Origin of the sequence: Micromonospora kangleipakensis (genome assembly GCF_004217615.1) — a bacterium.
Classification (GTDB): Bacteria; Actinomycetota; Actinomycetes; order Mycobacteriales; family Micromonosporaceae; genus Micromonospora; species Micromonospora kangleipakensis.
In genome coordinates this window covers 1,913,154-2,023,923 of sequence record NZ_SHLD01000001.1, presented here as the reverse complement: position 1 = coordinate 2,023,923, position 110,770 = coordinate 1,913,154, and the positions used below count along the sequence as shown (strand labels likewise).

112 protein-coding genes (1 of these 112 running past the window's edge) are annotated in these 110,770 nt (G+C 71.2%); 44 read left to right on the top strand and 68 right to left on the bottom strand.

What is annotated here, in order from left to right; all coding sequences use genetic code 11:
* Window positions 1-80 precede the first annotated feature (80 nt).
* The gene (locus tag EV384_RS09895; protein ID WP_130332216.1) at window positions 81-725 is read right to left on the bottom strand and encodes a hypothetical protein; all 645 of its coding nucleotides are present in this window, start codon (window positions 723-725) and stop codon (window positions 81-83) included.
* 451 nt (window positions 726-1,176) lie between these two features.
* Between EV384_RS09895 and EV384_RS35870 the strand changes: the two genes are divergently transcribed.
* Window positions 1,177-1,764 (top strand): YdeI/OmpD-associated family protein, encoded by a 588-nt coding sequence (locus tag EV384_RS35870; RefSeq protein WP_242623999.1) that lies wholly within the window; start codon window positions 1,177-1,179, stop codon window positions 1,762-1,764.
* Here EV384_RS35870 and EV384_RS09885 read toward each other — a convergent pair.
* Genes EV384_RS09885 through EV384_RS09870 form a run of 4 tightly spaced genes read right to left on the bottom strand, consistent with a single transcriptional unit; the run spans window position 1,761 to window position 3,187 of the window.
* Window positions 1,761-2,096 carry a YnfA family protein gene (locus tag EV384_RS09885; RefSeq protein WP_130332214.1) on the bottom strand — a complete coding sequence of 112 codons (336 nt, stop codon included), beginning with the start codon at window positions 2,094-2,096 and terminating at the stop codon, window positions 1,761-1,763. The genes EV384_RS35870 and EV384_RS09885 overlap by 4 nt on opposite strands.
* Entirely contained in the window at window positions 2,093-2,401 is a 309-nt protein-coding gene (locus tag EV384_RS09880) for a hypothetical protein (RefSeq protein ID WP_130332212.1), read from the bottom strand. Before EV384_RS09880 ends, EV384_RS09885 begins: the two co-directional genes overlap by 4 nt.
* Complete coding sequence (locus EV384_RS09875) at window positions 2,385-2,834, bottom strand: MerR family transcriptional regulator (RefSeq protein WP_130332210.1); 450 nt, start codon at window positions 2,832-2,834, stop codon at window positions 2,385-2,387. The genes EV384_RS09880 and EV384_RS09875 overlap by 17 nt, the downstream gene beginning before the upstream one ends.
* Window positions 2,831-3,187 (bottom strand): hypothetical protein, encoded by a 357-nt coding sequence (locus tag EV384_RS09870; protein WP_130332208.1) that lies wholly within the window; start codon window positions 3,185-3,187, stop codon window positions 2,831-2,833. The genes EV384_RS09875 and EV384_RS09870 overlap by 4 nt, the downstream gene beginning before the upstream one ends.
* A 309-nt stretch (window positions 3,188-3,496) precedes the next feature.
* Between EV384_RS09870 and EV384_RS09865 the strand changes: the two genes are divergently transcribed.
* Window positions 3,497-4,060 carry an SLATT domain-containing protein gene (locus tag EV384_RS09865; protein ID WP_130332206.1) on the top strand — a complete coding sequence of 188 codons (564 nt, stop codon included), beginning with the start codon at window positions 3,497-3,499 and terminating at the stop codon, window positions 4,058-4,060.
* Between the two features lie 142 nt (window positions 4,061-4,202).
* Here the strand turns inward: EV384_RS09865 and EV384_RS09860 are convergent, their stop codons facing one another.
* On the bottom strand, window positions 4,203-4,688 hold the full coding sequence (locus EV384_RS09860; RefSeq protein WP_130332204.1) for a hypothetical protein: 486 nt from the start codon (window positions 4,686-4,688) through the stop codon (window positions 4,203-4,205).
* Window positions 4,689-5,065: 377 nt separating this feature from the next.
* Window positions 5,066-5,782, bottom strand: a complete 717-nt coding sequence (locus EV384_RS09855) for an SDR family NAD(P)-dependent oxidoreductase (protein WP_130332202.1) — start codon at window positions 5,780-5,782, stop codon at window positions 5,066-5,068.
* A 311-nt stretch (window positions 5,783-6,093) separates the two neighbouring features.
* Between EV384_RS09855 and EV384_RS09850 the strand changes: the two genes are divergently transcribed.
* Together EV384_RS09850 and EV384_RS09845 are read left to right on the top strand one after the other, a co-directional pair.
* Entirely contained in the window at window positions 6,094-6,969 is an 876-nt protein-coding gene (locus tag EV384_RS09850; RefSeq protein ID WP_207232571.1) for an IS5 family transposase, read from the top strand.
* Window positions 6,970-7,065: 96 nt separating this feature from the next.
* A complete protein-coding gene (locus tag EV384_RS09845) occupies window positions 7,066-7,731 on the top strand; it encodes a hypothetical protein (RefSeq protein ID WP_130332198.1) in 666 nt (221 codons plus the stop codon).
* Between the two features lie 83 nt (window positions 7,732-7,814).
* Here the strand turns inward: EV384_RS09845 and EV384_RS09840 are convergent, their stop codons facing one another.
* Window positions 7,815-8,546 carry a DUF4304 domain-containing protein gene (locus tag EV384_RS09840; protein ID WP_130332196.1) on the bottom strand — a complete coding sequence of 244 codons (732 nt, stop codon included), beginning with the start codon at window positions 8,544-8,546 and terminating at the stop codon, window positions 7,815-7,817.
* A 110-nt stretch (window positions 8,547-8,656) separates the two neighbouring features.
* Here EV384_RS09840 and EV384_RS09835 point away from each other — a divergent pair, with 110 nt between their 5' ends.
* The 3 genes from EV384_RS09835 (at window position 8,657) to EV384_RS09825 (ending at window position 10,609) form a co-directional block, all read left to right on the top strand.
* Entirely contained in the window at window positions 8,657-9,181 is a 525-nt protein-coding gene (locus EV384_RS09835; protein WP_130332194.1) for a hypothetical protein, read from the top strand.
* Between the two features lie 195 nt (window positions 9,182-9,376).
* Entirely contained in the window at window positions 9,377-10,027 is a 651-nt protein-coding gene (locus tag EV384_RS09830) for a LysE family translocator (RefSeq protein ID WP_130332192.1), read from the top strand.
* A 162-nt stretch (window positions 10,028-10,189) separates the two neighbouring features.
* Entirely contained in the window at window positions 10,190-10,609 is a 420-nt protein-coding gene (locus EV384_RS09825; protein WP_130332190.1) for a hypothetical protein, read from the top strand.
* Between the two features lie 70 nt (window positions 10,610-10,679).
* On the opposite strand, the gene EV384_RS09820 is transcribed toward EV384_RS09825, so the two are convergent.
* A complete protein-coding gene (locus tag EV384_RS09820) occupies window positions 10,680-11,531 on the bottom strand; it encodes a tyrosine-type recombinase/integrase (protein WP_207232284.1) in 852 nt (283 codons plus the stop codon).
* A gap of 411 nt (window positions 11,532-11,942) precedes the next feature.
* On the opposite strand from EV384_RS09820, the gene EV384_RS09815 reads away from it, so the two are divergent.
* Window positions 11,943-13,118: a low temperature requirement protein A gene (locus EV384_RS09815; RefSeq protein ID WP_130332186.1), complete on the top strand. Its 1,176-nt coding sequence runs from the start codon at window positions 11,943-11,945 to the stop codon at window positions 13,116-13,118.
* Window positions 13,119-13,556: 438 nt separating this feature from the next.
* On the opposite strand, the gene EV384_RS09810 is transcribed toward EV384_RS09815, so the two are convergent.
* Window positions 13,557-14,312 carry a GbsR/MarR family transcriptional regulator gene (locus EV384_RS09810; protein WP_130332184.1) on the bottom strand — a complete coding sequence of 252 codons (756 nt, stop codon included), beginning with the start codon at window positions 14,310-14,312 and terminating at the stop codon, window positions 13,557-13,559.
* 226 nt (window positions 14,313-14,538) lie between these two features.
* Here EV384_RS09810 and EV384_RS09805 point away from each other — a divergent pair, with 226 nt between their 5' ends.
* Both EV384_RS09805 and EV384_RS09800 read left to right on the top strand, forming a co-directional pair.
* Window positions 14,539-15,210, top strand: coding sequence for a DUF4097 family beta strand repeat-containing protein (locus EV384_RS09805; RefSeq protein WP_130332182.1), 672 nt, complete (start codon window positions 14,539-14,541; stop codon window positions 15,208-15,210).
* Window positions 15,211-15,227: 17 nt separating this feature from the next.
* On the top strand, window positions 15,228-16,049 hold the full coding sequence (locus tag EV384_RS09800) for an alpha/beta fold hydrolase (protein ID WP_130332180.1): 822 nt from the start codon (window positions 15,228-15,230) through the stop codon (window positions 16,047-16,049).
* 23 nt (window positions 16,050-16,072) lie between these two features.
* On the opposite strand, the gene EV384_RS35865 is transcribed toward EV384_RS09800, so the two are convergent.
* A complete protein-coding gene (locus EV384_RS35865) occupies window positions 16,073-16,843 on the bottom strand; it encodes a hypothetical protein (protein ID WP_242623997.1) in 771 nt (256 codons plus the stop codon).
* 41 nt (window positions 16,844-16,884) lie between these two features.
* Window positions 16,885-17,400, bottom strand: coding sequence for a GNAT family N-acetyltransferase (locus EV384_RS09790; protein ID WP_130332178.1), 516 nt, complete (start codon window positions 17,398-17,400; stop codon window positions 16,885-16,887).
* Between the two features lie 375 nt (window positions 17,401-17,775).
* Here EV384_RS09790 and EV384_RS09785 point away from each other — a divergent pair, with 375 nt between their 5' ends.
* Window positions 17,776-18,375, top strand: coding sequence for a SigE family RNA polymerase sigma factor (locus EV384_RS09785; RefSeq protein ID WP_341273652.1), 600 nt, complete (start codon window positions 17,776-17,778; stop codon window positions 18,373-18,375).
* A gap of 158 nt (window positions 18,376-18,533) precedes the next feature.
* The gene (locus EV384_RS09780; RefSeq protein WP_130332176.1) at window positions 18,534-19,127 is read left to right on the top strand and encodes a hypothetical protein; all 594 of its coding nucleotides are present in this window, start codon (window positions 18,534-18,536) and stop codon (window positions 19,125-19,127) included.
* 684 nt (window positions 19,128-19,811) lie between these two features.
* Here the strand turns inward: EV384_RS09780 and EV384_RS09775 are convergent.
* Window positions 19,812-20,033 carry a tyrosine-type recombinase/integrase gene (locus EV384_RS09775; RefSeq protein ID WP_207232282.1) on the bottom strand — a complete coding sequence of 74 codons (222 nt, stop codon included), beginning with the start codon at window positions 20,031-20,033 and terminating at the stop codon, window positions 19,812-19,814.
* A gap of 63 nt (window positions 20,034-20,096) precedes the next feature.
* Here EV384_RS09775 and EV384_RS09770 point away from each other — a divergent pair, with 63 nt between their 5' ends.
* Both EV384_RS09770 and EV384_RS09765 read left to right on the top strand, forming a co-directional pair.
* On the top strand, window positions 20,097-20,579 hold the full coding sequence (locus EV384_RS09770) for a GNAT family N-acetyltransferase (RefSeq protein WP_165439902.1): 483 nt from the start codon (window positions 20,097-20,099) through the stop codon (window positions 20,577-20,579).
* Between the two features lie 355 nt (window positions 20,580-20,934).
* Entirely contained in the window at window positions 20,935-21,339 is a 405-nt protein-coding gene (locus EV384_RS09765) for a hypothetical protein (protein ID WP_130332170.1), read from the top strand.
* Between the two features lie 95 nt (window positions 21,340-21,434).
* On the opposite strand, the gene EV384_RS09760 is transcribed toward EV384_RS09765, so the two are convergent.
* From EV384_RS09760 to EV384_RS09745, 5 genes are all read right to left on the bottom strand, one after another.
* Window positions 21,435-22,259 (bottom strand): inositol monophosphatase family protein, encoded by an 825-nt coding sequence (locus EV384_RS09760; protein ID WP_130332168.1) that lies wholly within the window; start codon window positions 22,257-22,259, stop codon window positions 21,435-21,437.
* 86 nt (window positions 22,260-22,345) lie between these two features.
* On the bottom strand, window positions 22,346-23,365 hold the full coding sequence (locus EV384_RS09755; RefSeq protein ID WP_130332166.1) for a zinc-binding dehydrogenase: 1,020 nt from the start codon (window positions 23,363-23,365) through the stop codon (window positions 22,346-22,348).
* Between the two features lie 155 nt (window positions 23,366-23,520).
* The gene (locus EV384_RS35305) at window positions 23,521-24,417 is read right to left on the bottom strand and encodes a hypothetical protein (RefSeq protein ID WP_207232281.1); all 897 of its coding nucleotides are present in this window, start codon (window positions 24,415-24,417) and stop codon (window positions 23,521-23,523) included.
* On the bottom strand, window positions 24,405-25,157 hold the full coding sequence (locus EV384_RS35300) for a hypothetical protein (protein ID WP_207232280.1): 753 nt from the start codon (window positions 25,155-25,157) through the stop codon (window positions 24,405-24,407). The genes EV384_RS35305 and EV384_RS35300 overlap by 13 nt, the downstream gene beginning before the upstream one ends.
* Complete coding sequence (locus EV384_RS09745) at window positions 25,150-25,725, bottom strand: IS607 family transposase (RefSeq protein WP_130332164.1); 576 nt, start codon at window positions 25,723-25,725, stop codon at window positions 25,150-25,152. The genes EV384_RS35300 and EV384_RS09745 overlap by 8 nt, the downstream gene beginning before the upstream one ends.
* Before the next feature lie 319 nt (window positions 25,726-26,044).
* On the opposite strand from EV384_RS09745, the gene EV384_RS35295 reads away from it, so the two are divergent.
* Window positions 26,045-26,191, top strand: a complete 147-nt coding sequence (locus EV384_RS35295; RefSeq protein WP_207232279.1) for a zinc-binding dehydrogenase — start codon at window positions 26,045-26,047, stop codon at window positions 26,189-26,191.
* Between the two features lie 223 nt (window positions 26,192-26,414).
* Here the strand turns inward: EV384_RS35295 and EV384_RS09735 are convergent, their stop codons facing one another.
* Window positions 26,415-27,296 (bottom strand): trypsin-like serine protease, encoded by an 882-nt coding sequence (locus EV384_RS09735; protein ID WP_207232278.1) that lies wholly within the window; start codon window positions 27,294-27,296, stop codon window positions 26,415-26,417.
* Between the two features lie 356 nt (window positions 27,297-27,652).
* On the opposite strand from EV384_RS09735, the gene EV384_RS09730 reads away from it, so the two are divergent.
* The 4 genes from EV384_RS09730 (at window position 27,653) to EV384_RS09715 (ending at window position 34,097) form a co-directional block, all read left to right on the top strand.
* Window positions 27,653-30,469 (top strand): AfsR/SARP family transcriptional regulator, encoded by a 2,817-nt coding sequence (locus tag EV384_RS09730; RefSeq protein WP_130332158.1) that lies wholly within the window; start codon window positions 27,653-27,655, stop codon window positions 30,467-30,469.
* 114 nt (window positions 30,470-30,583) lie between these two features.
* A complete protein-coding gene (locus EV384_RS09725; protein ID WP_207232277.1) occupies window positions 30,584-31,108 on the top strand; it encodes a sigma-70 family RNA polymerase sigma factor in 525 nt (174 codons plus the stop codon).
* Between the two features lie 124 nt (window positions 31,109-31,232).
* Window positions 31,233-33,353 (top strand): AfsR/SARP family transcriptional regulator, encoded by a 2,121-nt coding sequence (locus EV384_RS09720; protein ID WP_165439901.1) that lies wholly within the window; start codon window positions 31,233-31,235, stop codon window positions 33,351-33,353.
* Between the two features lie 15 nt (window positions 33,354-33,368).
* Complete coding sequence (locus EV384_RS09715) at window positions 33,369-34,097, top strand: tetratricopeptide repeat protein (protein ID WP_130332154.1); 729 nt, start codon at window positions 33,369-33,371, stop codon at window positions 34,095-34,097.
* Window positions 34,098-34,139: 42 nt separating this feature from the next.
* Here EV384_RS09715 and EV384_RS09710 read toward each other — a convergent pair whose 3' ends face one another.
* Window positions 34,140-37,472, bottom strand: a complete 3,333-nt coding sequence (locus EV384_RS09710) for a S8 family peptidase (protein ID WP_130332152.1) — start codon at window positions 37,470-37,472, stop codon at window positions 34,140-34,142.
* Window positions 37,473-37,806: 334 nt separating this feature from the next.
* Window positions 37,807-39,363: an MFS transporter gene (locus tag EV384_RS09705; protein ID WP_207232276.1), complete on the bottom strand. Its 1,557-nt coding sequence runs from the start codon at window positions 39,361-39,363 to the stop codon at window positions 37,807-37,809.
* Between the two features lie 363 nt (window positions 39,364-39,726).
* Between EV384_RS09705 and EV384_RS09700 the strand changes: the two genes are divergently transcribed.
* Window positions 39,727-40,206, top strand: coding sequence for a winged helix-turn-helix transcriptional regulator (locus tag EV384_RS09700; protein WP_130332150.1), 480 nt, complete (start codon window positions 39,727-39,729; stop codon window positions 40,204-40,206).
* Window positions 40,207-40,252: 46 nt separating this feature from the next.
* Complete coding sequence (locus EV384_RS09695; protein ID WP_130332148.1) at window positions 40,253-40,996, top strand: YqjF family protein; 744 nt, start codon at window positions 40,253-40,255, stop codon at window positions 40,994-40,996.
* Here the strand turns inward: EV384_RS09695 and EV384_RS09690 are convergent.
* The 7 genes from EV384_RS09690 to EV384_RS09660 form a co-directional block, all read right to left on the bottom strand.
* Entirely contained in the window at window positions 40,974-41,648 is a 675-nt protein-coding gene (locus EV384_RS09690; protein ID WP_207232275.1) for a Fic family protein, read from the bottom strand. The genes EV384_RS09695 and EV384_RS09690 overlap by 23 nt on opposite strands.
* Window positions 41,638-42,375, bottom strand: a complete 738-nt coding sequence (locus EV384_RS09685; protein WP_130332144.1) for a hypothetical protein — start codon at window positions 42,373-42,375, stop codon at window positions 41,638-41,640. The genes EV384_RS09690 and EV384_RS09685 overlap by 11 nt, the downstream gene beginning before the upstream one ends.
* Complete coding sequence (yidD, locus tag EV384_RS09680; protein ID WP_130332142.1) at window positions 42,300-42,518, bottom strand: membrane protein insertion efficiency factor YidD; 219 nt, start codon at window positions 42,516-42,518, stop codon at window positions 42,300-42,302. Before yidD ends, EV384_RS09685 begins: the two co-directional genes overlap by 76 nt.
* Complete coding sequence (locus EV384_RS09675; RefSeq protein WP_130332140.1) at window positions 42,515-43,336, bottom strand: hypothetical protein; 822 nt, start codon at window positions 43,334-43,336, stop codon at window positions 42,515-42,517. Before EV384_RS09675 ends, yidD begins: the two co-directional genes overlap by 4 nt.
* Complete coding sequence (locus tag EV384_RS09670; RefSeq protein WP_130332138.1) at window positions 43,333-44,349, bottom strand: MarR family transcriptional regulator; 1,017 nt, start codon at window positions 44,347-44,349, stop codon at window positions 43,333-43,335. Before EV384_RS09670 ends, EV384_RS09675 begins: the two co-directional genes overlap by 4 nt.
* A gap of 96 nt (window positions 44,350-44,445) precedes the next feature.
* Window positions 44,446-44,556 carry a membrane protein insertion efficiency factor YidD gene (locus EV384_RS09665; protein ID WP_242623996.1) on the bottom strand — a complete coding sequence of 37 codons (111 nt, stop codon included), beginning with the start codon at window positions 44,554-44,556 and terminating at the stop codon, window positions 44,446-44,448.
* A gap of 95 nt (window positions 44,557-44,651) precedes the next feature.
* Window positions 44,652-44,831, bottom strand: coding sequence for a hypothetical protein (locus EV384_RS09660; RefSeq protein ID WP_207232274.1), 180 nt, complete (start codon window positions 44,829-44,831; stop codon window positions 44,652-44,654).
* Between the two features lie 218 nt (window positions 44,832-45,049).
* On the opposite strand from EV384_RS09660, the gene EV384_RS09655 reads away from it, so the two are divergent.
* Window positions 45,050-45,910 (top strand): AraC family transcriptional regulator, encoded by an 861-nt coding sequence (locus tag EV384_RS09655; RefSeq protein WP_130332136.1) that lies wholly within the window; start codon window positions 45,050-45,052, stop codon window positions 45,908-45,910.
* A gap of 3 nt (window positions 45,911-45,913) precedes the next feature.
* On the opposite strand, the gene EV384_RS09650 is transcribed toward EV384_RS09655, so the two are convergent.
* Window positions 45,914-47,092 carry a phosphotransferase family protein gene (locus EV384_RS09650; protein WP_130332134.1) on the bottom strand — a complete coding sequence of 393 codons (1,179 nt, stop codon included), beginning with the start codon at window positions 47,090-47,092 and terminating at the stop codon, window positions 45,914-45,916.
* An 814-nt stretch (window positions 47,093-47,906) separates the two neighbouring features.
* On the opposite strand from EV384_RS09650, the gene EV384_RS09645 reads away from it, so the two are divergent.
* Entirely contained in the window at window positions 47,907-48,704 is a 798-nt protein-coding gene (locus EV384_RS09645; protein WP_130340390.1) for a DUF2637 domain-containing protein, read from the top strand.
* Window positions 48,705-48,805: 101 nt separating this feature from the next.
* Entirely contained in the window at window positions 48,806-49,381 is a 576-nt protein-coding gene (locus EV384_RS09640; protein ID WP_130332132.1) for a hypothetical protein, read from the top strand.
* Window positions 49,382-49,417: 36 nt separating this feature from the next.
* On the opposite strand, the gene EV384_RS09635 is transcribed toward EV384_RS09640, so the two are convergent.
* Window positions 49,418-50,743, bottom strand: coding sequence for a hypothetical protein (locus EV384_RS09635; RefSeq protein WP_130332130.1), 1,326 nt, complete (start codon window positions 50,741-50,743; stop codon window positions 49,418-49,420).
* A gap of 163 nt (window positions 50,744-50,906) precedes the next feature.
* Here EV384_RS09635 and EV384_RS09630 point away from each other — a divergent pair, with 163 nt between their 5' ends.
* The gene (locus EV384_RS09630; RefSeq protein ID WP_130332128.1) at window positions 50,907-51,350 is read left to right on the top strand and encodes a VOC family protein; all 444 of its coding nucleotides are present in this window, start codon (window positions 50,907-50,909) and stop codon (window positions 51,348-51,350) included.
* Between the two features lie 4 nt (window positions 51,351-51,354).
* Here the strand turns inward: EV384_RS09630 and EV384_RS09625 are convergent, their stop codons facing one another.
* Window positions 51,355-52,527 (bottom strand): hypothetical protein, encoded by a 1,173-nt coding sequence (locus EV384_RS09625; protein ID WP_130332126.1) that lies wholly within the window; start codon window positions 52,525-52,527, stop codon window positions 51,355-51,357.
* Between the two features lie 263 nt (window positions 52,528-52,790).
* Between EV384_RS09625 and EV384_RS09620 the strand changes: the two genes are divergently transcribed.
* Window positions 52,791-54,335, top strand: a complete 1,545-nt coding sequence (locus EV384_RS09620; RefSeq protein ID WP_130332124.1) for a gluconokinase — start codon at window positions 52,791-52,793, stop codon at window positions 54,333-54,335.
* A 48-nt stretch (window positions 54,336-54,383) separates the two neighbouring features.
* The gene (locus EV384_RS09615) at window positions 54,384-55,907 is read left to right on the top strand and encodes a GntP family permease (protein WP_130332122.1); all 1,524 of its coding nucleotides are present in this window, start codon (window positions 54,384-54,386) and stop codon (window positions 55,905-55,907) included.
* 54 nt (window positions 55,908-55,961) lie between these two features.
* Here the strand turns inward: EV384_RS09615 and EV384_RS09610 are convergent, their stop codons facing one another.
* The 10 genes from EV384_RS09610 to EV384_RS09570 form a co-directional block, all read right to left on the bottom strand.
* Complete coding sequence (locus tag EV384_RS09610) at window positions 55,962-56,285, bottom strand: putative quinol monooxygenase (protein WP_207232273.1); 324 nt, start codon at window positions 56,283-56,285, stop codon at window positions 55,962-55,964.
* 18 nt (window positions 56,286-56,303) lie between these two features.
* Window positions 56,304-57,062 carry a MerR family transcriptional regulator gene (locus tag EV384_RS09605; RefSeq protein WP_130332118.1) on the bottom strand — a complete coding sequence of 253 codons (759 nt, stop codon included), beginning with the start codon at window positions 57,060-57,062 and terminating at the stop codon, window positions 56,304-56,306.
* 156 nt (window positions 57,063-57,218) lie between these two features.
* Window positions 57,219-57,857, bottom strand: a complete 639-nt coding sequence (locus EV384_RS09600) for a hypothetical protein (protein ID WP_130332116.1) — start codon at window positions 57,855-57,857, stop codon at window positions 57,219-57,221.
* Between the two features lie 137 nt (window positions 57,858-57,994).
* Window positions 57,995-60,268 carry a putative bifunctional diguanylate cyclase/phosphodiesterase gene (locus EV384_RS09595; RefSeq protein WP_207232272.1) on the bottom strand — a complete coding sequence of 758 codons (2,274 nt, stop codon included), beginning with the start codon at window positions 60,266-60,268 and terminating at the stop codon, window positions 57,995-57,997.
* A gap of 262 nt (window positions 60,269-60,530) precedes the next feature.
* On the bottom strand, window positions 60,531-61,169 hold the full coding sequence (locus tag EV384_RS09590) for a class I SAM-dependent methyltransferase (protein ID WP_130332114.1): 639 nt from the start codon (window positions 61,167-61,169) through the stop codon (window positions 60,531-60,533).
* Window positions 61,170-61,201: 32 nt separating this feature from the next.
* Complete coding sequence (locus tag EV384_RS09585) at window positions 61,202-62,746, bottom strand: hypothetical protein (protein ID WP_242623994.1); 1,545 nt, start codon at window positions 62,744-62,746, stop codon at window positions 61,202-61,204.
* Window positions 62,743-63,831: a hypothetical protein gene (locus tag EV384_RS09580; protein WP_130332112.1), complete on the bottom strand. Its 1,089-nt coding sequence runs from the start codon at window positions 63,829-63,831 to the stop codon at window positions 62,743-62,745. The genes EV384_RS09585 and EV384_RS09580 overlap by 4 nt, the downstream gene beginning before the upstream one ends.
* The gene (locus EV384_RS09575; RefSeq protein ID WP_130332110.1) at window positions 63,828-65,231 is read right to left on the bottom strand and encodes an MFS transporter; all 1,404 of its coding nucleotides are present in this window, start codon (window positions 65,229-65,231) and stop codon (window positions 63,828-63,830) included. Before EV384_RS09575 ends, EV384_RS09580 begins: the two co-directional genes overlap by 4 nt.
* Window positions 65,232-65,314: 83 nt before the next feature.
* Window positions 65,315-65,491 carry a hypothetical protein gene (locus EV384_RS34745; RefSeq protein ID WP_165439899.1) on the bottom strand — a complete coding sequence of 59 codons (177 nt, stop codon included), beginning with the start codon at window positions 65,489-65,491 and terminating at the stop codon, window positions 65,315-65,317.
* A gap of 2 nt (window positions 65,492-65,493) precedes the next feature.
* Window positions 65,494-65,766, bottom strand: coding sequence for a zinc-ribbon domain-containing protein (locus EV384_RS09570; RefSeq protein WP_242623993.1), 273 nt, complete (start codon window positions 65,764-65,766; stop codon window positions 65,494-65,496).
* A gap of 83 nt (window positions 65,767-65,849) precedes the next feature.
* Between EV384_RS09570 and EV384_RS09565 the strand changes: the two genes are divergently transcribed.
* Window positions 65,850-66,182 (top strand): YciI family protein, encoded by a 333-nt coding sequence (locus EV384_RS09565; RefSeq protein WP_130332108.1) that lies wholly within the window; start codon window positions 65,850-65,852, stop codon window positions 66,180-66,182.
* A gap of 5 nt (window positions 66,183-66,187) precedes the next feature.
* A complete protein-coding gene (locus EV384_RS09560; protein WP_130332107.1) occupies window positions 66,188-67,396 on the top strand; it encodes an RNA polymerase sigma factor in 1,209 nt (402 codons plus the stop codon).
* A gap of 104 nt (window positions 67,397-67,500) precedes the next feature.
* Here EV384_RS09560 and EV384_RS09555 read toward each other — a convergent pair whose 3' ends face one another.
* Window positions 67,501-68,169, bottom strand: coding sequence for a CHRD domain-containing protein (locus tag EV384_RS09555; RefSeq protein ID WP_165439898.1), 669 nt, complete (start codon window positions 68,167-68,169; stop codon window positions 67,501-67,503).
* A gap of 467 nt (window positions 68,170-68,636) precedes the next feature.
* Between EV384_RS09555 and EV384_RS09550 the strand changes: the two genes are divergently transcribed.
* Window positions 68,637-69,800, top strand: coding sequence for a low temperature requirement protein A (locus EV384_RS09550; RefSeq protein ID WP_165439897.1), 1,164 nt, complete (start codon window positions 68,637-68,639; stop codon window positions 69,798-69,800).
* A 109-nt stretch (window positions 69,801-69,909) separates the two neighbouring features.
* On the opposite strand, the gene EV384_RS09545 is transcribed toward EV384_RS09550, so the two are convergent.
* From EV384_RS09545 to EV384_RS09530, 4 genes are all read right to left on the bottom strand, one after another.
* Window positions 69,910-70,770, bottom strand: coding sequence for an SRPBCC family protein (locus tag EV384_RS09545; protein ID WP_130332102.1), 861 nt, complete (start codon window positions 70,768-70,770; stop codon window positions 69,910-69,912).
* Entirely contained in the window at window positions 70,763-71,323 is a 561-nt protein-coding gene (locus EV384_RS09540; RefSeq protein ID WP_130332100.1) for a winged helix-turn-helix domain-containing protein, read from the bottom strand. Before EV384_RS09540 ends, EV384_RS09545 begins: the two co-directional genes overlap by 8 nt.
* Window positions 71,324-71,412: 89 nt before the next feature.
* Window positions 71,413-72,756 carry a class I SAM-dependent methyltransferase gene (locus EV384_RS09535; protein WP_130332098.1) on the bottom strand — a complete coding sequence of 448 codons (1,344 nt, stop codon included), beginning with the start codon at window positions 72,754-72,756 and terminating at the stop codon, window positions 71,413-71,415.
* Window positions 72,753-74,150: an FAD-binding oxidoreductase gene (locus EV384_RS09530; protein ID WP_130332096.1), complete on the bottom strand. Its 1,398-nt coding sequence runs from the start codon at window positions 74,148-74,150 to the stop codon at window positions 72,753-72,755. The genes EV384_RS09535 and EV384_RS09530 overlap by 4 nt, the downstream gene beginning before the upstream one ends.
* Before the next feature lie 94 nt (window positions 74,151-74,244).
* Between EV384_RS09530 and EV384_RS09525 the strand changes: the two genes are divergently transcribed.
* Genes EV384_RS09525 through EV384_RS09515 form a run of 3 tightly spaced genes read left to right on the top strand, consistent with a single transcriptional unit; the run spans window position 74,245 to window position 75,842 of the window.
* A complete protein-coding gene (locus EV384_RS09525; protein WP_242623992.1) occupies window positions 74,245-74,715 on the top strand; it encodes an aminoacyl-tRNA deacylase in 471 nt (156 codons plus the stop codon).
* A gap of 46 nt (window positions 74,716-74,761) precedes the next feature.
* Window positions 74,762-75,046, top strand: a complete 285-nt coding sequence (locus EV384_RS09520; protein WP_130332092.1) for a DUF427 domain-containing protein — start codon at window positions 74,762-74,764, stop codon at window positions 75,044-75,046.
* A 58-nt stretch (window positions 75,047-75,104) separates the two neighbouring features.
* Entirely contained in the window at window positions 75,105-75,842 is a 738-nt protein-coding gene (locus tag EV384_RS09515; RefSeq protein ID WP_130332090.1) for an RICIN domain-containing protein, read from the top strand.
* A 52-nt stretch (window positions 75,843-75,894) separates the two neighbouring features.
* Here the strand turns inward: EV384_RS09515 and EV384_RS09510 are convergent, their stop codons facing one another.
* Entirely contained in the window at window positions 75,895-77,196 is a 1,302-nt protein-coding gene (locus EV384_RS09510) for an MFS transporter (protein WP_130332088.1), read from the bottom strand.
* Between the two features lie 52 nt (window positions 77,197-77,248).
* On the opposite strand from EV384_RS09510, the gene EV384_RS09505 reads away from it, so the two are divergent.
* Window positions 77,249-78,238: a GlxA family transcriptional regulator gene (locus EV384_RS09505; RefSeq protein WP_130332086.1), complete on the top strand. Its 990-nt coding sequence runs from the start codon at window positions 77,249-77,251 to the stop codon at window positions 78,236-78,238.
* A gap of 110 nt (window positions 78,239-78,348) precedes the next feature.
* Here the strand turns inward: EV384_RS09505 and EV384_RS09500 are convergent, their stop codons facing one another.
* The 8 genes from EV384_RS09500 to EV384_RS09465 form a co-directional block, all read right to left on the bottom strand.
* On the bottom strand, window positions 78,349-78,825 hold the full coding sequence (locus tag EV384_RS09500) for a hypothetical protein (RefSeq protein ID WP_130332084.1): 477 nt from the start codon (window positions 78,823-78,825) through the stop codon (window positions 78,349-78,351).
* 122 nt (window positions 78,826-78,947) lie between these two features.
* Window positions 78,948-80,900, bottom strand: a complete 1,953-nt coding sequence (locus tag EV384_RS09495) for a vWA domain-containing protein (protein ID WP_130332082.1) — start codon at window positions 80,898-80,900, stop codon at window positions 78,948-78,950.
* 2 nt (window positions 80,901-80,902) lie between these two features.
* Window positions 80,903-82,357, bottom strand: a complete 1,455-nt coding sequence (locus EV384_RS09490; RefSeq protein WP_130332080.1) for a sigma 54-interacting transcriptional regulator — start codon at window positions 82,355-82,357, stop codon at window positions 80,903-80,905.
* 47 nt (window positions 82,358-82,404) lie between these two features.
* Window positions 82,405-83,463, bottom strand: coding sequence for a hypothetical protein (locus EV384_RS09485; RefSeq protein ID WP_130332078.1), 1,059 nt, complete (start codon window positions 83,461-83,463; stop codon window positions 82,405-82,407).
* A 94-nt stretch (window positions 83,464-83,557) separates the two neighbouring features.
* On the bottom strand, window positions 83,558-84,208 hold the full coding sequence (locus EV384_RS09480) for a response regulator transcription factor (protein WP_130332076.1): 651 nt from the start codon (window positions 84,206-84,208) through the stop codon (window positions 83,558-83,560).
* Complete coding sequence (locus EV384_RS09475; RefSeq protein ID WP_130332074.1) at window positions 84,205-85,488, bottom strand: sensor histidine kinase; 1,284 nt, start codon at window positions 85,486-85,488, stop codon at window positions 84,205-84,207. The genes EV384_RS09480 and EV384_RS09475 overlap by 4 nt, the downstream gene beginning before the upstream one ends.
* A gap of 73 nt (window positions 85,489-85,561) precedes the next feature.
* Entirely contained in the window at window positions 85,562-86,059 is a 498-nt protein-coding gene (locus tag EV384_RS09470) for a hemerythrin domain-containing protein (protein WP_130332072.1), read from the bottom strand.
* A 5-nt stretch (window positions 86,060-86,064) separates the two neighbouring features.
* On the bottom strand, window positions 86,065-87,033 hold the full coding sequence (locus EV384_RS09465) for an aldo/keto reductase (RefSeq protein WP_130332070.1): 969 nt from the start codon (window positions 87,031-87,033) through the stop codon (window positions 86,065-86,067).
* A 110-nt stretch (window positions 87,034-87,143) separates the two neighbouring features.
* Between EV384_RS09465 and mgrA the strand changes: the two genes are divergently transcribed.
* The gene (gene mgrA, locus EV384_RS09460) at window positions 87,144-88,139 is read left to right on the top strand and encodes an L-glyceraldehyde 3-phosphate reductase (RefSeq protein ID WP_278045592.1); all 996 of its coding nucleotides are present in this window, start codon (window positions 87,144-87,146) and stop codon (window positions 88,137-88,139) included.
* Window positions 88,140-88,236: 97 nt separating this feature from the next.
* Here the strand turns inward: mgrA and EV384_RS09455 are convergent, their stop codons facing one another.
* Window positions 88,237-89,181, bottom strand: coding sequence for a lytic polysaccharide monooxygenase auxiliary activity family 9 protein (locus EV384_RS09455; protein WP_130332066.1), 945 nt, complete (start codon window positions 89,179-89,181; stop codon window positions 88,237-88,239).
* Between the two features lie 94 nt (window positions 89,182-89,275).
* Between EV384_RS09455 and EV384_RS09450 the strand changes: the two genes are divergently transcribed.
* Both EV384_RS09450 and EV384_RS09445 read left to right on the top strand, forming a co-directional pair.
* Window positions 89,276-90,529, top strand: a complete 1,254-nt coding sequence (locus EV384_RS09450; RefSeq protein WP_130332064.1) for a DUF11 domain-containing protein — start codon at window positions 89,276-89,278, stop codon at window positions 90,527-90,529.
* A 226-nt stretch (window positions 90,530-90,755) separates the two neighbouring features.
* Window positions 90,756-93,053 carry a DUF4153 domain-containing protein gene (locus EV384_RS09445; RefSeq protein WP_130332062.1) on the top strand — a complete coding sequence of 766 codons (2,298 nt, stop codon included), beginning with the start codon at window positions 90,756-90,758 and terminating at the stop codon, window positions 93,051-93,053.
* Between the two features lie 66 nt (window positions 93,054-93,119).
* Here EV384_RS09445 and EV384_RS09440 read toward each other — a convergent pair whose 3' ends face one another.
* Together EV384_RS09440 and EV384_RS09435 are read right to left on the bottom strand one after the other, a co-directional pair.
* On the bottom strand, window positions 93,120-94,946 hold the full coding sequence (locus EV384_RS09440; RefSeq protein ID WP_130332060.1) for a glycoside hydrolase family 15 protein: 1,827 nt from the start codon (window positions 94,944-94,946) through the stop codon (window positions 93,120-93,122).
* A 367-nt stretch (window positions 94,947-95,313) separates the two neighbouring features.
* Window positions 95,314-96,030, bottom strand: a complete 717-nt coding sequence (locus tag EV384_RS09435) for a YcnI family copper-binding membrane protein (RefSeq protein WP_130332058.1) — start codon at window positions 96,028-96,030, stop codon at window positions 95,314-95,316.
* A gap of 275 nt (window positions 96,031-96,305) precedes the next feature.
* On the opposite strand from EV384_RS09435, the gene EV384_RS09430 reads away from it, so the two are divergent.
* The 3 genes from EV384_RS09430 (at window position 96,306) to EV384_RS09420 (ending at window position 98,572) form a co-directional block, all read left to right on the top strand.
* Window positions 96,306-96,860 (top strand): sigma-70 family RNA polymerase sigma factor, encoded by a 555-nt coding sequence (locus EV384_RS09430; RefSeq protein ID WP_130332056.1) that lies wholly within the window; start codon window positions 96,306-96,308, stop codon window positions 96,858-96,860.
* A gap of 75 nt (window positions 96,861-96,935) precedes the next feature.
* Window positions 96,936-97,700, top strand: coding sequence for a zf-HC2 domain-containing protein (locus EV384_RS09425; RefSeq protein ID WP_130340384.1), 765 nt, complete (start codon window positions 96,936-96,938; stop codon window positions 97,698-97,700).
* A 74-nt stretch (window positions 97,701-97,774) separates the two neighbouring features.
* Entirely contained in the window at window positions 97,775-98,572 is a 798-nt protein-coding gene (locus EV384_RS09420; protein ID WP_130332054.1) for a HupE/UreJ family protein, read from the top strand.
* Window positions 98,573-99,002: 430 nt separating this feature from the next.
* Here EV384_RS09420 and EV384_RS09415 read toward each other — a convergent pair whose 3' ends face one another.
* From EV384_RS09415 to EV384_RS09405, 3 genes are all read right to left on the bottom strand, one after another.
* Window positions 99,003-99,395, bottom strand: coding sequence for an SCO5389 family protein (locus EV384_RS09415; protein WP_130332052.1), 393 nt, complete (start codon window positions 99,393-99,395; stop codon window positions 99,003-99,005).
* Window positions 99,396-99,623: 228 nt separating this feature from the next.
* Window positions 99,624-100,346 carry a TIGR03943 family putative permease subunit gene (locus tag EV384_RS09410; protein ID WP_130332050.1) on the bottom strand — a complete coding sequence of 241 codons (723 nt, stop codon included), beginning with the start codon at window positions 100,344-100,346 and terminating at the stop codon, window positions 99,624-99,626.
* Window positions 100,343-101,335 carry a permease gene (locus EV384_RS09405; RefSeq protein WP_242624451.1) on the bottom strand — a complete coding sequence of 331 codons (993 nt, stop codon included), beginning with the start codon at window positions 101,333-101,335 and terminating at the stop codon, window positions 100,343-100,345. The genes EV384_RS09410 and EV384_RS09405 overlap by 4 nt, the downstream gene beginning before the upstream one ends.
* 133 nt (window positions 101,336-101,468) lie before the next feature.
* Here EV384_RS09405 and EV384_RS09400 point away from each other — a divergent pair, with 133 nt between their 5' ends.
* A complete protein-coding gene (locus tag EV384_RS09400) occupies window positions 101,469-101,672 on the top strand; it encodes a tyrosine-type recombinase/integrase (protein WP_130332046.1) in 204 nt (67 codons plus the stop codon).
* Window positions 101,673-102,410: 738 nt separating this feature from the next.
* On the opposite strand, the gene EV384_RS09395 is transcribed toward EV384_RS09400, so the two are convergent.
* A complete protein-coding gene (locus tag EV384_RS09395; RefSeq protein WP_130332044.1) occupies window positions 102,411-102,974 on the bottom strand; it encodes a hypothetical protein in 564 nt (187 codons plus the stop codon).
* Window positions 102,975-103,436: 462 nt separating this feature from the next.
* Here EV384_RS09395 and EV384_RS09390 point away from each other — a divergent pair, with 462 nt between their 5' ends.
* Together EV384_RS09390 and EV384_RS09380 are read left to right on the top strand one after the other, a co-directional pair.
* Entirely contained in the window at window positions 103,437-103,982 is a 546-nt protein-coding gene (locus EV384_RS09390) for a hypothetical protein (protein WP_165439895.1), read from the top strand.
* Between the two features lie 1,044 nt (window positions 103,983-105,026).
* A complete protein-coding gene (locus EV384_RS09380; protein WP_130332040.1) occupies window positions 105,027-105,743 on the top strand; it encodes an HNH endonuclease in 717 nt (238 codons plus the stop codon).
* A 311-nt stretch (window positions 105,744-106,054) separates the two neighbouring features.
* On the opposite strand, the gene EV384_RS09375 is transcribed toward EV384_RS09380, so the two are convergent.
* The 4 genes from EV384_RS09375 to EV384_RS09360 all read right to left on the bottom strand — a co-directional run bounded on the left by EV384_RS09375 (window position 106,055) and on the right by EV384_RS09360 (window position 109,021).
* A complete protein-coding gene (locus EV384_RS09375) occupies window positions 106,055-106,435 on the bottom strand; it encodes a hypothetical protein (RefSeq protein WP_130332038.1) in 381 nt (126 codons plus the stop codon).
* Between the two features lie 351 nt (window positions 106,436-106,786).
* The gene (locus tag EV384_RS09370) at window positions 106,787-107,254 is read right to left on the bottom strand and encodes a DUF3592 domain-containing protein (protein WP_130332036.1); all 468 of its coding nucleotides are present in this window, start codon (window positions 107,252-107,254) and stop codon (window positions 106,787-106,789) included.
* A 57-nt stretch (window positions 107,255-107,311) separates the two neighbouring features.
* Window positions 107,312-107,866, bottom strand: a complete 555-nt coding sequence (locus EV384_RS09365; RefSeq protein WP_130332034.1) for a hypothetical protein — start codon at window positions 107,864-107,866, stop codon at window positions 107,312-107,314.
* A 354-nt stretch (window positions 107,867-108,220) separates the two neighbouring features.
* Window positions 108,221-109,021 carry an alpha/beta fold hydrolase gene (locus EV384_RS09360; protein ID WP_165439894.1) on the bottom strand — a complete coding sequence of 267 codons (801 nt, stop codon included), beginning with the start codon at window positions 109,019-109,021 and terminating at the stop codon, window positions 108,221-108,223.
* Window positions 109,022-109,681: 660 nt separating this feature from the next.
* Here EV384_RS09360 and EV384_RS09355 point away from each other — a divergent pair.
* A complete protein-coding gene (locus EV384_RS09355) occupies window positions 109,682-109,942 on the top strand; it encodes a hypothetical protein (RefSeq protein ID WP_130332030.1) in 261 nt (86 codons plus the stop codon).
* 15 nt (window positions 109,943-109,957) lie between these two features.
* Here EV384_RS09355 and EV384_RS09350 read toward each other — a convergent pair whose 3' ends face one another.
* Together EV384_RS09350 and EV384_RS34740 are read right to left on the bottom strand one after the other, a co-directional pair.
* The gene (locus EV384_RS09350) at window positions 109,958-110,338 is read right to left on the bottom strand and encodes a hypothetical protein (RefSeq protein WP_130332028.1); all 381 of its coding nucleotides are present in this window, start codon (window positions 110,336-110,338) and stop codon (window positions 109,958-109,960) included.
* A 148-nt stretch (window positions 110,339-110,486) separates the two neighbouring features.
* A protein-coding gene (locus tag EV384_RS34740; RefSeq protein WP_165439893.1) for a hypothetical protein crosses the window boundary here: on the bottom strand, window positions 110,487-110,770 show its 3' portion. The gene runs 220 nt beyond the window's last position; only the last 284 of its 504 coding nucleotides appear in the window; its start codon lies off the right edge, out of view; it ends in the stop codon at window positions 110,487-110,489.

The following is a 110,770-nucleotide window of genomic DNA, read 5'->3' as shown; positions in this document are numbered from 1 at the left end:
TTTGCCGAGATGAGCGCGGCATTGCCCATGGTGCGTGCGCATAAGGAATGGCACGTTTCCCGCGACAGCATGCAATCACGTCAATGGGCGGGAACCAGCAGCGTCAGCGCGCTGGCGATCAACGGGCCGCCAATGATCAGCGCATTTTGGATCGAGCTGGGGCTCGATTCATCGATCCGGAGTAAGGCGGCCAGGTCGCGACGTCGCTGCAGGTGCTGCTGCCAGTCGCCATCGAGCTGCCGGGGGAGCGGGAACGTCTCATCGACCATCGCCTGTGCGCGCCGACGCAGCTGCTCCGAGGGCGGGACATACATCAGCGCGACGATCACCGTCAGGCTAGCGCCGATCAGCAGTACGCCTTCGGCCGGAAGGTCGTCCGGGCGAATCGTGTAGGCGTCGAGGATCGCGTTGCGCAGCGCGCCAGTGGCCAGTGTGCCAAGAACGATAAATGCGCCGAGGGCGGCCAGTTGAGCCTGCAGGATCGCACGCCAGGCGACCAAGTCCGCTGCCTGCCCTTCGCCGCGTTGGCACGCCCCCCGGATCCGGTACATCGCGATGACGCCGGGCGCAGCAGCGATGAGAGCCGCCAAGTCCACCGCCGCAAAGCGCGCCCCGAGGTAGGGCAGCAACACTCCAGTGAGGCCCGTGGGGCTGGGCGTCAGCCAAGTGGGAGCAAACACCGCCACCCCGAGCATCGCAATTGCGAAGACGCCGTACGCGAACACGTCTAGCACGGGACGCCGGTGAGCGGGGATCTGGGCCAGGGCGCGCGTGCCCTGACTCCACACGCCCGGGCACGACGCGCACATCATCGCAATGAGAAAGACCCACACCGGATACCGGGACGTCTCGCGAAAAGGCAGTGGTTCCGAGCTAAGCGGCACCCCAGCCAGTGCCACCCCAACAGCGAACGCCGCGACAACCGCGACGACGCGACGGGTCTCAGGCGATAACATCGTGGCTCCTCGCAGTCAGCAACCCGGCTCCCGTACCACACTACGGTTATCGACGTCACGTGTCCGGTGGGGATCATGGCGCTGACGAGGCTTCGGACCGAGCCGGACGCGTCCGTCGCCGTCGGTCGCATCGTCGCACTCTCATGCCGCGAAGCGCGCGCTACGAGCCGGGGATACAGCGGTCAGTCAGTGGCGACCCAAACTAACGCAGCGTTACGGCGTGTGGCTGTGCTCAGTACGGTCGTGGGGCCAGATCAAGCCGTCCTGGTGGGGCCAACGCGAGCCGTCAGGGCCACCAGGGCCTGTTTCAGCTCCGCTGAAGGGTCAACAGTTCGCCGCCACCGTCGACGCCGCCACTCGCGGCCGGGTCCTGATCCCGGTTCCCTTCAACCCGGACACCGGCTGGGGGACCAAGCCCCGTCATCACATTCGCGGCACCGTCAACGGCATGGGCGTGCGCGGGGTCGTCGAGCCCGCTGGCGACGGCTTCGGGTTCACGCTCGGCCCGGCTTGGCTAGGTGGCTGCGGCGTTGCCGTCGGCGACACCGTCACCGTCACCATCGAGCCGGAGGGCCCCCAACGTGACGACCTCGCCGATGACGTGGCCGCCGCGCTAGAAGCGCATCCGCAGGCGGGGGCGTTCTTCGACTCCTTGGCCCATGTCTACCGGCGGGCTTACCTGCGCTGGATCGACGCCACCAAACGCCGACCCGATCAACGACTCCAACGCATCGCCGAGATGATCCAACTCCTCGAAGCCGGGGCACAAGGAACGCCCGCACCCCTAACGATTACGGCTATGCGCTAGCTGCTGCGCGGGGCGTACATGATGACGGCGACCCCTACGAGACAGATGGTTGCGCCGATGAGGTCGTAGCGGTCGGGGCGGAACTTGTCGACGACCATGCCCCAGGCGAGGGAGCCGGCGACGAAGACGCCGCCGTAGGCGGCCAGGATGCGGCCGAAGTTCGGGTCGGGTTGGAAGGTGGCGACGAAGCCGTAGAACCCGAGGGCGATGACTCCGGCCGCGATCCACCACAGCCCTCGGTTTTCCCGCCAGCCCTGCCACACCAGCCAGGCGCCGCCGATTTCGGCGAGCACGGCAAGCAGGAACAGCAGGATCGAGCGGGCGACCGTCATACGTCGGACCGTAGCGGGGCCACCTCGCGGTCGCGCTGGTCGGCCTGGCCACAGGAGCAGTTGCCACCGGAGCAGCCGGCAGTGTGGCGGCGCTTGCTGGCCCACCACCAGGACAGGCCGGCGAGCACGGCCAGGGCGACGGCGACGCCGGGCAGGAAACGGTTGGCGGCGGCCCAGCCGGCACCGCTCAGAATCCCGGCGGCCAGCAGCAACGGCAGCACGCAGCAGGCGGCGCAGGCGGTTGCCGCGAGTCCGGTCATGCTGGAGGGGAGCAGGCGGCGCAGTCGGTTAGCAGGTGTCGACACGGTCGTTCCTTCCGGCGATTTCAGCGAATGGCAGGGGGCAGCAGGAGTTGCCGGCGCAGGCGACTAGGTCGTCACAGCCGGCCGAGATGGCGGCGCGCAGGGTGTCGCGGATGACGGTGAGGTCTGCCAACTTCTCTTCGACCTCGACGAGCTTCTGGGAGGCCCGTGCCTGTAGGCCTGTGTCCGGGCGGCTGCCGTGGTGGTGCCGGCCGGCGTCGAGCAGGTCGGCGACCTCGTTGAGGGTGAAGCCGAGGCGTTGCGCGGTCTTGATGACCCGCAGCAGGGTGACCGTCTCGGACGGGTAGAGCCGATGCCCGCCGGGTGACCGCTGCGGGGAGGTGAGCAGGCCGCGGCGCTCGTAGTAGCGCAGCGTCTGCAAGTTGACCCCGGCCGCGTCTGCCAGCTGGCCGCTGCGCAATCCCGACCCGGTCATCCCTGATCCCGAAAAGCCACAGCCCGCTCGGCGAGAGCATCGAGCACGTCGACGTGTGCCACCGGTACCCGAACGTCCAACGTCAGCGAGTTCGGATCGGGCCGGGAGAGGTCAAAAGCGAAGAACGAGCAGCAAGACGACTCACGGGCTGTTAGATCCCGCGCTGTCTCCTCTACCCGCGCCGCGGCGTCGAGCTGCAACCGCAGATGCTGTGCCGACAGTCGGTCGACACCTCGGACAGCGTCGGAGAAGAACTGATCGAACTCGGTGAGCCGCAGCGGGCGCTCGGCCGTGGGCAGGGTGCAGGCATCCGGAACCCACGCGTCGCCTGGCGTCGTGTGTTGGTTGCTCATACTCCAACGGTAGACCTGTACCTAGGTACAAGATGCAAGCCCGAGTTGGAGCTCCTCATGGCTCTGACGGCCTGAGTTGGCCCCACCAGGACGGCTTGATCTGGCCCCACGACCGTACTGAGCACCGCCACACGCCGTAACGCTGCGTTAGTGTGTGGGTCGCCACTGACTGACCGCTGTATCCGCGGGCTCGTAGCGCGCTTCGCGGCGGATGCTCGATCTTGTGGCTTCAACAAGAACTTCGTCCCTGGACTGTCGGGTTTCCGGCAGAAGCGTTCTGAACGCCTGTCGCCTTGCCTGAATTAGACGATGAACCGGCAACGCGTTCGCGACAATGAACAGACGGTGGCTTCCGAGCAAGGGCTCCTGGTCCTGGCCGGCCGCCGGGCGGGCTTGCCCTTGACGGAGGCTCTTACCACCTTCCGAGAGCTTGTTTCGGCCGATATGGAATGGGCGGATTCGCGAAAGGTACACTTCCGTCGTCGCTCCACGTGGTCCAAAGGGCTGTCGCTGGGGCTAACCGCCTTATCGACTGTGGTCCTAGGAATCCCGCAGATCCCGTTCAACGCAACGATCGCGTTGCCGATGGTCGCAGTGGTAACGCTGCTGGGATCGCTCGAATTGTTCCATAACTGGCGATCGCGGTGGATTCTAATGGAAGAGACGCGCTACCGCCTCAACCGCTTGCGCGACGAGATCGACTATCTCCTTGTAACTAATCCGTCGGACCAGGTCACCCGTGAGCGCCTAGATCGGTTCTTTGTCGATCAGCAACAGATCTGGGCGGACGTTAGTCGGCAGTGGGTGGAGTTTAGACGGCAGGGCGACGTCCAACAGCCCGGCAGCGCTATTTCCCGAGCATGTGCCGGATAGCCTTGCGGCGTCGCGGATGGACGCGGCCGGTTGTGACCGGACTCGTACGACGGTTGTGCCAACTCGCAGCGGCCAGCCCCCGCCCCGTTGGACACCCGCAGGGCAATCCGCTCAGTCGATCGATCGGTGCCCGTACGAGTCACTACAGCGAAGGTACGCCGAACAGCACCAGGTAGCCGAGGGCACCCAGAACCGTCCCCAGACAGTAAGAGACGTAATGAGTCCGCGAGGTCCGCATGAAGGTAATGATAGAGAAAGCGGCCGACACAACAAGTTCCACGATCGGTATCGTCGTTGATACGGAAAGGAGCTGCATCGTAACGCCCGCAATTATCAGCATTGCCAGAAAGGACGCCCAGGACGGAATAGCCATGATGCCTGACTTTGGATCGCGCTCCGACCCCTGCTTGGTCTTCACAAGGAATGTAAGTGCCATTAGCGGAAGCAAGACGCCCGCGAAGCTCCGAACGCCATCCCCCACGCCCTCTGCGAAACCTCGCGCTACGAACCAGATCATGAGGATGAGCAGGAGACCAGGAGCTGCAACCTGCGCGAAAGGATAGAGGGCTCCCTCGATAAAGCGGCTCCCCCAGTTACTCTCTTCATGCTGAACGCTGCGTGTGCTCATCGCTCCTCCACTGGCGTCGCCTTAAAAATGCGCTGCACTTTGGGATCACTCGCATGGTCTCATGCGAATCGCGGCGGCCGGGATCACTTGTTCCGGCTCAATGCTACGTCAGTTTGGTGAGGCGCCTGAATGATCGTACGGCACATGTCAGATGATCGGCCTACTCCGATAGGTGGGCTAAGAACAGTGAGTGATCTGAACGCACTGTCATCGGCATGACCGCGCGTCGAGCACCACCGTACGTCCGTCACACGCTGCGACGCCCGGTCGGCGGCAGATGCGCGCACCTGACCTTGTTCAGGCGCTGGCGGTCTCAAGCGCGCGGGTCTCTGCAGAGGGCCCTCGACTGGGCTCGGGCTGACTGGCACGGTGAGCGCTCAGGGGTGTGGCCGCTGTACCTGCTCGAAGTGGAACTCGCGAATGAAGCAGTCTCGTGGTTGGCCAACCGCGAAGAGCACGCAGTCGATGACCGACCGCGCAGTGAGGTCGCTGTTCGCCTGTCGGGGCCCGTCCTGAACGAAGTCCGGCGGAAACAGTGAAATCACCCGGATCCCTTCTGGCCGGAGCCGGTGCGACAGGATCTCAGCAAGCCCGGCGTGGGCATGCTTGGCGGCGTAGAACGCGGGATGCGCGCCCGAACGGCGGTGCCCCACCTCGCCGCAAGCAGAGATCATGTTGACGATGTCGGGCCGCGACGATGCCCGCAGCAGCGGCAGCAGATGTTTGGTCAACAGCACGGTGCCGGTCCCGCCCGCAGCCATCACGCTTTCGATCTTGTCGTCCGAGACGTCTCCCAGGTCGTCACCTTCGATGTATGCGGCACCATTGTTGATCAGCACATCGAGGTGCTTCGTCCGACCGGCCAAGGCCGCGGCGAACGCGCGCACCGAATCCGGTACGGCGAGGTCGCAGCGAAACGCATCAGCCCGACCTGGCCCCCGCTGGTTGATCGCATCCGCAACATGCTCGGCCGCCACAAGGTCGCGGGCCGAGAGGAAGATCTGTGCACCGCGCTCGGCGAAGGCCTCGGCCAGTAGTCGTCCCGTGTCACGTGCGGCGCCGGTGATAGCGACGCGCAGACCGTCAAGATCCATGGCCGACAGTGAAGCATCTGAACTCTGGTTGAGGTCAACAGGAACTCGCCGAGATCGGACATCCGCTCTTCGGCAGATCCGCATCCCGGCCGCCCCAGCTCGCCGTGACTGTGGGTAGCGCGCGGATGCGGCAATTGAGGATGCTGTTCAGCAGGGGCCGCTCTTAGAGCCTGGTAAATAAGGGGTTCGGGCGGTCGCCGGTCCTGGCGAAGATCGACAATCGTGACGGCCCCGGCGTGGCGGCGTGACATGGGGAAGGGCCTTCGGATACGAGCAAAGGCGACTAAACCAGCACGACCGAAGGCCCAACCCTGTCTGTATACCTTGTCGCCGGCGTCGCCGCATCCGCCACCCCGGCCACCGTTGACGATCACCTGCCCACCGCCCGGCCACGGCACTATCCGTCCGACACCTCGGATGCCGAATGGCAGGTCCTGGCTCCGCACGTGCCGGCCGGGAGCGGACGCGGCCGGCCGATCACCTACCCCCGCCGGGACATCGTGGACGCGATCCGTTACCTCGACCGGACCGGCTGCCAGTGGGACGCGCTGCCTGCCGACTTCCCGCACCACAAGCTCGTCTACCACTACTTCACGACCTGGACCCGCGACGGAACGCTCAACCGCATGCACAACAGCCTGCGGGAACAGGTCCGCGAACAGGTCGAGGGTCGCAACCGGCAGCCGACGGCTGCGCTGGTCGACTCCCAGTCGGTACGGGGCGCGGAGACCGTCGGCCGGGGCGGGCGTGGCTATGACGCGGGGAAGAAGGTCAACGGCCGCAAACGCCACATCGCCGTGGACACCTGCGGACTGCTGCTGGCGGTCCTGGTCACCGGCGCGCAGGTGCAGGACCGCGACGCCGCCCGACCCCTGCTGCGGGCGCTACGCGCCTGCTTCCCCACCATCAGCCTGACCTGGGCCGACAGCGGCTACGCGGGCCGGCTCGTCGACTGGGCCACCGCCCACCTCACCCTGACCGTGCAGATCGTCGCGAAGCTCGCCGGGCAGACCACCTTCGTCGTCCTGCACCGCAGATGGGCGGTCGAGCGCACGTTCTCCTGGATCAACCGGTGCCGACGCACCGTCCGCGACTACGAACGGCTACCCGACCACCACGCCGCGATGGTCCAATGGGCCATGATCATCGTCATGACCCGCCGCCTCGCCCGCCACCAAGGCACCTAAAACCCTTATTTACCAGGCTCTTAGAGCGGGACGCCGGCATGAGCGGATCTTGTATTCGGCTTGCCCTGGATAGAGACGGATCGGCACTATGCGGTCGTGGGGTCGGACTGGATCTGGGAACTGCGGGTACCCGTGGCGGCCGGGCCGGCTCTTCGCGGGTTGTATGCACTGGCAGCTGAGCGGGACCTGCGCCCGCAGCGTCCCGATGGGTTGATCAACCTCTTCACCAATCCCGACGCCGACCTACGCACGGTCGAGGATCCCGACACGGCGGTCGCCGCAATGGCGACGGGCGCGGAGCACGGTAAGTTCTGGACGAACGGCGACATCGACATCTTCGTAAACTGGGAAGACGGGCGCCTCGTCTGGGCGCTGGACGCATGCTTCTGCTATCGCCGCCCGGTGTCCGAGGCGGACACCTTCCGCGAGCTGCACGGTCGCCTGACCGGCTTGTGGCTTGATGTCGCGCAGCGTCTGAACGCCGACGTCGGTCGAGTCCTCGACGAATGGTCGAGTGATCAGATATGGGAATGGGGCATCCACGACGCACTGCACCCGGCCGGTGGTTGGCCGGCTGAGCTCGGCTGGTGGACCTACCTCGGCCCCGACGGCCGTCTGCCACCGCCCCGGCTGCCCGAGGTCGCCGCTCGCACGCGCCGACTCCCGAACGGCGCCCTGCTGGTTACCCTCCTGGACGACCCGGCCGCCGTCGACCCGCTCCGTTACGAGGACCTCCACGGCCGCTGGCTCAGGGCGGCCTGAGCTCCCCGGGGCAGCACCCTGTGTATGCCTTCGACGGCCCAGTGCGCGCGCATGGCGGCCATGTGCGGACGTCGCCAGGACGATCATTCAGAGCGTGCAGCGCGGTTCCGCACCCATTCGGCGAATCTCACAGCGTTGTCATGCTGGGCAGGCATGACGTTAGCGGTGGCATCAGCCAGGAGTTCTTCGATCCGTGGGTTGGAGCCGTTCTCGGCGAGCATGAGGGCCTCGGCCCGAGCAAAGAAGACTGGGAAGTTCTTGGCTTTCATGTATCCGAGGTCCCCGGAGCGGATCTGGTCGAGTAGTGCGTCACGGTCCATCAGCCGCTTCAGGGTTGGCCAGCCGTGAATCGCCAGTTGCCTGGTCATATCGGTTGCCGCCGCCGATGCGTCTCGCTCGCCGCTGATCTCCCACCAGCCGTCCCTGCCCGGAGGCGTCCCGGTGGGGTGCAGTCGCAGGCGGTACAACCCCAGCGACTCGCTAATTGCTTTGGGGAGTGACCCAAGAGATTGCTGCTGCCAAGCAAGCCATGGCGCGGGCGCAACAGCCAGATTGATGACGCACCGCAGTGACTCCGAGGTGCTGTACGCGGACGACTGCACGTCGACCACCGCCCAGTCACCTTGAGCATTGGTTATCCGCCAGGTGGGCGCGGAGCCCTTGAAGCCGTCGGCCCTTGCTGCCGGTGCGACCACGTCACGTAGCGCGGCCCTGAGCGCTGCCTGTGCCGTCATAGACCACACTTTCTCAGACGGCGTCAGGACCACCACTGATGGCACGACCGGATCGCGGCATAGAAAGCGCTTCCCGCCCATCTCTCAATGCTGCCGGACCAACCGTCGTTGATGGGACCGTGCGCCGAGCGGGAGGGGCCGCCGACCACACCGGCTCTGCGTAGTGTCAGTGCCATGCTCCGGATCTCCCCGTGCGCTGGCACAGCCTGGCTTACGACGCCAGCACGTGGCCGTCGAGGATCCTCGTGATGGCCGTCCCGTCTCCGTCATCATCCGATCCGCAGTGGACAGGATCGTTGCCCAAGGCGCCACCGTTCCCGCCAGAACCGCCGGCACGCCCAGCGCCAATCCGGCGTGGGCGGTTCGCCGCCGGTATCGGTATCGCGGTTGTCGGCCACGTACCCGCAAGTGGCCTGTGGCTCCTTTCCTTTTACACGTTCATCTACTACGCGACGCCCGACTCATTATTCATGGTGGATTGTCTCGTAATCCTCCTTCAACTGGCGCTGTTCGCCGGCTGTGTCCTGACGGGTGGTTGGCTGGTCTTCCGTGGTGACCGCAGCCTCGGCCTGGGCCTGCTCATCGGTTGGGCCGCAGGCATCATCGCGCTCGTGGTGGGCACGATCCTGATCTCCTACTCGGTGCCGACCGATACGGCTGCGGCAGGCACCAATACGGTCTACTCCCACAGCCTCGTCGTTGCCTCCACGCCATAGGCGACGCACTCATCTCGGCATGACCGTGCACCATTGTCCCGCACGACCAGCGCCCGATTAGCGGCTACTTGATGCGCCGGCTCGCCGGGCGCGCCTCGAACCTGGTCTTCTTCTCCCGCGCCATGATCCTCAGCGGCAGTCGGCTGGCTTGGGAAAGGGATTGAGCGGGGCGGCGCCAGCCGGGATGATCCACTAATGGATCTCGTCGCCTCGCTACCTGCCTTCGTTGTTGCCGTTGTGCTGATCTCGGCATCTCCAGGTCCTGCGATGGCGCTGATCATGCGTCGGGCCGCGCTGCGCGGATTCGTCGGAGCGGTGCCGACCGTGCTGGGACTGGAGGCCGGTCTCTACCTCTGGGCGTTGTTCGCCGCCGCTGGTCTGGCAGCCATGGTTGCCGCTTCGGAAGCAGCCTTCATTGTCCTGCGGGTGATCGGCGCGGGATTCCTGATCTATCTAGGAGTCAAGGCGTGGCGGACCGCCTGGCAGAGCCGGAAGCTGGGGTCGGTCCAGGAGCCGACCGAGGACCTGCTGTCCAACCCGAAGCGGGGCTGGTGGAAGCCCTTCGGCGAGGGTGCGTTGGTGATGCTCGCCAACCCGAAGGCCGCCGTGTTCATGATCGCGTTCTACCCCCAGTTCGTGCCGGCCGACCGGCCGTTGTTTGCGACCACCGCCCTCCTTGCACTGCTCCAGGTAGCTGTCGAGATCGTCCTGTACCTCGGTCTGGCGGCCGTGGTCGGGCGAGCGGGCGCGTGGTTCCGCAGACCGGTGATCCGCCGTCGACTGGAAGCGGTCAGCGGCACCGTGCTCATCGCCCTGGGGCTACGGGTAGCCGCCGCGACCCGCTGACCGCCGCGACCCGCCCAAATCCCCCATTGGCGGTGGCGCCGGGTCGGGCCCGTCGGCGGAAGAGGCCATGCTCGGTCGGCGGCAGTGAGCGTGCGCCTCGCGGCGAGGGCCCCGGCATGGTGAGATGGCGGCTGTGGTGATCAGCGAAGCCGACGGCGGCCGATGGGCGAGAGCCTCGAGGACCTCACCGAGTACGCAATGGCGCAGGGCGCTGAGGGTTACGACGTGCATGAGGTACGGCTGTGTAGGTGCGCGAAGTGCGGCGGACATGTCTTCGGCGTTCATGGTGATCTCGAGGAGCACGCGGCGAAGCGCATATGCCGTGGTTGCGGTGCGGAGCACTTCATCGCGGACAGCGGCGAGTACTGGGATGACACCAGGTCCGGCATCATGGTCTGCGAGTGCGACGGTGACGGCGACGAAGAGGACTTCAACGTTATGGTGGGCTACTCCCTCTATGCCGATGGTGACGGAATCCGAGCGATCGCCATCACGAGCCGCTGTGTCGCGTGCGGGCGGCTCGGCTACTGGGACGACTGGATGATCCGCAGCGGCGAGATGCACCTGTTGGATCTCGCGTAGGGTCTTCCTCGCACAACCAGAAGGCATCCCCGGCGCACCGTCATCGGCAGATCCGATTGTGTCGTGGTCACTAGGTCCCGGAGGCCATGTAGGCGGCGAGGATGTAGTTCGGGTGCCGATCGAGGTTCTTGCGGGCGCGGTCGTAACGCATGGTCGTCCGCGGATCGGCGTGACGGGCGGCGATCTGTACGTCGCGCAGGCTCACGCCGGCGTCGAGCATCATCGTGACGAAGGTGTGACGCAGCATGTGCGGGTGCATCCTCGGCATCCGGATCCCGGCGCTGGCCGCCAGATGCCGGAGCCGGCGGGTTGCGGCGTGTCGGTCCATCCGCGCACCGAGGGTGTTGCGCAGGATCGGACCATCGAGGCGGCCGTCGACGGCACGGTCGACGGCCCTGGCCACGGCGGGCGGGAGCGGGATGAGGACGACTTTGCCGCCCTTGCCGCGTACGCGCAGGACGCGGTGGCCGTGTTCCTCGCCGATGTCACGGATGGTGGCGCCGCAAGCTTCGAAGATCCGCAACCCGAGCAGTCCGAGCATGGCGATCAGGGCGAAGTCGTTCGGGTTGGCCGACTGCCGTGCGGTGGTGATCAGGGCTTCGAACTGGAGGTGGCCCAGCCCGAGGGTGGGTGATTCGGGTGGTACTACCGGTCTGCGGACGTAGTCGGCTGGTGAGTGCGGCAGGATGCCGTCGATGACGCAGACGCGGTAGAAGCCGACTACCACCGACAGGCGGCGGGAGACGGTCGAGGGCTGGTAGCGGCGTACGTCCTGGAGCCAGCGTACGTACCGTTCGATGTCCGCGCGTGCGGCCGACAGCGGGTTCAGGTCCGGGCCCACGCACCAGGTCAGGAAAATCCGCAGGTCGGACTCGGTGTGTAGCCGCGAGGCACCCCGGTACCGACCAAGGTAGGCAGCCACTGCCGCACGCAGCACGACATGTTCAGGAGAGACGGCACCGGCACTGGAAGCGGGAGAGGTAGTCATACCTCACGGTGCGTCACCAGTCACGGTCAGTGCTAGCGAACTCCGCGCGGCAGATGTGCGTACCCGACCAGGGCGGTGGAGATCAGCCCCTCCGCGCTGGAATCGCGGATGACGCTTCACTCGCCAGCGCACGTGCTCCGGCACTGGCCCGACGGCTGGCCAAGGTCGACGACCTGATCAGAACCGGCGGCGACGGCTGGAAGGAACTGATCGGCCTCTACCGTCGCACGCCACGGGCGAGGCCGTTCGACCCCCGGGGCCGCAGCAGCACATCCGCATCCACCAGCGCTGCCGGGTGGTACGACTGTCAGAGGCGGACAGGAGTGGCAGAAACGGGGCGAACCGATGACGAGTGGCGCAGCCCGGCTGCTGCGGGGACGGGAGGAGCAGCGGGCGACGTTCCTGGACCTGTTCTTCGACCTGGTGTTCGTCTTCGCGCTCTTCCGGCTCTCACAAGGGCTGCGGGAGCATCTGGACTGGAGCGGCGCCTTCCAGACGCTGGTGTTGCTGCTCGCCGTGTGGTGGGTGTGGACCCAGTCGGCGGGAGTAAGCGACAGGTTCGACCCCCGACGGCCAGCGATACAGGTGCTGGCCATTGGGGCCATGTTCGGCAGCTTGGTGCTGGCGGCCGCGGCGCCTGAGGCGTTCGGCGACCATGGCCTGGTCTTCGCCGGCGCGTACGTCGCCGTCCAGGTCGGTCGCAGCCTGTTTCTCGTGGTCCTTACGCGGGGCGACGAGCGGCAGCGTGCCGAGATGCGGGTGCTGTTCTGGTTCGGCGTGTCGGCGGTGCCGTGGCTCGCGGGCGCCCTCATGCAGGGGTGGCCGCGTGGGGTGCTGTGGGCGCTGGCGGTGGCCGTGGACTACACGGTGGCCAGACTCGGCTGGCCCACGCCGCAGCTGGGCCCCGCCAGCGCGGCGGAGTTTTCGGTCTCGGGCGGGCTCCTGGCCGAGCGGCATCGGCAGTTCTTCATCATCGCGCTCGGCGAGCTGATCCTGGTGACGGGGCTGGGGCTCAGCAGCAACTCCTTCGCTGCGGACAGCAGCGCGGCGGTCGTGGTGGCGTTCGCGACCACGGTGCTGCTGTGGCGGATCTACATCCACCGTGCCGGGGAGGTGTTGGGCGGGGCCGTCGCCGCCGCCCCTGATCCGCTCCGCGTTGCCGTGTCGTCGGTATACGCCCACCTGGTCATGGTCGCCGGCATCGTCGCGATCTCCGTCGGCGACGAGCTCATAATCGAGCACCCGTTCGGGCACACACCACCGGCGTGGGCCGCCGTCATCCTCGGCGGACCCGCACTGTTCCTCGCCGGACGGGCCATCATCGAGTACACGGTGTTCGGCCGGGTGTCCCGAGACCGCGTGGCCGGGGTCCTCGTGCTCGCCGCCATCTCGCCGGCAACGATCGTCCTGCCGCCGGTGCTGGTCGCCGCCGCCGCTGCTCTCGTCCTGGCCGCGATCGCCGTATCCGACGCAGCCCGTGCCCGAGGACGCCCACCCGAGCCGCCCTCACCACCCGGCTAGCCGGAAATTGCCACCCACGTCCCGAGACTGTTCTGTCACGGACGTCCTGAGACTCGACAGTGTGCGACCGGCGACCGGCGATGCCGGGCTGCACTTGATCCGTTACACATCGACTTCACTTGAAGGGTGACAGTTGGCCGGCTCTCTCCGGGCTCGGCTGTCACGGTGCGTAACTGGCGTGCCGCCTATCGCTGAGGCATGCGATCCTCGACGCCGGTCAAGACGCGCGATCAGCGGCATGAGAGTGCGCCCTTATCCGGAGTCCGCCATCGTTGAGTGAATCCATTGTGTGAGTGAAGCCAGGGAGCTGCGATGAAGGACTTGCCGATCTCACCGACCCCTGCATGAACGAGGCCGTCTGGCGGGCGCGCGGTGGGGTCGGCTCAGGTTGAAGGGGCCGGCGTGGGCATCACTGGCTGTGATCATCAAGACGGCTGTCTATCCGCGGTCTGAACTTGGCTTGGCAGTGCCGCCTGAGCTCGCTTCGGGTTTCGTGTAGAGGACTTCGCGGACCTGCTCCGCGGCGCGGAGGATGCTCTCGCTGATGAAGTCGCTGAAGCGGGCGATGTTCTCGAGGCGGGCGGCGGCCGGGGTGCCGGGGCCGAGGACGCTGACGCCCTGCCGTGCGGTCTCGGCGACCTGGGCGGTGCCGCGGGCGCTGGCGATCGTCGACTGGTACCAGACGTCGTCGTCGACGAAGTAGCGCTCGCGGCGGCGTTCGTCGCGTTCCCGGCGGATGAGGCCCTGATCTTCGAGGAACGCGATCGCCTTGGAGACGGACGCCGGGCTGACCTGGAGGTGCTGGACGAGTTCGGACGCGGTGAGGCTGCCCGCGTCGGCGATAAAGAGGCAGGTCAGCACCCGAGCCATCATCTTGGGCAGGCCCTGTTGCATCAGGAGGGTGGTGAACGCCTCCTCGTACTCACGCACGGCCTCGTCGTCGCGCCCGTGGCCCTGCGCCAGCGCCCCCTGCTCCCGGGGCGGGGTGTGCTTGCGCCGGTGGGCGCGGCGTTCGGTGGCGCGGTGGGCCAGGTCGGCGCGGTAGGCGGTGGGGCCGCCGTTGCGCATCACCTCACGCGTGATCGTCGAGGTGGGGCGGTCGAGACGTCGGGCGATCTCCGCGTAGGCGAGGCCGTCGGCCAGCCCCAGCGCGATCTGCTGACGTTCCTGCTGGGTGAGTCTGCCTCCCGGCACCGCGATCTCCCTTCGTGCTTCCCTGGTGCCGCCAGCGTAGCGTTCGCCCACAGTCCAATGCAACGATCAGGACACCTATCATTGCGTTAGATCTACGCCCAGTGCAACGAAAATTGGCCCTCTGCCTGCACAAACGCGGGTTATGCGCAACGGATCAGTTGCGCCGCACTCGAACGCAACGTAGCGTTTCCGATGTCAGAAACGACGAGCGCACGAGGAGAGCATGATGCAGAAGTTCGACACCCCCGCCGCGATCTCCGCCGTCCTGGACATCCCCGCCGGGCGCATCCAGGTCATCGCCGCCGACCGGGCCGACACCACCGTCGAGGTCCTGCCCGCCAACGCCTCCAAGGGCCGCGACGTGAAGGCAGCTGAGCAGACCAAGGTCGAATTCGGCGACGGCGTCCTGCGGATCAAGGCCCCGGCGGAGAAGAACCAGATCCTCGGCCCCTCCGGATCCATCGAGGTCACGGTCCAACTGCCCACCGGTTCCCGCATCGAGGCGAAGGCGGCCGCCGCCGAGTTCCGGGGCGTCGGACGGCTCGGCGACGTCGCCTGCGAGGGCGCGCACGGCGCGGTCAAGATCGACGAGGCCGCGAGCGTGCGCGTGGCCGCCTACGCCGGTGACGTCACGGTCGGCCGCCTTACCGGCCCCGCGGAGATCAGCACCCAAAAGGGTGACATCCACATCGCCGAGGCCACCTCCGGCACGGTCGTGCTGCGCACCCAGATGGGCGACGTGACGGTCGGCGCCGCCCACGGAGTTTCCGCCTACCTGGACGCCGGCACCGGCTACGGCCGGATCCACAACGCGCTGAAGAACACCGAAGGCGCCGCGGCCGGCCTGAACATCCACGCGACCACCGACCACGGCGACATCACCGCCCGCAGCCTGTAAAGAAAGAGCCATCCGTCATGACCAACCTGAAGAACAGCACTTCCTCGACCAATTCGAAGTGGACCGGCATGGTGCCGGTTGACGATACGGCCCTGGCCGTCACCGACACTGGCGGTCCCGGTATCCCTGTGGTCTACCTCAATGGCCAGTTCGCCACTCAGGGGTACTGGCGGCGGGTCATCGCCGAACTCGGCCCCGACTACCGGCACATCACCTACGACGAGCGGGCCCGCGGCAAATCGAAGAAGTCGGCCGACTACTCCTTCGAGGCGTGTGTCCGGGATGTCGACGTCGTCCTCAAAGCCAGGGGTGTGGACCGGCCGCTGGTGGTGGGCTGGTCCTACGGGGCGTTCGTCGCCGCGCAGTGGACCAGCCGGAACCCCGACCGTGCCCTGGGTGCGGTCTTGGTGGAAGGCGCGCAACCGCACGACTGGCTCGACGACGCGATGGAGCAGCGGATCCGCAAGCTGTTCAAGCGGTTGAGCTGGTTCATGCCGCTGCTGCGCCCGACGGGCCTGACCCCGCGGTTGAACGCCGCGCAGATGGCCGAGTGCAACATCGAGCTCGGCAAGCTCGCCCGCGCACGGAATCTGGGTCCGGTGCTGGACGGCATCACCGTCCCGACGCGGTATGTGTTCGCGTCGGGGGCGTCCATCGGAAGCAAGGGTGATGAGCAGGAACGCATCCGCGCCAGCGTCGATCAGGTGGTCGAGCGCAACCCGAACATCAAGATCAGCGCGAAGGTCGCCAGCAACCACGACCACATCCTGAAAAAGGACTACCGGGCCATCGCCGAGGCCGTACGCGAGGTCGCCACCCTCGACCGCGGCCGGCGTTGAAGACCTGACCAGCGGACTGACGATCAGCCAGGCAGCTGGGTGCCAGCGTGCAGGACTCCACCGCCGGCACCCAGCTGCTCAACCGCGTCGCCGCCGCCCACCCCGGCCTGCGCAAGGTCTGGGTCGACGGCGGCCACCGCACGCACCTGGTCGAGCACGCCGCCCGCCTCGGCATCGACATGGAGATCGTCCAACGCCCGCCCGGGGCCAGGGGCTTTACCCCTGTTCCGAAACGGTGGACGGTCGAGCGCACCTACGGCTGGCTGATGTTCCACCGCCGCCCGGCCCGGGACTACGAAACCCTCCCGGCCCGCTCGGAAGCCATGATCCACCTGGCGATGCGCCGGCTTGGCCACAGTGTCGGTGAGCAGCGCCGCAGCGTCAAGGATGGCGGCTTTGTCACCGGGCCGGGCGTTGCGGCCGTCGGCCAACACCAGCACGGCCTCGGCAGTCGCGATGACGGCCTCGGCGAGTGCGCCGCGCCCCTCACCGAGATGCCAGCCTTCCAGCGACACCCGCGCAAAGGCGAACCGCGCATACACCGCCTCGGAGTAGGGCAACGCGCCGCGCACAACGAGCCGAATCCCGTCCCGGGACATGGCCGAGTAACGCTCGGCCACCCGGCTGCTCGGACGCTGGTTTGAGACGATGAGATCGATAACGCCGATCAAGGCGTGGACCTCGGGCGCGGGTTGCTGCTGGAACATGTTCATCATCATCCCGGGGAGATCCGACAAGCGGCCCGGGCGAGGATCATCGGCCGGCAAGGGGCCTCCGACGTGGTAGGCGCTCATCGGCAGATGTGCGCGCTTGCGGGGGGCAGCGCAGCCCGCCTTCAGTCCGTGGTGAGCAGGTGGAACAGGAGGTGATCCTGCCAGCTACCTGCGATCTTCAGATACGAAGGAGCCACACCGTACGGCCGGAACCCGTTGCGCAGCAGCACCTGCTGCGATGCCGTGTTGCGCAGCAGCGTCTCTGCCTGAAGCCGGTGCAGGTCGAGTTCGCCGAAAGCGATTGCGATGGCATCGCCGACAGCCGCGGTGGCGAGCCCCTGGCCCTGATGTGACAGGCCGATCCAGTAGCCGATCGCCGCTGATTGCAGTGCGCCCCGGGTGATGCCGCTGATGTTCAGCTGGCCGATCACCTCGTCCCCGTCCAGAATGACGAGCGGAACCATGGTTCCCTGGGCATGGGCTTCCAGCGATGTCTCGAGGATCGTGCGCTGGTTGTCCAGCGTGAACCACGGGTCGTCACGCAGTGGTACCCAGGGTGCGAAGGCTTCGCGGTTCGCGCGTAGTAGCGCGGTCACGGCGGGGGCGTCGTCGACCGTGGCGACACGGATGACCGGCATGTCATGACTCCAACTTTACGGCGATCTGACCAGCGGAGACGGTACCAGCGTCGGCCCGCTCGCTCGTGTGCGCGGCCTGCGGCGTACGGCACCACGCCGCGGTGCTGTTCAGTCCGCTGGACCAGTTCCTGGCGGCACGCCCCAGCGAAGGGCAAGGTACCCAACGTCCGATCGCTCCTCCTCCCAGACGCACTGACATCGGCAGTTCCGGATGGCGAGCGGCAGCTCCAGCCGTCACGCTGCGTGCCGCGCGGATCGCGGCATGATCGGTCGCTTGACCTTGCTTGGCGTCATCGATGCGCGTATGGCCCTGCCGGGCGCGGCTTGGGATTGACCTGATCCGTTGACAACGTTCAGTGATGCTGCTGCGTGGTGATGAGTGTGAGCATGTATAGCGAGCCATCTGCCGCTGGCTCCGTACCCGTGGCGCCCACGGTGGTTGATGAGCTTGGGGGTGCCCCCGTCCGCGTCAGGCCAGGGGGCACGCGTGATCAGGAGTTCGTCGAGTTCGTGGTCGCGTCCGGTCGATATTTGTTACGCACTGCTGTGCTGCTGTGTGGTGATCCGGTCCGTGCGGAGGAGTTGGTCCAGGCCACCTACGAGCGCATGTATCGATCCTGGCGACGCGTGGCGCGCGACGGCGACCCGCAGGCGTACGCGCGTCGGGTGCTGGTCAACCTGCGGGTGGATGGGTGGCGGCGCACGCGTCGCGAGGTCGTCGTCGACCCGGGCGCGCTGCCCGAACAGGCCGGGCCTGACAACACGGGTGCCGTCGTCGCCCGCAACGCCGTGGTCCAGGCTCTGGCCCGGCTGCCGCTGGCGCAGCGGCGGGTCGTGGTGCTGCGACACCTGCTCGACCTCACCGAGACCGAGGTTGCCCACGAGCTGGGGATCTCGGTCGGCACGGTTAAGTCCCACCACGCGCGCGGGATCGCCCGGCTGCGCGAGATCTTCGCGGAAGGGGATCTGCGATGAGCGTCCAGCTTCACGATGATGACGTTCTCGCCCGGCTGCGGGCGGGCGCCCCGGGCTACCCGGATGCCGGTCCCGACGCCGGGCGTACCCTCGCCGCCGCACGGCGAGCAATGCGCCGCAGCCGGCGCCGGCGGGCGCTTGGCAGCGTCGCCGCGGTCGTGGCCGCGGTCGTCGGACTCACGGCGGCAGGCCCAATCGAGCTGCCCGGCGGCGGCAGGTTCGTCATGCCTGGCGGGTACGACGTCCATTCGCTCATCAACCAGGGTGAGCCGCCGGTGTTCCCGCGCCAAAGGCAGCTTGACGACGTCGCGGACCTGGAACGTCAGGTTCTGCCGGTGGCAGACGACTTGGGGCTCACCCTGTACATCGACGAGGGAGCGGCGTGGAGTCGTCCGGCGTGCCGCGTGTTCACCTGGTCGCACGGAGCGTTCCGGGACCGCGACTCGGGTTGCGCAAATCCCGACGACCCCGAGCTGCCGTTCGACACCGAGAGCGAGGCTGCGTTCACCCGGGTATCCGATGCGATCGAGCACTCTGGCGTGAATGTGCACCGGATTGAGAAGGGCGGCTGGGGCCCCGGCACGTCGTTCCACCTCCGCGACAGCTCCTGGAGGTGGAACTGGTACTACTCCTACGTTCCCGGCACCCCGGCCGACGCACCAGAAGAGGTGCGGACGGAGACAGGACTCGGCGTCAGGCTGCAGGTCCACGTCAGCGGTGACTGGTGGTTCACCGTGGAGCCCGACGACTGACATGGCGACGTAGGCCGGCGGCCGTTGCGTCCATGGCCATCCGACAGAACGCGCAGTCAGACTGCGCGTTCTGTCTATCGTGCATGACGCCCTGGCCCGCAAGATCAGGCGCACTCATCTCGGCAAATGAGGATGGGTTCGCACCGGCGGCGGTGTTGGCCGGCATAGGGTAGGCCCCGTCCGCTGCGGTGACTCACCGTGTTGAAGGCATTTCCGATCGTCTTCGCGGTGGGGCCATTCGCGGTGGGGCCAGTTGTAGCCGTCCTGGTGGGGCCAACTCAGGCCGTCAGAGCCATCCTCACGGGTCAGTGGAGGTACCGAGGCCCACGACGTATGCCGTATCGGCGCAGGCGGGGACCGTTTGGTGCTCGGATGGTGATCGGACGTCGGCGAACTGGCGCGGACACGCCGGTACCTCATCGGACTTGCTTCTCTTCCAGGGCAACTCGAAGAATTGTTCCGATGAATCCAATGCCCGGACCTGCTGGTATCCGCCGGGACGCTCATGGTTCGAGTGGGACCGGGACGTGCCGTCCGAGCGAACCCTCATTGCATAGACAGCCATCTGTCTACGGATCAGAAGGTCAGGGTTCGAGTCCCTTCGGGCGCACACTTTTGAACAGGGAAAACGCTGAGGACCGGCCGCTTGCGACCGGGCCTGACAGACAACCGGTGACAGCAACGTCATTCCGGGCGCCCGTCATCGAGCAGGCCGCCGAGCTGATCCAGCGCCGCCCGCTTGTCGCCCAGGCTGACATGCCCGTAGACCGTCATGGCCATCTCCAACGTGCTGTGCCCCACGATGTCCATCACCGTCCGACGCGGCACACCCAGGGCCAGCAGCACCGACACGCAGCCGTGCCGCAGATCATGCAGCCGGATCACCGAACAGCTGAGCTCCGCCACACAACGAGAATGGGCTTCATGATCTACCACATACGCCGCGTAGCCGCCGGAGAATGGCGGCAGTTGAGGGCCATCCGACTGGAGGCACTCCAGGACTCACCGACCGCGTTCAGCACGCCACTCGCCGAGGCGACCGCCTTCAGCGGCACCGTCTGGCAGCAGGAGGCGGCCCGCGAAGCCGACTCCGCCTCGTCAGCGACATTCGTCGCCACCGGCGAGGCAGGCGATTGGGTCGGGATGGCTGCCGTCGCGCCGCTTGCCGAAGTTCCCGACCACGCCCACGTCTACGCGGTCTACGTCACCCCGGCGCACCGCGGCCCGGCTGGACCCGCCGCTGCCCTGATGGCTGCGGCGATCCGCTTCGCCCGCGACCACATCGACGCGGCGTGGCTGACCCTGGGCGTCCACGAGGACAACCCCCGGGCCCGGGCGTTCTACCGCAAGCTCGGGTTCGCCGAGACCGGCAAGGCGATACCCTACGCCCTGAACCCGTCCCAGACGGTGCACATCATGGGCTACCAGGACTTCCGCAACGCGCGGAGATGACCGAGTCCCATCACCCGCAGCGGTTCCTGCGCCCGCCGCCGACCCCGACGGTCGAACCCGCCCCTGGTGACAGCAGCGGATGACAGCAACGGCGCTGGACGGACTGACGCAGCAGCGGACGATTGAACCGCTGCGAACAGTGGTTGCAGCCACTGCTGCACTAAGCCGGACGGGCTGGCCCAGGCTACGGATCAGAAGGTCAGGGGCTCGAGTCCCTTCGGGCGCAAAAGGTAGGAAGAAGCCGGCGACCAGACAGCGGCGAGGTCGGGGGGCTTTCCGCATCCGCTGAAGTCGCGGTCGTGCTCGTCCCCGCCGAGCCGCCGCTTCGGTCGCAGGCGCCCCCTGGCACTGCAGGGTGAAGAACGACGGCCGGTCGGGGGCATCCCCGACCGGCTGGAAAGTGGGGCTGGACCGCCACCACGAGCGTCTGCGGCTGACGGCCGCCGAGCTCAGTGAATTAGGCAACGGCCTCTACCAGCTGCTGATGCGGTTCACCGGCTACCGCGCCGCCCAGGTCGGGTGGGATCCGGAGGGACGCGTCGACCCGGCCGAACTGCAACAAGAATGGGCTGACGAACTGACCGCCGGAGAGTTGCCAGGCCTGGTGCTCGCTGAGGACCTCCACCAGGACCTGCACGGTCAGGGCTTCGTACCGTTCGCGCCGGCATTTGTCTGGATCCCCTACCAGGGTGAGCATCCCTCGTCCCTCACCGCCGACGGCCGCACGGCCGGACGCCCCAGGCCCCAGCGACGCACTTGACGACTATCGGAGGTCCGCCACAACTCCATCGGCGGATCAGGTGGCCGCCGACCTGGACTTCCCCGTTTGCCGAGGTCGAGCAGGCGTTCCCGGCTCTACGGTGTCGCTACTGCAGAGCCACCCTCCGATGGGAACTGGTGGCCGATGAGCGCCAGCAAGGCGGCATGCGTCTCCTGGTCCGCCGCCACGACGAGCCCGCCCACGCCGGTGTGCAGCGGCTGCCCCTGGATGCCGGTCACCACGCATCCGGCGGCCTGGCACAGGGCGATCCCGCTGGCAAAGTGCACGCTGTCCTGCAGGTTGCCGTCAGTTACGTAAGCGGCTCGCCGACCGGCTGCCACCCAGGCCACCGCCAGGGTGGTGGAGACCACGCGCGGGCGGAACTGCTCGACGAACCCCGGGTCGGCGAGCAGCCGGACAGCCCGGAACTCGGGATCGTTCGGAAACGGCGGATCGAGGTTGACATCCACCAGTCGCGAATCGGCTGAGGGCATCAGCTCCTTGTCCACGCCGTCGCTGCGGACGTACGCGCTCGCGCCGTCCGTCCAGAACACCTCGTCGGCGAACGGGTCGGCTGAGGCCGCCACCGTGATGCCGAAGCCCGTCCGCAGGGCGACATTCACCGCGACCAGCATGCTCCGCGCGGCATAGTTCAGCGTGCCGCACAGGGGGTCGACGAGCCACATACGCTCAGCGCCGCCGGCCCCCGTGCGTCCACTCTCCTCGCCGGTCACGGCGTCGTCCGGTCGGGCAGTGCGAAGAACGTCGAGGATGACCTGCTCCGCCTCGATGTCTGCGGCAGTGGCGAAGTCGCCCGCGGACTTCTCAAAGCGCTCCAGCGACGCACCGTACTTGGAGCGCACAACAGCAGCTCCTGCTTGCGCTGCCGCAATGACCAGGTCCCTGTCCGTGATCGACATGCGCCCAGGATAGAGAACCTGGGCGGGCATCCGATCGGCGTGGGATCCTCCGGGGACGCGGGTGGTGTCCCCGGAGGCGTGCCCGGTCAGGGACGGACCAGGACCTTGAGGGCCTCGCGCCGGTCCATCGCGCGGTATCCGTCGGGCACCTCGTCGAGGCTGACGGTGCGGTCGAAGACCTTGCCGGGCTCGACCTTGCCGTCGAGCACGTCGGGCAGCAGCTGGTCGATGTAGGCGCGGACCGGGGCGGGGCCGCCGGTGAGGGTGAGGTTGCGCCCGAACATGCCCCAGCCGATCGCCCCCTCCTCGTACTGCGGGACTCCCACCCGGCTGATCACGCCGCCGGCGCGGACCACGCCGAGCGCCTGCTCGTAGGCCTGCATGTAGCCGACGGCCTCGAGTACGGCGTGGGTGCCATCGCCGCCGGTGAGCTCGCGTACCTTGGCGATGCCCTCCTCGCCGCGCTCGGCGACGACGTCGGTGGCGCCGAACTCGCGGCCGAGGTCGGTGCGGGCCTTGTACCGGCCCATGAGGATGATCCGCTCGGCGCCGAGCTGCTTGGCCGACAGCACCGCGAGCAGGCCGACCGCGCCGTCCCCGATGACGGTGACCGTGGTGCGCGGGTTGACGTCGGCGCGCTTGGCGGCGTGGTAGCCGGTGCCGTACACGTCCGCGAGGGTCAGCAGCGACGGCAGCAGCGGTGAATCCTCCCCGACCGGCAGCTTGACGAGGGTGCCGGCCGCCTGCGGGACGCGGATCAGCTCGGCTTGCGCCTGGCTGAAGAAGCCGCCGTGGCGGCAGGAGGCCTGCACGTCCTCGCGGCAGAAGTCGCAGGTGTTGTCCTGGAAGGCGAACGAGGCCACCACCAGGTCGCCCCGCTTCAGCCCGGTCACCTCCGAGCCGAGATCCTCGACCACGCCGAGGAACTCGTGGCCCATCTGCGTCCCGTCCTCAGAGGCCGGCATGTTGTGGTAAGGGTGCAGGTCGCTGCCGCAGACGCAGGTGCGCACGATGCGGACGATCGCGTCGGTGGGCTGCTGCAGCACCGGGTCGGGGATCTCCTCCACCCGCACATCACCGGCGCCGTACATCAAGATTGCTCGCATGGCATTTCCTCTTCAGGGTGTCTCCCCGCGGATGAGCCCGGGGCGTGGGTTCGCTTTCGTCGCTCGGTGTGTGTCGTACCCGGGCAATAACCATCAAATCGGGGGCGACGCCAGTGAGGGAGAGCCTGTCGTTCCAGGTACTGCCAGAACCGTTCCTAAAGACTGAGCGGGAGTGAGTTCTGTTGCCAGAACCCGTGCTCGGCCGAACGCCCCGAACGGTGTTGGGCGTTCTGGTCCCCCGCGTTCTCACCGCATCCGGCGCCGACGGATCGTGTCCGTGGTCCGGGAATGCGGGGGCGGGTTTCCTCGCGCCGTGTGGTGCCCGGTCCGGCCTGGGCGGTCCGATGCCCGGCACGATCACTCTGGTCGTGCGGGGGCGGTGCCGTCCGTCGCCGGATCGGGTGCCCCCCCAGGGCACGCCGTCCGATCGCCACCGCTGCCGCGTGATGGCGAGTGGTCTTGCGATTCTTGCTGGTGAAGGGCTTCTGCCAGTGCTGCGCGCCCCACGTGCTCGTGTAGGCCGGGTCCACGACGACGATGGTGATGCCGAGTTCGGTCGCCATACTGACGAGCCGGGCGCGTAGGTTGCTCACGGGCATGCCGGAGATCAGCTTGCGGAACCGCTTGCGGCGGCCGTGCTTCTCGCGGGTCTTCTCCGCTGCGAAGTCGAGGTCTTCGACCGCGATCGACAGGTTGTGCCGCTTGGCGAAGTGCGGCAGCCGGATGAGCGCATGCCGGACCTGGGCATCACGGTGCTGCGCGGTGCCGGACAGGTCGTAGCCGTAGGTGAGCGGGGCGCCGAGCGGGTTGCCGTGCTCATCCAGACGCCAGGCGGCCAGGTGGTCGGCGTTGGTGTCCACGCCGATCAGGCCGCCGACACGGGCGGCGTTCAGGGGCGCGGTCTTGACCGGCGGGATCGTCCACGAAGCGGTCAGGTACCAGCGGCCCTTGGCGACGTCTTCGTGGATGCGGTAGGCCACCGCCCGGTTCGCGGTGACACGGTCGCGCCACTGCTCGCCCCGATGCGGGAAAGACACCTTCACGGCGAGCACGTATCGGCCGTGCCGTGCGTTGGCCAGGTGTGCCAGCGGCGCGGGCAGTTTGAGGGAGACTTCGCCGTCGGGGGTGAGCGGATCGTCTCGTTTCCGAACCGCTTCCCGGACTCTCCGTCGGCTTGGAGGAACCGCCGCTCGGCTTCCCACCTGCGGCGCCACTGTGGCTCAGTGAGCTGGGCGTCCTCCAGGTTGTTGCGGGCATTCAGCAGCCGCTTGCCGCCGCGTACCACGCGTACGCGGCCCTGTTCCCGGTCGGCCCGCTCGGCCTCCAGCCGGCACTGGAGCAGGTGCAGGCGGCGCGTCTTGGCGAACCACTCCTGCCGGGTGCGGTAGCCGCCCGGCGCCCGCTTGCTGCCCTTCTCGCCCACCGGCAGCGACAGGCGGTGCCCGATCGTCGCGATACCGGCCTCAAGAAACTGGATGTGCGCGAGCTGGGCGCGTCGAGACAGCGCCCACTGATCGTGCGAAGCTTTCGTGATCGACCCGGCCCACCGCGAGGAAGAATCCTCGGTCAGAGCACGCTTCCGATCCGCCCACGCGTCGGTGTCGTGATCCAGACCGGCAGCGCAACGCGCCTTGAGATCCCGCCCCGCCAGAAAACCGAGATGCTCACCTACGGCGCGGAGAACTTTCTCATCCGCAGGCGTGAGGCCCTTGAGCCGGTCCCGGATCGCCACTCCCGAGGGGCCGAGGCCGACGAACGGCGGGTCAATCGGCCGTAGCTTGGAATCAGCCATGCTCGGCGGCCTCCAGGGCCTTCTGCGCACGGTTGCCGGCCGAGCGGCGCCCGTAAAGACGGACGCAGAACGATGTCAGCACCTCTACCATGTCGCGCACCAGGTCCTCTTCGACCTCGCCGTCATCCAGCACCACCAGACGGCGCCCGGCGGCGGACAGGGCAGCCTCAACCAGCTCGACGTTCACTCGCCCGAGCCGGTCTTTGTGCTCCACCACGATCGTGGTCACGCCCGGATCGGCCAGCAGCCGCCTCACCTTCGACCGGGCACCGTTGATGCCCGAGCCAACCTCGGACTCCACCCGCACCACCCGATGCCCAGCGGAAGCGGCCCATCGGGTCAGTCGGGCGACCTGCCGCTCAAGATCATCTTTCTGATCGTGGGACGAGACCCTCGCATACAGGCCCAGGCCGTCGACCGCCTCGGGTGTGGTGTTGGCTTCGACGTTCACCAAAATCATGCGCGATCCGACCCGCTGAGCCGGTACCGGCAACGTCCCATCACGGAACCAGCGATACGCGGTCTGCGGATGCACCCCCTGCGTCCTCGCCCATTCCGTCAGATTCACACGAAAAAAAATAGCACTCACTCGATCATGCTTACCCTCACTCACACGACCTTGGAGGCGAACAGTTGATCACCCCCCAAGGGTTGCCCGAGGTGACCGGTCCTCCCCGCTCAACGCCCAGGCCTTCCCGCCGGTTTTCGCCCGAGTCGACTGCCCTGCGAACATCGCCCGGTTCATCTTCCTCGACCCCACCGCGAGCAGAGCTGAACGGCCAACCCCAGGAACAGCCCGCCGCGCGCTCGACGGAGTAAACGGCAGCCGCACGGGAACGGTCGTCTCACCGGTCGTCGGTCAGCGGCTGGCGGCGAAGGAGAGCACGGTGAACCTGGTGGCTTTGACGGAGTTCATCGAGGCCGGGCAGGTCCGGGCGGTGGTCGATCGGACCTTTCCGCTGGCCGAGGCCCCCGACGCGATCCGACAGGTCGAGGGCGGGCACGCGACCGGCAAGGTGGTCGTCACCATCTGACCACGGAAGAAGGTTAGGGGTTCGAGTCCCTTCGGGCGCAAAAGGTAGGAAGCAGCCGGCGACCAGCCACAACGGCGAGGTCGGGGGGCTTTCCGCATCCCCTGAAGTCGCGTCGCGCTCGTCCCCGCCGAGCCGCCGCTTCGATCGCAGGCGCCCCTGGCACTGCGGCGCGAAGAACGACGGCCGGTCGGGGACATCCCCGACCGGCCGCCATCATCGCTGGTTACGGCAGGGTGACGTACTGCCCGAGGAAGGCGCGGGCGCTGGCGCTGTCCATCCGGTACGCCACGTTGGTGGCGTAGCAGGGGGAGTCACCGGTGATCGTGGTGCCGGCGAGTACGAGCTTGCCGTCGAGGGTGACGAAGTTCGGGCCGCCGGAGTCGCCGTAGCAGGCACCGCCGAGGTCCCGGCTCTCGTTCATCGCCAGGCGCACCCACGTCTTGTTGAGCGCGTCGAAGTCGAGCGTCGCCTTCATCCGTACGCCACCACCCGGGTGGGTCTGCCCACCGGGCTGGTTCAGGGCCTCCTGGGTGCCGTACCCCATGACCTGCCAGGGTGCGGCGTCGAGCGCGCGCGAACCGAGCGCGGAGAGCTGGTTGGCGCTGGGCAGGGTGGCCGGGGTGAAGGGCCAGCGCTTCGCGAGCTCCGTGGCCTGCGCCCCTGCCAACTTGATGACCGCGATGTCGTGGGAGTCGGCCGAGTTGCCCGGGTATGCCGGGTCGGAGTGGGCGAAGCCCTGGACACCCACTCGTGCCGCGATCTGCTCCGGCGTCCCACCGAGCGCGTTCGAGGCGTCGATCGCGCCCTGTACGTTCTGCGCAAGCGAGACGTAGAACTTGGTGCCGGCGGGCCGATTGGCGGTGCAGTGGGCGGCCGTCAGGAAGACGTCCGCCGAGATCATCGTCCCTGAGCAGCTCCACCGGACGACGTCGGGCGTGGCGGGGTTGCCGTCGCGGTCGTACTGCACCACGAGCGCTCCGACCTCGGTGCGCTCAGGCGCAGGCTGCGCGTTGTATGAATTGATCGCCGAGGCGGGGGCGGCGACGCTGAGCAGTGCCGCTGCGGCGGTGGCGGTCAGCGAGGCAAGTACAGATCGACGATGCACTTCTCCTCCAGTGAGGGGTGGGGGTGTGCCAGTAGCTGACCACATTGGCTGCGCGAATGGAAGATGTCAGAGTCGTCGTCGAACCCCGACAAACGTCGCCATCATCGACAGCAGGAAGTTGTTCTGGCCATACGCGTTGATCATGAGCACGACGATATCCACGGCCCCCGACATGCCGTACGGCCGTCGAAAAGGCCGCCCTCGCCGATGACGCCCTGCCGGACGCGCTCAACCATCGAACTGACCACGTCGTCATCGGCCCTTCCTCTCCCGTCGCCGTCCCGGAGACCCGGTCTCGCCCCTGGGCCGGTGGTCGCAAGCTCCGGGTGGCGGATCGGCCGGTTACCGTTGCCGGTGTGCGGGCGGAGGCGGGCGAGACGATCGGTTTCTCGGTGCTCGGCTCGATCAGGGTCGTCCGCGCCGGCGCCGAGCTGCATCTGGGCGCCCGCCAGCAGCGCCTGGTGCTCGCGTTGCTGCTCGCCCGGGCCGGTTCACCGGTCTCCCTGGCCGAGCTGGTCGACCTGCTCTGGGACGAGGAGGCCCCGGCCAGCGCCGCGAACGTCGTGCACCGGCACGTCGGGGTGCTCCGGCGGCTGCTCGAGCCCGGCCTGCCCACCCGGTCGGCGGGCCGGCACATCCTCCGGGAGCTCTCGGGCTATCGGCTGCGCGCCGACGAGGAGTCCCTTGACCTGCTGAAGTTCCGGTCGCTGAGCCGGCTGGCGGGCCGGAGCCTGCAGGACGGCGACCCGGAGTCGGCGCTGCGGCATTCCCTCGACGGGCTGCGGCTGTGGCGCGGCCGGTGCGCCGCGGGCCTGGAACCGGCCTCCCGGCTGCATCCCGCGTTCCTCGCCGTGGAGGCCGAACGCGCCCAGGCCGTGCGCGAGGCCGCCGACGCCGCCGAGCGCTGCGGCCGGCTGAGCGCGGTGCTGGCGCCGTTGCGGCAGGCCGCCGAGCAGCACCCGCTCGACGAGTCGCTGCAGAGCCGGTTGCTGCTGGCGCTCGCCGCCGACGGCCGCCAGGCGGAAGCCGTCGAGGTGTACCGGGTGGTGCGCCGCCGGCTCGCCGACGACCTGGGCATCGATCCGGGCGAGGAGCTGCGGGAGGCGTACGACCGGCTGCTGCACCAGCGCACCCAGCCGGCGCGTACCGAGTCGCCGTCGCCACTCCCCCGGCCCGCGCAGCTGCCGCCGGACCTGCCCTTCTTCAGCGGCCGGGACGACCTCATCGCCGAGGCCCGCGCGGCGGTCGCGCGCCCGGGCGGGCCGGCGGTGCTCGCGATCGACGGCATGCCCGGGATCGGCAAGACCGCCCTCGCCGTCCACCTCGCCCACGAGTTCGCCGCCGGCTACCCGGACGGGCAGCTGTATGTCGACCTGCGCGGATACGACGGGCGGGAGCCGGCGATGAGCCCGGCCGAGGCACTGCGCGGCTTCCTCGGCTCGCTCGGGGTGCCCCAGCAGGGCATTCCCGCCGAGCTGCACGCCCAGGCGGGCATGTACCGCAGCAGCCTTGCCGGCCGGCGCCTGCTGATCGTGCTCGACAACTGCCGGGACGCCGAGCAGATCCGGCACCTGCTGCCGGGCAGCCCCGGCTGTCTGGTGATCGTCACCAGCCGCAGCCGGCTCAGCACCCTGCTGACCACGGCCGGCGCCCACCCGTTGCCGGTCGGCCTGCCGAGCATCGAGGAGGCCCGCGCGGCGCTCCTGCGGCCGCTCGGCGCCGGCCGCGTCGCAGCGGACCCGGCCGCGATCGACGCCATCATCGCCAGCTGCGGGCGGCTGCCGCTCGCGCTGGCCGTGGTGGCCGCCCGCGCGGCGAGCCTGCCGGGGACGCCACCGGCGCAGATCGCCGCCGAGCTGGCCCAAGCGCCCGGGAGCCTGGACGGCTTCGACGGCGACGACCCGCAGACCGGCCTGCGTGCCGTCTTCTCCTGGTCCTACCAGGCACTCTCCGCCCCGGCCGCCCGGCTCTTCCGGCTGCTGCCGCTCCATCCCGGCCCCGACATCTCGATCGCCGGGGCGGCGGGCCTGGCCGGCGTCCCGCTGCGGAGCGGGCGGGCGCTGATCGGCGAGCTGAGCCGCGCGCACCTGATCAGCGAGGACCTGCCGGGCCGCTACCGCACCCACGACCTGCTGCTGACCTATGCCACGGAGCTCGGCGAGGAGAACGACAGCCCGGCCGAGCGCGCCGCCGCGGAGCTGCGTTGCCTGCAGTTCTACCGGGCCACCTGCTATCAGGCGCACCGGCGGCTGCTGGCCTCCGAGTACCACCCGATGATCGAGCCGGGGCCGGGCGAGACCCCGCTGCGCTTCGCCGGCCACGGCGACGCCATGCGCTGGTTCACCGCCGAGCGGCAGGTCCTGATCGCGCTGGTCGGCCGGGCCGCCCGGCAGGGCCGGCACACCGACGCCTGGCAGCTCGCCCTGGGCATGCAGCACTTCTTCGACCGCAGCGGCCGGTGGACCGACTGGACGACGACCGGCGAGGTGGCCCTCGAGGCCGCCCGGGCGGCCGGCGACCTGGTCGGGCAGGCCCGGATGCACCGCAGCCTGGCCGGGGCGGCCTACTTCCGGCGCGAGCACGAGACCGCGGTCGGGCATCTCGACCGGGCGCTCGAGCTGCTCGCCCGGCTCGGCCTGCACGCCGAGATGACCCGGGCCGGGATCAACCGGGCGATGATCCTGGGCGCCCAGGGGCGACACGAGGAGGTCGTCCGGGCGCTTTCCGCGGCGCTGGGGCCGGCCCGGGCGGCCGGAGACGACAAACTGCTCGCGGACGCCCTGGTGATCATGGCCGCGAGCAACGCCGAATTGAGCCGGGAGGAAGAGGCCGTGCGCTGCGCCGAGCAGGCGATGGCGCTGTCGCGCGGAGCGCAGTACAGGCTGGGCATCGCCGAGGCGTGGGAGGTGCTCGGCCAGGTGCATTCCGCCCGCCGGGAGCTCGGCAAGGCGGTCGACTGCTGGCGCGAGGCGGCCGTCGCCTACCAGGAGGCCTCGGCGTCGGCGCCGGCCGCGGAGGTGCTGGCGCTGCTCGGCGACGCCCTCGCCGCCGCCGGGGACCAGGACGCCGCGGTGCGGGCGTGGCAGGAGGCGCTGGCCCTGATCCCGTACGCGCAGACCCGGACCGGCCGGCGGCTGGCCGGCCTGCTCGCGGCGGTCACGTCGCGTCCATGACCGATTGCGATCGGCGACGGCACTCGATCCGCACTTACGCGTCAGTCCATTCGCATCGATCGTCCCTAGGCTCGTGCCGCATTCACTGTTGCTCCTGCCTCTGGGGGAAATACCGTGCTGCGGGCACCCGACGAATCACCGGCCGGCCGGGCCGAGCGCATGACCGCGCTGCATGCGGACCACGCCCGTGCCGTGCTGCGTCTCCTGCTCGTGCTGACCCGCGGCCAGCGGCAGACCGCCGAGGATCTGCTCCAGGAGACGATGCTGCGGGCCTGGCGGCACCTCGACTCGGTGCCGGCCGAGCCCGATGCCGCCCGCCGGTGGCTCTTCACCGTCGGCCGGCGGCTCGTCATCGACGCTGTCCGGCTGCGGCTCAACCGTCCGGCCGAGGTCCATCTCGTCGACATGACCTGGATTCCCGCTGGTGACGACACCACCGGCACCGCGCTGGCGTCGCACGCCATCCGGTACGCGCTCGGCCGGCTGAGCCCGGCGCAGCGCAGTCTGCTCTCCGAGGTCTACCTGATCGGGCGGTCACCGGCAGAGGTCGCGGGCCGGCTGGGAGTGCCGATCGGCACGGTGAAGTCCCGGACCCACTATGCGCTGCGCGCCCTGCGCACCGGCCTCGAGGCGGCCTGAGCAGGGAGGACTCCGGCGGCCGGCGATCCGGAAGCTGAGTCGAAGCTCACATTGCCGCAACGCGCCCGCGGCCCTGGCATGCTATAGCGATCGTGGCAACCAGCCCTGTATAAATCGCATCAAGATGACCAGCCCGCTCTCTTTCGCCATTCTCGGCCCGGTGCGGGCCTGGCGCGGCCAGTCCGAAATCGACCTGGGCACCCGGCAGCAGCGGCTGATCCTGGCGTTGCTGCTCGCCCGGGCCGGCGGCGCGGTCAGCGTCGCCGAACTCGTCGACCTGCTCTGGGAGTCCGACCCCCCACCCAGCGCGGTCAATGTGGTGCACCGGCACGTCGGGATGCTCCGGCGGCGCTTCGAGCCGGGCCTGCCGACGCGGGCAGCGGGCTCGGTGCTGATCCGCGACGGCGCCGAATACCGGCTGCGGATCGACGGGGAGTCGCTCGACCTGCTGCGTTTCCGGCGCCTGGTCGCCCAGGCCGGTGACAGCTCCGGCGAGCCGGCCGTCGAGCTCTACCGGGAGGCGCTGGCGCTGTGGCGCGACCGGTGCGCCTCGGGCCTGCAGGCCGGCGGCCGGGCCCATCCGGAGTTCGTCGCTGTCGACGGCGAGCGGTTCGCGGCCGTCCGGGCGGCGGCCGACGCCGCCTTGCGGGCCGGGTGCGTCCACCTGGTGCTGCCCGCGATCCGGCTGGCCGCCGAATGCGAGCCGCTGGACGAGGCACTGCAGGCGCGGCTGCTGCTCGCGCTCGCCGCGGACGGCCGCCGGTCCGAGGCCCTCGCGGCTTATGCCGACATCGAGCACCGGCTCGCCGACGAGCTCGGCATCCAGCCGGGCGGCGACCTGCGCGCGGCCCGGGACAGCCTGCTCGATCACGACGCCCCGGCCAACGACTCCAGGTCGCGGCGCGGCGTCAGACCGGCCTTCATTCGGCCCGGAGCGCCGCCTAGCGGCGGGGAGGCCGAATTATGGCCGCCAGCCGAGCTGGAGTTGTCGCAGTCGCCCCGGGCCGAGCCGCCGGCGCAGTTGCCGGCCGACCACCCCTACTTCACCGGCCGCCGCGGCGTCGTGGCCGCCGCGGAGGAGCTGCTGGCCGCAGACCGGCGGACCACCGCGCTGGTCATCGACGGAATGCCCGGCGTCGGGAAGACCACCCTCGCGGTGCACCTGGCCCACCAGCTGGCCGCCCGCTACCCCGATGGGCAGTTGCACGCGGACCTGCGCGGTTTCGACTCCGGCGACTCGGTGATGACACCGGCCGAGGCGCTGCGCGGCTTCCTGTGGTCCCTCGGGGTCGCGCCGGCCGCCATCCCGGCCGAGCTGCACGCCCAGGCCGGCCTCTACCGCAGCATCCTGGCCGAGCACCGGATGCTGATCCTGCTCGACAACTGCCGCGACTGGGACCAGATCCGGCACCTGCTGCCCGGCACCGGCGGCAGTCTCGTCATCGCCACCAGCCGCCGCCGGATCACCGGCGGGGCCGGCCCGGCGGGCGCCCACCCGCTGCACCTCGACCTGCTGACCGACGCCGAGGCCCGCGAGCTGCTCACCCGCTGGCTCGGCGACGCGGCGGCCGCCGACCCGGCCGCCGTCGACGAGATCATCGCGCGGTGCGGCCGGCTGCCGCTGGCCCTGGCGCTGGTCGCCACCCGCACCGTCGGCCGGCCCGGGCTCAGCCTTCCCGCGGTCGCCGGTGAGCTGGCCGAGGCCGACGGCCGGCTGGCCGGCTTCGGGGACGCACACGCCGAGCTGGAGGCGATCTTCTCCTGGTCCTACCGGGCCCTGACTCCCGAGGCAGCCCGGCTCTTCCGGCTGCTGCCCCTGCACCCGGCCGGGGAGCTGAGCACGGAAGCGGCGGCCGCCCTGGGCGGCCTGTCCCCGCGCTCCGCCCGCGGCCTGCTCGCCGAGCTCGGGGCGCAGCTGCTGATCCAGCCCGGCGACGGCCGGTGGCGGATGCATGATCTGCTGCGCGCCTATGCCGTGGAGCTCGGGGAGGAGCACGACGACGCGGCCGAGCGGGAGGCTGCCATCGAGCGCGTCTACGACTTTTACCAGCTCAGTGCGTACGCGGCGCAGCTGCCCTTGCTGCCGCAGGTGCCGCTGCCGGAGCCGGAGCCGTCCGAGCGCGGGGTCACCGGGCGCGGCTTCACCGACCGGGCCGACGCGATGGCCTGGTTCGCCGCCGAGCAGCGGGTGCTGACCGACATCGTCGCGCGGGCCAAGGAGCGCGGCCGGCCTCGCACGGCCTAGCAGATCGCGTTGGCCATGCAGAACTTCTTCCAGGACACCGCGCAGTTCACGCAGTGGGCGGCGGCGGTGAGCACCGGCCTCGCCGCGACCGGGGACGACCCCGCCGCCCAGGCCCTGCTGCACCGCAGCCTCGCCGGCGCCTGCTACTTCCTGGCCGATCTGGACCGCGGGCTGTCGCACCTGCAGCACGCCCGGGCGCTTTTCGACCGGCTCGGCCGGCGCACCGAGCAGGGCCACGTGGAGAACAACATCGCCGAAATCCGGCTGGACCAGAGGCGTTACCACGAGGCGATCCGGCATGCCGAGGCCGCGCGGGCGCTCTTTCGCGCCGAGGGCAATGTGCGGGGCGCCACCAACGCGCTGCTGGCCATCGCGCGGGCACAGGGCTGGCTCGGCCGGCACGCCGAGGCGCTGGGCATGTTCGTCGAGGCGCGGCGGCAGTTCGAGGCCCTCGGCGACCTGCACGGGGTGGGCACCACCCAGGCCTGGCTGGCGCACACGTACTCGATGATCGACGACCTTCCGCACGCGATGGCGATCTGGCAGCAGGCGATCGACACCTTCCGCGGCGCCCGGGCCCCCCACCACACCGCGGAGGTGCTGGTCTCCATCGGCGACTTCCACTCCGCCAACGGCGACCCGGCCCTGGCCGGGCAGGCGTGGAGCGAGGCCCTCGCTGAGCTCGACGGGACGGACTCGCCGATGGCCCGGCGGATCCGCGACCGGCTGCGCTGGCACCGGTGACCCGGACGCGGCGCCGGTGGGCGCCGCGTCCAGGGCTCACCCTCAGTACCGGTAGGCGCGGATGATGGTCTGTTTGACCGTGTTACCGCTGGTGTCCGTCGCGGCGGCCCGCAGCGAGACGAAGCCGGTGCCGGCCGGGTTGTGCACCCAGGCGACCGCCTTCTCGCCGGACCGCTGCACGGTCAGCTGCTGCCAGGTCTTGCCGTCGTCGAAGGATGCCTCGACGGTCAAGGCGCTGGTCTGGCCCGGCGCCGCCCCGACCTGACGGTCGAGCGAGACCGGGATCGCGAACAGCCGGTTGGCCGGCGCCCGGTTGTTGATGTTGAGCTCCGGGGTGTACCGGATCGCCGTCATCGGCAGCTTCACCAGTTCGCCGTCGCCCACGTGCCCGGACTTGAAGGTCCACTCCGCGTCGACCACCGTCGACAGGGTGAACGCCGGGTCGCTGCGGAAGGTCGCGGCCAACCGGTAGTCACCCGGCTCCGCAGGCACCTCCCACGCCCAGGGCGCCTGGTTCGCGTCGCCGACCTTGACCCCGTTGCGGTAGAGGTTCACCTCGACGCTACCGCCGCGGACGTGCCGGAAGCCCATGTGCCCGGTGCCGTCGCCGTGCAGCGGCCCCGGCCCGCCGATCAGGTCGCCCCAGTAGCGGGTGGCGAACTGCTGGCCGAAGTTCGGCTCCGGGAAGACCGGCCCGGCCACCGCGTTGGCCCACTTCACCGTGTACGTGCGCCCGGGCTGGAAGCTGGTCCACGCCGACTGGTAGTACGTGTACCTCAGCTGGGCCGAGGTCGACTGCCACACCGCCTGCTTGTCCTGGTTGTAGTACTCCGTGATGGTGCTCGGCACGTCGTAGCTGAAGCTCGGCGGGACGTTGCGCTCGTCCCGGTAGATCGGCGAGTTGCCGGGCGCGTGCGCGACCGCGGTCCGCGACACCGGCACGCCGGACACGTCCGCGCTGATCTGGGAGCGGACCGTGGCGAAGTCGTCCGCGCCCAGCTTGCGGGTCAGCCCGGTCATCATCTTCTCCGGCTCGTAGAGGTAGACCCGGTAGACGTACGGGCTGTTGTGCAGGCTGCCCTGGCGCACCTGGCCCCACATCCCGTTCACGTAGGAGACGAAGCCGGTCGTCTCGCCGGCCCCGATCTGCGCCGTTCGCAGGTGGTCGAAGGGGATGCCCATCAGCACGCCGAACGGGTCGTTGCTGCCCCAGATCTGCGGCTGCTCAATCCGGATCGTCCAGCCGAACTCCTGATGAACCGCGGTGGCCTTCGGGTTCGGCACCGACACCGCGATCGGCTTCGCCAGGCGGGTGTCCATGGTGAGCGCCTGGTCCGTGGTCAGGTCGAGGCTCGGGCGCATCAGCGAAGCGACGTGCGGGAGGTACGGGTCGCCGGTCAACAGGTAGGTCTGGACCAGGTAACGGCCCGGACGGATCCGGTGCTTGGTGACCGCGGGGTTGTCGAAGACCAGGATGCCATTCCGGTCCAGGTCGGTCAGGATGGTCACCCAGCCCTGCTCGGGCGTGGGCGCTCCGCCGTCCGGCCCGACGAGCTTGAGGGTCAGCTCGCTGCGGGCGATGTCGAGCGCGACCGGGGTCTGCACCTGCGCGCCGCCGCCGGTGGCGGTCACCTCACCGCCGAAGTAGCGGTCGGGCAGGTCGGCTCCGGCCTGCACGGTGACGGTCACGGTGGCCGTGCCGCCGGCCGGGACCGTCACCGAGGAGGCGCTGAGGCTGAACAGGCCGGCCGGCGCCGGGGTGCCGTCGGCGTCTTTGGCGTCGAGAGACACCGCCAGAGTGAGGGCGGAGGAGCCGCTGTTCGCGTACGTGATCGTGCGCTGCTGCGCCGCGGCGGTCCGCTCGAAGGCGACGCTCACCGGGCTCGTCGTGACGGTCTGCTGGATCGCCCGGCTGACGTTGACGAAGCCCGCGCCCTGCTCGTAGACGCCGGTGGCGGCGTTCGGCTGCGCGGCTGCCATCAGCGTGGACTTGATCTGCTCAGGCGCCCAGTCCGGGTGCTGCTGGGCCAGGATCGCCGCCGCGCCGGCCACGTGCGGCGTGGCCATCGAGGTGCCGTTGAGGCTGGTGTACTGCGGGTTCTCGTAGTACGGCTCCAGGCCGGAGGTCGAGCTGCGGGCGGCGAGGATGCCGACGCCGGGCGCGGTGATGTCCGGCTTGATGCCGGCGTCGCTCGCGCGCGGACCACGGCTCGAGAACGAGGCCAGCCAGCCCGTCTTGGTCACGGCGCCCACGGTCAGCGCCTCGGTCACGCTGCCGGGCGAGTTCACCGTGGACTCGCCGGCCTCGCCGCTGTTGCCCGCGGCGACGACGAAGAGCACGCCGTAGCGGTGGGTGAGGTCGGCCACGGCCGCCTCGATCGGGTCGGTCTCCGGGCTGTCCGGTCCGCCGAGGCTCATGTTGGCGACCTTGACGCCCTGCTGCGCCGCCCAGGTCATGCCGGCCAGGATCGCCGACTCCGGGCAGCCATCCTCGACGCAGACCTTGGCGCTGTAGAGGGTCGCGCCGGGCGCCATGCCCTTGTAACGGCCCTGCGACGCGGCCGCGGTGCCGGCGATGGTGGAGGCGACGTGGGTGCCGTGGCCGACCCGGTCAAGGGTGTCTGGGTCCGAGGTGAAGTTCTCCGCGGCGGCGACGCGGTCGGCCAGGTCGGGGTGCGTCTGGTCGATGCCGGTGTCGATCACGCCGACCTTCACCCCCGTTCCCGTCCAGCCGGCCTGCCAGGCCTGCGGCGCGCCGGTCAGCGGGACGCTGACGTCGAGGGTGGGGCGGCGCAGCCCGTCGAGCCAGATCTTGTCGAACCCGGCCCGCAGTTGCCGCTCGGTGCCACTCGCGGCGGAAGTGACGTTGTTCCAGAAGGACACCGCGTCCGCGCGGCTCTCCGCGACAGCGCTGGCCCCGAAGAGCTTCCGGGTGGTCCGGGCACCGGCGAGGCCGGCGGGGGCGGCGCCGCTGTGCTTGACGATGAGCGGCAGGGTGGCCCGGGTGTCGTCGTAGCCGAAGCCGACCAGCATCGAGATGTCGAAGAGCCGCTCGTCGAGCTTGCCCCGGTTGAGCAGGCCGACGGCGTCGGCGGGGATGACCCGCACGTCCTCGCCGGCGCTGTGGGTGATGAACGGGATCCGTTCCCGTCCCTTGCCCGGCACGACGTCGACAGCCGTCTGGCCGTCCCTAGTGCTGACGTGGACGGTGTCGCCGGTGAGCAGAGTGACCGTCCGGGGCTTGGACGCGACCGCGGGTGTGGTCGCCGGCTTCGCGGCCCGGGGCTGCGCCGACGCGGGCGTACCGCCCGGAGCCACCGCCGAGACGCCCAGCACCACCAGTGCCAGCGCCGATAACTTGCGAACTGAACGCATCATTCTCCCTGGATGAAGGCGAGAGCTATCCAGGTGCTCCGGACGCGACCGGCGAGTAAAAGTTCATCCCGAGTGACCTGGGTCACTGCAGCTGAACCGGTGCGGGGCGGGGCCCGCACGTCTGGACCGCCGAGCCCCATCCACACATCTGCGTGCCTGCCCGCGCACCCGAGCGGGCCGAGGAGCCCGATGCTCGCGAAATCGCTGGTTCTTGCCGCCGCGGATGGCCAGGCCACGGCTGCCCGGCCTGATCGTCCATCACTCGGCACTTCCGGTGCGTCCGGTGATCGTCGATGGGCTGCCCTGCGTTCCGGCCGCCCAATGAGCGGTCGACCTAGTGGTGCGGCCGGTTGCGGACGAGAGCGAGAGCGAGCACGGCGGTGGCGAGGAAGACGATGGCGTTCACGCGTAGCCCCGCCTGCACCCCCGCGGTCAGCGCCTCGGCGAGCGCCGCCCGGACCGGATCGGGCAGCGGCTGGGTGCCGCTGGTGCCGGCGGCCACCGCCGACTGCACCGCGCCGCGGGCCGGCTCCGCGACCTGGTGCGCGGCGAGCCGCTCCGGCAGCTCGGCGAGCAGCCGGGTGGTGAGCAGGGTGCCCAGCAGGGACGCGCCGAGTACCGATCCCACCTGGCGGGCCGCGTTGACCGCCCCGGAGGCCATGCCGGCCTGGGCGGGCGCGACGCTGGCCAGCGCGGCGGCGGTCGCCGGGGCAACCACCAGACCGCAGGCGGCGCCGAAGAGCGCGAGCAGCGGCCAGCGCTGGCCGAACGTGGTGGCCGGGCCCTGCGCGGCCAGGCCGAGGCTGGCCAGGCCGCCGAGGAGGAGACCGGCGGTGAGCGGCGCCTTGAAGCCGGTGCGGCGGATGGTCCGCCCGGCGCCGAACGCGGCGAGCGCGTAGACGCCGAACAGCACCAGCATCCGCCAGCCCGTGTCCAGCGGGTTGAGGCCCTGGGCGCGTTCGTGGAACAGGACGAGCAGGATCGCCACGCCGGTGAAGCCGAACAGCGACACCGCGGCGACGACCATGACGGCGCTGAACGAGGCCGACCGGAACAGTCGCACGTCGAGCATCGGTGCGGCGGTGCGCAGCTCGACCAGGACGAACCCGACCAGCGCGGCGGCGGAGCCGAGCCACGCGGTGACCACCGGCGGGCTGGTCCAGCCGTCACGTCCGGACCGGATCAGGGCGTAGACGAACGCGGCGATGGTGACGGTGGCCAGCAGCAGGCCCGGCACGTCGAGTCGGCCGGTGCCCTGCCGGGACTCGGCCACGCCGACCGCGGCGACGACGAGGGTGACCACTCCCAGCACGATCGTGGACAGGTAGACGGTGTGCCAGTGGTGCTGCCGCAGCAGCGCCCCGGCGATGAGCGGGCCTACCGCCAGGCCGATGCCGGAGGCGGCCGACCAGGCGGTGATGACCTCGGTGCGCCGGTGCGGGTCGGTGAAGGTCGCACCGAGGATGGCCAGGCTGTTCGGCAGGATCAGCGCCCCGCCGATGCCCGCCACGAGCTGCCCGGCGATCACCCAGGCCGGGGTGCCGGCCTGCGCCAGCACGGCCCCGCCGGCGATCATCGCGGCGACGCCGGCGCCGAACATCCGCTTGCGTCCGAAACGGTTGCCCAGCGTGGCGGCCGAGAGGACCAGGCTCGCCACGGCCAGGGTGTAGGCGCTCGGGATCCAGATCAGGGTGGTCGGCTCGACGTGCAGGTCCCGCTGGACGGTGGTCAGGGCGGAGACGGTCGCGGTGATCTGCAGGAAGGTGATCGCCGCGCCCAGGCACATCGCGACGAGGGTCGCCACCTGGCCGCGGCGGACGGGTGGCGGCGGCGCCGACGCGCCCTGGGTGGTGGCCGGCCCGGTCGGGGGCAGGGTTCGCTGGTCGGTCACGTGGACTCCTGGAGGGGTCGGTCCGCGGTGGCGCCGGCGGGGAAGGCGGTGCTTCCCGCGCCGGTGGCGCACGGCGAGAGGTGAGGGGCGGCGGTCACGGGAGCTGCGGGTAGAGCGCGGCCACGCCGCCGGAACGCTTGCGGCGCACGTCGCGGCTCAGGTTGTCGGCGAGGACTCGCTGGCGACGGCCCGGCCGAAGGCACGGTTGGCGGCGGTGACCAGGGCGGTTGCAGCCGAGATGTCCATGTCGATCCAGTCTGCGGAGTAGTGTCGGCGAGCTAGCTTATGTAGAAGCAAGCCAGCCAGGCACCCAGTGAAGCACCTGACTGGCGTCAACGCAAGTCAGCTCGTAGGCTGGCCGGTATGACGGATCTACGGGACGACCGGGACGCCTGGTCGATGGCGAACTGCTCGATCGCCCGGGCGATGGACATCGTCGGCAGCAGGTCGGCGATGCTCATCATGCGTGAGGCCCTGCTCGGTACGCGCCGTTTCGACGACTTCGTCCACCGGGTCGGTCTCGGCGAGCCCGCCATGGCGGCCCGGCTCAAGGAGCTGGTCGCCGCCGGCCTGCTCGAACGGGTGCCCTACCGGGAGCCGGGGCAGCGCACCCGCCACGAGTACCAGCTCACCCGCAAGGGCCGCGAACTGCTGCCCGTCATCACCGCGCTGCGCAACTGGGGCGACACCTGGGCCGCCGACGACGCCGGTCCCCCCGTCCTCTCCACCCACCGGGAGTGCGGCCACCGCGTCCGGCCGGTGCTCCGCTGCGAGCTGGGCCACGACGTCAACGAGGGCGACGTGGACATCGTCGCCGGGCCGGGCCTGATCCGCAGCACCTGACGACCGGCGGACATGCGCCGTCGACCGGTGCGGGCAGGATGGGCACGTGGACATCGAGCCGGTCGACGCCGCGCCCGAGCGGGCGTTCCCCTGGGCCGTCCTGCGGCAACGCTGGCGGAACCTCACCTTCGTGCACTGGGCCGTGCCGCCGGAGGTCGTCGCGCCGCTGCTGCCCGTCGGCACCCGACCCGACACGCTCGACGGGGTCAGTTACGTCGGCCTGACCGGTTTCCGGATGGTCGGGCTGGGCCTCGGACGGGGACCGGGAGTGCCGTACTTCGGCAGCTTCTGGGAGACCAACGTCCGGCTGTACTCGGTCGACGGCACCGGCCGGCGGGCCGTGGTATTCCGCTCGCTCGACGCGTCCCGGCTGGTGCTGGTGCTGGTCGCGCAGCTGAGCGTGCGGCTGCCGTACAAATGGTCGGCGATGCGGATGGACCGGGACGGCCAATGCTGGACCTACCGCTGCCGGCGCCGCTGGCCCGGCCCGGTCGGCGCGACCAGCCGGATGGTGGTCCGGGTGGGTGAGCCGATCGCCGACCCGACCCCGCTGGAACACTTCGTCACCGCCCGCTGGGGACTGCACACCCGGGCCTACGGGCGCACACTGCACCTGCCGAACTGGCATCCCCGCTGGCCGCTGCACCGGGCCGAACTGCTGCACCTGGACGACGAACTGGTCGCCGCCGCCGGGCTGCCGCCGCCGGCCGAACCGCCGGCGAGCGTGCTCTACTCCCCCGGCGTCCCGGTCCGGTTCGGCCCACCGGTCACCCTGCGCCGACCCCGCTGACCGCCCGAGCCGACGCGCGACCGCCTCCGTCCCCCGCACGTCGGCGGGTGGCGGTGATCAGCACGTCGACCAGCCGGGCCAGGTCCGCCGCCCCGCCCGGGTCGTCGGCGCGGCGGACGACCACCAGCGCCGGGGCGGCCAGGTCCAGCACCACCCGGTCCCGCCGCAGCACGAAGTCCAACGTCAGCATGGCGGCCCGCCCGTTGCCGTCGGAGAACGGGTGGAAGAACGCCACGTCCAGGTAGGCCCGGGCCGCCCGCGCGGCGAGCGGCACGTCCGGCTCGGCCGCCTGGGCGAGGCAGCGCCGGAACCGGGCCGGCGTGTCCGGCGCCAGGTCGTACCGTTCCCGGCCGCCCTTCGCGTACGCGGGCCCGCGCCGAAACCCCACCTCCGGTACGCCGAGCACGTCGGCCTGCCAGCCGGCCAGCAGCTCGTACGACAGCTCCTCGCCGGCGGTGGCGGCGGCGCGCGCCCGGCCGACGGCGCGCAGCAGCCGGGCGGCCCGGGCCGGGTCGCGGGCGGCGACCGGGCCGCGGACGAAGTCCACCACCCCGTCGCGGCGACCGGCGACCGGGCCGCCGACCGGGCGGGCCGCCGCCGCCCAGCGGACCTCTTCGCGGACCCGGCACCAGGTCAGCAGGTCATCGCGCACGGTTGGCCACCTCGGCGGCCAGCCGCTCGGCGAGCTCGCCGATGGCCAGGTTCGACGGGGCGACCCAACTGGCGAAGGTCCCGCCGACGGCGGCGTCGATGAGCGCATCGTGCCGGTCGTCCGGCACCCCGGCGACGGTGAGGAACCAGCCCAGCACCTGCTTGCAGTGGTTGTACCAGGCGCTCTCCGCCTGGGTGCGGTCCACGACGACGGTGACGACGTGGACGACGGCCCGCTCCCACGCGTCCAGGGACACCTCCGCGTCGTCACCGGTCACCAGCGGCAGGAACCGGTCGAAGCGCTCGGCCAGGTCCTCCAGCCAGCGCCGCCACTCCACGAGCGACTCCGCCACGAGGGCGAGGGTGGCGTCGGGGGTGGTGATCGAGTGGTTGGGGCAGCACCAGGCACCCACCGGGCCGCAGTCGAAGTCCCCCTCGCCGACGCTGTAGCGCCAACCGCACGCCCACCGGCCGTACCGGTCCACGAGGCCGAAGCTCACCGCGTCGGCCCACTCATCACCGCCGGGCACCTCCCACGCCCGGTCACCGCCGCCCCGGCCGGGCACCGCGGCGGCGGCCGGCAGGCCGCGGACCACGTCCGGGACGGTCGACGGGTCGAACGGGTGCCGGGCCGGGTCGACCTCCGCCCAGGTCAACGACCACGGGAAGATCGGCCGCCGGGCCGCGATCCGGGCGTCGATCGCGGCGAGGGTCTCCGCATCCAGCATGTCAACTCCCCGGTCAGCGCAGCGGGTCGTGGGTGCTGCGCGGCGGCCATCCGCCCACCCACGGCGAGACCGTACCGCTCCACCGCCGCCAGCCCGTACCCGCTGCACGTCAGGCTGTAGCGACACTGGCCGGGCACGCTCATTCTGGCCGGGCGACGATACGACCCACCAACGCCTGCATACGCGTCCGGTCTGCGGACCTGGCGGACACCTGCTTGAGGCCGGTTGCGCCGGGAGCCCCGAAGAAGCGGTGAAGTATCTGAGCGGCGTCGCGGCCCGTGACGCTGGTTGGCCACGATTCCACTCTCAGCCCTGCGACGTATGCCGCATTGAGCAGACGCCAGAGGTCGATGGCGTCCTTCCCGGCGAAGCGGCCCCGGTACGCCAGCGCCTTCACGCACAGCGCCGACGCCACGTCGGGAAGCGCCACCCGCAGGGACAGCTCGTCGGCGCTTGTCAGCCGAACGTCCAGGTGGAGCAGGGTCGCTGGACGATTCAGCGCGAGGACAAGTCCATGCACCTCGTCTACGACGAGGTCGCCATGACGTTGGTTCGGCACCAGCGTGCTCTGGTAGGACGGGGCAAGGATGTCAACCACGAGATTCAGTGGGCCGAGGTCGTCGCGGCGGTCGCGGACAAAGCGATTGGCGGCATCCACGCGTTGGTAACCGCGCTCGGCCAGAGCGCGGAGAAGCCGGGGATCTGCGATGACAGTCGGCAGAGCGGCAAAGTCGGCATCAAGAGTCTCACGCATCGGTACCTGCCCGGCGACGCCATGTGCTGCGGTCAGCAGGGTGACCATGTGACCGCCGACGATTCGGTAATCCAACCGCAGCTCTGCGGCGATCGACGACATGTCGGCAAGTGCCAGAAAACCTGCGTCGGCCGCGCGGCTTGTCGAGGTCAGTGCGAGGGCGTCGGGTCGGGAAGGAATCGGGTCACTTGAAGTGTGCCCGATCATGCCACCTGGCTCCTACGTACTCGTTCACGACGCTCACGCATCACTCGCTGAAGGTGTTGTACTGCCTCGTCTGTGTCAGTGCCCGGCGTACGCGACACATCCCAGAGGACCTGCAACAGGTCTGCCAATGGCATGCTTTCGGGCTGCACTTGGACCGCCGGGCAGGGCCAAACTCCAGGGTCCTTGGGCACGATGAGTTCCAACGTCGCGTCATCCTCGTCGGCCGGTGTCAGGCCCGCAGAGGTCAGGTCCAAGCCGGTCTGGGCATAGACGATCGCTCGGCGCGGGCTTCGCCATGGGGCGATGAAGTCGGCCGCGACGTCACCGGACACGGCGGTCCGTCCATGATCGCCGTTCGTCAGCAGGCCAATGACTGTCTCCGCCTGCTCCACCGGCGGCTCCAAGCCATACCAGAGGGTTCGTAAACCACCTGGCCCCGGGTACGCGTGCAGCCACCATTGGAAGGCGGCGTCAATGTCGGTGACGTCCCAACCAGCCGGTGTGCGATGAACCAGACCTTGGTCAGCCAACGCGGCAAGGGCCTGTGACACGCGAGGCTGGGAGACACCGGCAAGCGCAGCCAACTGCTGCTGCGTGGCCCACGGGTGGTCTGCCAGTCGTCGCAACAGGGTGAACGTGCCCCACGGCACGCGACCTGGTCTGGTGCGGCGAGGCGGGGCATCAGCGTCCCGGCTCCCGATGGGCAACGGGTGACCTGCCATGGACAGGAGGCCGCTGACCTGGCGACCGGCATCAACCAGCCAGGACCAGCCAGCGGCCTCGACTGCTGCTCGGACAGCAGGCGTCGCCGACGGCACAATGAGCAGGACCGGCTGCCGATGCTGGGTTCGCAAGGCGGCGATGTCGCTCGGGTTCAGGACGGCTGAGGAGCTGACCACTCTCAATACAGCTTGGGCGGCCCCGCGCTGCAGCTCGACGTGCTCAGCGTCGAGCGGGATGACCGTGAGGCCGGCATCCACCAGAGCCCGCCAAGCAGCCGTCGATATAAGCATCACCCGACCTCCTCAGATAATGCTTATAACACAGACGGAAATCCGAAGGGCGCATGTCAGGGTGGACAGCCGTCGGGCCGTCCGCGGCAACCGAGGTCAGCGCAGCGGGTCGTGGGTGCCGAGCGGCACGCCCGGCCGGCAACGGCGCACCCGGTCGGCGGCCATCCGCCCACCCACCGCGAGGCCGTACCGCTCCAGCGCCGCCAACCCGTACGCGACGCGTCACAGCCCGACCGACGCGCTTCGTTTCTGCGTCGCCCGAGCCGGTGCACCAGTGGCACGAGCCAGCACGTCTCCCGGCTTCAACGTGTTGACGGGCGAGCCGCCCGCCGGCGGAGAGCGATCCGGCCGGTGTGCTCCCGCAACTTCCGCGCCGCACGACCCAGCTCGAACGCGATCCGGGCGGCCTCGTACGCCTCTGCGGCGCCCGGCTCCGCCATCCGGCGCTCGCACAGGTCGTCCCACTCGGCGTGCTCATCCATCTTTCGGCCCCCTCGACGATGGCGTGCCGCTCTGCCAGCCATCGCTCAAGAGCCCAACGACGGGCAACGCAGGGGGGTCCTGGTGCTGTTCGTCACGTCTCGGCGACACTTCCGCCACCGGTCGGTCAGAGCGCAACCGACCGCGCCGGGCTCAGGATGTCGGGTCGGGGATCACCCGGGCGCCTAGCGTCGGTGGTGGAAACAGGAAGGAGCACCGGGTGCTGGAGCGGCTCAACCAGGCCATGGAGCACATCGAGCGGCACCTCGACCAGCCGGTCGACGTGGTCGAGCTGGCGCGGATCGCGGTCACGTCGGAGTACCACTTCCGGCGGCTGTTCTCCGCCCTCGCGGGCATCCCGCTGTCGGAGTACGTCCGGCGGCGGCGGCTCACCGTCGCCGGCGCGGAGGTGCTGGCCGGCGAGGAGTCGCTGCTCGACATCGCGGTCCGCTGGGGGTACGGCTCCAACGAGGCGTTCGCCCGGGCCTTCCGCGCCGTGCACGGCATCGGGCCGAGCGAAGCCCGGCGTACGAGGGCGGCGCTTCGCGCCCAGCCCCGGATGTCCTTCCGACTCGTCGTCGAAGGGAACACCAGCATGCGATACCGGATCGTGGAGAAGGACGAGTTCCGCCTGGTCGGGCGGAAGGCCCGCGTCCCCCTGGTCCACGAGGGGATGAACCCCGCCATCGTCGCGTTCGTCCGCGGCATCGACCAGGAGACCGTACGCCGGATGGAGGCGCTGTCCGACCAGGAGCCGCGGGGCATCGTGAACGTCAGCGACGACCTCGCCGGCAGCCGGGCGGAGGGCACGGAGCTGGACTACTGGCACGGGGTGGTGACCGGCGCCGACGCGCCGGAGGACATGGCGAGCCTGCCGGTTGCGGCGGGCGCCTGGGCCGTCTTCGACTCCTCGGGGGAGTTCCCGCAGACGCTGCAGTACCTGTGGCGGGACGTCTTCACCCAGTGGTTCCCCTCGAACCCGTACCAGACCCGACCCGGCCCGGAGATCTCGAAGGTCCGGGTGTCGGCGGACGGCAGGCAGGCCGACGCCGAGCTGTGGATCCCGGTGCAGCGGGCCTGACCGTCAGTCTCGCTTCGCCTCCGCGGCGGCCCGGTCCAGGCAGGCCGGCACGTCGCCCGCGTGGTACGGGTGCTCGCTCGGCTCGATGCCGGCGAGGAACATCGCGTACACCGCCGCCAGCCGCAGCGGCGCTACCGGACGCAGCAGCGTCACTGCCCGCTCCGGGTCGCAGCCGGGCACGTCGGCCCGCCACCGGGCCGCCCACGCCGCCAGCAGCGGGCCGGCCGTCGCCGGGTCGAGGGCTTCGGTGAGCCGCAGAATGTCGAAGGCGGGGTGCCCGACGAACGCGTCACCCCAGTCGATGATCACCCGGCGCTCGCCGTCGCCGCGCACGTTGCCGGGGTGCAGGTCGCCGTGGACGAGGGTGTCGGGCAGCCCGCAGCGGCGTACCTCGTCGAGGCGGTCGTCGAGGCCGGCGAGCAGGCCGTCCACGGTGGAGACGTCGTGCGGGGCGAGGGCCGCGCGGATCCACCGGGCCAGGGCCGGCCCTCGCCGGTCCGGTACGCCGGCCGCGACCAGCGCCGCCACATCGTCGGCGGCGCGGACCTGGATGGCATGGTGGTCGGCGGCGACGCCTGCCCGCTCCTCGACGCCGGCCGCGTAGCGGTCCTCCCCTGGCACGTGGTCGAGCAGCACTCGCCCCGACCCGTCGTCGGCGAGCAGGGTCGGGGCGGTGCCGGGCGCGGTGTGGCCGAGCCAGCGCAGCACCGCGGCCTCGTGCCGGAAGAAGTCGGGCACCTGCTTGAGCCACGCGGTGCCGTGGTCGCCGTCGAGGCGCCAGATCGCCGAGAGGTTCCAGGTGCGCTGCTGCGCGACGACGGTCGCCGGCCGGCCGAGCCGGTGCAGCTGCGCGGTGGCCCAGGCGAGGCTGCGGGCCGGGCCGCCGGGCTCGGCCCAGGGGGCGCGCAGCGGGTGCGGCGACAGGTCCACCGACACCAGGTCCAGCGGCACGGTCGGCCGCTCGGCCACCTGGCCGAGATAGGTGAGGTGGCCGCCGGGCGGCTCGGGCCGGTCGGCGGCGAGCAGCCGCAGCACCGCCACGTCGAGGGCGTGCCGCCGTCGCGCCTCGGCGACCACCGAGCCGACCTCCTGCCACCACGGCTCCGGCACGTCGTAAGGGGGGAGGGCGCCCAATGGCTGGCCGGCGGGGTCGACCAGGACGAGGGTCAGGGTACGGGACACGCCGGGACGGTAGCGCTGGCGCAACCTGCGGGCGAGTGGTTATCGCGTCAACGCCGCCGGCATGACCCGTGCGCTGCGCCGCGCGCGGCGGTTCAAGGCGGCGGCATCGATCGCGACCTGACATGACCTGACGGCCCCGGGGCTGGAAGCTGACCATGATGGGCGCGTTGCCTGACAGGGCCTGACACGGCCTGACAGCAGTGCCGCGACTGCCGGCGGCCGGTGGCGGCGTGCTGGCCGCAGTGCCGTTGATGGAATGCGTCCGGGGGCGGCCGGCGTCGCCTTCCGGCTGCCGTAGGGCATGGCCACTGTCAGCCCTGATGTCGGTGTGCGTTTGGGCCCTCGTTTGGGGGCTCGTTTCCGTCAGCGTTTGGGTCAGTTCGCGAAACGAGCCCCCAAACGAGGGCGCTGGGGCCGCCTGTCAGCGCCGTGACCTGCATTGTTACCCATCGCCGCCGAGGTGTGACCCGCTCCGACTGCCCTGTGAGGGCTACTCCCCAAGGGGGTCACACTGCGACCGTGATCATGCGGCAGCGACGTGCCATCCGGCTAGCACTGTGCCTTGACAAGACGCACCGCAACGAGCATCCATAGGTAGGCAGGTTGCGATTGCCGACGACTCGACCAGGAGGGGACACCGCTGTGATGTCAGCCCGTCAGCTCATGCCCTGTCCCTCCCGATCCGAGGAGTCCTATGGCCCCACCCACAGCCGCGACGGCTGACCAGCAGCACAGCGTCCCCGTTGGCGCAGATTCCTTCGACGTGCCGCCCTCACGCGGATCGCGTGCCGAGAACCTCACCCAGATCGTCATCATGCTCACGATCGGTGGCGCCGCTGGGGCGGCAAGCTTCACCCACGTCCACAACGTCGCCGCTTCCCACGGTCAGGACGGCTGGCTCGCCTGGGCCGACGCCATCGTCCTGGAGCTGATGTCCATCGCTGCCGGGCTGGAGCTGCGTTACCGCAAACGCCAGCACGCCTCGACCAGGTTCCCCGCCACCGTCCTGATGTGTGCGGTCACCCTGTCCATCGCCGCGCAGGTCGTGGAAGCGGAACAGTCCGTCATCGGGTGGATCGCCGCCGCCCTGCCCGCGCTCGGCTTTCTGGTCATGACCAAGATCGCCCTGAATCGAGCTGCCATGCCCCGTCCCCACCGCGGCGCCCTCGTCCCCACCGGCAGCGGGGACGGACCCGTTGTCGCGGGACGGGGCGCCCGCCCACGGCGCAGCACCGAAGATCGTCCCCGTCGCCATGGGGACGATCATGGACGCGCCGGTGGCGTCGCCGTATCGAAAGACGGTGACCGGAACAGCAGCGCAGCGTCGCTCTCCCCACGCCGCACAGCGCCGCCAGACGCCACGATGGACGATCTCCTACCGGTCGCTCGGGCCGCCAGGAAAGCACTGGAGTGCGAAGGTCTGCCGCTGACCCGCGACACCCTGGCCGACCAGCTGAGACGCGATGGCCACGCCGTGCGCAACGCGCGCATCTCGGCTCTGCTGGCACTGCTACGACAGGACCAGGTGACGGCCGCGCCATCCGCCGCCCAGCGGCCTTCGGCACCCGCGCCGCGACCGGCCGGTCTCTCGCCCGCCGACCCCGCACCGTGATTGTCCGGCGTGATTCCTGACCGTGTCGGGGCTTGGACCTCCGGGATCGCTACGGGAAAGACCCCGATGCTCCAACCCGGCTGCGCTGCCAGGCTGACGCAATGATCACCACCGATTCCCGCGCGACCGCCCCCGCCCCGTACGTCTGGCTGCGGCCGACGGCCGTGACCGCGTCACTGCTGCTCTTCAGTTACGGCGTCCTCCGCCTGCTCGACGGCCTGGACGGGTACCGCGACAAGTCGGGGTGGCCCTGGCTGGCCGGGCACACCCTGTTCCTGCTCGGCATCGTCCTGTTCGCCGTGTTCATGGTCGGGCTGCGCGGCCGGCTGCTCGCCACCTCGCCCCGCCAGCGGGTGCTCACCGACTTGGCGACCGTGGCCGGGCTGATGGGCGCGACCGCCTTCGGCTGGGTGATCCTCGGCGACCTGTTCCCGCGCTTCGCCGAGGCGGTGTCGACGCCGGACCTGGTGCTCATCGGTGGCCCGGCGCTGTTCCAGCTGGGTCTGCTGACGCTCCTGGTCCGGGCCGCCGTCGTCCGGCCCCGGCTGCTGCCGTTCTGGGCGCCGGCGCTGGTGCTGGTCGGCTTCGTCGCGATCGGGGTCGACCTGGACCTGCTGCCGGTCGGCGCCGCGCTCGTCTTCGGTGGGCTGCTTCCGGTTCGGCAGCCCGCGCCCTGAGCCGACGGGGTCGACGGCCCCTGCCCGGGAAACCGGTCAGACGTAGACCGGGTGCCGGGTGCCACCGTGGTCGGCGCAGGGACCTCTCTGGACGCCGGTCATGCTGATCAGGCCGTCCTCGCACAGGACCAGGTAGCCCTTGCCGTCCCAGAGGGTGTCGACGCAGTCGAACCAGTCGCAGACGTCCGGGGCGGGGTCGTCGATGTAGGAGCCGCCGCAGTAGTTGTAGCCGTACGGGTTCTCCGGGGCGCCACAGAAGTCGACCGCGGTCGGGCTCGGCGAGCCGGTGCTCGGACCGGTGCCGCCGGGCGTCGGCCGATTCGAGGGCGTGACCCGCGACCCGCCCGAGGTCGGGCCCGGAGCGCCCGACGTGGCCGGTCCGGAGCCGGGTGCCGCCGGCGCGGTGCCGGGCGCGGGGCTGCCGGGCGCGCCGGTGCCGGTGGGCAGGGGGCCGGTGGTGGGCCCGGTGGACGTGATCGGCGCGCCGATGGAGGCGGACGTCGAGGGTGCGCTCGGGTCCGCCACGGCCGGACCGGTCCCGCCGTCGACCTGCATCCCGACCACCGGCCGGTCGGCTGTGGACCGGCGGACCACGCCCGAGACCGCTGCCACGGCGACCAGCACCGCGACGGCGGCGACCAGCGCCGGGCGGGCGAGCCGGGCGACCACCGGGGCTTCGGCCGGGGTGGCCGCGGCCGGCTCCGCGGGCCGGCTGCGCCAGTGCGCCACCACCGCCTCGTCGAGCCGGTCCAGCAGCGCGTCCCGCGCTCCCGTCGCCTCGGCGTACGCCAGGGTGAGCCGCAGCCGGAAGCCGGACGCGGCGGCCCGGGGTACCCGCACTCCCCCGATCCCGCCCGCGTCGTGCGGGTGCAGCAGGGTGAACGGCTCACGGGGATCGTGCGCCACCCGGGCCACCTCCGGGTACGCCCACTCCCGGGTCCCGCCGCGGCCGACGAGGATCAGCCGCCGGTTTGTCACCACCGCCATCCCGGCGTCGACCACGGCCACGCCCTTCGGCAGCCGTGGCTTCCGGGCGGTCTCCTCGACGGGAACGACGGTCAGCTCGGGCGCGGGCAGACCGGTGGTGTGCCGGGCCGTCACCTCGATCAGCTCCGCCGCGGGCTGCACGGCGGCCACGACCTCGTCCTGCGCCAGGGGCACGGGCAGTCCCACCGGCGGTTCCGCCGGCTCCTCGGCCTCCTCGGCCTGGTCGCAGCACTGTCGGAGCTCGTCCTGGCGTCGTCGCCACGCCGCCACGGCGGCCTCGTACGCCGTGCGCCGCCGCTCGTTCTCCCGCCTGGCCCACCGGGTCCGCCAGCCCGAGGCTGTGCCGTCCGTCGCCGCCACCGTGTCGCCTCTCATCGCGAGGGGTTTCCGCGTCCGCCTGGTACAACCGTCCGGGCCGCCGCAGGACACGCCATCGCCGTGGGCCGGTTCGGTGGATTCATGGCGGTCGAACGGTGGATGGCGGACGGGTGGCGGCGCTGGCCCGAGCCCCGGCGGGACGAGTCGATACGGTCAAGACATGGAGCAACGCATCAGCCTGGTCACCCTCGGGGTGACCGACCTGGCCCGGGCCCGGGCCTTCTACGAGCGGCTCGGCTGGCGGGGCCAGGAGGTCGAGGAGACCGTCTTCTTCCAGGCCGGCGGGCTGGCCCTGGTGCTCTGGGGGCGGGACAAGCTGGCCGACGACGCCGGCCTGACCGACCGGGGCGGCGACGGGTTCGGCGGGCTGGGCCTGGCGCAGAACGTGCGCAGCCGCGAGGAGGTCGACGCGGTCCTGCGCGAGGCGGCGGAGGCCGGGGCGACGGTGACCCGACCGGCCCGGGAGACCTTCTACGGCGGGTACGCCGGCTGCTTCACCGACCCGGACGGTCACCTGTGGGAGGTCGCCTGGAACCCGGGCTTCCCGCTCGCCGAGGACGGCACGCTCACCGTCCCCGACTTCGGCGGCCGAGGCCAGTCGTAGGGGGTCAGGTCCAGAGGGTGCGGCGGACGCCCTGGCGGCCCGCGCAGGCCGTCGCCTGGCCGCCGGTGAGGCTGAGCATCCCGTCGCGGCACTGCACGACGTAGCCGCGGCCGGACCAGAAGCCCGGGACGCACTCGAAGTAGTCGCAGATCCGCTCGGCCGGCTTCCGGATCCGGGAGCCGCCGCAGTAGTCGTACCCGAAGGGGTTCGCCGGGGCGCCGCAGCGGCGTTCGCCGGCGAGCTGCGGCGCGGCGGTACGGGACTGCGAGGGGGTCGGCGCGGCGCCGGTCCGCTTCCGGGGCTTGGGCGCGATCGTGGTCTCGACCCGCACTACGGGGGCGACCGGTCGGGGCGTGGGCGTCGCGGTGGCCGCCGGGGTGGCGGCGGAGGCGACGTCCGAGCCGGGCCGCACCGGCGGGTCGGACTCGAAGAGCATCGCCGGCACGACCAGGGCGAGGGCCGCCGCCACCGCGACGGTACGCCGGCCGCCCGGCACCCGCGCGCTGAACCGGGCCTGCGCCGGGGTGACGATGCCCGGCCGGAACGGCTGGGTCTGCGTGTGTTCGGCGATCAGCTCGTCGAGCTGGGCGACCACGGCGGCGCGCTGTTCGATCGCGTCGGCGAAGGCCAGGGTCAGCTTGAACCGGAAGTCGGCGACCGCGCCGGTCGGCAGCAGCAGCCCGGAGGTGCGCCGCCGGTCGAGCACCTGGATCAGCGTCACCGGGGCCGCCGGGTCGTGGGCCAGGCCGGTCATCCGCCCGTACGCCCAGTCGCGCCGGCCGCGCCCGCCGAGCAGCACCAGCCGGCGGTTGGTGAGGACGGCGAGCCCCGCGTCGGTGACCTTGAGGCCTTCCGGGCGGCGCGGGCGCACCGCCAGCGGGTCCGGGTCGATGGTCAGCTCGGGGGCCGGCAGCACGGCGGTGTGCCGCACCTCGACCAGCTGCGCGGCGGGCAGCGTCCAGAAGACGACCTCGCCGGGGGCCAGCTCAATCGGCAGGCCGACGCCGGCCTCCACCGATCCCTGGAAGGAGCCGGCGAGGGCACGCAGCCGGCGCAGCTCGTCGTCGCGCCGCCGCCACGCCTCGTCGGCGTCGCGGAAGGCCCGCTGCCGCCGTTCGTTCTGCCGGTACGCCCACCGGTACCGCCATGTGGAACCCGTCGAATCAGTCTTCGCCACGCCGACTCCTCCGCCGCGCGAGTCCACCAATCGGGGTGTCATTCACATCAACTACGACGGAAGACCGAAAAGACACGCGAAAGTCATTAATCTGGCCGATCGGTGGATTGACCCGCACGATAGGCGGAATCCGCTGCGTCGATTCCTGGGCCGGACCGGGTACGCCGGGTCGGGCCGCTTCACCGTGCGAGGGGGTCACGGCGTCGGTAACGTCAGCCGCAAGCCGGGGTGCGCCGTGGCCCTCGGGGCGAGGAGGTGAACCGATGGGCGACACGACCTCCACCGTCGTGGTCGGCGTGGACATCGGCACCACCAGCACCAAGGTCGTCGCGTACGACACCGAGGGGCGGCAGCTCGCCGCGCACTCGGTCGGCTACCCGCTCGACGAACCGCACCCGGGCTACGCCGAGCAGGACCCCGCGCTGATCTTCGACGCGGTGGTCGAGTCGGTCCGGTCCGTGGTCGCCGAGCTGCCCGAGCCGATCGCCGGGCTGTCGTTCAGCACCGCCATGCACAGCCTGATCGGCCTGGCCGCCGACGGCACCCCGCTCACCCCGTCGATCACCTGGGCGGACTCCCGGGCCAGTGCCCAGGCCGAGCGGCTGCGCGCCGCGCCGTCCGGGCTGGCCCTGCACCGCCGCACCGGCACGCCCGTGCACCCGATGGCGCCGCTGCCCAAGCTGGTCTGGTACGCCGAGCAGGAGCCGAAGCTCTTCGAGCGGGTCGCGCACTGGGTCGGCATCAAGGACTACGTGCTGCTGCGTCTCGCCGAGGCGCTGGTCATCGACCACTCGGTCGCCTCCGCCACCGGCCTGATGGACATCCACAAGCTGGCCTGGGACGCGCAGGCGCTGCGCATCGCCGGGATCACCGAGGAGCAGTTGCCGCAGCTGGTCCCGACCACCACCGTGCTGCCCGGCCTCACCGCCGAGGCGGCCGCGGCGACCGGCCTGCCCGCGACCACCCCCGTCGTCGTCGGCGCCGGCGACGGCCCGCTGGCCAACCTCGGCCTCGGCGCCGTCAAGCCCGGCGTGGTGGCCTGCTCGATCGGCACCTCCGGGGCGATGCGGGTGGCCGTCGAGCGGCCCGCCGTCGACCCGCTCGGCGGCGTGTTCTGCTACGCGCTCACCGAGCGCCGCTGGGTGGTCGGCGGGGCGATCAACAACGGCGGCATCGTGCTGCAGTGGGCCGGCGAGGCGCTCGCCCCCGAGCTGGGCGAGCACGCCGAGGAGGAGCTGCTCGACCTGGCCGCCCGGGCGCCGGTCGGCTCCGGCGGGCTGATCATGCTGCCGTACCTGCTCAGCGAGCGGGCGCCGCACTGGAGCGCGCTGCCCCGTGGCGCGTACGTCGGGTTGACCCACGGCCACCGGCGCGAGCACCTGGTCCGGGCCGCGCTGGAGGGGGTCTGCCAGCAGCTCGCCCTGGTCCTGGGCTCGGTGCGGGCGGCCGGCAACGAGGTCCGGGAGATCCGGGCCAGCGGCGGCTTCGCCCGCAGCCCGCTGTGGCGGCAGATCCTCGCCGACGCGCTCGGCATGCCGGTGCGCTTCCCCGCCGGGCACGAGGGGTCCAGCTTCGGCGCCGCGCTGCTCGGCATGCAGGCCCTCGGCCTGATCGACTCGATCGACGTCGCCGCCGACCTGGTGGAGATCGACGAGACGGTACGCCCCGACCCGGCCTCGGCGGCGACCTACGCGGCCCTGCTGCCGCTCTTCTCCGAGCTGTACGACGCGCTCGTTCCGACGTTCGCGTCGCTGCGACGGCTGGCGCCGAGCCTGCCGCCGGAGCCAGCACCCACCGCTCCTGTGTGATCGCCCGTCCCAGTCCGGCACGGACGACTACCGAAGGTCGTGATAACCGTGGTCACATTGCTCGCCGCACCGGCGGAACCGCTCACCGACGCCGGGAACACCCAACTGATCATCGCGGCCCTGCTGGGCATCGCCGCGGTGGTGCTGCTCATCGCCTGGGGCAAGGTGCACCCGTTCCTGTCGCTCATCCTGGGCGCGGCCGTGCTCGGCGTGGTCGCCGGCGTGTCAGCCGACAAGATCATCACCTCGTTCAGCGGCGGGGTCGGCTCCACCGTGGGCGGGGTCGGCCTGCTGATCGCCCTGGGCGCGATGATCGGCGGCCTGCTCGCCGAGTCCGGCGGGGCGGACAGCATCGTCGAACGGGTGGTCAGCCGGGTCTCCGGCACGGCCCTGCCCTGGGCGATGGCCGGGGTGGCCGCCCTGATCGGGCTGCCGCTCTTCTTCGAGGTCGGCGTGGTGCTGCTGGTGCCGATCGTGCTGCTGGTGTCCCGGCGGACCGACGTACCGCTGATGAAGATCGGCATCCCGGCGCTGGCCGGCCTGTCGGTGCTGCACGGCCTGGTGCCGCCGCACCCGGGCCCGCTGGTCGCGATCGACGCCCTCGGCGCCAACCTCGGCCAGACCCTCGCGCTGGGCCTCCTGGTGGCCATTCCGACGGTGATCATCGCCGGTCCGGTCTTCGGCAACTTCATCGCCCGCTACGTGCCCGCCACCGCGCCGGAGGCGCTGCTGCCCACCCGACGACCGCTGACCCCGGCCGGCCGGCGGGGGCCCGCGGCCACCGGCCGCGGCCCGGTCGACGCCGATGGGGACCTGGTCGCCGAGGACGACCTCATCAACCCCGGCACCGGCCACCCCGGCGAGCTCATCGACGAGGCCGCCACCGAGCGGGTACGCGCGCGCCGGGCACCCGCCCTGTGGGCCGCGGTCGTCACGGTCCTGCTGCCGGTGGCGCTGATGCTGCTGCGCGCGATCGGCGAGCTGACCCTCGACAAGGGCACCGCGGGACGCAAGACGCTGGACATCATCGGAACCCCGATCGTCGCCCTGCTGGCCGGCGTCATCTTCGCGATGATCTTCCTCGGCTACCGGACCGGTTTCAGCCGCTCCCAGGTCTCGGGCTTCCTCGGCGGGTCGCTGCCGCCGATCGCCGGCATCCTGCTGATCGTCGCCGCCGGCGGCGGCTTCAAGCAGGTGCTGGTCGACGCGGGCGTGGGCAACCTGGTCGCCGACGCGGCCAAGGACGCCAACCTCTCCCCGCTGCTGCTGGGCTGGCTGGTCGCGGTCGGCATCCGGGTCGCCACCGGCTCGGCCACCGTCGCCACCATCACGGCCGCCGGCATCGTCGCGCCGTTGGCCGCCACGCTCCAGGGACCGGAGGTGGCGCTGCTGGCGCTGGCCATCGGCTGTGGATCGCTGTTCTTCTCGCACGTCAACGACGCCGGATTCTGGCTGGTCAAGGAGTACTTCGGGCTGACGGTCGGGCAGACCATCAAGAGCTGGTCGGTGATGGAGACGATCATCTCGGTGGTCGGGTTCGTCGGCGTCCTGCTGCTCGACCTGATTCTGTAGCGGCTCTCCGGCCCTGGCGGTGGTGGCCGCCGCCAGGGCCGGACGCCCGGCAACTCAGGGGGCCTCGACGCCGGAGACGCGGTACCGGTGCACCTCGGCGCCGAGGATCGCCACCGTCTGCTCCTCAGACGGGCCGGAGCCACGGAAGTCGAGCAACTGCTCGTCGGTCTCCCACCGCTCGTAGACGTTGATCCGGCCCGGCTCGACCAGGTCCGCGCTGACCGCGAAGTCGATGCAGCCCGGGGCGGAGCGCGCCTGCCGGACCGCTTCCACACAGGAGGCCAGGTAGGCGTCCCGGCCGTCCGGGTCGACATAGAGACTGCCGGCGACGATGAGCACTGTGGACCTCCCGGGCTGAGCGGACACCTCAGCGCCCATGGTCGCAGCTCGGCAGCGTCAGGCCCGGCTGATCGCGTTGGCGTGGATGGCCTCGCTCAGGTACTCGGCCAGCCCCGGCCGGATCTTCTCGAAGTACGCGGTGAACCGCGGGTCCGCCACGTACATGTCGGCCAGCCCGGTGTGGATCTCGTACGAGCACTCGTAGAACCAGCGGCTGATCAGCTGCCGGTGCTCCTCGGCCAGCTCCATCGCCGCCGGACTGTCGGCCGGCGCGCCCGAGTCCATGACCGCGGCGACACGCCGCCCCCACTCCTCGTTCTCGGCCTTGTTGCGCAGCCAGTCCTCCTTCGAGTAGCCGGCGGTGCGCCGGGTCGACTCCCGGTACGCCTCGGTGCCGCCCCACCGCTGCTCCGCCTCCTCGGCGTGCGCGTCCGGGTCGAAGTCCCCGAAGACCTCGAACCGCTCCTCCGGCGTCAGTTGAATCCCCATCCTTCTCGCCTCCATCGCGAGCTCGATCGCCGCCACCATGTCCTGAAGCTTCCCGATCTGCCCGGTGAGCAGCTCGTGCTGCCGGCGCAGGTGCGCCGCCGGGTCCGCATCCGGGTCGTCGAGGATCGCGGCGATCTCGTCCAACGGGAACCCCAGCTCCCGGTAGTAGCGGACGACCTGCAACCGCTCCAGGTCCGCGTCGTCGTAGCGGCGGTAGCCGGCCGAGGTGCGCCCGCTCGGCGAGAGCAGGCCGATCTCGTCGTAGTGGTGCAGCGTCCGCACCGTCACCCCGGCCAGCTTCGCCACCTGACCCACCGTGTACGCCATGGTTCCCTCCCTTCCGCGACCAAGGCTCCCGCCTGCCGTTACGTGAGGGTCAACCCCAATTCTGGGACCGGGCCGACGGACGTGTGCGGGAACACGGCCGCCCCCGGTCTCCCGAAGCGGGTGGGAGGCCGGGGGCGGCGGGTGCGGCTGATCGGGTCAGGTGGTGACGCGGTCCCGGGCCTGCTCGGGGGCGGCGAACGTCTCACTGGCCGGGGTCCGGAAGGCGTGCAGCAGGCCGGCGAGCGACAGCAGCAGGAGCAGCGCCGCGCCGAGGTACATGGCCAGGGCGCCCTGGCCGGCCTTGCGGCCGAACTCACTGAAGCCGTACGAGGTGAGCAGCAGACCGCGCAGCGTCTCGCCCTTGAAGACCGTCTCCCGCTGCGCGGTGACGTCGGCGAGCTGCTTCTGCAGGTCGGCCAGGTTCGCGGCCTTGGTCTGCTCGGCCTGGGCCACCTGCTCCCTCAGCGCGGTCTGCGGGCCGCCCAGGTCGGCGTACGTCTTGCCGCCGCCGATCGACTTCAGGTGCAGGCCGATGAACTCGTTCGCGTAGCACTCGGCCTGCTTGCCGGTGGTGAGCTGCTGACCGGCGTACTCGCGCAGGCAGTCGGACTTCTTCTCCTCGTCGGTGAGGGTGTCGGCCGGCTTGAAGCTGATGTGCTGGGCGCCGAGCTGGTCGTGCACGTAGGTGTTGGCGAAGTTGGCGTTCGTCGTCAGGACGATGCCCACGACGAGCAGCAGGACCGCAAGGCCCAGCCCGCCGATGCTGAACAGCAGATCCAACGTCCGTCGCTTCATGGGGGGCTCCTGAAAGGATGGTGGCGCTTCTCGGTGACCGTCCCATCGTGGCGGTCGGCGGGGTGCCCGGAGCAGGGCCGAACCCCCTGTCCGGCCCGGGACCTTCGACCTGCCTCGGGCGGGCCGGGTTGCCGGGGTCAGCGGACGACGTCGACCGGGGTCAGCGTGGTCAGCAGTTCTGGCAGGGCGGCCGGGCGGCCGTACCGCCAGCCCTGGCCGTGCACGCAGCCGATCGCGGTGACCGCCGCGTGCTGCGCGTCGGTCTCCACCCCTTCGGCCACCACGGCCAGGTCGAACGCGGCGGCGAGCCGGTTGACCATGTCCACCGTGGCGTACGCCCGGGGGTCCTCGGTGCCGAGCCGGGCCACGAAGGACCGGTCGACCTTCAGCTCGGTGGCCGGGATCCGGTGCAGGTAGCTCAGCGAGGAGTAGCCGGTGCCGAAGTCGTCGATGGCGATCCGGATGCCCAGCTCGCGGAGCTGGCGCAGCCGGTCCAGCACCGCGTCGCTCCCCTCGATCAGCGCCGACTCGGTGAGCTCCAGGGTGAGCGCGCGCGGCGGCAGGCCGGCGCCGGCGGTGGCGGCGGTGACCGTGGCGATCAGGTCGGGCCGGCGCAGGTGCGCGGCGGCGATGTTCACCGCGACGGTCACCTGGGGTGCGCGTTCCCGCCAGGCCGCCGCGGCCCGGCACGCCTCGTGGATCACCCAGCGGTCGACCGGCAGGATCAGCCCGGTCTCCTCGGCCAGCGGCAGGAAGCGGGCCGGGGCCAGCAGCCCGAGCCGGGGGTGCCGCCAGCGGATCAGCGCCTCGACGCTGCGTACCGCGCCGGTGGCCAGGTCGACGATGGGCTGGTACTCCAGGTGGAGCTGCCCCTCGTCGACGGCGCGGCGCAGGTCGGCGATCAGCTCCGCGCGGGTCACCGCCGACTCGCGCAGCGCCGGGGTGCACGTCCGGTACGCGGACTTGCCGGCCGCCTTGGCCGCGTACATGGCGATGTCGGCGTCGCGGAGCAGGTCGGTGTGGGAGGTGTGCTGCGGCCCGTACTCGGCGATGCCGATGCTCGCCGACGGGTTGAGGCCGAGGTCCTCCTCGCCGGGCAGCGGCTCCAGGGCGGTGAGCAGCCGCTCGGCGAGCCGCTCCGGCGGCACCGGCCGGTCGCCGTGGACCAGCACCGCGAACTCGTCGCCGCCGAGCCGGGCGATCATCCCGTCGGCGCCGGTGGCGTCCCGCATCCGCTCGGCGATGCTGGTCAGCAGCCGGTCGCCGGTGACGTGCCCGAAGCGGTCGTTGACCTGCTTGAACCCGTCCAGGTCGAGCAGCAGCACGGCGACCGGCGCGTCGTCGCGCAGGGCGCGGCGCAGCCGCCGGTTGAAGGTCAGCCGGTTGGGCAGGTCGGTGAGCTGGTCGGAGTAGGCGAGCCGGCGCAGCCGGGCCACCAGCCGCAGGTTCTCGTTGGCGGCCAGCCCCTGGCGTAGCGCCAGCACGCCGAGCAGTGCCATCATGCCGAGGAAGATCAGATGCGGGGTCTGCCCGGTGGGCCGGCGGGCGAGCCCCACCGCGACGATCGCCCCGCCGACCGGCAGGTACGGCAGTGCCACCCGCCACCAGGGCGGCAGCGGCGACTCGGCGGTCTCCTCACCGCCGCCACTGCCGGTGGGCGGCGGGCACGTGGTGGCGGCGCCGATCAGCAGGTAGCTCAGCGGCCAGCACAGGTCGATCGGGTGACCGGGCGTGTAGCTGCCGTGCGCGACGAGCGAGACGTAGGCCGTGTCGGCGGCGGCCCGGATGGCCAGGCTCGCCCCGATCACGGTCAACGGCCGCCACATCGGCCGGGACGGCCCGGCGACCGCGACCAGGATGGTCAGCTGCATCAGGTCGAACATCGGGTAGAGCAGGCCGAAGGTGCGCAGCGGGTCGGCGAGGTCGGCGGCGGCGACGTCGCGGAACACCACCACCCAGCCGATCGGGATCAGGGCCAGCCCGACGATCACCCCGTCGAGCAGGGTCCGGGCCTGCCCGATCAGGCTGTGCGGGGCGGCCAGGGAGCAGAGCAGCGCAGCGGTGCCGGTGATGATGCCGGCGGTGAAGATGCCACCGATCAGCGGGTTGTGCGGCAGCTGGTGCCCGTTGAGCCGCTGCACCATCCACAGCACCCGGCCGAGCGCGGCGAGCGCCATGGTGACCGCGAGCAGGGTCCAGAACCGGCGCAGCGCCACCGGGTGCCGGCGGGCCACGCCGACGCAGGCGACCGCCGCCCAGGCCGCGACGGCCACCGCTCCCAGGTCGCTGGCGAGGGCCGCACCGGGCAGCCCGGCCAGCAGCCAGCAGGCTTCCCCGAGTACGACGACCGCGGCCGCGACGAGACCGACGCGGCCGGACAGCGTGGGACGGGCCACGACGGCGCGGCTCACGTCCTGCGGCAGCACAACTATTCGCTCCGGCTCTCTCTCAGACGTGCACCCTCGACGATGAGGACCGGTCACGGACGGCGAACGGCGCAAGCGTAGTCACCGCCCGATGCCGCCGCCAGAGCCGATCGGCAACCGTCACCCGCCCGATCAGGACGGTGACGCGCTGTCGCCCTGCCGATAGAGGGCGACCAGCACGCGGTACCGGGGCGCGCGGCGCTGGCCGGTCTCTCCTGACCGGCCGCAGGAAGATAACTCGGTGCGGCTACCGTGCGTGACGGGCCAGGACGTAGAGGCGGCGGGTCGCCACCTCCTGCGGGTACGCGACCCGCTCCAGCCGCGCCTCGACCGCGAGGCCCGCGTCGGTCAGCGCCGCCACCACCGTCTCGGCCGCGAAGAAGTGGAAGTCCACGTCCACCCGGTGGCCCCACCACTCGTCCAGGTGCCGGACCTCGGTGCCGAGGTGGACCGCGACCAGCAGCGGGGCGCCGGGGCGCAGCACCCGCCGCAGCTCCACGCAGGCCGGGCGCAGCTCCCCCGGGTCGAGGTGGATGACCGAGTAGAGCGCCACCGCCGCGCCGAACTCGCCGTCGGCGGCGGGCAGCCGCAGCAGGTCACCCTCGCGGAACTCCGCCGCCGGGAACGCGCGCCGGGCCACCGCCACCATCTCCGGCGACAGGTCGATCCCCACCGCCCGGACACCGGACCCGGCGAGCCAGGCCGTGACGTGCCCGGGCCCGCAGCCCAGGTCGGCGACGACCGCGCCCGGCCCGGCCTCCTCGACCAGCGCCGCCAGCAGCGCCCGGTCCAACGGCTTGCCCGCCAGCTCGTCGGCGAGCCGCGACCGGTACTCCTCGGCCACCGTGTCGTAGCTGCGCCGCACCCGGTCGTGGTCACGGTTCATCGGGTCAGCATGGCACCGCCTCCACGGCGGACTCAGGCCCACTCCTCCGCCGGGTCGCCGTCGCCGCTGCCGGAGCCGCCCTTGGCCTCGGCTGCCGGGCCGTCAGCGGCGGGCGCGGCGGCCGGCGGGCCGCCGTGCGTCCACGGGGTCTCCTCCGGCGGGGGGAAGTTCCCCGCCGGCAGGAAGGCGTCCGACAGGGTGGTGAAGCAGAGCCGTTCCCCCACCTCCGGCACGGTGCCCGGCGGCGCCGTCAACCCCCGGCCCATCCCGCCGGAGAGCTCCAGCACCACCTCGGTCTTGCCGTCCGCGCCCGGGGTCACGAAGACCACCCGGGCCTTCTGCGCGGGGCGGGCCGGCGACCACAGCGTCGCGCCGACCGGCACCAGCACCGACTCGGTGGTGACCAGCTGGATCCGGGGGCGCAGCACCGGCCGCTTTCCGGTGTCGTCCACCCGCTTCGGGTCGGCCAGGGCCACGTCGCCGACGAACGCCTCCCCGGTCAGCCGGTGCTCGGCCATCACCAGCGGATCGTCGTAGGCGCGCTGCACGGCGTACGAGGTCAGCACCCGCTCCAGCCGGTGCAGGCGCACGGCGGCGGCCACCGCGCCGTCGCGGCGCGGCTGCGGGCCGCCCCCGGCGTCGACGTGCTCGGCGTAGCCGGTGAAGGCGTCCTTGTCGCCGTCCCACCGGCCGGCCACCCGGGCCCCCGGCGGCAGGGCGCGCAGCAGCCCCACGCCGCGCCACATCAGCTCCCAGGTGGGCGCGAGCTGGTCGCGCAGCAGGCGCTCCAACTCCGCGTACGCCGCCGCGCGGGCGACCGGGTCCGCCTCGGCGTCGGCGTACGCGGCGATCGCCGGGGCCAGCCGCCGGTTGTCGAAGTCCGGGTCGGTGGCGGGGCCGGCCGGCGGGCAGACCGTCGGATCCTCGGCCCGGGCGGCCGCCGCGGCGCCGGTCAGCCCGGCCGGCGGGTCGATCCAGCCGAGCAGTGCCGGCAGGTGCAGGTCCTCCACCGCGCTCTGCCCGGTCGCCCAGTGCAGGGTCAGCGCCTCGGTCATCGCCAGCAGCGCCGCCGAGCCGGGGTACTCGGCCCGCTCGGCGAAAAAGGTCAGCCAGCGGCCGAGCAGCGGCACCGACGGGTGCACCGGGTAGTCGCCGTCCGGCCGCCGGAACCGGGTGGAGCGGCCGAACAGTCGCAGGAAGGTGACCCCGGCCGGGTTCGGCACCAGCAGCTGCGGCGCGTCGACGTACCGGTGGCGGACGTCCCGGCCCCGGTCGGTGGGCACCGCCTCGGTGACGCTCCGGAACGAGTCCAGGTACGGCAGCACGACGCCGGCCAGCTCGGCGGCGAACGCGAACCGCTGCTGGCGGTTGCGGGGTTGCGGCACGATCAGCAGCCGCGCCTCGTCCGGGGCCGCGCCGACCAGGGCCGCCAGGGGGGCGTTCGCCTCGCCCGCCATGGCCAGCGGCACCAGCACCAGCGGGCGTTCCGACAGGTGCAGGTGCCGGACGGTGGCCACCGGCTGGGCCACCCCGGCGGCGAGGGCCTGCGCCTTCGCCAGCGCGCGCAGCGTACTCATGCGGGGCCTCCCGTGAGGGCGTCGGCGCGCAGGCGGGCGGCGGCGCGCAGCAGCGCGGCGGCCTCCCCCTGCTCGGGGTCGGGGGCCCGCTCGCCGGCCGCCAGCGCCAGCACCTCGGCGACCTCAACGATCCCGCCCAGCGCCTCGCGGACCGGGCGGCCCAGCGCCGAGGTGTGCCCGCGCGCCTCGTGCCGACAGAAGTACGCCAGCTCGCAGGCGGCCAGGCACTCCGGCGCATAGCGGGCCTCCACCCGGGACAGCGCGGCGACCAGCGTGCCCGGGTCGGCGTCCAGGTCGGCGGTGAACTCCGCCGGCACGTCGGCGAGCAGGGCCTCGATCCGGGCCATCCGGTCGAGCTGGCGGCGCAGCGCCAGCAGTTGCTTGCGAACGTCGAGCAGGCTGGCCACCGGCCGGTTGCCGAAGTCGCGCGGGCAGACCAGCACCACCTCGTGCGACACCAGCTCCGGGCCGTGCCCCTCGGCGGCGAGCAGCTCGCGCAGCGCCAGCACGTAGACGGCGGACTGGACGGCGGCGGCGGAGACCTTCGCCGGGTCGGCCTGCCCGTCAACCACCGGGAAGGACTTGACCTCCACGACGTGGAACCGGCCGGCGAGCCGGGCGGCGACCAGGTCCGGTTCCAGGTGCACCCGCTGGCCGGCGACGTCGAGACCGAGCAGCGGATGGTCGAAGAGCGCCGCGCCCTCGCCCGGGTCGGTCAGCGCCGCCCGGGACCGCTCGTGCCGGTCCGGCAGGTCGTCGGCGCCGCCGAGGTCCGTCCAGCTCGCCTCCGCCGGCACCGGCACGCCCAACCGCTCGGCGACCAGCCGCAGCAGCTCCGCCCCGCCGTCGGCCTTGACCTGCGCCTCGAACGCGTTGCCCCGGGTGATGGCGAAGCGGGACTGGCCGAACCGGGCCGGGAAGCCGATCCGCTCAGCCAGCTTCGGCTTGTCCACCCCCGCGCTGTCCAGCACCGCCCGGCGGGTGCAGCCCGGGTTGCCGGTCAGCGCGGCGACGGTCCGGGCGTTGTGCCGGCGGGGCGGCACCCCGCCGCGGATCTCGGCCAGTCGCCGCGCGCTGCTCGTCATGATCCGCCAGGATAGGCGCTCTCCGCCGGTACGGCCGGGAGCGCGCCGCGGCGGACCAGCACCGCGGTGGCCACCGCGGCCGCGACGGCCAGCCCCGCCAGCGACCAGAGCACCGTACGCAGGCCGCCGGTGAAGCCCGGGTCGGCGAGCCGGCCAGCGGTGGTGCTCGCCAGCACCGCCCCCACCACGGCGATGGCGATGGTCTCACTGGTCAACCGGGCCGTGTTGATCATCCCGGCGCCGGTCGCCGCGCGGCCCGGCGCGACGCTGCCGATCGCGATCGCGTCGAGCAGCCCGATGGAGAGCCCCACCCCGACGCCGATGGTCAGCAGCGGCCCGGCCAGCGTCGCCGTGTCCGCGTCGGGCCGGAGCACGGTGGCCCAGGCCGCGCCGCCGGCGACCACCACCACCGAGACGACGGTGACCGCGGTGGCCGGGACCAGCCGGGTCAGCGCCCCGCTGAGCAGCGGCAGCACCAGGGTGGGCGCGGTCAGCAGGATCAGCGTCGCGCCCGCCGCGCCGGGGCTGAGCCCGACCACCGTGGTCAGGTACGACGGCAGGTAGACCAGCAGCGGCACCAGCACCGCGACGATGGTGGCCGCCGCCAGGCAGATGCCGAGGAACCGGGGGCTCGCCAGCAGGGCCAGGTCGAACATCGGCTCGGCGCGACGGCGTTCCACCCGGACGAAGACGACCAGCAGCGCCGCCGCGGCGGCGAACGCCCCGACGATGACCGGGGCCGCCCAGCCGTACGCGGGACCCTGCACGAAACCGAAGATGAGCAGCAGCAGCGCGGCGGTGAACGAGACGGTGCCCGCCCAGTCGACCCGTCCCGGGTGCGGCTGGCGGGACTCCGGCAGCAGCGGCACCAGGGCGAGGACGGCGCAGGCGGCCAGCGCCGGGGCGGCGAAGACCGCCCGCCAGCCGAAGCCCTCGATGAGCAGTCCCGCGATCGACGGGCCGAAGGCGAGGCCGACGCCGATCGCCGTACCGAAGAGGCCGAACGCGCGAGCCTGGGCACGTCCCTGGAACGCCCCGGCGAGCAGCGCGGAGGCGCTGGTCGCCGCGGCGGCCGCGCCGACGCCGGCGAGGGCGCGGGCGACGTCTAGCAGCAGGATGCTGTCGGCGACCGCGGCGAGCAGCCCGCCGGCGGCGAAGACCGCGACGCCGAGGGCGTAGACCCGGCGGCGGCCGAACAGGTCGGCCAGCGCGCCGGTGGCGAGCATGAAGCTGGCGAACGTGGCGTTGTAGCCGTTCACCACCCACTGGACGCCGGCCAGGCCGGCGTGCAGGTCGCGGCCGATGTCTGGCAGCGCGACGGACGCGCCGGTCAGCGAGACCGGGAGCGCGACGGTGGACAGCAGGACGGCCACCAGCACGACGGCCGGGTGATTGCGCACGATTCTCCCCGTTCGGACGGCGGCGCCAGCGTAGATCGCGCAGGCGGGACGGGGTCCGTACGGGGTGGAGGATCACCGGCCGGTCAGCGGCCGGCGGAGCGGTTCCAGGGCGAGCGGGGTGACTCGGCGCCGGCCGAGGGTCGGCTGCGGCGGCGGTGCCGGCGGCCGGGCGTGCACGGCGGCCGGGAGACGGTGTGCACCGGGGCGGTGGCCGGGACGACCGGCTGCCGGCCGATCAGCCAGCAGAGGAAGGCGGCCATGGTCAGCCGACCGGGAGGCGCTGCGCCTCGGCCCGGGCGATGTCGTACTCGGCGCCGCAGAAGGTGCACTGCTGGGTGTACCGGGTGCGCACCGGGATCAGCGGGACGAAGAAGAGGGTGAACCTGGTGGACCGGCGGGTGATCACCTGCGCGGCCTGGTTGCCGCAGTTGCGGCAGACCCGGGTGACGACACCGGACCGGTCGACCTTGGTACGGAGCCCGAAGATGAAGAACATCGCCCGGCAGTACCCAGTCGGGCCCGGAAAATCACCCACGAAAAAATTCTGGTAGGCAGGTGTCCGGATCCGGGCGTGCCGTTCGTCAGGCTGCTGCAACCACGACACGGAGGAGCGAACCGATGAAGTACCTGATGTTTGTCTGCACCGACACCGAGCCGGACGCCGACCCGACCGCCGCCCCGGACATCGAGGAGTGGGTGGCCGAGCGGGACGGCCGGGGCCAGCGGCTCATGGGCAGCGCGCTGGGGCCCGCGTCGGCGGCCACCACCGTCCGGGTACGCGACGGCGAGCTGCTCCTCTCCGACGGCCCGTTCGCCGAGACGAAGGAGGTGATCGTGGGCTTCGACCTGCTCGAGTGCGCCGACCTGGACGAGGCGATCGAGGTGGCCCGCGCCCACCCGATGGCGTACAGCGGCCGGCTGGAGCTGCGGCCCCTCGTGGACCTGGACTGACGCCGGTGACCGACGCGGCCGACGCGGTCGCCGTCGCGGGCGCCGAGGCGTACCCGCGGATCGTGGCGACGCTGATCCGCGTCACCGGTGACTGGACGCTCGCCGAGGACTGCGCCCAGGAGGCGGTGGCCACGGCGTTGGAGCGCTGGCCGCGCGACGGCGTACCGGCCAATCCGGGCGGCTGGCTGATGACGGCCGCCCGGAACCGGGCCCTGGACGTGCTGCGCCGGGCCAGCGTGGAACGCCGCAAGCTGCGCGAGCTGGCCCGGCTCACCGACCCGGAGCCGGCGCCGTCCGAGCCGGAGGGGGACGTGGTGGACGACCGGCTGCGGCTCATCTTCACCTGCTGCCACCCGGCGCTGGCCCTGGAGGCGCGGGTCGCGTTGACGCTGCGCACCGTGGCCGGGGTGCCGACCGCCGACATCGCCCGCGCCTTCCTGGTCACCGAGTCCACCATGACCCGGCGGCTCACCCGGGCCAAGACGAAGATCGCCACGGCCGGCATCCCGTACCGGGTGCCGACCGGGCCCGCGCTGGTCGAGCGGCTGCCGGGCGTCCTGGCCGTGCTCTACCTGCTCTTCACCCGGGGGTACGACGCCGACGGCGAGCCCGCCTTCGCCGCGGAGGCGATCCGGCTGGCCCGGCTGCTCGACCGGCTGATGCCGGAGCAGCCCGAGGCGGCCGGGCTGCTCGCGCTCTTCCTGCTGCACGACTCCCGCCGGGCGGCCCGCCGCGACGCCGACGGCAACCTGCTCACCCTCGACGAGCAGGACCGCTCCCGCTGGGACCGGGCCGCCGTGGCCGAGGGCCGGTCGCTGCTGGACCGGGCCGGCCACGGCCCGTACGCCCTCCAGGCCCGGATCGCCGCCTGCCACGCCACCGCGCCGACCGCCGCCGACACCGACTGGCCGGCCATCGCCCGCTGGTACGACGACCTGGCCCTGATCCGCCCCACGCCGGTGATCCGGCTCAACCGCGCGGTGGCCCACGGGTACGCGTACGGTCCGGCGGCCGGGCTGTCCCTGGTCGCCGAGGCCCGTTCCGGCGGGGCGCTCGACGGCTACCCGCCGGCGCTGGCCGCGGAGGCCGAGCTGACCGCCCGCCACGGCGACCCGGTCCGCGCCGCCGCCCTGTTCCGGGCCGCCGCCGATGTGGTGGGCTCTGCGGCGGAGCGACGGGCGTTGCTCCGGCGCGCCACGGGTCTGGCGGATTGAGCGTCCGCGACATGGCACCGCGGGACGCTGTCCTGCACCCCCGGAAGGCATCCACCCACTCATCACCGGATGAGTGGATACCTTCCGGAGTGAGCGCACCCCGGTCAGTCGTCGTCACCGTGGTGGTCACCGTGGTCGTCGTCCTGGTCGTCGCTGATCTGGCCCCTGATCTCGCCCGCCGGGTACTTCGAGGTGTGCACGTTGGCGTACGTGACGCCGGCCTCGATCGCGTCGACGAGCTCGTCGAACTCTCCGGGCTGGATGCCCTGGTCTGCCGGGCCGATGACATCACCGGGCTTGATGGTTCCCTCGATGGTGGCGGGAGACTTGGGGCAGGGCTGAACGCCGTGTGGCGCGCCGCCCTTCGCGTCCTTCAGGTTCGAGCAGAGGAAGACGGCGATCCCGCCGCTCTGGTGCCTCCCCCCGAAGTGGATGTGCGCCTGCTGGACGTCTCCCTCGAGGTCCTCGTAGCTCAGTCGAAACTCGATCTCTTTATCTCGTTCGTCGATGTGCGCCACGAACCGACCCGAGCCGGGCGTCGAGATCGTGAGCGGGTCCTCCTGGAAGCCGCTGAGCTTCGCCCGCACGGTCCCCCGCTCCCGCTCGTTGCCTGCGTCCCGCGAGTCTTGATTGCCGGCGTCCCGCCAGTCGAACGAGTCGTGCGAGTCGCGGGAGTCGTCTCCTCCGTCGCCCATGGCCGCGCTTCCCACGGCGGTGCCCGCCACCGCCGCGCTGAGCGCCATCGTTGCTGCCCACAGTCGGGTACGTCCCACCATTACTGCTGCTCCTTCCTAGGCGAAGCCTGGGCCCAACCTCGTTGAGGGCGGTTTGCCACCATTTGGGGGACACAGGCAGGAAGGCGCCGTTCAGCCGAGAACGAGAGTCGTGATGAGCTGCGGCACTCGGGCTGAACAGGCGCCCCTATGGTGAAATTTTCCCACATTTGCCCGATGTCGTGGTCGTCTTCCCTGATCCGACCGCGAGAGATCTTCGGAACCCGTTGACCGGCGGCCCACGTCTTGCGCGACTTCGCACCGGAAAGGGCCCCTGCACCACGATGGGGTGACAGCAGGCCCTTTTGGTGACGTCAGTTGGTGGAGCAGGCGGTTGCGGACGCGGCCTGCCGGCGGGCGAGCCGTTTCGGCTCGGCGGCGTCCATCAACGTGGTACGACAGCCGGGCGCGGAACAGCGACCGACTTTCGGAAGGGCATGCCGATGCCGGCGAGCGATGCTGGGGTGTTGCGCGATCCCACCAGCCCGCAGCACGTGACATTTCTCGAGCTGTTCTTCGACCTGGTCTTCGTGTTCGCGCTGGACCGCGTCTCCCAAGGCCTGATCGATGACCTGGACTGGCTCGATCTCCTGCAGGCGACGGTGCTGCTGCCAGCCATCTGGTGGATCTGGATGATGACGGTCTGGATGACCGACCGGCTCGATCCGGAACGGGCCTCAACCCAGCTGACCGTCATCGGGATCATGCTGGGCAGCCTCATGCTGGCATCCGCGGTGCCGGACGCCTTCGGCCACCGCGGCTGGTTCTTCGCCGGCACGTACGTCGCGGTTCAGCTGGGGCGAAGTCTGTACCTGGTGGTCGTCCTGCGCCGCCACGAGTTGCGCCGCCGGAGCATGCGTACGCTGTTCTGGTTCGCCGTGTCGGCCGTGCCGTGGCTGCTTGGCGCCGCCAGCAGCGAGCGGCTGCGGCTGGCGCTGTGGGCGCTCGCCATCACGATGGAGTACGTGGCGGCCCGGCTCGACTTTCCCACACCCAGGGCCGGCCGATCCCCGATCTCGGAGTGGGGCCTCGCTGCGGCGCACATGTCCGAGCGGTATCGACAGGTCGTCATCGTAGCCCTCGGCGGAACCATCATCGTCGCCGGAACCACCTTCGGGGCGAGCGACTTCGGCCTCCACAGTGTGGCCGCGCTGGTGGTCTCCTTCGCCGTCACCGGTCTGCTCTGGCGGATCTACATCTACCGGGCGGGTGAGCTGATGTGTGAGGCGCTCGCCCGGTCGGCGAATCCCGCACACCTGGGCCGTTCCACCGCGTACACCCATCTCCTCATCGCGGCAGCCGCCATCACCGTCAGCGTCGCTGACCGGCTCGTCATCGCCCAGCCGCTGGCGCGCCCGAACGCGGCATGGACCGCGGCGATCATGGCCGGACCGGTGCTGTTCCTGCTCGGCCGGGCCCGCTTGGAGTACACCGTGTTCAGCCGGGTCTCGTACTCGCGACGGATCGGGCTCGCCGTGCTGGTGGCCATCGCTCCGGCGATGATCGCCGTGCCGCCGCTGGCGGTCGCCGCGGCGATGGTGGCGATCCTCCTCGGGGTTGCCGCCGGCGACGTCGCCGGCTGGCGGCGTAATCCAAGCATCCCCACTCCACCGCGCGCGGCAGCGGGCTAGCCCGCCACCGGGCGGTGAAAGAAGCCCCCGACCTCGCCTTTGGGCTGGTCGGAGGCTTCCCTGCGGTGCGCTCCCGGCGGGACTCGGGCCCTGACCTTCGGATCCTTGGTCAGCTTGTCGCGTCAGCCGTCGGCATCTCCACGGAAAGCCAGATCGGCTGCCACTCCGCCATCTCGTGGTAGCGGCGCAGCTCGGCCAGCCCGGCGACGGACCCGCTCCAGGCCGCGTACGGCGGGTTGCCCTCGTCGAAGCCGCTCTGCACGAAGGTCAGCTTGGTCTTCCCGGCGGACTCGGCCAGCTCCCAGGTGGTGACGCCGACCGGTCCCCAGTCGACGGACATCTTCCGGCCGGGCTCCAGGTCGACCACCTTGGCGGCGTACCCGGACTCGAAGCCGCCCATGGCGTACCGGCCGCCGACCCAGGGCTCGATGCCGATCGGGTACCCGAACCAGGCGCTGGCCTGCTCGGAGTCGGTCAGCGACCGCCACACCCGGTCCATCGGGGCGGCGATGGTCAGCTCACCGCGCAGGTCGGCGGAGGTGAAGTCGGTCCGGGGCAGCAGCGGCCGGCCCTCCAGGTGGGCGGCGAGGTTGGCGATCCCCAGGGCCCAGAACGTCTGCAGGACACCGCGGATGCTGCTGCCGCTCATCGCCTCGGCGAAGTCGAAGTGGCTCTGCCGCAGGGTGAGGACGCTGGTCTGCCCCTCGGGCGTCAGCTCGAACTCGGTGGTGGTCTCAACCCCGTCGAGCGGCCAGGCGAAGCGCAGTACGTGCTCGTCGACGTGGAGCAGCCGCTGGTGCGGCGCGTCGCCCTCGGGGGTGAAGCGGCCCCAGAACGCGTACCGCCGGGGCAGGTCGACCTCGGCGTGCTCGGCCAGCCAGACGCGCAGCTCGGCCGGGTCGGTCAGGGCGTGGCGGACGGCCTCGGCCGGCGCGGCCAGGCGGGCCCGCACGGTCAGCAGGTCACTCATGGTTGTCGCCTTTCGGGTAGCAGGCCACGGCGAGCTTGAAGGCGTCCCCCTCGGCGCCCCCGTAGCGCGTGAACAGGTCCCGCAGCGTCGACTGCAGGTCGTGCAGGAACTCCTGGCGCCGCTCGGCCGGCACCCGGATCTCGCCGGAGACGCCGATCGACGGCAGCTCGGGCGCGGTGCGGTCGAGCGCCGCGACGTCGGCCTGGACCTCCTCCATCAGGTCGAGCAGGTAGCCCAGGCTCAGCTCGTCCCGGGCCCGGCGCAGCCCGCCGATCCGGCCGACCAGCCGCGGCGAGAGCCAGTACGACCGGGCGGCGGCCTGGTAGATGCCCTCGCTGATGCCGCGCACCTTGCGGGTCGAGACCTGCTCGACAAGGCCGGCCGCCGCGAGCTGCTTGACGTGGTAGTAGACCCGCTGCGGGGTCTGCTCCAGCAGGGCGGCGACCTCGGTGCAGGTGCGCGGCTCGGCCAGCTGCCGCAGCACCTCGATGCGCTGCGGCTTGAGCAGGACCTCGGCCTGCTCGCGCTCTTCCAGGTACAGGACGTCTCTCATGGCAAAATCAGTTTGTACGTACAAAACTTCTTTGTCAATGGGAACGACGAGAGGGGACGGCCGCGCGGCCGTCCCCTCTCGTCAGATCGTCACGGCGTCCAGTCGGGACGCAGCGGGTAGCCGTTCACGCCGTCCTGGCCGTTGTGAGTGGCGAGGATCTGGTGCAGCTGGATGCCGTTGCGCTCGAACCCCATCCGCGAGCCCGCCATGTAGAGCCCCCACACCCGGGCCGTGCCCTGCCCCACCTCGCCGACGCAGAAGTCCCAGTGCTCCACCAGGTTGCGGCACCAGCCCGCGAGGGTCAGCGCGTAGTGCTGCCGCAGGTTCTCCTCGTGGTGCACCTCCAGCCCGGCGTCGTGGATCTCGCTGATCAGCCGGCCCGGCCCGGCCAGCTCGCCGTCCGGGAAGACGTACCGGTCGATGAACGCGCCGGAGCGGTGCGGGGCCCGGTTGTCCGCCCGGGTGATGCAGTGGTTGAGCAGCCGCCCGCCCGGCCGCAGCCGGTCCCGCAGGAAGCCGAAGTAGGCCGGGTAGTTGCGCACGCCGATGTGCTCGGTCAGCCCGATCGAGGAGATCGCGTCGAACTGCTCGCGCGGGGCGTCCCGGTAGTCCAGGTGCCGCGCCTCGGCCAGCTCGCCCAGCCCCTCCCGCTCGATCGCCGCCTGCGCCCACTGGGCCTGCGCCCTCGACAGGGTCACCCCGAGCGCCTTGACGCCGTACTCCCGGGCGGCGTGCCGGACCATGCCGCCCCAACCGCAGCCGACGTCGAGCAGCCGCATCCCCGGCTTCAGCGCCAACTTGTTCGCGACCAGGTCGTACTTGGCCTGCTGCGCCTGCTCCAGCGTGTCGTCCGGGCTGTGGAAGACCGCGCAGGTGTACGTCATCGACGGGCCGAGCACCTTCTCGTAGAAGGCGTTCGAGACGTCGTAGTGGTGGGAGATCGCGGTGCTGTCCCGGGTGCGCGAGTGCCGCAGCCCGTTCACCACCCGCTTCCAGCGCGGCAGCGCCTCCTGCGGCGGGGGTGGGGGCGGCATCAGCCGCTCCCAGCCGAGCCCTCGCACCAGGGCCAGCGCCTCCGCCACCGGCGGCAACCGCAGCGGCATCTCGTCCTTGAGCACCCGCAGCGCCTCGTACGGGTCACCCGGGTGGACGCCCTCCAGCCCCAGGTCGCCGCTGACGTACGCCCGGGCCATGCCCAGGTCGCCCGGCGCGGTCAGCAGATACGACAGGCCCCGCTCGGAGCGGATCGACAGGGTGATCCCGGCGTCGGCGGGGCCGACGGCGCTGCCGTCGTAACCGGTGACGCGGACCGGCAGCGCGCCGGTGGTGACCGCACGGACCACGTCCGCCACGGTCGGGCCCGTACGCCGGCCTCCCGCCGGCGGGCCGGACGGGGCGTCCGCCGCCCCCTGTTCACGGTCGATCAGGCTCATTGACGTCTTACCGCCTTTTCGTAGAGTCCGGTGAGCCGGTGGTCCGGGTCGTAACGGTCCTTCACCGCGCGCCAGGTCTCGCCGCCGTAGAGCCGGTCGAACGCCGCGCGGTCGTAGTACGCGTCCGAGTAGAGCGACTTGTGCCCGCCCGCCTCCGACACCGCGCGCTCGACTGCCCGGTTGACGTCGCCGTCGGCGGCGCCCTCGGCGATCGGCACGCTTCCCCAGAAGCCGATGTTCACATACGTTTCGGCTGGTTGGAGCGGATACAGCGGCCACGCCCGGGCGGATCCCAAGCCGGCCGGCTCCCGCAGCCGCAGCGGGCAGAGCCAGACCGGGGTCATCCCCACGTGCCGGTCGAACCAGCGCAGGAACTCGGCGGTGCCGTCGAGCGGGATCTCCACGTCCTGCACCACCCGCTCCCGGGCCGGCCGGCCGCGCCAGCGGTCGACCCGCGCGGCCACCTGGTGGCGGTGCTCCAGCCGGACCAGCCGGTGGTAGAAGTCGCTGCGCCGGTACCGCGCCGGCCAGAACCGGCGGACCACCGGGTGCTGCACCCCGAACGCCGCCGAACACCAGAACCAGTCGGTGTCCCAGCGCCAGAGATAGTCGTAGGTGGTGAGGGCGTCCCGGGTGCGCCGGCGCAACGAGCGGTAGTAGATGTCCTGGCCGGTGTAGTCGCTGGGCCGCTCCGCCTCGTCGGTGAACGTCCCCAGCAGCAGGTACGCCTCGCCGGGGCTGAACATCACCCCGTCCATCGCGTCGACCGGCTCGCCGGCCCACTCCCCCTTGGCGACCACGTCGCGGATCGCGTCGGCCAGCTCCTCCAGCCGGCTGAACCGGATGTTGCGCAGCGCCACGTACCGACGGACCGGTTGCAGCTCGATGCGCAGCCGGGTGGCGTAGCCGAGGCTGCCCAGCGAGTTGGGGAAGGCCCGGAACAGGTCGGCGTGCTCGCCCTCCGGCCGGACGGTGAGGATCTCGCCCGCCCCGGTGAGCACGTCCATCTCCCGCACCGACTCGTGCGGCAGGCCGTTGCGGAAGGAGGTGGACTCGATGCCCAGCCCGGTCACCGCGCCGCCCAGAGTGATCGTGCGCAGCTGCGGCACCACCAGCGGCATCAGCCCGTGCGGCAGGGTCGCGTCGACCAGGTCCTCGTAGGTGCACATGCCCTGCACGTCGGCCGTGCGGGCGGCCGGGTCGACGCCGAGCACCCCGGTCAGGCCGCTGACGTCCAGCCCCGGGGTCCGGGGCGCCGATCGGGGCCGGAACAGGTTGGAGGTGCGCTTGGCCAGCCGCACGGGCTCGCCGGGTGGCACCGCGGCGTACGACCGCCGCAGCGTGTCCACCGCCTGATCATGGTCAACCGGATGATCCACACGCTCCGCGCGCATGAGATCACATTACGCCTCACCCGCCAGATCTGGTGGGATGTCCACGATGGCCATTTCGCGTCCCGCACAAGGCCGCCGGGTTACCGTGGCGGGCATGCCGTCCCCCGCGATCGCCGCCCTCGACGCCGCCGGCCTGCCGTACCGGGCCATCCGGCACGGCCCGGTCCGCAGCCTCGCCGAGGCCGCCGCCGCCCGCGGCGTCGCGGTCCCCGACGTGGTCAAGACGATCGTGGTACGCCGGGGCGAGGACGACCACCTCTTCGTGCTCACCCCCGGCGACCGGGTCGTCTCCTGGCCCAAGCTGCGCGCCCTGCTCGGGGTGAGCCGGTTGTCCATGCCGGACGCCGAGGCAGCCCGGGCCGCCACCGGTTACGAGCGCGGCACCATCACCCCGTTCGGCTCGACCACCGCCTGGCCGGTGGTGGCCGACGAGCGGCTGCGCGGCCGGGAGATCACCCTCGGCGCCGGCGAGCACGGGCTGGCCGTCGCGGTGGACGCCGACGCGGCCGTCACGGCGCTGGCGGCCACGGTGGCCGACGTCACCGATCCCGAGCCCACCCGCTGACCGCCGGCCGCTGGCCGCCGCCGGGTGGGCGGCATAGCGTGAGGCCATGCCGAAAGCCGTCTGGAACGACCTGATCGTCGCCGAGAGCGACGACACCGTGGTGGTCGAGGGCAACCACTATTTTCCCCGCGCGGCGCTGCGCGACGACCTGATCCGCGACTCCGCCACGCACACCGTCTGCCCGTGGAAGGGCACCGCCTCGTACTACACGCTGGAACACGACGGAAAGACCAGCGCCGACGCGGTCTGGTACTACCCGGACCCCAAGCCGGAGGCGGCGATGGTGCGCGACCGGGTGGCCTTCTGGAAGGACGTCCGGGTCGTCGACTGAGTCACCCCGGCACCGGGGCGGCTGGCCATCGACGGTCGGGTTGGGTCAGGATGCCCCCATGTCCGACCCACGCACCGACCCGCCCGGCACCGTGTACGGCGCCCCCCGCGCGGCCCGCCCCGGCCTGCCGCGGGACCCGCTGATGCGGATCGCGCTCGGGGTGGCGCTGGTGGGCGTACTGCTCGGGGCGTTCTTCGCCACCGGCGTGCTCGGCGGCGACGACGAGCCGGTGCTGCCCGCGGCGGCCGCGCCCACCCCGCCGGCCGACGGGCCGACCGGGGCGGCGCCGACCACCGAGGCCGCACCGACCACCGAGGCCACGCCGACCACCCCGGCCGCGCCCTCACCCACCGCCGCGCCGACCACCCCGCCGGCGCCGGCGGCCGGGCCCAGGGTGTTCCGGGCCGCCGCCTCCGGGCTCTGCGTCGGGGTGACCGGCGACGACCCCGAGGGCGCGGACGCGCAGCTGGCCGACTGCACCGGCGGGCCCGAGCAGCAGTGGGTGGCGACCCCGGTCGCCGCCGACGTGTTCACCCTGACCAACGCGGCCAGCGGCAGGTGCCTGGACGTCGACGGGCAGCGCACCGACGACGGCGTGGACGTGCAGCAGTGGTCCTGCAACGGCCAGCCCAACCAGCAGTGGCGGCTCGCCCCGACCGGCGCCGGCCCGGTGCTGCTGGTCGCCGTGCACAGCGGCAAGTGCGCCCAGGTCGACGACGCCGGCACCGAGGCCGGTGACGAGCTCGAACAGGCCCCCTGCACGGGCGCGCCCGAGCAGCAGTGGGCGGTCGGCTGACCGGCTCCCCCATGTCCCGGGCCGGGACGGCGCCGGGCCCGGCGAGGCGGCCTCAGCCCCGGTAGCTCCACGCCCGGCCGCCCGCCGCCACGGGCAGCGCGACCGGCGCGGGCGCCGGTCCCCGGCGGCGCAGCAGCAGCGAGAGCCCGGCCGCGCCGATCGACAGGGCGCCGGCCACGTACCAGGCCAGGGCGTAGTCGCCGAGCCGGTCCCGAACCAGCCCGGCGCCGGTGGCGGCGATTGCCGCGCCGACCTGGTGGGCGGCGAAGACCCAGCCGAAGACCACCGCGCCGGAGGCGCCGAAGTACTCCCGGCACAGCGCCACCGTCGGCGGCACGGTGGCCACCCAGTCCAGGCCGTAGAAGACGATGAAGACCAGCATGCTCGGATGGGCCGTACCGGCGAAGAGGCCGGGCAGCACCAGCAGCGAGGCGCCGCGCAGCGCGTAGTAGATGCCGAGCAGCAGCCGGCTGTCCATCCGGTCGGTGAGCCAGCCGGAGGCCACCGTGCCGACGATGTCGAAGAGCCCGACCAGGGCGAGCAGCCCGGCGGCGGTCGTCTCCGGCATGCCGTGGTCGTGCGCGGCCGGCACGAAGTGGGTGCCGACCAGGCCGTTGGTGGTCGCCCCGCAGATCGCGAAGCCCCCGGCGAGCAGCCAGAACGGCCGGGTCCGCGCGGCCTCGGCCAGCGCGCCGACCGCCCGGGCCGCCGCGCCGCCGGCCGGCGGCGTCGGGGGCACCACCTCGGTCGCGCCGTAGGCCGGCAGCCCGAGATCCGCCGGGTGCTCGCGCAGCAGCCAGACCACCAGCGGTACGACCGCCAGCGCGGCCCCGGCGACGACGAGCGCCGCCACCCGCCAGCCGTGGTCGCGGACCAGCACCGCCACCAGCGGCAGGAAGACCAGCTGCCCGGCGGCCCCGCCCGCGGTCAGCACCCCGGTCACCAGGCCCCGCCGGTGGACGAACCAGCGCCCGGTGACGGTCGCCACGAAGGCCAGCGCCATCGACCCGGTGCCCAGCCCGACCAGAACGCCCCAGCAGAGGATCAGCTGCCAGCTCGCGGTCATGAAGACGGTCAGCCCGCTGCCGAGCGCCACCAGCACCAGCGCGCCGGCCACCACCCGGCGGATGCCGAAGCGATCCATCAGCGCGGCGGCGAAGGGCGCGGTCAGCCCGTACAGCATGAGGTTGACCGAGACGGCGGCGGAGATGGTGGCCAGCGGCCAGCGGAACTCGGCGTGCAGCGGGTGCAGCAGCACCCCGGGCGTGGCGCGGAAGCCGGCCGCGCCGACCAGCGCCACGAAGGCGACGGCGGCGACGGACCAGGCCGGGTGGAGACGGCGGTATCGGGTCACCGTACGAGTCTCGGCATCGGCGGCCGGAACGACGAGTGGCCGGAAAGCCATCATGCGCAATAATCGGGCCATGACCCTCGTCCCGCACCGGATCGCGGTGCTCGCCATCGACCAGGTGGTCGGCCTCGACCTCGGCACCCCGGCCCAGGTCTTCGGCACCGCCCGCACCGACAACCTGGCGCAGCTCTACACCGTCGGCACCTGCACCCCGGGCGGTCGGCCGGTCCGCAGCACCGCCGGTTTCCGGGTCCTCCCCGACCACGGGCTGGAGCTGATCGAGGCCGCCGACACGGTGGTCGTCCCCGGCATCCACGGCGGGCCCGCACTGACCGACGGCACGGTCGACCCGGACGTCGCGGCGGCGCTCCGGGCGGCCCACCAGCGGGGCGCCCGGATCATGTCGATCTGCACCGGGGCCTTCGTGCTGGCCGCCGCCGGGCTCCTCGACGGCCGCCGGGCCACCACCCACTGGGCGTACGCCAGCCTGTTCCGCCGGCTGCACCCGGACGTCGACCTGGATCCGGAGGTGCTCTTCATCGACGACGGGGTGCTCACGTCGGCCGGGGTGGCCGCCGGCATCGACCTCTGCCTGCACGTCATCCGCACCGACCACGGCAGCGAGGTGGCCAACCGGGCGGCGCGGCGCTGCGTGATGCCGCCGTGGCGGGACGGCGGCCAGGCCCAGTACATCGAGCGGCCGATCCCCCGGGCGGCGGAGACCGGCACCGCGGCGACCCGGGAGTGGGCCCGGCAACGGCTGCACGAGCCGGTCGCGCTGCGCGACCTGGCCGCGCACGCCCGGATGAGCGTGCGCACTTTCACCCGGCATTTCCGCTCCGAGACCGGGCTGAGCCCGGCGCAGTGGCTGCTCCAGCAGCGCACCGAGCACGCCCGGCTGCTGCTGGAGACCACCGACCTGACCGTCGACCAGGTGGCCCGGCACGCCGGCTTCGGCACCACCGCCGCCCTGCGCCAGCATTTCCACCACCGCGTCGGCGTCGCCCCCACGGCCTACCGTCGCACCTTCCACCACACCGCCTAACCCCTGCCGGCTCCGGCTGCGGCTCCGGCGACCGGGCACTCCGGTAGCCGGGATGACACTTTCGCGGCACTCGTCCAGGCAACAACGGCACGATCGCGGCGAGCGGGGGGTCAAGCGGGATGGGGGTGGCGGCGGAGGGTGCGGAGTTGGGCGAGGTGCATCGGGAGGTGGACGCGGGTGTGCAGGTCGAGGGTGCGTCCCCAGGGCAGGTGTTGGTCGACGATCAGGTCGAAGCCCTCGCGCAGGTGGGTCTCGACCGGGGTGTCGGCGGCCGGGCCGAGCCGCTCGACCAGCACGCAGAGCTTCTGGCTGGTCGCCCGGAGCAGGCTGCCCACCCCGTCCAGCCCGCCGCACTCGGAGACCAGCGCGTCGAGCTGCGGGCGGTGGATCGTCTCCAGGTCGTAGTAGGCGAACGGCGACCCGGCGAGCACCGCCTCGGTCGCCTCGCTCAGCAGCTCGTCGTTGGCGGCCAGGTGCGCCACGATCTGCTCCGCGCTCAGCTCCCCCTCGGCCGGCGCCCCGAACCCGCCCGCGTCCACCTCCTCGAGCACCTCGTCATAGACCCGCCGCAACCCCCCACTCTCCATCCCCGCAGTCAACCCCGCCCCCACCCGTCGATCAGGGAGTTATGGCCTCCATTTCACCCGGATGAGGGGATTCGTCCACGACCACAACTCCATGATCGACGGGGCGAGGGGGCGGGGAGGGGTCAGCGGCGGCCGTGGCGGGCGCGGAGGTAGTCGCTGACGACGTACTCGCCCAGGTCGTCCAGGTCCGGGGTGAACATGCGGCCCTTGGAGCGGCGGGCCACGGCGTCGACGAAGCGGCGCAGGCCCGGGTCGTCGCCGAGCATGAAGAGGTTGAGCGTGGCGCCGTAGCGGGTGAGCTTGTCCACCTCGCGGATCGTCGCCTCGATCGTCTCCGGCAGCGGCGGCCAGTGGAAGTACGCCTCGCCGTCCTCCGGGTCGAGGTGGGCGGTGGGTTCGCCGTCGGTGACCACGAGCACCACCGGCTCCGCGCCCGGGTGGCGGCGCAGGTGCCGACCGGCCAGCCGCAACGCGTGCTGCAGGTTGGTGCCCTGCTCCATGTCCGGCTCCACCGCCGCCAGCTCCTGCTGGGTCAGCGGCAGCGCCTCCCGGCCGAAGCCGATGATCTGCAGCGCGTCCTGCGGGAACCGGGTCGCCACCAGGTGCGACAGCGCGAGGGCGGTCTGCTTCATCGGCCCCCACCGCCCCTGCGAGATCATCGAGTACGACAGGTCCACGCAGAGCGCCACCGCCGCCGACGCCCGCCGCTCGGTCTCCACCACCTCGAAGTCCTCGACCGCCAGCTGCACCGGCACAGTCGGGCCGGCCCGGCGGACCGCGCGGGTGAGGGTGCGCACCACGTCGAGGGGCTGCTCGTCGCCGTACTCCCACTGCCGGGACGCCCCGCTGACCTCGCCGGCGGCACCCGCCGAGCGGAGGTCGTGCTGGCCGCGCGGCCCGGCGGTCAGGTCGGCGAAGACCCGGCGCAGCGCGGTCCCGGCGAGCCGGCGCAGCGCCTTCGGGCTCAGGGTCAGCCCGTCCGCGTCCCGGCTCACCCAGCCCTGCCGGCGCAGCTCCCGCTCCAGCTCCCGCAGCCGGCGTACGTCGTCGGCGGCGTCCCGACCCAGCGTCCGGGCCACCGCGTCGACGTCGACGTCGTCGAGGGTGGCGCCCGCGTGCTCCTGGTCGAGGGAGTCCAACAGCTCGTCCAGCTCGGCGATCTCGCCGAGCGCCCCGGTCGCCTCGCCGTAGCCGAGCGGCTGGTCACCGCGGACCCGCTCCCCGCGCTGCCAGTTCAGGTCGGGGCGCAGCGCCTGCAGGTGGGCGTCGAGCGCGGACAGCTCGCCGGCCAGCTGCTCGCCGAGCGACTGGCGCATCAGCCCGGCCAGCTCCTCCCGCTGCCGGTCGGACAGCGACCGCATCAGCCGCTCCCCGGCCGCCGCCCGGCGGGCCAGCACGTCAACCAGCTCGTCGACGTCCTTCGGCTGCTCCGGGAAGAACTCGCCGTGCCGGCGCATGAACTCGGCGAACGCATCGGTGGTGTCCTCGGCGCGGGCGTGCCGGGCCAGCAGGTCGTTGAGGTCCCGCATCATCTCGCCGAGCTGCCGCTGCACGGCCGGGTCGGCGGCCGCCCGGGCGGCGTCCCGCAGCCCGGCGAAGCGCTGTTCCAGCACCTCGCCGCGGAGCCCGTCGAGGATCCGCTGGTACGTCTGCCGGGCCTCGTCGCTGGCCCACTGGTAGCCGGAGAGCTCCTCCACCGCGCGGGCGGTGGAGCGGGGCAGGTTGTCCAGCACCGCCTCGGCGAAGCGGGCGTCGTCGCCGTCGCGGCCACGCAGCTCGTCCCGCTCGGCGGCGAGGGCCTGGTCGAGCAGGGCCCGGGCGCGGGTGACCGCGCCGTCCAGGTCGCCCCGGCGCAGCGCGTCGCGGCGCAGCCGCCGGGCCCGGGCGGCCAGGTCGTCCAGGCCGCCCCGCCCCTGCGGGCCACGGCGCAGCAGGTCGCGCAGCGCCTCCCGGAGGCTCCCGCCGTTCAGCACCTCCGCGCCGACCGCGTCCACCGCGGCGCGCACGTCGTACGGCGGGGCGAGCGGGTCGGGCCCGCCCCGCCACTGGCCGTACCGGAACCGGTTGCCGGCCATGGTCAGCCCCGGCCGCCGTAGACGGTGCGACCCGACGCGGTGACGTCCTTGCCGAGCCGGCGGGTAAGGTGCAACCCCTCCAGGACGAACTCGACCCCGGCGGCGGCCTGCTCCGGAGTCGGCGCGTCGCCCAGCCCCAGCCGGTCCAGCGCCTTGGCCAGCCCCGGCACGGTGCCGACCTGGCGCAGCAGCTCGGCCGAGGAGACCAGCTCCCCGGTCTCGATCACCCCGTCCTCGGCGACCAGCGCGGTGAACCCGGACAGGTCCAGCCCGGCCAGCCGGGCCCGGAACGTCTCGGCGGTGGCGGTACGCAGCAGGTGGGCCAGCACCTCGATCTCCCGCCCCTCCTCGCCGCTCTCGAACTCGACCTTGCCGCGCAGCGTGGAGGTGACGGAGACCGCGTCGCCGACCCGGGCGACCGGCGCCTCGGGGCGTACCCCCTCGGGAGCGGGACCGGCGGCGAGCAGGCCGGCGCGGCGCAGCGCGGCGGCGGCGACCGTCTCGGCGGCGGCGATCGCGAAGCGGGCGGAGACGCCGGAGCGCGGGTCCACCGACGGCGACTCGCGGACCGCGCGGGCGAACCGGGCCAGCACCTCCAGCACGTGCTCGGGCACGTCGGCGACCAGATCGGCCTCCTGCCGGATCAAGGCCAGTTCCAGCTCCAGGTCGACCGGGTAGTGGGTGCGGATCTCCGCGCCGAAGCGGTCCTTCAGCGGGGTGATGATCCGGCCCCGGTTGGTGTAGTCCTCCGGGTTGGCGCTGGCCACCAGGAGCAGGTCCAGCGGCAGCCGCAGCTGGTAGCCGCGGACCTGGATGTCCCGCTCCTCCAGCACGTTGAGCAGCGCCACCTGGATGCGTTCGGCCAGGTCGGGCAGCTCGTTGACGGCGAAGATGCCCCGGTTGGTGCGGGGCACCAGCCCGAAGTGGATCGTCTCGGGGTCGCCGAGGGTGCGCCCCTGGGCGATCCGGATCGGGTCGACGTCGCCGATCAGGTCGCCGACGCTGGTGTCCGGGGTGGCCAGCTTCTCGCCGTACCGCATCGAGCGGTGCAGCCAGCCGACCGGCAGGTCGTCGCCGGCCTCGGCGACCAGCGCGCGGGAGGCCGGGGTGAGCGGGTGCAGCGGGTGCTCGTTGAGCACCGAGCCGGGGATGACGGGGGTCCACTCGTCGAGCAGCGCGCCGAGCGAGCGGATCAGCCGGGTCTTGCCCTGGCCGCGCTCGCCGAGCAGCACCATGTCGTGGCCGGCGAGCAGGGCCCGCTCGACCTCGGGCAGCACGGTGTCCTCGTACCCGACGATGCCGGGGAAACGGTCCTCGCCGGAGCGCATCCGGGCGAGGAGGTTGTCGCGGATCTCCTGCTTGACCGTGCGGTAGTGGTGGCCGGACGCCCGCAGTTCACCGAGCGTGCCGGGCAGGTCGGCGGGCGGGACCGGGGAAACCTGGTTTGGCGCAGTCACCCGAGCAACGCTAGCTCACGATTCTGTCCGGTCCCGCCGATCGGAGATCAGCCCCGGTCGCAGCGCCGGCAGACGCCCCGGCGGCGCAGCTGGTAGGCGTAGGTGGCGGCGGCGAGCGCCGGCCCCCAGAACGGCCAGAGCAGCATCGGCGCGCTGGCCATGCTGAACCCGCCGGTCAGGTGCCAGAACTCCGGGTTGGTGACCAGGCCGAGGGTGGCCGCGGTGACCGCCAGCGAGACCAGGGCTGCCGGGACGACCGCGAGCAGCACCGGCACCCGACGGCCGGCCAGGCCGACCATCCAGCGCGGGAACCGCTCACCCCAGCGCTGCACCAGCCCGAGGGTGAGGATCGCGCCGACCACGGCGAACGCCCCCAGCCCGGCGCCGGCCCAGACCAGTCCGCTCTCCTGCATCTCGTCGAGGAAGCTGCGGGGGATGCCGAGCGGGATGCCGGCCGCCCAGGCGAACCGGGTGAGCGCGTACAGGGTGGGGATGGCCGCGGCGACGTACGCCGCCCACCGGCCCCACCGGGCCGCGGCGGCGGGGGTGGTCCAGCCGTGGTCGGCGCCGTCCCGGCCGCAGCCGGGGCAGGCCCCGGCGGTACGCCGCTGCCAGCCCAGCACCGCCAGGGCCAGCAGCACCCCGCCGGCCATCGCGGCGGCCCTGGCGAACAGCGCCCAGGTGAAGACGTCGGCGTAGTCGACCGGCGGCCAGCCGAACGGCGCCCCGAGGAGGAGCATCGGCGCGTAGCCGAGGATGATCAGTACCCGGGCGTCCGGCACGACCACGGCCAGGACGAAGGCGACCGTCCAGCCGTAGCCGAGCAGCAGGGCCCGCAGCGGCCGGGACGGGTGCGCCGGCTCGTTCATGGCGAGCGCGGCGACCGCCGCGGTCAGCAGCAGCGCCGCGAAGAGCGGCGGCCCGACCGGATCGGGGATCAGCCGCAGCAGGTTGGCGTCGCCGTCCGGGTCGTCGACGCCGAACGGGTAGCCGGTGCCGGTGACCGTGGCGACCAGGGCGAGGACGCCCCAGAGCCCGAGCCAGCCGGCGGCGAGCGGCGCGGCCCGCCCGGCGCGGTGGGTGGGAACGATGGTTGTCGTCGTCATGGCTCCAGCCTCGGCGGGCGGGCGCCGCGAGCCCTCCCGTGCGACGGTGAACCCGCTCCCCCGGCCGGGGGACGGCTCGGCCCGCCGGGAACGCTCAGCCGGAAGGGACGACGAAACCGGAGTCGTACGCGGCGATGACCGCCTGGGTGCGGTCCCGGACGCCGAGCTTGGCCAGCACGTTACCGACGTGCGTCTTCACCGTCTCGGCCCCGACCACCAGGTGCGCGGCGATCTCGGTGTTGGACAGGCCGGTGGTCATCAGCCGGAGCACCTCCGCCTCCCGGTCGGTGAGCCGGGCGGAGCGCAGCCCGTCGCCGCCCCGCCCGCCGTACGCGCCGACGAGCTGGCGGATCGCCGCCGGGAAGAGCAGCGACTCACCGGCCGCCACCACCCGGATCGCCTCCACCACCTCGGTCGGGCGGGCCCGCTTGAGCAGGAAGCCACTGGCCCCGACGCGCAGCGCGTCGTAGACGTACTCGTCGTTGGCGAAGGTGGTGATCACCAGGACCCGGGGCGGGTCGGCCGAGGTGGCGAGCAGGCGCCGGGTGGCCTGGATGCCGTCGATGGCCGGCATCCGGACATCCATCAGCACCACCTGGGGACGCAGCTTCGCCACCAGCGGCGGCACCTCGGCGCCGTCGGCGGCCTCCCCGACCACCCGCAGGTCCGGCTGGGCGTCGATGATCGCCCGCAGCCCGACCCGGATCAGCTCGTCGTCGTCGACGATCAGCACGTCCGTGGTCATCGCGGTTCACCCCTCGGGGTCGGCAGCTGGACCCGGACCAGCCACCGTCCGTCCGCCGGCCCGGCGGTGATCCGGCCGCCGAGCAGCAGCACCCGTTCCCGCATGCCGTCCAGGCCGCGCCCGCCGCCGTGGGACGCGGCGAGGCCACGTCCGTCGCGTGGCGGCCCGGTCGCGCCGGCGAGGCTATTGACCAGCTCGATCTCCAGACCGTCCGGGGGTACGTCGACCCGCAGCGTCACTGGGCCGCGGCCGTAGCGGGCGGCGTTGGTCAGCCCCTCCTGGACGATCCGGTACCCCTCCCGGGACACCGCCGCCGGCAGGTCGGCGAGCGCCCCGCTGACCCGCGCGTGGACCGCCAGCCCGGTGGCCCGCGTGTCGGCGACCAGCCGGTCCAGCTCGGTCAGGGTGCGCTGCGGCGCGGTGCCGGCCGGTACCCGCGCCCCGGCCTCGGTCTCCCGGAGCAGCCCGAGCACGTGGTCCAGGTCGTCCATCGCGTGCCGGCTGGTCTCCTCGATCGCGGTGAGCGCCCGGCGGGCGAACTCCGGGTCGGCGTCGAGCAGTTCCCGGGCGGCGCCGGCCTGGAGGGTCGCCACTGTCAGGGCGTGCCCGACGGAGTCGTGCAGTTCCCGGGCGAGCCGGTTCCGCTCGGCCAGTCGGGTGGCCCTGGCCTCCAGGGCGGCGAGCCGCTCCCCCTGGGACGGGCCGAGCAGCACCGGCGCCATCGACGCGGCGAGCGCGCCCAGCCCGGCGACGGCGTACCCGAGCCCGACCAGCAGCACCACCCCGGTCAGGGTCATCCAGCGCGGGTCCCGACCGGCCAGCGGACCGAGCCCGTCGACGTCCGCCGCCCCGACGTCGAGGCCGAACTGCTGGGCGATGAAGACCAGCGCCATGGGGAACGCGCTGATCGCCGCGAAGAGCACCAGGCCTCCGGTGACCAGGTGCAGGGCGATCCAGAGCGCGGAACGCAGCCGGGTCTCCCGGTCGATCCGCCAGCCCGCCGCCGGCTCCGGCAGGTCGACCGCGAGCAGCGCCCGGGCGGCGGCGATCTCCAGCGCCCGGCTGCCGGCCAGGAAGACCGGCACGGCCGCGAGCACCGCGCCCACCAGCAGCAACCCCGCACCCGCCGGGCGGGGTACGTCGTCGTTGGCCAGCAACTGGGCGAAGGCCGCAGCGAGCAGCGCGTACGGCAGCACGAGCACCCCGCCGAGCAGCAGGAACACGGCCCGCCGCCACGTGCTGCCGCGAACCAGCGGCCTCAGCACCTCCCGGGGAGTCACCGGGCCATTCTCCCGCCGACCGGCGCCCCGCCGGCTCCCCCACATCGGGGAGATCGCCGCCCACCGAGGCGTCTCAGCGGTGTTCTTCGACGTACTTCTCCGGGTCCTTGTCCTGGAAGCGCAGGTTGCGGCCGTTCTTGTGCTCGCCGTAGAACTTCAGCCAGCGCGACCCCAGCTCCGCCCGCAGCTCGGCGCTGGCGTGCCGGCGGAAGTCGGGCAGCGCCTCGTCCTCCTCCTCGGCCAGGTGCTCGCTGTTCTCCCGGCGGGCCGTCCACACCGCCGCGCACCACTCGTCCGAGCCGACCGGGTGCAGCTTCGACTCGGCGATCGCGTCCCGGATCTTGTTGTGGTCGCCGATCGCGTCGGAGGTCTCGTCCTCGCCGTCGTCGCCGTGCCTGACCAGGTGCGGGTAGAGGATCGTCTCCTCCGCCTCGGCGTGGATGTCCAGGTGCAGCGCGAGCGCGTCCCAGATCGCCAGCAGCTCGGCGTCGTCCCGGGCGTCGTCGAGCCGGGCGAAGCCGCGCCGGAACGCGGCGTGGTCGTCGAGGATGAGGGCGGTGATGTCGTCCATCGTGGTCACCTTCCGGTACGGGCGCGGACCAGCTTCGGCACCGCGGCCAGCCCGGTGATCGGGCGGAACTGTCGGGCCTCGGTGGCCAGGGCGGCGTACTCGTCGTCGGTCAGGTCGATCTCGGCGGCGGCCGCGTTGCGTTCCATCTGCTCAACGCCGGACGCGCCGGGGATGGCCACCACGTTGGGGTGGCGCAGCAGGTAGGCCAGGGCGATCTGGCTGGGGGTGGCGTCGTGGGCGTCGGCGACCTCGCGCAGCGTGGCGATCAGCGCGGTACCGCGCTCCAGGTTCTCCGGCAGGAAGTACGGGTTGGCCCGGCGCACCGCCCCGCTCGGCGGGTTCTTCGCGTCGTACCGGCCGGAGAGGAAGCCCTGCCCCAGCGGGCTGTACGCGATCACGATCCGGCCGGCCTGCTCCGCGTACGGGATCAGGTCCTCCTCGGGGCCGCGGTCGACCATGCTGTAGCGGACCTGGTTGCTCAGCACCCGGCGGCCCAGCGCGGCCTCGGCGAACCGCCAGCGGCGCAGGTTGTAGTTGCTGACCCCGACCTCGCCGACCAGCCCGACGTCCTGGAGGGCACGCATGCCGCGCATGGTGGTGGTATCGGCGACCACCGGGTTGGGCTGGTGCACCTGGTAGAGGTCGATGCTGCTGACGCCGAGCCGGCCGGCGGAGGCGACCGCGCGCTGCTGCACCACCGCTGCGATCGGCAGCACCGGGAAGATCTTGCTGGCCACCACGACCTTGGCCCGGTCGTCGCCGAGCGCCGCGCCGAGGATCCGCTCGCTGCGGCCGAACCCGTACAGCTCGGCGGTGTCGAAGAGGGTGACGCCCAACTCCAGCGCCCGCCGGACGATCTCCGCCGCCCGGCGCTCGTAGTCGGGGCCGTAGCCCCACTCCTTCGACCCGAACTGCCAGGTGCCGAGGCCGATCTTCGAGATCGGCTTGGGGGTGTCGAGCTGAACGAAACGCATGGCCTCGAAGCTACCCGCGCAGGCGGGCCGGCACGCCCGTTCCGCGACCCGGGCGGTCCCCGCCCCCGCCACGACCTCTGAGCGCCTCCCGTGCGGGCGGGACTAGGGTCGTGATCGTGACCTACCTTGCCGCCGATGAGCGCTACGACACGATGACCTACCGGCGGAGCGGGCGCAGCGGGCTCCGGCTGCCCGCCATCTCGCTCGGGCTGTGGCACAACTTCGGGCCGGACCGGCCGTTCGAGCGGCAGCGGGACATCGTCCGGCGCGCCTTCGACCTCGGCATCACCCACTTCGACCTGGCCAACAACTACGGCCCGCCGCCCGGCTCGGCGGAGGAGAACTTCGGCCGGCTGCTCGCCACCGACCTCAAGCCGTACCGGGACGAGCTGGTCGTCTCCAGCAAGGCCGGCTATCTGATGTGGCCCGGCCCGTACGGCGAGTGGGGCTCCCGCAAGTACCTGATCTCCTCGCTGGATCAGTCGCTGCGCCGGATGGGGCTGGACTACGTCGACATCTTCTACTCGCACCGGTTCGACCCGGACACCCCGCTGGAGGAGACGATGGGCGCGCTGGACGCCATCGTCCGCTCCGGCAAGGCGCTCTACGTCGGCATCTCCAACTACACCTCCGAGCAGACCGCCCGGGCCGCGGCGATCCTGCGCGACCTGGGTACGCCGCTGCTGATCAACCAGCCGTCGTACTCGATGCTCAACCGCTGGACCGAGGACGACGGCCTGCTCGACACGTTGGAGAAGGTCGGCGCCGGCTGCATCGCGTACAGCCCGCTCGCGCAGGGCCTGCTCACCGACCGCTACCTGGGTGGCATCCCCGCGGACTCCCGGGTCCGCACCAGCGTCTTCCTCAACGAGAGCGACCTCAGCGCGGAGAAGATGGCCACCATCCGAGCGCTCGCCGCGATCGCCGAGCGGCGCGGCCAGTCGCTGGCCCAGCTGGCGCTGGCCTGGGCGCTGCGCGACCCGCGGATGACCAGCCTGATCATCGGCGCGAGCAGCGTGGCCCAGCTGGAGGGGAACGTGGCCGCGCTGGACAACCTCGACTTCACCGCTGAGGAGCTGGCCGAGATCGACCACCACCTGGGCTGACCCGCGTTGTCGGACCGCGCCGCCATGGTCCGTCGCCAGACTGCCGTGGCGGTGTGGTTCCACCACGAAGGGTGGCTACTCCGGGGACTGACCCCGCTCACCAGATCCGGCGGCGGCCGGCGCGGTGGTTGCGTACCTCGCAGGAACGGTCGACCGGCACCCTGCCGGCCCGGCGCAGCCGCATCCCGACGGTGACGGCCAGCAGCACGGTGACCGCCGCGGCGGCCCCCGCCACCAGCGGCCAGCGGACACCGCCGAGGTCGGTCACCGAGGCCACCGGCACCCCGGCCTCCGCCGCCGGGACGCCGGCCGCGCCGCTTGGCGTGGCGGCCGGCGGGACGGTATGCGGGACGGCCCGCTTCGTGGCGGCGGCGGCCGGGCTGGCCGACGGGCCGCCGCGGGCACCGGACGCGGCCCCGGCGGACGACCGGAACACCACGTCGGAGCAGGAGTAGTAGGTGTCCTGGGTGTCGGAGTTCTGCCAGATGATGTAGATCAGGTGCCGGCCGCTGCGGTCCGCGGGCAGCCGCCCCGGCATCTGGTACGCGCCGTCCCGCAGCGGCGGGTCGGCGACCGTCAGGAACGGCCGCGGGTCGAGGTCGGCCCAGGTCAGCCGCCGGCTCGGGTCGTAGGCGGCGGTGGTGGCGTAGAGCCGGAACGTGCCCCGGTGCGGGATCGTGGTCCGGTACCGGAAGGTGTACCGGCCACCGGAGGTCAGCGTCGTCGCCGGCCAGTCGGTGCGTGGCAGGTCCAGCCCCCGGTACGCGGAGAGCCCGCCGCTGCACAGCTCACCGTCGGGGATCCGTTCCCGGTCCCGGCCGTCGATCCGGGCGACCCGGATGTTGTCCCACTCCCGTACCGCCGCACCGGCCGCGATCGCCGCGCGGCAGGCCGGCGTCGCCGCCTGGCCGCCCTCCGGGCCGCAGGCCGCCGCCCGGCTGAGCGGGTTGGTCGGTGCGCCGTGCGCGGCGGCGGGCGCGGCGGTGAGGAGCAGGATCGCGGTGGCGGCCGCGACGGCGGCGAGGATTCGGCGTACGGCCATGTGATCGACCTCCGCCCACTGGTACGGGCGCGCGACGTCAACAGTTCGACGGGGCGACGAGCGGTCCGGCGCAGCGGTACATTTCCCTGACTGGATGCCTCCGGAAGTCCTCGTCGTCGAGGGCTGGGGAGAGGAGATGCCGATGTCCCGCTTCGCCCGCACCCGACTCCTGCCCGCTCTTCTGCTCGGCCTCGTCTCCCTCGTCGTCCCCGCCGCCCCGGCCCACGCGGCGGAGCGGGTGGACCTGTTCGTCTCGGACGTCAGCGACGGTCCCGACCCGGTGCTCGCCGGCTCGACCGTCTCCTACACGGTCACCGTGGGAAACCGTGGCCCCGGTACGGCGACCGGCACGCGGGTGACCGCGCCGCTGCCCGCCGGGGTGTCCTTCCGGCCGCTGGATTGGGACGACCGGTGCGGCGCGACGACGACCCTGGTGACCTGCGACCTGGCGACGTTGGGTGCGAGCGGGATGGCGTCCCCGTTGATCATCCAGGTCACGCCGACCGTGGCCGGCACGCTCTCGATGACCTTCACGGTGTCCGCCGCGGAACCCGACAGGGACCCGTCCGACAACGCCCGGACGGCGACCACGACGGTGACGGCGCCGACCGAGGCCGACGTCGCGCTCCAGCTGAGCGGACCGTACGGTCCCGTCCACGCGGGGACGCTGTTCTTCATCTCCGCGGCGATGTCCAACGCGGGTCCGGCCACCGCGACCGGCGTGACCGCACGGCTGCGGATTCCGGCCGGCCTCTCGATCCACTCCAGCGCGTCCTGCGTCCCGGACGGGACCGACCCCGTCTGCACCCTCGGACCGACGGAGCTGCCCCCGTCGACGGGGGCCGTCGCGCCGATCGCGGTGACCGCGTCCGCGCCGGGGAACTGGACGATCTCCGGCTCGATCGGCGCGGACCAGCCGGACCCGCAACCGGCGAACAACGCCGCGGCCGTCACGGTCACCGTCCTGCCCGCCGCGGACCTGGCGGTGACGATCGGCGAATCCGCCGACCCGACCCCGCCCGGCCGGCCGCTCACCTACACGCTGACCGTCACCAACCACGGTCCGTCGCCGTCCGCCGCCCACCTCGTCCACGAGTGGTCGACGACGGTGTCAGGTGGGCTCACGCTGCTCTCCGTCGGCGCCTCGCAGGGCGGCTGCGGCTCGCCCAACGTCGGCCGGGTGGAGTGCGACCTCGGCACGCTCGCCGGCGGAGCGACCGCGACCGTGGTGGTCGAGCTGCGGCCCCAAGGCCGGGGCACGGTGACCAGCCAGGCCCGGGTGACCGGCAGCGAATACGACCCGGACCCGACGAACGACGCGGCCAGCGAGACCACCGTCGTGGGTTGAGCGACCCGCCCGAGTGCTGGGAGCCGCTCGGCATGCCCGGCCCCGACCCGCAACATCGCCGCCACCACGATCGCCGACCTCAACGCCGTCGAGCGCCACGGCGCGGACGCGTCACCGGCCCGGGTCTGCTGACCGGTCGGACCACGTAAGACGGTCCGCTCACGGGGCGGCGGGCGGGGCGGGCTTACACCTACAGTGACGGCACCCTGTGATCAAGGAGCCTGCCGTGCCCGAGCCGTCATCGGCGCCAGATTCTCCCCGGACCGCCGCGGCGGCCGGGCCTTCGGAGGGCGGCATCCCCGCCGACGCCACGCCCTATCTGCTCGTCATGCCCACTACAGACGGGGCGCCGCCGGGGCTGGTGTGGCCCGGTCAGGAGGGCCAGCCGGCCTGGGCGATCCCGGTCACCGTCCCGGCCGGCACCCGCGGATACGCCGTCTTTCTGCCGCTGGTGCCGGCCCCCGCGGGCGAGGGGCCGGCCGCCCCGGTCCCCGTCGCCCAGCAGGCCACGGCCGGCGCTCCGGCCCGGGTGATCCCCGCGCAGGTCGTGACGCCCGGTGCGACCGAGGTCGCCGCGCCGGTGCCGGTCGGGCCGGAGGCGTCCGCGCCTGCGGGCGTCGCCGAAGCCGAGCACCCGACCCCTGGTGCCCCGGCAGCGGGCGCGGACGGCTCGGCCGAGCAGACCGGCACGAACGGCCGGGAAACTGCCACGGCCGAGGTCTCCTCGCCCGCCACCGGCGCGTCTGCGCAGCCCACCGCCGTCAGCGCGGCGGCGGGCTCGGGCGACGCGGACTCCTCCGCGCCCGCACCGACATCCCCCGGTTCGACGCAGCCCGCGACGCCGTCCGGGCCCGCGCCGACCGTGCCGCAGCAGCGTCCCGTCCCGGGCGGGGCCGCGCCGCAGCCGCACGTCGCCCCCGGGGCCCCGATGCCGCCGTACGCCGCGCAGCCGGCACCGCCCTGGGCGACCTTCCCGCCGCAGCCGGGCGCGACCTGGACGCCCCGCCCGCCGACGCCCCGGACCTCGTTCCTCGGCGCCCGGTGGCCGGGGCCGAAGCAGGCCACCGGCCGGGCCACCCCGCTCGCGGTGCTCGCCGGCGCGCTCGGGATCGCGTTCTTCGTTCCGCTGAGCCGGACCGGCATCGGCTGGTTCCTCGGCTGGCTCGTGCTGACCGCCGGCGTCGCCGCGGTCCGGCGGGGCACGGCCGAGCTGCCCCGCACCGAACGCCTGATCCGCGGCGGCTGGGCGGTGGCGGCCCTGGCGCTGCTCTCCGTGCTCGCCTTCCGCAACGCCTGGTGGCTGGTGACGTTCTGCGTCCTCGGCGCGCTCGCCTGCGCGACGCTGGCCATCGTGGGCGGCCGGTTGGTCCGCTCGATCCTGTTCAGCCTGGTGGCCGCGCCGTTCGCGGCGCTCCGCGGCCTGCCCTGGGTACGCCGGCACATCACGGCCTCCCCGGACACGGGCATGGTCCGCCGGGTCGCCGGTTCGGTGGTCGCGACCGTGGTGGTGCTGCTGGTCTTCGGCACCCTGCTCTCCTCGGCCGACGCGGCCTTCTCCGAGGTCCTCGGCGCGATCGTCCCGGAGATCAACATCGGTACGGTGTTCCGCTGGATCTTCCTGGCCGGGCTGGGCGCGCTGATCGCGGTCGCCGCCGTCTACACGCTGGCCGCCCCGCCGGACCTCTCCACCGTGGACAAGCCGAGCAGCCGCAACCTCGGCCTGCTGGAGTGGGGCCCGGCCATCGGCGCGCTGACGCTGCTCTTCGCCGGCTTCGTCGTCGTGCAGTTCACCGTGCTCTTCGGTGGCCAGCGGCACGTCCAGAAGGTTGCCGGCCTCAGCTACTCCGAGTACGCCCGCAGCGGGTTCTGGCAGCTGCTCTTCGTCACCCTGCTGACCCTGGCGGTGCTCGGTGCGGTGAGCCGCTGGGCCAGCCGGGAGCGCAAGGTCGAGCGCACCGCGCTGCGCGTCCTGCTCGGCCTGCTCAGCGCGCTCAGCGTGGTGATCGTGGTGTCGGCGCTGTCGCGCATGTACACGTACCAGAAGGTCTACAGCTTCACCGGCGAGCGGATCTTCGTGATGGCGTTCGAGCTGCTGCTCGGGGCGGTCTTCCTGATGGTCCTGGCCGCCGGGGTCCGGTGGCGGGGCCGGTGGATCCCCGGCGCGACCGTGGGGCTGGCCGTGGTGATGCTGCTCAGCCTGGCCGTGCTCAACCCGGAGGACTACGCCGCCCAGCGCAACATCGCCCGGTACAAGCAGAGCGGCAAGATCGACGCCTGGTACCTGCGGGCGCTCTCCGCCGACGCCACGCCGGCCCTGACGAAGCTCCCCGACCCGGTCCGCCGGTGCACGCTGAGCTGGATCGACGACGACCTGGCCGAGCCCGACCCCTGGTACGCCTGGAACCTGGGCCGGTACCGGGCCCGTCAGGCCCTCGACCGGATCGGCAAGGACGCCGTCGGCGGGCCGAAGGACTGCCGGGCCGCGGATCAGTTCGACCTGCCCAAGAGCCGCCGTCCGCGCTGACGCCCGTCGGGCGGGGTCGAGGAACGCCCTGGACCGGGATCATCTCCCGATCCAGGGCGTTTCGCGTCAGGGGCGGTCGTCGAGGAGTCGGTCGAGGTTGACGGCGGTGCTGATCAGCGAGAGGTGGCTGAACGCCTGCGGGAAGTTGCCGACCTGCTCGCCGGTGGGCGCGATCTCCTCGGAGTAGAGGCCGAGGTCGCTGCTGTACGTGAGCATCTTCTCGAAGGTCAGTCGGGCTTCGTCGAGCCGACCGGACTGCGCGAGGGCCTGGACATACCAGAAGGTGCACATGCTGAAGGTGCCCTCGTTGCCGCGCAGGCCGTCGGGTGAGGCGGCCGGCTCGTACCGGTAGACGAGGCTGTCGGAGACGAGTTCGGCGTCCATGGCCCGCAGGGTCGACTGCCACATCGGGTCGGTCGGCGACACGAATCCGACGCCGGGCATGGTGAGCAGCGCCGCGTCCAGGACGTCGGTCGCGTAGTGCTGCACGAAGGCACCGCGTCCGGGGTGGAAGCCGCGCGCCATGATCTGTTCGTAGATGTCGTTGCGGGCATTCGCCCAGCGGGTGGTGTCGGCCGGCAGACCACGGCGGTTCGCGAGGCGGATGGCGCGGTCGAGCGCCACCCAGCACATCAGCCGCCCGTAGGTGAAATCCTGCCGGCCGGAGCGGGTCTCCCAGATCCCGTCCTCGGGTTGGTCCCAGTGGTCGCAGAGCCAGTTCACCAGTTGCCGCACGTTCAGCCACCCCTGGTGTGAGCCCTGAAACCCGTGCCTGTCGGCGAGGTGCAGCGCGCTCATCGCCTCACCGTGGATGTCGAGTTGCAGTTGGCCGGCCGCGCTGTTGCCCACGCGCACCGGGCTCGATCCGCGGTAACCCTCGAAGTGGTCGAGCACCTCCTCGGTGAGATCGGGTGAGCCGTCGACCCGGTACATGATCTGAAGCCCCACGCCGTTGGCCGCCGATTCGCGGATGCGGTCGTTGACCCACTCCAGATAGCGGCCGGCCTCGTCTGTGAAGCCCAGGCCGAGCAGCGCGTGCACCGAGAACGACGCGTCCCGGACCCAGGTGTAGCGGTAGTCCCAGTTACGCTCGCCGCCGATCTGCTCCGGCAGCCCGGCGGTGGGGGCGGCGATCAGCGCGCCGGTCGGCGCGTACGTCATCAGCTTGAGCGTCAGGGCGGACCGCTCGACCATCTCCCGCCAGCGGCCGGTGTAGCAGGAGCGGCCGAGCCAGCGCCGCCAGAAGTCGCGGGTCTGCTCGAACATCTCCCACACCTCACCCGAGCTGACCACGCGTGGCGGGTCAGGCGACGCTGTTTCCAGCACGACTCCACCGATTTCGCCCTCTTGGAACGTGCCGGTCAAACACACGCCCTCGGTGGTTTGCCGGAGGTACGTGTCGACACCGATCTCGACGTCGCGGACGGGGTTCAGGGTGAGGGTGAGGCCGGGACCGCGGAACACGACGCCGTCCCGATACTCGTCGAGTTCGTGCGGATCGCGCCCGTAGTTGAACCGCGGTTGGCACTCGACGCGGAACCGCATCGTGCCGCGGACGATCCGGATCACGCGGACCAGGCGGTGGCGGTCTGTGGCGCAATCTCCCGCAACGGGCATGAAATCCACGAGTTCAGCCACGCCGTCCGCGCTGAGGAAGCGGGTGATCAGAATCGGCGTTCCAGGCACATACAGCTGTCTGCTCCGGTAGTCGACGCCATCAGGTGAGATCTGGAAGTGCCCACCCTTGTGCCGATCGAGCAGGCTAGCGAAGAGGCTCGGCGAGTCGAAGCGGGGAGCGCAGAACCAGTCCAACGTCCCGTCTCTGCTCACCAGCGCCGCGGTCTGCAGGTCGCCGATCAAGCCGTGGTCCTCCACAGCAGGGTACGAGTCCACCAGACCTCCCCGCTCTCGCCGCACCGACTGCGGCGACTACCCGCAGACAGGCGGGGCACACCTCGCACCCGGGGTTGAAGCGGAACGAGGAGCCACAATCGGCCCGGTGACGCGGGCCGGATCCACACGGCTACCTGCCGGTCGGGAAACGACGAAGAGCGCCCGTCGTTTCCGACGAACGCCCTGGTCATCAAGGGTGGAGCCGAGGGGACTCGAACCCCTGACCCCCACACTGCCAGAAGCGGGCGAGGCCGGGTCAATGTCGCCCGGCGCTGCTCGACGGGTCCGCCAAGGTACGCGCCGGTCCGTCAGGATGCACCGCCTTGGCTACTCGGGTGGCTACTCGACTCGGCCTCACCCGATCTGGTTAGCGGGGCTGTGCGGCGCGGCGGTAAGCAAACAGACCGGCGACGAGGCCGGCGAGACCGAGCAGGATGCCGGCGATGCCGTAGGCAGTGCCGTTGTTGCTGTCCTTGTTGCTGTCCTTGTCGCTGTCCTTGCTCGTCGCGGCTGCGGCCACGGGGGCGGCGGCGGGCGTGGCGGCGTCCTTCTTCGCCAGCTTCAGCACGGGCGCGGGGTGCTCCGGCTCAGCGCCGCTGCTCGGCTCCTCGATCCACCGCACCACGTCACCGTCGGAGTAGGTCTGCAGGGCCTTAAACACGAGCTGGTCGGTCTCCGGCAGCGGACCGAGGGAGACGTCGAACTCCTGGAACTGCCCCGGCTTGATCGCCGAGTTGGCGTCAGCGGTCCAGGTGATCTTCGTGACCGCCTCGGTGATCTCCCCGTCGTCGCTCTTGATCGGCGTTGCGAGCTTGGACGTCTCGGTCTGTGCGGTCCACCCGGGCAGCGGCTTCAGCGACACCGACGCGATGGGCGAGCTGGTGGGAAGGTTGACCTCGACCTTGGTGGTGTTGGCGTTGTCCTTCTCGTTCGGCACCCGGAAGGTGACCTTGGTGTAGCCGCCCTGCGTCGCCTCCTTCGGGTTGACGGTGACGTGTGCTGATGCCGGGCCAGCCACCCCGAGGGTGATGGCGGCGACAGTAGCGGCGATGGTGGCCGCTCGCGTGAGCAGGGACCGGGTCATGTCAGGGCGTCCTCATTTTCTCAATCTAGGTGCCGGGCGTTTCCGGCACCTTCTGCTAGTCGTCCGTCACGCGCGGATAGTTCCCGACGTCCTTCAACCGGGTCTCGTACTCACCGCAGACGAATCGATCAAGGGAGCACACTGGGCTCTTCGCGCGCATTACTGTGACAAAGGTCAACGCCGTTCTACTACGTCTTGTCGTAAGGGAGAATGGTGGTGGCTGGCTGTGGACAGTCGGGTACCGCCGCGGGCAGGCGACCGGACCGGAGGTTGTGGTGGCGACAGGCGAGGACGAGCAGGTCACGGCGTGGGCACTGGCTGCGGGCAGCGGGGACCAACAGGCATTGGCGGCCTTCGTGCGGGCGACCCAGCACCAGACCTGGCGGTTCCTGCACCACCTGCTCGGTTCGTCGGACACTGATGATCTAGTGCAGGAGACCTACCTGCGCGCGATGCGCAGTCTGCCGCGGTTCGAGGGTCGGTCATCGGCGCGGACGTGGTTGTTCGGCATCGCCCGGCGGGTAGCCGCTGACCACCTGCGCGCGGCCGCGACGCGTCCCCGAACGACTCCGCTCGGCGAGTGGGAGCCGCCGGCCGGTGGTGGGCGGTTCGAGGACGAGGTGGTGTTGGGCCGGTTGCTGCTGGGACTGTCGCCGGAGCGGCGGGAGGCGTTCATCGCCACGCAGGTTCTCGGGCTGTCGTATGCGGAGGCGGCGCAGGTGTGTGGGTGCCCGGTCGGGACGATCCGTTCCCGGGTCGCCCGCGCCCGCGAGGACCTGGTCGTCGCGGTTGAGGGTCAGCTCGACCGGCGGGCAGGCCGTGCCGGCTGAGGGCGGCAGGTAGGAGAGTTCAACCCATCTGGCGGCGTCGGGAACCAGGCAGGGGCGGTGAACGACTATCGGTATATGCGGTGTGAGCAGTGGCGGGAGATCCTGTCGGCCCAACTCGACGGTGAGGAGACGCCGGCGGAGCGAGCTGGGGCCGAAGAGCACCTGAAATCGTGTGAGAACTGCCGAAGGTGGTTCGATGCGGCGGCTGCGGTGACCCGGCGGACCCGTACGCAGGTCGTGACGTCGCTGCCCGATCTGACCGATGCGATCCTCGCCGCCGCACCGCCGCCGGTCCGCCGGCCGCGATGGCGGCCCTCGGTGGCCTGGCGCGGCCGGCTGGTGGCCGGGCTCCGTGGCGCGCTGGGCCTGCTCGGCGCGGTACAACTTGTGCTGGGACTTGCTCAGGTCGGCACGGGAGCGGTCACCGATCACCTGCACGCCGGGCAGCACCTGTGGCACGAGTCCGCGGCGTGGAACGTCGCGGTCGGGGCAGGCTTCCTGCTCGTGGCTCTGCGGCGGACCCCGCCTGCCGGTCTGCTGCCAATGCTCAGCGTCTTCGTCGCGACCCTGGTGCTCCTGTCGGTGAACGACCTGATCACCGCGCAGGTCGCGGTGACCCGGCTCGTCAGTCACGGCTTCCTGCTGGGCGGCTACCTGATCACCGTGTTGCTGTCCCGCCCCGGCCTGCGGCCCGGTGGGCCACCACCGCAACAGGGTCAGCCGCAGCCGCCCCGGTGGCGCGCCCAACTCGACGACACCGAGCAGCCATCGGTCCCGCTGCGGCTGCTGCCGCCGCAGCAGCCATACTCAGCGCAAGCTGTACACCGTCGCGCCGCGTGACACCCCACGGCCCCGCATCTGCCGCCCCGGCGGTGGCGCTTGATTGGGCAAAATCGGACCATATAGCAGTTTTTATGGAACCAGACGCGACCGCGCAGCGACTTGCTGAGGACCCAGCACGGCTGAGGCAGTGGACCCGGATGCCGGCTGCGGCGCGACGAGGTGCGATCATCGCGGCCACCCTCGTGGCCGCGGTCCTGGTCTTGCCGCAACCTGCATGGGCACACTCCGTCGGTGGGCCGACCGACACGGTCGGCGGGTTCGTCTGGTTGGGCAACACCCACATGCTCGCCGGCTGGGATCACCTCCTCTTCGTCGGCGGCATCCTGCTCCTCGCCGGCGAGATCCGGCGGGCGGCCAAGCTGATCTCGCTCTTTGCGCTCGGGCACAGCATCACCCTGTTCACCGCCACCGTCGCCGACTGGCAGGTCACCCCAGTCCTCGTCGACATGATTGTGGCGTTGAGCCTCGTGTTCGTCGGAGTGGTCGGCCTGCGAGGCCGGCCGAAGGACTGGACGTGGTTCGCCGCCACGGTGCTGGCCTTCGGGCTCATGCACGGCCTGGGCCTGGCCACCCGGCTGCAGGCAATCGGGCTGCCCTCCGACGGGATGATCCCCCGGGTGCTGGCCTTCAACATCGGCGTGGAGATCGGCCAGCTGATCGCGGTGCTGGGCATGTTCATGCTCGGTGACGTGCTCAGCCACTACATCCCCAGGCTGCGCGACCCGCGCCTTGCCCACGGCACCCTAGTGGCAGCCGGTGTGGTCGCCGCGTCGGTGCTGGCCCTCGCCTCCGGCGGCCATGCGCTCCGACCGATCCAGGCTGACGCCACCGCCGTACATTCCTGGCTCTCGCCCTGGCCCTGGTCCTGAATCTATGGGTTGCCCGACCCGGAACCATGGGGTCAGATTTCAGGCGAAGCCCGACAGTCCCGCGCCATGCCGTCGCGGAGCCCAGGGGACTTGAACCCTAACCCCTGCCTTGCAAAGGCGGCTCGGTGCAGTGGACGCTTGCCGATCAATGTCGGCAACTGGCGTTGGAGTCAAGGACCTTGCTGTCCTGTACCAGCGGTTGTCGGTCGTTGTCGCGCGTCTCGCTGACTTGTTGCTGACGCCGGCCCCTCATGAGGCCGGACTACCTGCGCGAACCACGCTCGGCCTGCGGAACACCTCTCGGCATCTCTCACTGTCAGCGGTCGAGGGTCGATCTCTTGATGGCTGGATGAGGACTGAGACGGCAGCGCTGTCGCCACAGCTTGGCGGCCGGGCCAAGGCTGAATTCGCCCGCCCGGCCGCCAGCCGCCTAGCAGTTGCGTAGTTCCGGTGACTGGTTCCGCAACTGTCCAGCAGGCGAGACGAACTCTCGGTATGCCGGGGACTGCACCGCCGTTAGCGCGAAGGCTGCCACCCGGTGGCAGTTCTGGAACGCCAAACGCACCCCGAAGTGTCGTTCCAGACCGCCCCGGATCGCATCGCTGGCCAGGGCACGCAACAGTTGTCCGCGTTCGGCCTCGCTGGGCGGCGGCACGGCGTGGTCGGCAAAATCGCCACCCCCGGCAGCCAGGTCCGCGCTGAGCCCGGACACCACCTGCCAGGCGTAGGGCAGCGATTCACGCACGCAGGCCACGAACTCCTCGTCGGTGACCGACCCGCGCTCAGCGCGCTCCAACAGTGCAGCGGACACATCGAGCGACATCTCTAACCTCCTTCTCCGCTGGCCCTCTGTGAGCCGGCAGCTAGTGCAATTGGAACCCATTTTCATTAGGCTGCCAAGGAAGCCGCGGGTGTGTTGCGATGTGTTGCACCCACTACCTAGCGGGGCATGATCGCCAACAGCCGGATGGCCGCCAGTCCAGGACGACGGCGATCGTGCCGTTCGTCGTTGCGGTCGCGGTGCCGGAACCGCCCGTGTAACGGTCCGCGTCTACTCGTATGGCTCAACGGGGGCGGTAATCTTCTGCCAGTCCTCCACTTGGAAGTAGGGGACGTCGGCGTCATTGACAGGATCCTTTGCGGTGTGCGGGATCCACCGGCCGATGGCCCGCATCCATGTGTTGTCCGGGACGCCAGGAACGTCACCGCGTAGCCCGATCTTGATCGGGACGCCGTCGGCGGCGCAGCAGGACAGCACGATACGCACGAGCATGGGCTGGCCGTCCGGGCCGGTGGCGAGGAAGCCGGTGAGCTTGATGCGCCGGCCGCTCAGGGTGCGTCCCTTGTCGTAGACGGCGCGGTAGCCGTAGTCGAGGAGGGTGAGGTCAGCCGGATCACCGGGCGGCAGCGGCGGGTAGGCGACGTCCCGATTGTCGGTCAGGGCGGAGCCGGCGCGTGACGCGGTGTCGGCGCCCAACGCCGGTGGAACGACGAACAGCAGCGCGATCGCCGGCAGCAGCAACAGCCAGCCGACCATGGGGCCCGACCGGCCGTGTCCGTGCCCGTCGTCGTCCGGCTCGGCCTCGGGTCGGTTCAGATAGCGCAGTTCCTGCACGAGGGCCACGACCGCGGCGACGACCAGCACGACCCCGGCGGCGATGAGGAACGGTCGCAGCCCCTGCTTGACGTAGCGCAGGTACAGGTCGGTGACGCTGGCGCGCAGGATCGCGCCGCCGAGGAAGACCAGCACGACCGCCTGGGTGCCGCGACTCACCAGACCACCGTCCCGACTGCGGCCGCGACGAGCACGGCGAGGGCGAAGGTGGCCGGGGCGAAGCGGGCGGCGAACCGCCGTCCGAAGATTCCGGCCTGCATGGACACGAGCTTCAAATCCACCATCGGGCCGACCACGAGGAAGGCCAGTCGAGCGGTCAGGGAGAACTGGGACAGCGATGCGGCGACGAACGCGTCGGCTTCGGAGCAGATGGACAGCAGCACCGCCAGCGTGGCGAGGGCGAGCACCGACAGCACCGGCCGGGCGGCCAGGTCGTGCAGGAGCCGCTGGGGCATGGCAACGTTGATCGTTGCCGCGGCCATGGCGCCCAGGACGAGAAATCCGCCGGCGTGGATGACGTCGTGCCGGCAGGCGGTCCAGAACGCCGCCATCCGGGGCAGCCCGTCGAGGTGGGCGCGATGCGGCAGACGGATCCATTCAGTGCGGCCCAACCGCAGCCACAACCAGCCCATCAACAGGGCGACCAGCAGACTGGCCCCGCCTCGAGCCGCCACCATCTCCGGGTTGCGGGGGAAGGCGACCGCCGTGGCGGTGAGCACGATCGGGTTGATCGCCGGCGCGGCGAGCAGGAACGCCAACGCCGCAGCGGGAGTGACGCCGCAGCGGATCAGCGAACACGCGATCGGTACAGAGCCGCACTCGCAGCCGGGCAGCACCACGCCCGCCACGCCGGCGACCGGCACGGCGACGGCCGGGTGGCGGGGCAGCGCCCGGGCCCAGAACGACCGGGGTACGAACACCGCGATGACGGCCGACAGGACCACCCCGAAGACGAGGAACGGCACCGCCTGCACCATCACCGACACGAACACGGTCAGCCAGGTCTGCAGACGCGGATCCGCCACCAGCGCGCCGACCTGCCGATGCAGCACGCCAAGGAGGATGAGCAGGAAGCACAGCACCTCGGTCGAGCCGACCCGACCTTGTCTGTCGTGGACGGCGGGCTGGTCGTCGGCGCTGGCCGGGATGGCCGGCGTGACAGAGGCTGCTGGATCAGTCGTGCTCAGGGCGAATCACCTTCTCCCAGTCAACGACAGCATCCTACTGTGACCAACCCGTCACAGAGAGTCCGGAACGGCCGCTGACGGATCGACTCGCCTAGTGCCGAAGGTCCGTCTTCATGACCTGCGGCACACTGCCGCCACGCTCCTACTCGCCCAGGGCGTGCCCGCCCGGGTTCTCATGGAACTCCTCGGTCACTCCCAGATCGGCGTCACCATGAACATCTACAGCCACGTCATGCCCACTCAGCTCGTCCAGGCTGCCGACGCGATGGAGAACGTGCTGTGGGGCGAGGGGAAGTAACCGTGGCTACTCGCTTGGCTACTTCCGCCGTCAGGAACGACAAAGGGCGTCCGTCATGTCTGACGAACGCCCTTTGTCGTGAAGGGTGGAGCCGAGGGGACTCGAACCCCTGACCCCCACACTGCCAGGTGGGCTCTCTCGGTTCTCGCTGACCTGGCCTGGCGCTGACATGCGGTAGCCCCTCGACTCTCCCCGCCAGTCCCCGCGAATTCCCGGACCTCACCCGTCGACCTGGCACGCTCTTGGCACGCTCGGTCCTAGCCTGGAAGCTCAGACGATGGGCCGACCCCTTGATGACCCCCAGCTCATGGCGGAGCGGCTGCTTCGGGTCGCGTGCGAGGTCAGCTGGCACGGATGAGTCTCACATAGCCTGCTGCGGTCCACTCAGTTGCTGTACTTCGGTGCCGTACTGGCTGCCACTCGACTCGATGATGCACAGCTCAAAGCCGACACCAGCATTCGCCCCGAACAGCAACAGCGGGGGTCATTGCGCGAACGGAGACGCCGGCAGGTGGGGCAGTGGAGGGGCTTCATTCCTCGAATCGGTGATTTCGATCTGCCATCGCACAACGGCGGGTGCCGCGAGCCGGCCAAGGTGCCAGCCGAGAAACCCGACAGCGATGACGAGCGACAGGGCCGCCAGACCGAACAGCCCTTCCCGCAGAAGTACCCGACGATCGACAGGACGGCCGGGTGGCAGGGTCTCGATGCCGAGTGCCCAGGGAGGGGGAGGCCACATCATAGTTGCGACAGCACCTCCTGGGCGACGGTGGAAGCCGATTCGACGATGGATGCGTCAGTAGCACCGACAGCCTCGTACCTGACGTAGACGAGATAGGTGCCGAGACAGGCGGCGAGGTAGATTACCCGGCCGGTGTCGGGGTCGTCCTCAACGAAGTAGACAGCGCCGTCGCCGAGCGCGACCCGGTGGTTGGTGCGGTTGATGGCCCCCAACAGCGACCAGTCACGCTTGACGCACTGCGGGCCCTGGCCATCGTGCCGGCCGTAGCGGACCAACGCGACCCACAGCGAGGCACGTGCCCCATTCACAGCGGACCCACTCTCAGCCAAACAGGTGTTCGAGCGGGTACCGGGGAGACTCCCCTCCTCGCCCTCGGCCTGCAGCGGCCCACGCCGAGGTACAAGAAGGTCGAACACCTCGGGTCGAATGAGCTGGCATACCGAGCGCGGCGAGGGCGGGTCAACCGTCGCACTCCCCCAGCCCTTCCACAGACCGACCGCGGCGGCCACCAGCATGCAGACGGCCAGCACCGCGACCCGGACCCGCATCCCCGAACTCACACCGCCAGTGTGGCCAAGGCAGGCAAGGGCTCCAGCCACCGCCCGCAGTCGACATCTCGCTTACAAGGCGCGGCGTTGTCGACCAGTGTCGGCGGGTGTCGTTCCCTGTGGTCCTGCTCTCGGCGTCTCGCCGGCTGTGACCTTTGGTGTCGGCCGGAATCGCCCCGTTCGCTGACTCTCTGCTGACTCGTGCACCGCGGGGGACGACTGCTGAGCTAGCAGGCCTGACGGTCAAGGCTGGCGGGACCGTTCTGGCGGTCCTGCTGATAGCTGCCGCAGCGGCAGCGCTGCGGATGCAGCGGGACCGGATGCGGCGACAACCGCGTTGACGCAGACCGAAGGGCTCGGCCCCGCCGACATCTCCCTTGGAGGTGCATCCCCTGCCCGACGGCAGGACTCTTGACGCCGGATCGCATCATAGGAGCGCTCCTCACCGCCCCACGTTCAAGATCGGAAGACGACATGGCTGTGCTGCGCCGACGTTGGCAATCTGGGGCAGCCGTTGCCCTTCTTGCGAGCATGGTCACCATCGGCCCGGCCGCATGTACGTCGCTGCACGGTGAACGGACCCCGCAGCCGAGCACCGTGGCCGTGCCCACGATGGCGCCGCGGCAGCTCCGCAATTCGGTGTCGGTGCAGGTGGTTGTCCGGATAGACCGGGCCGCGTGTGTCGAGGGCGCAGGCGGATTGCCTGGCCCGGGTGCAGGCGGGGACTGGTGCTACTTCCTTGATCCCGGCCTCAACGTGACCCGGGCCGAACGGGTTGAGCTGATACAGGATGCGCGCCGCGATTTTGTCGTGGTGGTGACGCTACTGCCAGAAGATCGCGATGAATTCGCTGCATGGACGGCACGGGCTGCCGGGCGCCAGATTGCCATCAGCGTCCAGGGCCGGGTTGTGGACGCGCCTGAACTCCTTGAACCGCTCAGCGGCGACGACCTCCACATCTACCTTCCCGGCATTGCCGAGGCTGACGCACGGACCCTGTTGCGGCAGCTGTCCGGCTGAGGCTCATGCGTCACCTACCCTGGCGGTCGCCGTTGGTCACCAGCTCGCCGGGCACGGGCCGCGATGCTGTCGTGGCCGACATCGTTACCTCAAACCCCTTGCTGCTGACCGGTCCGCGGTGGTCGCCTGTACCGGCGTCGATCAACAGCACCAAGCCGGGGGTACGCCTAGGCAGCACGACCGAGGCCGCTAACCGCGCACGCCGTTGCACACTTCGTCCCGAACGCCGGCACGGGACGTCAACCCTTGTCGTTTGCTGCGCTCCGTTGTGTGGCGGTACAGGTCAGTTGGCGCCTGGTCGCGATCGTTGACGACGATTGCCACTGGGTTCGCTGCCTTTCTGCTGCCTGGCGCGCGAGCTTGCCCGTGGCCGTCTGCCCAGGGGATCTCAATACGCCCACCTGTCGTATCCGGGTGGGAACTCGCCGCGGAGCAGGCTGATGAAGGCACGACCGCATGCCAGCAGTGGGCCGGTAGGCAGGTCCGCATTGAATGCCTCCTGCTCGTCGCCGGTGCCGAAGGAGTTTACGAGATCCTTAGGGATGGCCGGAGACCAAGCGCACAGTCGCCGCATGACCCGCTCCGACAGGTCAAGTGCAAGCGCAACGCGATCGGGCTCCGTTCCGAGATGGTCATCCAGGCAGGACGACACGCATCCCATGAAGCCGGCCGTGGCCTGTGTCTCCCAGTCAGCCCGGGCGTCAGCGAGCCACGCAGGAGCCTCGGGGATCCCCTTGGCCTCCTGCGCCAGGAGGTACAGCCCACACTTCTGCCTGATAGTCACGGACCCAAAAACCAGATCTGCGGTAGTCCATGTTCGAGCTGCCCACCCGGGCAGTAGATCACTCAGCCGCCAGGTGAGCCCCTGGGACTCGAACCCTGAACCCCCATGGCGAAGCCTGGATCATCTGCAATCGGGCGGATCGGCTGCTGACCTCGGCGAAGTCTTGCGTTGGCTTACAGCGGTTGACAGCGCTTGTCGTCATCAGTTGTGCCCGGCTTGTGCCGGATGATCTCCCGGTCCATCGCCCTAAAGTGGGTGTCATGGCGGTTTCTGGACGAACAAGGAAGATCATCTGGGTCGAGTCCGGTGGCCGCTGCGCAATCTGCCACCGACAGGTGCTCACGCCCGCCACTGAGACAGACGACCCGTCAATCTTTGGGGAGGAGGCTCACATCGTTCCCGCCTCCCCGGGCGGGCCGAGAGCTGCCGGACGCCTAGGGATGACCCAGGCTCAGATTGACCATCACTCAAACCTCATCCTGCTGTGTAGCCCTTGCCACAAGCGGGTCGATGACCAGCCGAACCACTTCACGATCGAGGAACTACACCGGATCAAACGGGCACACCGAGAGTGGATAGCGTCGCTCGGCGAACAAGAGAGACCACCTGCAAGGCAGGCGGAGAAGGTCACGGCGTGGCCGAGCATCGTACTGAGCGACCCCGCCGACCCCAACTCGGCGCCGGCGTGGGGCGCCACCATACGTAACGCCAGTGAGCTGCCGGTTTACCAGGTTCATGTCGAGTTCGTGCCGATCGAACGATGGCGTGGTCTCTTGGCGGTCGTCATTGAGGTGGTCCCGCCAGGCGACTGGCTTGTGAGTGGACGCAAGGTCTATCCGAAGCCCGACCGGGCCGCACTGAGGCCGGACACCTGGGAGATGCCCGAACGGACCTACGTAACTGAGCTCCGCTTTACTGACACCAACGGTCAGACGTGGCACCGGGACAGACGCGGCGTGCTTGCTGAAGTTCCCTAGCGCCATGCCTACTGCCTTCGAGCTGTCTTGTTGCGTCGCTGCAGCCTGACGTCTCGCTTACAAGGCGCTTTCGGCGAAGGTCGCAGCGTCCGCTGACGTCCAGCCTATTAGGGCTGGAGGCGACCCCCGTCCGCGCTGGTCCGGCCTCGGCCGCCACCGTTGATGTCAACGACTGATGTCAGCTCGCCGCTGTTGCGGCTTCCTGGTCGACGAGGGTGACCCTGCCGAGGAAGCCGGAGATAGTCGTCGGCCCGTCTCGACCACGCTCGTCTCCAAGTCGCTGCTCCGATGCCTGCCGTGAAGCGCGGGGATCACGACCAGGGCGGCTCGCCCAGCAGTTCACGGCAAGCCGTCATGAGCTTCTCTTGAGCGTCGGCGATCCGGGCTTCCGCTTGCGTCATGTCCGCCTTGCCATGGCTGCCCACGTCCAGGTCGCCAGCTTCCTTCACCGCCAACACCAACTCCCCGCCGGCCGCGCTGACAGCGGGGTCCGTCGAATTGGCGGCCCGGGCCCCAACGGTGCCGTTTGGGGCGTAGAAGCGCTCATTCTCGTCCACCAGGCGTGCCACCCCAGCACAACCACCACGGGTGTACTTGTCAGGGCTGGGCGGGCTTGCTGCCGGTTTCTCGTCGGTACAAGCGGCCAGAAGCAGGGTGGCGCCAAGGAGGCACGCGGCGAGAGACCGATTCACCGGCGGATCGTATATCGGCGATCATGGGGGACCGCATCGACTCGGCTGAGTGCTATCCCACGAGGATCGGGTTCATGGTTCACCTGGGCGGCTGCGTGGCCACATGCCGACTTGACTGTCCACACTCGTCCTCGAGCGGGTGTCCCCGTTCGGGCAGTTTGCTGTCATCGTTGCTGTCGACACAGAGACGGGCGGCTCACCCACCCGGATGCTAAGGGCCCAAACGAGCGGGACCTGAAAGTGCAGCAGTGCGCGGGCGACGGCAGACAGCACGCCGGCTCGAACCCGACCAGGCCGGCCAGTTGCAGGAGTTGGCCTGCGGCCCCGGCTGAGGCAACCCGACCACGAGTCTCAACCTGAATCGGGTGACGGTCCTCGCCCCCGGCGTCTGAGCCGAGCGAGAGCCAGCATGATCATGATGATTCCGGCGGCTTCGAGGAATGCGGGCAACTGGAGAAGCAGGTCCTCCGTCGCGTACCCCTCGGCCGTAGCAGCTTTGGTCGCATCCGTTCGGTCGACGTGCAGCCTCACCGCGTCTCCGTTGCGATACCGAACCTCATCGAGTTCGCTGGAGAGCAACTCCCGGTGCCGCGCACCGTTGAGGGCGTAGTCCACGGTCACCCTCGTCACCGAGGTCGAGCGCCCGATTTGGTATCGCTCCACGTGGACGACTCGGCCGGTCGTCTCGACGCCGAGGCGCACCCTCTGGCCGATCACCGCGTCTAGCCGGGCCGAGAGCATGAGTCCGCCACCGACCAGGAGACTGCCCAGGACGACAGCCACGACGATTCGGAGCCGCCGTCCATCGAAGCGGATCACCGACGTGGGTCCTCCAAGCCGCGGCAAGCTGACCAACGGGAACTGGGCAGGCGCCAGCTAGTGGTCGTTGAACATGAACAAGAGCGTCTGGTGCTCGACATCGAGGAACGCGACTCGCCATCGTGGCGACGGCGCTGTTTCGTTGTACGACCTGCTGTGCAGCCACCGCGACTCGCTTGGCAGGAACGGCACCAGGGCAGGCCACACGTCTGCGGGGCTACTGTCGTGGGGAAGCTCATCCAGGTTGACAGATGTGTACGGTACGAAGTCGTATCGCTTCGCGAACGCCTGCGCGTCCTCCGGTCGCAGCTTGACCACGCCCTGGTACGCCCAGTCGGTAGGGCCGGGCATTCTGGAACACGGGTTGCCCGAGGTGCGCAGCTGCCAGTGGATTTCTGGGTAATCGCCGAGGTCCGGCAAGTCATCCGGAGGATCCCAATGGTCGGTGCGGACCTTCGCCTCTGCGACCTGCACGGACTCCTGGCAGGTACGCGTCTCCGCCGGATCGTCACCGATGAGTAGGAATCCGGCTGCGGCGCACCCGACGACCGCCAGCAGCATCGCAGCAGCCGCGCCGAATACGGCCACCAGCAGCGGCCTGCGCGTCTTCATGGTCATTAGGGTACGAGTCCTCGGCCACAACCGTCGTCCACAGGTCGCCCCTGGATCAACGAAGTACGAGATCAATTCCGTGAACGCTTGACCGGCAACCAGCTCGTGAGCAGAGGTTCCAGCTTTGGCATCAGGCGGGGGCCGAAGATGCGGATCTCCGCGGCGGGCATGACACCTGCCCACATGCGTCGACCCCTTGACCCCCAGGCAACAACCATCTCGCGGCTACCTGCCCTGATCCCCAGCCCACGCTGACACGCGCACCCTTGGTTGTCCGTGGGCGTCCGGACCTGGTCGCCTCGGTCGTCACCCAGTTAGTCACTCATCGCCATCCCACAGATGAGTGGTCCTCCGCTACTCGCGGCTCGCAATGTCGATCTCGGCGAAGAACTCCAGAATGGGGCCGGCTACCCGCTGGGGTTCGGTCACCGGTGCCAGATGACCCGCATTCGCCAGCTCCACGTACTGGCTTCCGGGAATGGCAGCGGCAACCTCGCGAGCTCGAATGACGAAGGTGTCGGCGTCTTGACCGAAACCCATTACCAAGCAGGGCACCCGGATGTTGCCCAGGACGTCGAGTCGCTCTTGGTACTGACGAATGAACTCGCGTGAGCGTTCCCGGCTCTCGGCAAAGCCGTCCGGTTTCGTCGACCATTGCTGCATCCCGGCAACGAGGGGGTCGACAAAGGCATCGTCGCCCAGCGCCTCGGCAGGGTGGCTGGTGAGAAAGAGCAGGACCAGACGGACGGGGTCGAGCTCAGGCCCGGCCAAGTCCAAGCACTCCCACGCCTGCTGCAACAACGAGTCGAAGGTGTTCTGGCGACCGTAGCTGGCAATGAGCGCGGCGGCGGCGACCAGGTCCGGGCGGAGCGCCGCTACCTCTTGCGCGATAGCGGCCCCCTGGGACCAGCCGAGTAGATGGACCGGCTCGGGTCCTAGATGCTCGATGAAGGTGCCGACGTCCCGCGCTACATCGGCAGGTGCGTAGCCAGGCCCGGCGTGGACGAAGGTGACGGCTTCGTAACCCGCACTCGTCAATGCTGACACGATGGGGGGAGCCCACCAGCGGGGATCAGCCTGGGGGTTGCTGAGGATGACGACGCGGCGTCCATGACCGAACCGCTCAAAGCGGCCAACACCTGCAAGTTCGCGCATGGTCGCAGATCCTTCCAGGGCGGAGGCTGGCTGCTCGACATGGAGCGAGGCTACCTGGCGCACCATCGCCGGACGCACTACGTCAAGCGGACCTTGACGCACGTACGGATGCTGCCGGAACAGGCGGAGTCGGCTCTCGTGTCACGGACCGCGCCCTCGACGGACACCGCCACAGTGGCGCAGTTGACCCCAACCTCGACCGGCACGGACCCGGCTCCTGGGGTCGGAGCTGGCCACCGGCGGGCACCCTCCCCCTCCCAGGTGAGCGGTTGACCTGACCCTGAGCGGCTGTGGAGCCGGCTTCTGGGCGACCGGCTGCCTCGCGCGGGCACCGCCCCCATGCTTGGGGCTTGCCGTGCGGACCCAGCGGGCGATCTCCTGCGCCGCGCTGCTCGGGCGCGGCGCGGCCGGCTGCCGGCGACGAACCTCCACCACTTCCACGCCTGATCCGTCTGCGGCGGCCCCCGGGCTTCCCGCTCTCCGCGCCAGCCGCCGGGCGTGTTGCGTGGCCGGCGTGGAGCGACAGCGGAGCGTCGGACGCGCGCCCAGGCGGCGGCGCGTGCGGCCCGTCAAGGGCCGCCTTGAAGACGTACAGAAACTTTGAACCAACTTTGCCGCCAGCCGGCCGGTTCGTACGTACGTTCGATTAGGCTGCGGCTGGTGGAGATACGTGGGCGGTGGTGGAACGGGAGCTGGGGTCGCATGGCCCGGCGCGACATCTGGCTGCTCTCGGACGGCCGGCTCTGGCGGGTCCGTGGCCGTCGCGGTGGCGACGGAGGGCAGGAAGTCTCGTACGACTTCGCCGACGAAGCCTCCGCGGCCCGTTCGATGATCGACCGGATGATGAAGACCTCGGCCGGCACCTGGCGGGATCTCACCGAGGCGATCCGGCAGGAAGCGAACCGCCGGCAGACTCACTGATCGATGGCCTTCGAGCTACTGCGCGGGCGGCTCGCCGTACCGTCGGATGTGTTCGGCCCAATCACGGGCGACCGCTTTTGCCTGGGCGCGGCGCATCGGTGCAGTGCGGTGCATTTGAAGGTTGCCCTCAGGGTCGTCGGGCACATAGGCGATCACTGGCCACCTGTTGGTTACGGCCCGCCACGGCCACACCACCAGCGTCGCGAGCAGCGCGCCCACCACGTTCAGGAGGTCGAAAGTCTCACGCCGTTTGACGGGGTTGAACGGATTGAACGGATCGGATTGGTACATGTACGTCCGCCACGGCGCGCGCAGGACTGGCCGCCATGCGAGACGCTGCCGGCCGACCCGCCACGGAATCCATTCGCCCGTCGGCGACCGCGTGAACACCAACACGCCATCATGGTGACACCGACCCACAACCTCGTGAAGCTGATGCCAATCGATTCATCGGTGATGGAAGCCCGCCGAACGGACGGGACTATCGCCCCGACCACCAAGGCATAACAGATCATCAACCCCTACATGATCGGCAGGACTCCCCCTAGCTGGGCCGGCCGCTGCCGACTGCGCTCAGCGGCACGTATCCGCCCGGACATGCACCCCGCACCGACGGTGGCAGGTCGACTGCCCACACCCGCCAACCGCCGGCGTCTCGCCGGGTCTCGAACCGCCAGGCGTGGGCTGCGCCGCTGAGGTTCGTGAGTTCGTTCCACCAGACCGCGTGGACCTGAGCGGTCACCGTCGCACGGTCGTCGCCCTGGTCCTCGACGTCGATCAGTCCGACCGTCTCCAGCTTCGACGGGACGTTGCCGCGTTCCATCTCGC

What these genes read in the sequence shown, in the direction of transcription:
- EV384_RS09885 (WP_130332214.1), bottom strand. Translation starts at nt 2,096, where the DNA reads ATGACGGTCGCCCGCTCGATCCTGCTGTTCCTGCTTGCCGTGCTCGCC.
- EV384_RS09875 (WP_130332210.1), bottom strand. Translation starts at nt 2,834, where the DNA reads ATGACCGGGTCGGGATTGCGCAGCGGCCAGCTGGCAGACGCGGCCGGG.
- EV384_RS09870 (WP_130332208.1), bottom strand. Translation starts at nt 3,187, where the DNA reads ATGAGCAACCAACACACGACGCCAGGCGACGCGTGGGTTCCGGATGCC.
- EV384_RS09865 (WP_130332206.1), top strand. Translation starts at nt 3,497, where the DNA reads ATGAACCGGCAACGCGTTCGCGACAATGAACAGACGGTGGCTTCCGAG.
- EV384_RS09860 (WP_130332204.1), bottom strand. Translation starts at nt 4,688, where the DNA reads ATGAGCACACGCAGCGTTCAGCATGAAGAGAGTAACTGGGGGAGCCGC.
- EV384_RS09855 (WP_130332202.1), bottom strand. Translation starts at nt 5,782, where the DNA reads ATGGATCTTGACGGTCTGCGCGTCGCTATCACCGGCGCCGCACGTGAC.
- EV384_RS09840 (WP_130332196.1), bottom strand. Translation starts at nt 8,546, where the DNA reads ATGGGCGGGAAGCGCTTTCTATGCCGCGATCCGGTCGTGCCATCAGTG.
- EV384_RS09830 (WP_130332192.1), top strand. Translation starts at nt 9,377, where the DNA reads ATGGATCTCGTCGCCTCGCTACCTGCCTTCGTTGTTGCCGTTGTGCTG.
- EV384_RS09825 (WP_130332190.1), top strand. Translation starts at nt 10,190, where the DNA reads ATGGGCGAGAGCCTCGAGGACCTCACCGAGTACGCAATGGCGCAGGGC.
- EV384_RS09815 (WP_130332186.1), top strand. Translation starts at nt 11,943, where the DNA reads ATGACGAGTGGCGCAGCCCGGCTGCTGCGGGGACGGGAGGAGCAGCGG.
- EV384_RS09805 (WP_130332182.1), top strand. Translation starts at nt 14,539, where the DNA reads ATGCAGAAGTTCGACACCCCCGCCGCGATCTCCGCCGTCCTGGACATC.
- EV384_RS09800 (WP_130332180.1), top strand. Translation starts at nt 15,228, where the DNA reads ATGACCAACCTGAAGAACAGCACTTCCTCGACCAATTCGAAGTGGACC.
- EV384_RS35865 (WP_242623997.1), bottom strand. Translation starts at nt 16,843, where the DNA reads ATGAGCGCCTACCACGTCGGAGGCCCCTTGCCGGCCGATGATCCTCGC.
- EV384_RS09790 (WP_130332178.1), bottom strand. Translation starts at nt 17,400, where the DNA reads ATGCCGGTCATCCGTGTCGCCACGGTCGACGACGCCCCCGCCGTGACC.
- EV384_RS09785 (WP_341273652.1), top strand. Translation starts at nt 17,776, where the DNA reads ATGAGTGTGAGCATGTATAGCGAGCCATCTGCCGCTGGCTCCGTACCC.
- EV384_RS09760 (WP_130332168.1), bottom strand. Translation starts at nt 22,259, where the DNA reads ATGTCGATCACGGACAGGGACCTGGTCATTGCGGCAGCGCAAGCAGGA.
- EV384_RS09755 (WP_130332166.1), bottom strand. Translation starts at nt 23,365, where the DNA reads ATGCGAGCAATCTTGATGTACGGCGCCGGTGATGTGCGGGTGGAGGAG.
- EV384_RS35300 (WP_207232280.1), bottom strand. Translation starts at nt 25,157, where the DNA reads ATGGCTGATTCCAAGCTACGGCCGATTGACCCGCCGTTCGTCGGCCTC.
- EV384_RS09720 (WP_165439901.1), top strand. Translation starts at nt 31,233, where the DNA reads ATGACCAGCCCGCTCTCTTTCGCCATTCTCGGCCCGGTGCGGGCCTGG.
- EV384_RS09715 (WP_130332154.1), top strand. Translation starts at nt 33,369, where the DNA reads ATGCAGAACTTCTTCCAGGACACCGCGCAGTTCACGCAGTGGGCGGCG.
- EV384_RS09710 (WP_130332152.1), bottom strand. Translation starts at nt 37,472, where the DNA reads ATGCGTTCAGTTCGCAAGTTATCGGCGCTGGCACTGGTGGTGCTGGGC.
- EV384_RS09700 (WP_130332150.1), top strand. Translation starts at nt 39,727, where the DNA reads ATGACGGATCTACGGGACGACCGGGACGCCTGGTCGATGGCGAACTGC.
- EV384_RS09685 (WP_130332144.1), bottom strand. Translation starts at nt 42,375, where the DNA reads ATGCTGGATGCGGAGACCCTCGCCGCGATCGACGCCCGGATCGCGGCC.
- yidD (WP_130332142.1), bottom strand. Translation starts at nt 42,518, where the DNA reads ATGAGCGTGCCCGGCCAGTGTCGCTACAGCCTGACGTGCAGCGGGTAC.
- EV384_RS09675 (WP_130332140.1), bottom strand. Translation starts at nt 43,336, where the DNA reads ATGATCGGGCACACTTCAAGTGACCCGATTCCTTCCCGACCCGACGCC.
- EV384_RS09670 (WP_130332138.1), bottom strand. Translation starts at nt 44,349, where the DNA reads ATGCTTATATCGACGGCTGCTTGGCGGGCTCTGGTGGATGCCGGCCTC.
- EV384_RS09660 (WP_207232274.1), bottom strand. Translation starts at nt 44,831, where the DNA reads ATGGATGAGCACGCCGAGTGGGACGACCTGTGCGAGCGCCGGATGGCG.
- EV384_RS09645 (WP_130340390.1), top strand. Translation starts at nt 47,907, where the DNA reads ATGCTCACGATCGGTGGCGCCGCTGGGGCGGCAAGCTTCACCCACGTC.
- EV384_RS09640 (WP_130332132.1), top strand. Translation starts at nt 48,806, where the DNA reads ATGATCACCACCGATTCCCGCGCGACCGCCCCCGCCCCGTACGTCTGG.
- EV384_RS09635 (WP_130332130.1), bottom strand. Translation starts at nt 50,743, where the DNA reads ATGAGAGGCGACACGGTGGCGGCGACGGACGGCACAGCCTCGGGCTGG.
- EV384_RS09630 (WP_130332128.1), top strand. Translation starts at nt 50,907, where the DNA reads ATGGAGCAACGCATCAGCCTGGTCACCCTCGGGGTGACCGACCTGGCC.
- EV384_RS09620 (WP_130332124.1), top strand. Translation starts at nt 52,791, where the DNA reads ATGGGCGACACGACCTCCACCGTCGTGGTCGGCGTGGACATCGGCACC.
- EV384_RS09610 (WP_207232273.1), bottom strand. Translation starts at nt 56,285, where the DNA reads ATGGGCGCTGAGGTGTCCGCTCAGCCCGGGAGGTCCACAGTGCTCATC.
- EV384_RS09605 (WP_130332118.1), bottom strand. Translation starts at nt 57,062, where the DNA reads ATGGCGTACACGGTGGGTCAGGTGGCGAAGCTGGCCGGGGTGACGGTG.
- EV384_RS09600 (WP_130332116.1), bottom strand. Translation starts at nt 57,857, where the DNA reads ATGAAGCGACGGACGTTGGATCTGCTGTTCAGCATCGGCGGGCTGGGC.
- EV384_RS09590 (WP_130332114.1), bottom strand. Translation starts at nt 61,169, where the DNA reads ATGAACCGTGACCACGACCGGGTGCGGCGCAGCTACGACACGGTGGCC.
- EV384_RS09585 (WP_242623994.1), bottom strand. Translation starts at nt 62,746, where the DNA reads ATGAGTACGCTGCGCGCGCTGGCGAAGGCGCAGGCCCTCGCCGCCGGG.
- EV384_RS09580 (WP_130332112.1), bottom strand. Translation starts at nt 63,831, where the DNA reads ATGACGAGCAGCGCGCGGCGACTGGCCGAGATCCGCGGCGGGGTGCCG.
- EV384_RS34745 (WP_165439899.1), bottom strand. Translation starts at nt 65,491, where the DNA reads ATGGCCGCCTTCCTCTGCTGGCTGATCGGCCGGCAGCCGGTCGTCCCG.
- EV384_RS09565 (WP_130332108.1), top strand. Translation starts at nt 65,850, where the DNA reads ATGAAGTACCTGATGTTTGTCTGCACCGACACCGAGCCGGACGCCGAC.
- EV384_RS09545 (WP_130332102.1), bottom strand. Translation starts at nt 70,770, where the DNA reads ATGAGTGACCTGCTGACCGTGCGGGCCCGCCTGGCCGCGCCGGCCGAG.
- EV384_RS09540 (WP_130332100.1), bottom strand. Translation starts at nt 71,323, where the DNA reads ATGAGAGACGTCCTGTACCTGGAAGAGCGCGAGCAGGCCGAGGTCCTG.
- EV384_RS09535 (WP_130332098.1), bottom strand. Translation starts at nt 72,756, where the DNA reads ATGAGCCTGATCGACCGTGAACAGGGGGCGGCGGACGCCCCGTCCGGC.
- EV384_RS09530 (WP_130332096.1), bottom strand. Translation starts at nt 74,150, where the DNA reads ATGCGCGCGGAGCGTGTGGATCATCCGGTTGACCATGATCAGGCGGTG.
- EV384_RS09525 (WP_242623992.1), top strand. Translation starts at nt 74,245, where the DNA reads ATGCCGTCCCCCGCGATCGCCGCCCTCGACGCCGCCGGCCTGCCGTAC.
- EV384_RS09520 (WP_130332092.1), top strand. Translation starts at nt 74,762, where the DNA reads ATGCCGAAAGCCGTCTGGAACGACCTGATCGTCGCCGAGAGCGACGAC.
- EV384_RS09515 (WP_130332090.1), top strand. Translation starts at nt 75,105, where the DNA reads ATGTCCGACCCACGCACCGACCCGCCCGGCACCGTGTACGGCGCCCCC.
- EV384_RS09505 (WP_130332086.1), top strand. Translation starts at nt 77,249, where the DNA reads ATGCGCAATAATCGGGCCATGACCCTCGTCCCGCACCGGATCGCGGTG.
- EV384_RS09500 (WP_130332084.1), bottom strand. Translation starts at nt 78,825, where the DNA reads ATGGAGAGTGGGGGGTTGCGGCGGGTCTATGACGAGGTGCTCGAGGAG.
- EV384_RS09495 (WP_130332082.1), bottom strand. Translation starts at nt 80,900, where the DNA reads ATGGCCGGCAACCGGTTCCGGTACGGCCAGTGGCGGGGCGGGCCCGAC.
- EV384_RS09485 (WP_130332078.1), bottom strand. Translation starts at nt 83,463, where the DNA reads ATGACGACGACAACCATCGTTCCCACCCACCGCGCCGGGCGGGCCGCG.
- EV384_RS09480 (WP_130332076.1), bottom strand. Translation starts at nt 84,208, where the DNA reads ATGACCACGGACGTGCTGATCGTCGACGACGACGAGCTGATCCGGGTC.
- EV384_RS09470 (WP_130332072.1), bottom strand. Translation starts at nt 86,059, where the DNA reads ATGGACGACATCACCGCCCTCATCCTCGACGACCACGCCGCGTTCCGG.
- EV384_RS09465 (WP_130332070.1), bottom strand. Translation starts at nt 87,033, where the DNA reads ATGCGTTTCGTTCAGCTCGACACCCCCAAGCCGATCTCGAAGATCGGC.
- EV384_RS09455 (WP_130332066.1), bottom strand. Translation starts at nt 89,181, where the DNA reads ATGGCCGTACGCCGAATCCTCGCCGCCGTCGCGGCCGCCACCGCGATC.
- EV384_RS09450 (WP_130332064.1), top strand. Translation starts at nt 89,276, where the DNA reads ATGCCTCCGGAAGTCCTCGTCGTCGAGGGCTGGGGAGAGGAGATGCCG.
- EV384_RS09435 (WP_130332058.1), bottom strand. Translation starts at nt 96,030, where the DNA reads ATGACCCGGTCCCTGCTCACGCGAGCGGCCACCATCGCCGCTACTGTC.
- EV384_RS09425 (WP_130340384.1), top strand. Translation starts at nt 96,936, where the DNA reads ATGCGGTGTGAGCAGTGGCGGGAGATCCTGTCGGCCCAACTCGACGGT.
- EV384_RS09420 (WP_130332054.1), top strand. Translation starts at nt 97,775, where the DNA reads ATGGAACCAGACGCGACCGCGCAGCGACTTGCTGAGGACCCAGCACGG.
- EV384_RS09415 (WP_130332052.1), bottom strand. Translation starts at nt 99,395, where the DNA reads ATGTCGCTCGATGTGTCCGCTGCACTGTTGGAGCGCGCTGAGCGCGGG.
- EV384_RS09390 (WP_165439895.1), top strand. Translation starts at nt 103,437, where the DNA reads ATGGCTGTGCTGCGCCGACGTTGGCAATCTGGGGCAGCCGTTGCCCTT.
- EV384_RS09380 (WP_130332040.1), top strand. Translation starts at nt 105,027, where the DNA reads ATGGCGGTTTCTGGACGAACAAGGAAGATCATCTGGGTCGAGTCCGGT.
- EV384_RS09365 (WP_130332034.1), bottom strand. Translation starts at nt 107,866, where the DNA reads ATGAAGACGCGCAGGCCGCTGCTGGTGGCCGTATTCGGCGCGGCTGCT.
- EV384_RS09360 (WP_165439894.1), bottom strand. Translation starts at nt 109,021, where the DNA reads ATGCGCGAACTTGCAGGTGTTGGCCGCTTTGAGCGGTTCGGTCATGGA.